The 89,584-nt window shown below is 63.2% G+C and carries 73 protein-coding genes, 1 tRNA gene and 1 pseudogene; 22 read left to right on the top strand and 53 right to left on the bottom strand.

Annotation, left to right across the window (positions count from 1 at the left end):
- Positions 1-341: 341 nt before the first annotated feature.
- Positions 342-782 (top strand): Hpt domain-containing protein, encoded by a 441-nt coding sequence (locus BMX92_RS19015; RefSeq protein ID WP_093019434.1) that lies wholly within the window; start codon positions 342-344, stop codon positions 780-782.
- A 56-nt stretch (positions 783-838) separates the two neighbouring features.
- A complete protein-coding gene (locus BMX92_RS19020; RefSeq protein WP_093019557.1) occupies positions 839-1,843 on the top strand; it encodes an LLM class flavin-dependent oxidoreductase in 1,005 nt (334 codons plus the stop codon).
- Here BMX92_RS19020 and BMX92_RS19025 read toward each other — a convergent pair.
- Positions 1,813-2,925 carry an acyltransferase family protein gene (locus BMX92_RS19025; protein ID WP_093019436.1) on the bottom strand — a complete coding sequence of 371 codons (1,113 nt, stop codon included), beginning with the start codon at positions 2,923-2,925 and terminating at the stop codon, positions 1,813-1,815. The genes BMX92_RS19020 and BMX92_RS19025 overlap by 31 nt on opposite strands.
- A 223-nt stretch (positions 2,926-3,148) precedes the next feature.
- On the opposite strand from BMX92_RS19025, the gene BMX92_RS19030 reads away from it, so the two are divergent.
- On the top strand, positions 3,149-4,801 hold the full coding sequence (locus BMX92_RS19030; protein WP_093019438.1) for an ATP-binding protein: 1,653 nt from the start codon (positions 3,149-3,151) through the stop codon (positions 4,799-4,801).
- Here BMX92_RS19030 and BMX92_RS19035 read toward each other — a convergent pair.
- The 9 genes from BMX92_RS19035 to BMX92_RS19075 all read right to left on the bottom strand — a co-directional run bounded on the left by BMX92_RS19035 (position 4,798) and on the right by BMX92_RS19075 (position 16,233).
- On the bottom strand, positions 4,798-6,249 hold the full coding sequence (locus BMX92_RS19035; RefSeq protein ID WP_177185149.1) for an MATE family efflux transporter: 1,452 nt from the start codon (positions 6,247-6,249) through the stop codon (positions 4,798-4,800). The genes BMX92_RS19030 and BMX92_RS19035 overlap by 4 nt on opposite strands.
- Before the next feature lie 112 nt (positions 6,250-6,361).
- A complete protein-coding gene (locus tag BMX92_RS19040; RefSeq protein ID WP_093019440.1) occupies positions 6,362-9,235 on the bottom strand; it encodes a valine--tRNA ligase in 2,874 nt (957 codons plus the stop codon).
- A 47-nt stretch (positions 9,236-9,282) separates the two neighbouring features.
- A complete protein-coding gene (locus BMX92_RS19045) occupies positions 9,283-9,885 on the bottom strand; it encodes an AAA family ATPase (RefSeq protein WP_093019442.1) in 603 nt (200 codons plus the stop codon).
- Entirely contained in the window at positions 9,882-10,097 is a 216-nt protein-coding gene (locus BMX92_RS19050) for a hypothetical protein (protein ID WP_093019444.1), read from the bottom strand. The genes BMX92_RS19045 and BMX92_RS19050 overlap by 4 nt, the downstream gene beginning before the upstream one ends.
- A 38-nt stretch (positions 10,098-10,135) precedes the next feature.
- On the bottom strand, positions 10,136-12,187 hold the full coding sequence (locus tag BMX92_RS19055; protein ID WP_093019446.1) for a S9 family peptidase: 2,052 nt from the start codon (positions 12,185-12,187) through the stop codon (positions 10,136-10,138).
- Positions 12,188-12,299: 112 nt separating this feature from the next.
- A complete protein-coding gene (add, locus tag BMX92_RS19060) occupies positions 12,300-13,409 on the bottom strand; it encodes an adenosine deaminase (protein ID WP_256213510.1) in 1,110 nt (369 codons plus the stop codon).
- 123 nt (positions 13,410-13,532) lie between these two features.
- A complete protein-coding gene (locus BMX92_RS19065) occupies positions 13,533-14,015 on the bottom strand; it encodes a DUF2497 domain-containing protein (protein ID WP_093019448.1) in 483 nt (160 codons plus the stop codon).
- Between the two features lie 70 nt (positions 14,016-14,085).
- Complete coding sequence (locus tag BMX92_RS19070) at positions 14,086-15,582, bottom strand: TolC family outer membrane protein (RefSeq protein ID WP_093019450.1); 1,497 nt, start codon at positions 15,580-15,582, stop codon at positions 14,086-14,088.
- 18 nt (positions 15,583-15,600) lie between these two features.
- Positions 15,601-16,233, bottom strand: coding sequence for a protein-L-isoaspartate O-methyltransferase family protein (locus BMX92_RS19075; protein WP_093019452.1), 633 nt, complete (start codon positions 16,231-16,233; stop codon positions 15,601-15,603).
- 188 nt (positions 16,234-16,421) lie between these two features.
- On the opposite strand from BMX92_RS19075, the gene BMX92_RS19080 reads away from it, so the two are divergent.
- Together BMX92_RS19080 and BMX92_RS19085 are read left to right on the top strand one after the other, a co-directional pair.
- A tRNA-Cys gene (locus tag BMX92_RS19080) sits at positions 16,422-16,495 on the top strand.
- Positions 16,496-16,659: 164 nt separating this feature from the next.
- A complete protein-coding gene (locus BMX92_RS19085; RefSeq protein WP_093019454.1) occupies positions 16,660-17,856 on the top strand; it encodes a tyrosine-type recombinase/integrase in 1,197 nt (398 codons plus the stop codon).
- Positions 17,857-17,921: 65 nt separating this feature from the next.
- Here BMX92_RS19085 and BMX92_RS19090 read toward each other — a convergent pair whose 3' ends face one another.
- From BMX92_RS19090 to BMX92_RS19100, 3 genes and pseudogenes are all read right to left on the bottom strand, one after another.
- A complete protein-coding gene (locus BMX92_RS19090; protein ID WP_093019563.1) occupies positions 17,922-18,095 on the bottom strand; it encodes a helix-turn-helix domain-containing protein in 174 nt (57 codons plus the stop codon).
- 272 nt (positions 18,096-18,367) lie between these two features.
- Positions 18,368-18,472 (bottom strand): annotated as a pseudogene (locus tag BMX92_RS28090) (P-type conjugative transfer protein TrbG); the annotation flags it as partial.
- A 631-nt stretch (positions 18,473-19,103) separates the two neighbouring features.
- Positions 19,104-19,769 (bottom strand): hypothetical protein, encoded by a 666-nt coding sequence (locus BMX92_RS19100; protein WP_093019456.1) that lies wholly within the window; start codon positions 19,767-19,769, stop codon positions 19,104-19,106.
- A gap of 327 nt (positions 19,770-20,096) precedes the next feature.
- Here BMX92_RS19100 and BMX92_RS19105 point away from each other — a divergent pair, with 327 nt between their 5' ends.
- The 3 genes from BMX92_RS19105 to BMX92_RS19115 are packed head-to-tail and all read left to right on the top strand — an operon-like array spanning position 20,097 to position 23,437.
- Positions 20,097-21,668, top strand: a complete 1,572-nt coding sequence (locus BMX92_RS19105) for a recombinase family protein (protein ID WP_093019458.1) — start codon at positions 20,097-20,099, stop codon at positions 21,666-21,668.
- A complete protein-coding gene (locus BMX92_RS19110) occupies positions 21,669-22,547 on the top strand; it encodes a ParB/RepB/Spo0J family partition protein (protein WP_093019460.1) in 879 nt (292 codons plus the stop codon).
- Positions 22,547-23,437, top strand: a complete 891-nt coding sequence (locus tag BMX92_RS19115) for a plasmid partitioning protein RepB C-terminal domain-containing protein (protein ID WP_256213511.1) — start codon at positions 22,547-22,549, stop codon at positions 23,435-23,437. The genes BMX92_RS19110 and BMX92_RS19115 overlap by 1 nt, the downstream gene beginning before the upstream one ends.
- 236 nt (positions 23,438-23,673) lie before the next feature.
- Here BMX92_RS19115 and BMX92_RS19120 read toward each other — a convergent pair whose 3' ends face one another.
- The 23 genes from BMX92_RS19120 to BMX92_RS19230 all read right to left on the bottom strand — a co-directional run bounded on the left by BMX92_RS19120 (position 23,674) and on the right by BMX92_RS19230 (position 53,528).
- The gene (locus BMX92_RS19120) at positions 23,674-23,892 is read right to left on the bottom strand and encodes a helix-turn-helix transcriptional regulator (protein WP_093019462.1); all 219 of its coding nucleotides are present in this window, start codon (positions 23,890-23,892) and stop codon (positions 23,674-23,676) included.
- The gene (locus BMX92_RS19125) at positions 23,889-24,119 is read right to left on the bottom strand and encodes a DUF2274 domain-containing protein (RefSeq protein ID WP_093019464.1); all 231 of its coding nucleotides are present in this window, start codon (positions 24,117-24,119) and stop codon (positions 23,889-23,891) included. Before BMX92_RS19125 ends, BMX92_RS19120 begins: the two co-directional genes overlap by 4 nt.
- Before the next feature lie 9 nt (positions 24,120-24,128).
- Entirely contained in the window at positions 24,129-25,349 is a 1,221-nt protein-coding gene (locus BMX92_RS19130; protein ID WP_093019466.1) for a TrbI/VirB10 family protein, read from the bottom strand.
- The gene (gene trbG, locus BMX92_RS19135) at positions 25,346-26,203 is read right to left on the bottom strand and encodes a P-type conjugative transfer protein TrbG (protein ID WP_093019468.1); all 858 of its coding nucleotides are present in this window, start codon (positions 26,201-26,203) and stop codon (positions 25,346-25,348) included. Before trbG ends, BMX92_RS19130 begins: the two co-directional genes overlap by 4 nt.
- The gene (gene trbF / locus BMX92_RS19140) at positions 26,200-27,000 is read right to left on the bottom strand and encodes a conjugal transfer protein TrbF (RefSeq protein ID WP_093019470.1); all 801 of its coding nucleotides are present in this window, start codon (positions 26,998-27,000) and stop codon (positions 26,200-26,202) included. The genes trbG and trbF overlap by 4 nt, the downstream gene beginning before the upstream one ends.
- A 19-nt stretch (positions 27,001-27,019) precedes the next feature.
- Positions 27,020-28,324 (bottom strand): P-type conjugative transfer protein TrbL, encoded by a 1,305-nt coding sequence (gene trbL, locus BMX92_RS19145; RefSeq protein ID WP_093019472.1) that lies wholly within the window; start codon positions 28,322-28,324, stop codon positions 27,020-27,022.
- 111 nt (positions 28,325-28,435) lie between these two features.
- On the bottom strand, positions 28,436-29,179 hold the full coding sequence (gene trbJ / locus BMX92_RS19150) for a P-type conjugative transfer protein TrbJ (RefSeq protein WP_093019474.1): 744 nt from the start codon (positions 29,177-29,179) through the stop codon (positions 28,436-28,438).
- 6 nt (positions 29,180-29,185) lie between these two features.
- Positions 29,186-31,624, bottom strand: a complete 2,439-nt coding sequence (gene trbE, locus BMX92_RS19155; protein WP_093019476.1) for a conjugal transfer protein TrbE — start codon at positions 31,622-31,624, stop codon at positions 29,186-29,188.
- Entirely contained in the window at positions 31,618-31,893 is a 276-nt protein-coding gene (locus BMX92_RS19160; protein WP_093019478.1) for a VirB3 family type IV secretion system protein, read from the bottom strand. The genes trbE and BMX92_RS19160 overlap by 7 nt, the downstream gene beginning before the upstream one ends.
- Positions 31,890-32,225: a TrbC/VirB2 family protein gene (locus tag BMX92_RS19165; protein ID WP_062731517.1), complete on the bottom strand. Its 336-nt coding sequence runs from the start codon at positions 32,223-32,225 to the stop codon at positions 31,890-31,892. Before BMX92_RS19165 ends, BMX92_RS19160 begins: the two co-directional genes overlap by 4 nt.
- 1 nt (position 32,226) lies before the next feature.
- Positions 32,227-33,243, bottom strand: coding sequence for a P-type conjugative transfer ATPase TrbB (trbB, locus tag BMX92_RS19170; RefSeq protein ID WP_093019480.1), 1,017 nt, complete (start codon positions 33,241-33,243; stop codon positions 32,227-32,229).
- Complete coding sequence (locus BMX92_RS19175) at positions 33,243-33,647, bottom strand: CopG family transcriptional regulator (protein WP_093019482.1); 405 nt, start codon at positions 33,645-33,647, stop codon at positions 33,243-33,245. Before BMX92_RS19175 ends, trbB begins: the two co-directional genes overlap by 1 nt.
- A 7-nt stretch (positions 33,648-33,654) precedes the next feature.
- Positions 33,655-35,679 carry a conjugal transfer protein TraG gene (locus BMX92_RS19180; RefSeq protein ID WP_093019484.1) on the bottom strand — a complete coding sequence of 675 codons (2,025 nt, stop codon included), beginning with the start codon at positions 35,677-35,679 and terminating at the stop codon, positions 33,655-33,657.
- 160 nt (positions 35,680-35,839) lie between these two features.
- The gene (locus BMX92_RS19185; protein ID WP_093019486.1) at positions 35,840-36,760 is read right to left on the bottom strand and encodes a HEPN domain-containing protein; all 921 of its coding nucleotides are present in this window, start codon (positions 36,758-36,760) and stop codon (positions 35,840-35,842) included.
- An 85-nt stretch (positions 36,761-36,845) separates the two neighbouring features.
- A complete protein-coding gene (locus tag BMX92_RS19190) occupies positions 36,846-38,261 on the bottom strand; it encodes a DNA phosphorothioation-associated putative methyltransferase (protein WP_093019488.1) in 1,416 nt (471 codons plus the stop codon).
- Complete coding sequence (locus tag BMX92_RS19195; protein WP_093019490.1) at positions 38,258-38,713, bottom strand: hypothetical protein; 456 nt, start codon at positions 38,711-38,713, stop codon at positions 38,258-38,260. Before BMX92_RS19195 ends, BMX92_RS19190 begins: the two co-directional genes overlap by 4 nt.
- Before the next feature lie 3 nt (positions 38,714-38,716).
- Positions 38,717-44,134, bottom strand: coding sequence for an FtsK/SpoIIIE domain-containing protein (locus BMX92_RS19200; RefSeq protein ID WP_093019492.1), 5,418 nt, complete (start codon positions 44,132-44,134; stop codon positions 38,717-38,719).
- Between the two features lie 9 nt (positions 44,135-44,143).
- Positions 44,144-45,694, bottom strand: coding sequence for a hypothetical protein (locus tag BMX92_RS19205; RefSeq protein ID WP_093019494.1), 1,551 nt, complete (start codon positions 45,692-45,694; stop codon positions 44,144-44,146).
- A complete protein-coding gene (locus tag BMX92_RS19210; protein ID WP_093019496.1) occupies positions 45,691-47,493 on the bottom strand; it encodes a hypothetical protein in 1,803 nt (600 codons plus the stop codon). The genes BMX92_RS19205 and BMX92_RS19210 overlap by 4 nt, the downstream gene beginning before the upstream one ends.
- Complete coding sequence (locus BMX92_RS19215) at positions 47,493-48,317, bottom strand: phosphoadenosine phosphosulfate reductase family protein (RefSeq protein WP_093019498.1); 825 nt, start codon at positions 48,315-48,317, stop codon at positions 47,493-47,495. The genes BMX92_RS19210 and BMX92_RS19215 overlap by 1 nt, the downstream gene beginning before the upstream one ends.
- The gene (locus BMX92_RS19220; RefSeq protein ID WP_093019500.1) at positions 48,314-51,499 is read right to left on the bottom strand and encodes a hypothetical protein; all 3,186 of its coding nucleotides are present in this window, start codon (positions 51,497-51,499) and stop codon (positions 48,314-48,316) included. Before BMX92_RS19220 ends, BMX92_RS19215 begins: the two co-directional genes overlap by 4 nt.
- Positions 51,496-52,395 carry a DUF4007 family protein gene (locus BMX92_RS19225; protein WP_093019502.1) on the bottom strand — a complete coding sequence of 300 codons (900 nt, stop codon included), beginning with the start codon at positions 52,393-52,395 and terminating at the stop codon, positions 51,496-51,498. The genes BMX92_RS19220 and BMX92_RS19225 overlap by 4 nt, the downstream gene beginning before the upstream one ends.
- Complete coding sequence (locus BMX92_RS19230; protein WP_177185150.1) at positions 52,380-53,528, bottom strand: cysteine desulfurase family protein; 1,149 nt, start codon at positions 53,526-53,528, stop codon at positions 52,380-52,382. Before BMX92_RS19230 ends, BMX92_RS19225 begins: the two co-directional genes overlap by 16 nt.
- Before the next feature lie 444 nt (positions 53,529-53,972).
- Between BMX92_RS19230 and BMX92_RS19235 the strand changes: the two genes are divergently transcribed.
- The 3 genes from BMX92_RS19235 (at position 53,973) to BMX92_RS19245 (ending at position 57,544) form a co-directional block, all read left to right on the top strand.
- Entirely contained in the window at positions 53,973-54,698 is a 726-nt protein-coding gene (locus tag BMX92_RS19235; RefSeq protein WP_093019506.1) for a hypothetical protein, read from the top strand.
- Positions 54,698-56,335 (top strand): ORC-CDC6 family AAA ATPase, encoded by a 1,638-nt coding sequence (locus tag BMX92_RS19240; RefSeq protein WP_093019508.1) that lies wholly within the window; start codon positions 54,698-54,700, stop codon positions 56,333-56,335. The genes BMX92_RS19235 and BMX92_RS19240 overlap by 1 nt, the downstream gene beginning before the upstream one ends.
- A 222-nt stretch (positions 56,336-56,557) precedes the next feature.
- Complete coding sequence (locus BMX92_RS19245; protein ID WP_143066826.1) at positions 56,558-57,544, top strand: hypothetical protein; 987 nt, start codon at positions 56,558-56,560, stop codon at positions 57,542-57,544.
- Between the two features lie 122 nt (positions 57,545-57,666).
- On the opposite strand, the gene rlxS is transcribed toward BMX92_RS19245, so the two are convergent.
- From rlxS to BMX92_RS28430, 12 genes are all read right to left on the bottom strand, one after another.
- Entirely contained in the window at positions 57,667-59,679 is a 2,013-nt protein-coding gene (rlxS, locus tag BMX92_RS19250; protein ID WP_093019566.1) for a relaxase/mobilization nuclease RlxS, read from the bottom strand.
- A gap of 342 nt (positions 59,680-60,021) precedes the next feature.
- On the bottom strand, positions 60,022-60,393 hold the full coding sequence (locus BMX92_RS19255) for a hypothetical protein (protein ID WP_093019512.1): 372 nt from the start codon (positions 60,391-60,393) through the stop codon (positions 60,022-60,024).
- Between the two features lie 324 nt (positions 60,394-60,717).
- Positions 60,718-61,332: a lytic transglycosylase domain-containing protein gene (locus tag BMX92_RS19260; RefSeq protein ID WP_093019515.1), complete on the bottom strand. Its 615-nt coding sequence runs from the start codon at positions 61,330-61,332 to the stop codon at positions 60,718-60,720.
- The gene (locus BMX92_RS19265) at positions 61,320-61,904 is read right to left on the bottom strand and encodes a S26 family signal peptidase (RefSeq protein WP_256213513.1); all 585 of its coding nucleotides are present in this window, start codon (positions 61,902-61,904) and stop codon (positions 61,320-61,322) included. The genes BMX92_RS19260 and BMX92_RS19265 overlap by 13 nt, the downstream gene beginning before the upstream one ends.
- The gene (locus tag BMX92_RS19270) at positions 61,897-62,121 is read right to left on the bottom strand and encodes a helix-turn-helix transcriptional regulator (protein WP_093019568.1); all 225 of its coding nucleotides are present in this window, start codon (positions 62,119-62,121) and stop codon (positions 61,897-61,899) included. Before BMX92_RS19270 ends, BMX92_RS19265 begins: the two co-directional genes overlap by 8 nt.
- Positions 62,122-62,301: 180 nt before the next feature.
- On the bottom strand, positions 62,302-62,622 hold the full coding sequence (locus tag BMX92_RS19275) for a DUF736 domain-containing protein (protein WP_037474232.1): 321 nt from the start codon (positions 62,620-62,622) through the stop codon (positions 62,302-62,304).
- A gap of 930 nt (positions 62,623-63,552) precedes the next feature.
- Positions 63,553-63,996 carry a hypothetical protein gene (locus BMX92_RS19280; RefSeq protein ID WP_093019519.1) on the bottom strand — a complete coding sequence of 148 codons (444 nt, stop codon included), beginning with the start codon at positions 63,994-63,996 and terminating at the stop codon, positions 63,553-63,555.
- Positions 63,997-64,104: 108 nt separating this feature from the next.
- Positions 64,105-66,018 (bottom strand): ParB/RepB/Spo0J family partition protein, encoded by a 1,914-nt coding sequence (locus BMX92_RS19285; protein ID WP_093019521.1) that lies wholly within the window; start codon positions 66,016-66,018, stop codon positions 64,105-64,107.
- Between the two features lie 120 nt (positions 66,019-66,138).
- The gene (locus BMX92_RS19290) at positions 66,139-66,573 is read right to left on the bottom strand and encodes a DUF2958 domain-containing protein (RefSeq protein ID WP_093019523.1); all 435 of its coding nucleotides are present in this window, start codon (positions 66,571-66,573) and stop codon (positions 66,139-66,141) included.
- Positions 66,570-67,646 carry an ArdC family protein gene (locus BMX92_RS19295; RefSeq protein ID WP_371262478.1) on the bottom strand — a complete coding sequence of 359 codons (1,077 nt, stop codon included), beginning with the start codon at positions 67,644-67,646 and terminating at the stop codon, positions 66,570-66,572. The genes BMX92_RS19290 and BMX92_RS19295 overlap by 4 nt, the downstream gene beginning before the upstream one ends.
- A gap of 704 nt (positions 67,647-68,350) precedes the next feature.
- Entirely contained in the window at positions 68,351-68,872 is a 522-nt protein-coding gene (locus BMX92_RS19300) for a DNA -binding domain-containing protein (RefSeq protein ID WP_177185151.1), read from the bottom strand.
- Positions 68,847-69,182 carry a transcriptional regulator domain-containing protein gene (locus BMX92_RS28430; protein ID WP_371262479.1) on the bottom strand — a complete coding sequence of 112 codons (336 nt, stop codon included), beginning with the start codon at positions 69,180-69,182 and terminating at the stop codon, positions 68,847-68,849. The genes BMX92_RS19300 and BMX92_RS28430 overlap by 26 nt, the downstream gene beginning before the upstream one ends.
- A gap of 230 nt (positions 69,183-69,412) precedes the next feature.
- Here BMX92_RS28430 and BMX92_RS19305 point away from each other — a divergent pair, with 230 nt between their 5' ends.
- From BMX92_RS19305 to BMX92_RS19330, 7 genes are all read left to right on the top strand, one after another.
- Positions 69,413-70,174 (top strand): LuxR family transcriptional regulator, encoded by a 762-nt coding sequence (locus tag BMX92_RS19305; RefSeq protein WP_093019572.1) that lies wholly within the window; start codon positions 69,413-69,415, stop codon positions 70,172-70,174.
- A 56-nt stretch (positions 70,175-70,230) separates the two neighbouring features.
- Entirely contained in the window at positions 70,231-70,845 is a 615-nt protein-coding gene (locus tag BMX92_RS19310; RefSeq protein ID WP_093019527.1) for an acyl-homoserine-lactone synthase, read from the top strand.
- A 13-nt stretch (positions 70,846-70,858) separates the two neighbouring features.
- Positions 70,859-71,740, top strand: coding sequence for a phytanoyl-CoA dioxygenase family protein (locus tag BMX92_RS19315; RefSeq protein ID WP_093019529.1), 882 nt, complete (start codon positions 70,859-70,861; stop codon positions 71,738-71,740).
- On the top strand, positions 71,737-72,345 hold the full coding sequence (locus BMX92_RS19320) for a GntR family transcriptional regulator (RefSeq protein WP_093019531.1): 609 nt from the start codon (positions 71,737-71,739) through the stop codon (positions 72,343-72,345). The genes BMX92_RS19315 and BMX92_RS19320 overlap by 4 nt, the downstream gene beginning before the upstream one ends.
- 122 nt (positions 72,346-72,467) lie before the next feature.
- Positions 72,468-72,587: a benenodin family lasso peptide gene (locus tag BMX92_RS27005; RefSeq protein WP_143066827.1), complete on the top strand. Its 120-nt coding sequence runs from the start codon at positions 72,468-72,470 to the stop codon at positions 72,585-72,587.
- Positions 72,588-72,636: 49 nt separating this feature from the next.
- Complete coding sequence (locus tag BMX92_RS19325; protein ID WP_093019533.1) at positions 72,637-73,299, top strand: lasso peptide biosynthesis B2 protein; 663 nt, start codon at positions 72,637-72,639, stop codon at positions 73,297-73,299.
- Positions 73,299-75,038, top strand: coding sequence for an asparagine synthase-related protein (locus BMX92_RS19330; RefSeq protein WP_093019535.1), 1,740 nt, complete (start codon positions 73,299-73,301; stop codon positions 75,036-75,038). The genes BMX92_RS19325 and BMX92_RS19330 overlap by 1 nt, the downstream gene beginning before the upstream one ends.
- On the opposite strand, the gene BMX92_RS19335 is transcribed toward BMX92_RS19330, so the two are convergent.
- From BMX92_RS19335 to BMX92_RS19360, 5 genes are all read right to left on the bottom strand, one after another.
- Positions 74,984-77,149, bottom strand: coding sequence for an Atxe2 family lasso peptide isopeptidase (locus tag BMX92_RS19335; protein ID WP_093019537.1), 2,166 nt, complete (start codon positions 77,147-77,149; stop codon positions 74,984-74,986). The genes BMX92_RS19330 and BMX92_RS19335 overlap by 55 nt on opposite strands.
- 2 nt (positions 77,150-77,151) lie before the next feature.
- On the bottom strand, positions 77,152-79,713 hold the full coding sequence (locus BMX92_RS19340; protein ID WP_093019539.1) for a TonB-dependent receptor: 2,562 nt from the start codon (positions 79,711-79,713) through the stop codon (positions 77,152-77,154).
- 74 nt (positions 79,714-79,787) lie between these two features.
- On the bottom strand, positions 79,788-80,801 hold the full coding sequence (locus BMX92_RS19345; RefSeq protein ID WP_093019541.1) for a FecR family protein: 1,014 nt from the start codon (positions 80,799-80,801) through the stop codon (positions 79,788-79,790).
- Complete coding sequence (locus BMX92_RS19350; RefSeq protein ID WP_093019543.1) at positions 80,794-81,372, bottom strand: RNA polymerase sigma factor; 579 nt, start codon at positions 81,370-81,372, stop codon at positions 80,794-80,796. The genes BMX92_RS19345 and BMX92_RS19350 overlap by 8 nt, the downstream gene beginning before the upstream one ends.
- An 817-nt stretch (positions 81,373-82,189) precedes the next feature.
- Entirely contained in the window at positions 82,190-84,322 is a 2,133-nt protein-coding gene (locus tag BMX92_RS19360; RefSeq protein WP_093019547.1) for a TonB-dependent siderophore receptor, read from the bottom strand.
- 100 nt (positions 84,323-84,422) lie between these two features.
- Here BMX92_RS19360 and BMX92_RS19365 point away from each other — a divergent pair, with 100 nt between their 5' ends.
- From BMX92_RS19365 to BMX92_RS19380, 4 genes are read left to right on the top strand one after another with little or no spacing between them, the layout of a single operon-like run.
- Positions 84,423-86,585 (top strand): TonB-dependent siderophore receptor, encoded by a 2,163-nt coding sequence (locus tag BMX92_RS19365; RefSeq protein ID WP_093019549.1) that lies wholly within the window; start codon positions 84,423-84,425, stop codon positions 86,583-86,585.
- A gap of 4 nt (positions 86,586-86,589) precedes the next feature.
- Entirely contained in the window at positions 86,590-86,901 is a 312-nt protein-coding gene (locus BMX92_RS19370; RefSeq protein WP_093019551.1) for a hypothetical protein, read from the top strand.
- A complete protein-coding gene (locus tag BMX92_RS19375; RefSeq protein WP_093019553.1) occupies positions 86,898-88,472 on the top strand; it encodes a PepSY-associated TM helix domain-containing protein in 1,575 nt (524 codons plus the stop codon). The genes BMX92_RS19370 and BMX92_RS19375 overlap by 4 nt, the downstream gene beginning before the upstream one ends.
- Positions 88,469-88,738, top strand: coding sequence for a DUF3325 domain-containing protein (locus BMX92_RS19380; protein WP_093019555.1), 270 nt, complete (start codon positions 88,469-88,471; stop codon positions 88,736-88,738). Before BMX92_RS19375 ends, BMX92_RS19380 begins: the two co-directional genes overlap by 4 nt.
- Positions 88,739-89,584: the final 846 nt, after the last annotated feature.

Below are 89,584 nucleotides of genomic sequence, written 5' to 3' on the forward strand. Positions count from 1 at the left end.
ACGCCATCCGGGGTAGTGCCGCAGAAGTGCAAACCCGTTCGGCACGGCGTGTAATTGGAGTTGCCGTCCCCATCTATCGTCGGGGCTTCCAGACGGATTCCGCCTGATGTATCGAAAGCATTAGCCATGGCGAACCTCCATTCGCGTGGTCAGGGCCGGGTGCGTTGCGTAGGCGCATTCCGGCCCGTTTTGGTTTTGCGGATAACAGCTAAGCCATTCAGAAATATCGGCACGGTTTTGCGTGCTTAATGGCTGAAACCTCAGCTTTTCCGCAGGGTCCATCTTAACCCCCTGTTTACGCGAAAAGCCTAGTTTCAGCGGCGCATCTAAGGGAGTGGCGGGTGTCTTATCAACAGGCCGATCTGGTCAACTGGACCGACTTTGCGCGGACCCGGAGCGAACTGGGCGCCGCATTTCTGCGCATTCTCGGCTATTTTCGGGAAGATGGCGTGAAGTCGATCGCGGCGGTCGAAGAAGCCTTTCGTGCCCGTAACGCTGCCGCGCTGGTCAGCCCGGCCCATACGCTGAAGGGCGAATCAGCGCAGTTCGGCGCCTATCGCCTGAGCGCCATGGCCGAAGAAATTGAAATGACCGCCCGCCGCTGTGTAGAAACCCGCGAGGGACCGGACGAACTGATCGAGACGGTCGTCGCGCTGCGCCCCTGCTTCACAGAGACGCTGGCGCTGATCGACCGGGACGCCAGCCCGCTTGTGCCGCGCCGTCCCGCCACCTTCGGGCGCCGTGTCGATGCCCCGCCGCCGACATTCGGCCGCGCCGGATAATCGGATCGCGCAATTACGTCTTGAAACAAAACTAATACTGCCCCCATATGGTGGGCATGACCCGTTTTTCCCTGCTCGACCTCGTCCCGGTTCGCGAAGGCGATACTGCCGCGACCGCCCTTGCCAACGCTGCCGATCTGGCCGCCCATGCCGAAGCGCTGGGCTATCACCGGCTCTGGGTGGCGGAACATCATGGCATGGCCGGCATCGCATCTGCTGCGACCGCCGTCGTGCTGGCCCATATCGGCCATGCGACCTCCACTATCCGGATCGGCGCGGGCGGCATCATGCTGCCCAATCATGCGCCGCTGCTGATCGCCGAGCAGTTCGGAACGCTGGATGCGCTCTTCCCCGGTCGGGTCGATCTGGGGCTGGGGCGCGCGCCCGGCTCCGACCAGCGCGTGTCACAGGCGATCCGCCGAACGCTGACCGGCGGGCCGGATCAGTTCCCCCGCGACATCATGGAATTACAGGCCTATTTTGCGGGCGATGACCGGCTGGGCATTCAGGCGACACCAGGCGCAGGCGCGCAGGTGCCGCTGTGGATATTGGGTTCCAGCCTCTATGGCGCGCAACTGGCCGCCGCACTGGGCCTGCCCTACGCTTTCGCCTCTCATTTCGCGCCCGCCGCACTGGACGAGGCGATCGAAATCTATCGCCGGGATTTCCGACCGTCGGCGACGCTCAAATATCCTTATGTCATGGCCGGCTATAATGTCTTTGCCGCCGATACGCAGGATGAGGCGCAATTGCTGGCCAGTTCGATGCAGCAGGCCTTTGTGAAGCTGCGCACGGGCCAGCCCGGCAAATTGCAGCCCCCGGTGCGCGACTATTTCGACAGCCTGCCGATGCAGGCGCAGGCGATGCTGGCCGACGTGCTGAGCGTGTCGAGCATCGGCACACAGGCGGATGTCGAGCGGGATATTGCCGCCTTCCTGCGCCGCACCCAGGCGGACGAACTGATCCTGACCGGTCAGATTTTCGACCCGCAGGCGCGCAAGCATAGTTTCGCCATCGCCATGGCGGCGGCTCAGGCCATCGCGACGCGCGAACCGGCCTGAACTTCCCCTTTCAGGCGCCCGCCACTCAATATCCCTGCGGCGGTGGGGGCAATCCGGCGCAGCAGCGTGCCGACAGCCACGACAACGGCCAGCACGATCAGCGGTTGCAGGATCAGATATACGGGATAGAGCGGCGCGCCCATTCGACCGGACAGACCGCCCAGCACTGGCCCGCCCAGCCAGATCAGGATCAGATGGGCGCAGAAGAGGAAGAAGGCATAGGGTTCGATACGCAATAGCGTGCCGCGTATCCGGCTGCCTGCCAGCGCCCATGCCAGCCGCCAGAAGGCCAGCGCCGCAGCGATGCGCACGGCCAAGTCTATAGCCGTCTGGGTCGTGCGCGCGCCTGTGTCCCCTATGGTGATCGCACGATAGAGTTGCAGCCCCATCAGCAGAGCGAAGGGGGCGACGGCCAGTAGCCATGGGATGGCCACTGCACGCTCCGCCCAGCCGCCGCGCCGCGCCAATATGCCGGTGGTGAAGAAGAACAGGATCGATGCGCGCATCAGCACCGGCGGCCCCAGCCCGGCGATGTGGCACGCCGCCGCCGTCAGCCCGATCAGCGCCAGCGTCCAGCCCGGAAGCCGGACCAGCAGCGGCGCGGCGACCATGCACAGGAACAGGTCGCGCAGGAATGGCATCTGCACATTGATGTCGGGATTGCGGGTGATGATCAGCACTTCATCCACCACCCACCAGAGCGATTTCGGCTGCGGCGCGGACAGGTTGAACAGCCATGCGGCGCCCCCCACCAACAGGATGGCGATGATGTTCCACAGCGCCATCGGCAGCAATATGGTGCGCGCCTTGCGCCGGACATGGCCCGACCAGTCAAGGGTCCGACTGGAGGTTGCGACCAGCCAGCCAGAGATCAGACCCAGCAGCGGCACCGCGCTGCGCCCGAACATTTCCATCAGCAGCCAGCGGAGATTTTCCTGCGGCGTGCCGCGCAGGGCCGCCAGTGCCTCGCCATTCTGACCAGTCCACGCATGGACATAGACCACCCCCAATATGCAGATGACACGCGCTATGGCGATCGCGTCGGAGCGGCGCGCTCCATCGGCCGGCAGAGTGAAAGGCAAAAGACCATCCCGATTGTTACGCCCTGACAATGCCCAAGTCCCTCTGCCTGTTCCCCGTCCGAATTGTCTCATCCGGAATGGAGGTGTTTCAGGCAATGCTTAACCCTTGTCTTCCAGACTGATGCGGGCCGTGCGCAATTGGAGATAAGCCAATATTTACCAATATCGCCTACTCACTGCCTGTTTGCCGGAAGCCTTCCGGACAAGGGGACGACAAAGGCTCATGACCCATATGCCGGGCGCTCACCATTTCTCTGCTCCTACGCCCTCGCACATGACCCCCAGCCAATCGATGGGGATGGTGTTCCAGATCGCCGGGTCAAGCTCCAAGGTGCTGATCGATTCCCATCGCCTTGCCCTGCTGGGGCAGGATGAAGACCCCTGTATCGCCATGGCGGGGCAGGTCGGCAGCCAAGTGAAGATGCGCGTCGGCAATAGCTGGCTGATTGCCAGCGTGCGCGCGATGATGCTGGATCAGGCGAGCCAGGGCATCATCGCCGATATCGATTTCCTGGGGGAAGGCGATGAGGAAAAGCTGACCGGCCGCATCTTCCGCTTCCGGCGCGGCGTTACCCGCTATCCCACGCCCGGCACCGATATCTTCCCGGTGTCGAGCCACGACATGCAGCAAATCTATGCCGCCGACGATCGCCCGCATGTGCAGATCGGCACCGTCTATCCCACGAGCGATACCCGCGCCGCGCTCTATGTCGATTCGATGCTGGGCAAGCATTTCGCCCTGCTGGGGTCGACCGGCACCGGCAAGTCGACCAGCGCCGCGCTGATCCTGCACCGCATCTGCGACCTGTCGCCACAGGGGCATATCGTCATGATCGATCCTCATGGCGAATATGGCGCGGCCTTCGCCAGCAATGGCGCGGTCTACGACATCAGCAATCTGGCCCTACCCTATTGGCTGATGAATTTCGAGGAGCATTGCGAGGTGTTCGTCACCTCACAAGGCCCCGAACGCACGATCGATAGCGACATATTGGCCAAGTGCCTGCTCGCCGCACGATCGAAGAACCGGCTGGCCGAAAGCATCGGCCGGCTGACGGTGGATTCGCCGATCCCCTATCTGCTGTCGGACCTGACAACCATTCTCCAGAATGAGATGGGGAAACTCGACAAGGGCACCAATTCGCTGCCCTATATGCGGCTCAAGACCAAGATCGACGAGATCAAGGCCGATCCGCGTTACAGCTTCATGTTCTCGGGCATGCTGGTGGCGGACACGATGCAGGCCTTTCTTGCGAAGATCTTCCGCCTGCCCTCCAATGGCAAGCCGATCTCCATCATCGATGTGTCGGCCATGCCATCCGACATCACGTCCGTCGTGGTGTCGGTGCTGTCGCGACTGGTGTTCGACTATGCGATCTGGGCACGCGATGAGCCGCAGCGCCCCATATTGCTGGTCTGCGAGGAAGCGCATCGCTACATTCCCAATTCGACCAGCGGTTCGGGTCAGGCGGTGCGCAAGATATTGGAGCGGATCGCCAAGGAAGGCCGTAAATATGGCATTTCGCTGGGCCTGATCACCCAGCGTCCGTCCGATCTGGCCGAAGGCGTGCTGTCGCAGTGCGGCACCATCATCGCGATGCGCCTGAACAACGACCGCGACCAGGCCTTCGTGAAAGCCGCCATGCCCGAAGGCGCGCGCGGCTTCCTCGATTCGATCCCGGCGCTGCGCAATCGGGAGGCAATCATCTGCGGCGAAGGCGTCGCCGTGCCGATCCGCGTGTCGCTCGATACGCTGGAAGAGCATCGCCGTCCCGCATCGGGCGACCCCAGCTTCACCGAACTCTGGCGTCAGTCGGGCAATGAGGCCGATATCCTCGACCGCACCATCACCCGCTGGCGCAGTCAGGGCCGTTAACCTGCTGGCGCGATGCGCCCTGCCGGCTCCGCTTCGCTATGCACCGCCTCGCGACATTCTTCCTCATGCACGGGGACCATCAGCTTGGCCTTGCGCCAGCCGCCCTGCGCATAGACCGCCCAGGCAAGCAGCAGCGCCACCCCCGATCCGACGGGGAAGCTGAGCCATAGCGCATTGGCGCCGAGCGAAGGATAGCCCAGCTCATAAAAGCCCAGCCGCACACCGAACAGGGTGAAGGTCAGGATCAGCAGCGGGGCCACCACCACGCCGTTGGCGCGCATGACGCCGAACAGGATCATGGTGATGCCGAATATCAGGAAGCTCCAGCTCGCCAGCAACTGCATGTTCCAGGCCGCGTCGATCGCCGCCTGGTTGCTGCCCAGGAACAGCGACAGCAGCGGCGCGTGGAACAGCAGGATGATGGCGATCATCGCGCTGGTGATCGCGAGCAGATAGCCGATGCCATAGCCGGTGATGCGGCTGATCCGGTCCCACCGACCAGCCCCCACATTCTGCGCGGCCATGGCGCTGACCGCCGCGCCCATCGCCATCGCCGGCATCTGAAGATAGGTCCAGATCTGCTGCGCCGCGCCATAAGCGGCCGTCACCAGCAGGCCTTCGCGATTGACGAGCCCGATCATCACCAGCCCGGATGCCGACATGACGATCATCTGAAGGCCCATGGGCAGCCCCTTCCCCACCAGCACGCGCATCTCGTCAGCGGCGGGCCAGAGATAGCGCAGTTCCGCGCCGCGCAGCCGCAACGGCAGATCCTTTGCATAGGTGAAGCTGACCAGCCCGATCAGGCTGACGAAACCGGCCGCCGCCGTGGCGGCCGCCGACCCGGCAATGCCGAACGCCGGGATCGGCCCCAGCCCCAGGATCAACACGGGGTTCAGGATAAGGTCGATGGCGACGCTGACGATCATGAAGATGAGCGGCGTGCGCGCATCCCCTGCCCCGCGCAGACCCATCATCATCATGACGCTGAGCAGGGTGGCCGGCATGGCGATGAAGATGACGCGCAGATAGACGAGCGCCAGCGGGAAGGCTTCGGCCGGCGTCGCCAGCAGGCGCAGCAGCGCGGGCGCGCCGATCCACCCGGCAATGGCAACGCCAAGGCCAAGCATCGAGCAGAAGCCGACGGCCGATCCGAAGGCACGGCGCGCGGCATCCAGATCGCGCCTGCCGATCGCCTGCGCGATCATCACGGTCGACGCCATGCCGAAGCCGAACACGACCGAGAACATCAGGAACATGATGATATTGGCATTGGCGGTCGCCGCCAGCGCCTGCGCGCCCAGAAAGCGGCCGACCCAGATGGCGTTGATCGATCCGTTCAGGGACTGGAGAATATTGGACGCTAGTGTCGGAATGGCGAACAGCAGCAGGGTCGAGGCGATCGGCCCCTGCGTCAGATCTTTTCCGCCCTTGCTCTGTCCACTCACGCCCCGGCCCTCCCTCGTGGGTGCTCCTGCGAAAGCAGGAGCCCAGGGCGAACCGGCATGACCTGGCAACCTGGGCTCCTGCTTTCGCAGGAGCACCAGTCTCTTTAACGCCTTAGCCCAGCCGGTCCAGCGCCGCCTTCAGCCTTTTCGCCTCGGCGGTCTTTTCGGCATGATCCTCGCGCGCCTTGGCGACGGCTTCGGGCTTGGCCTTTTCGACGAAGCTGGGGTTGGACAGGCGACCGCCCAGACCATCCCGCTCCTTCTCCGCCGCGGCCAGCGCCTTGGCGAGACGGGTCTTTTCCGCCGCGATGTCGATCACGCCTTCCAGCCTGAGAATGTAGGTCACATTATCGACCACGATTTGCGCGCTCGCCCCTTCGACCAACACCTTGTTCATGGTGCTGCCCCACTGCACCTTGGCCATGCGCGACAAGGTGGTTTCATATTTGGGCATCAGAGGCAAAAGCCTGTCGATGAGCGCGTCCTCTTCGGTGAACGCCTGCATCGCAATAGATGCGCCGGGCGGGACATTGAGTTCGGTGCGCGCTGCACGGATACCGCTCACCAGACGGATCAGCCAGTCGATTTCCGCCTGCGCATCAGTGTCGACGGCGGCGAGCGCCTGCGGCCATTGCGCCACGATCAGCTCATTCGCACGCTCGCCGGTCAGATGCCACAGCTCTTCGGTGATGAAGGGCATGAAGGGGTGGAGCATGACCAATATCTGGTCGAACGCCCAGCCCGCGACGGCCTTCGTCTCGTCGTCCATCGCGCCCTTGGTGAGTTCGATATACCAGTCGCAAAACTGGTCCCAGACGAAATGATAGATGGCGTTGGCGGCCGCATCGAACCGCAGTTCGACCATCGCCGTGTCGATCGCCTGTACCGTCGCGACCGTCTCCGCGATGATCCAGCGGTTGACCGGCAGCGTGGCATGCGGCGCTTCATGGGCCGTCGAGGCGGTGACACCGTTCGACTGGAGGAAGCGCGCGGCATTCCACAGCTTCGTCGCGAAGTTGCGATAGCCCTCGACCCGCTTCTCATCCATCTTCACGTCACGGCCCTGGCTTTCCATCGCCGCCATGAAGAAGCGCAGCGCGTCCGCGCCGAACTTGTCGATCAGGCCCAGCGGATCGACCACATTGCCCTTGGACTTGGACATTTTCTGTCCGTCCGCCGCGCGAACGAGGCCGTGGAGATAGAGCTTCTTCCACGGGACCTGCCCCATGAACTCCATCCCCTGCATCGCCATGCGGGCGTCCCAGAAGAACAGGATGTCGAAGCCGCTGATCAGCAGATCATTGGGGTAATGGCGCGACAGCTTGTCGCTCTGCTCCGGCCAGCCCAGCGTGCCGAACGGCCAGAGAGCCGAGGAGAACCAGGTATCGAGGACGTCGGGATCGCGGGTCAGCAAAACTTTATCGCGCTGCTTCAAGGCAGCGTCCTGTATTTCAACGCCGAAATGCATCTCATCGGAGAGCATTCGAATATTTTCAGCACTATATCGAACTCGTGCTTGCTCAATAGCGTCTTGTTCATCAACCGCCACGAATACTTCCGGATGCAAACCCGTTAACTCAGGAGCACGTGAACCAATTAGGTAGTGCAAACCGCCATCTTTATCGATTGCCGGGCCATACCATACGGGGATCTGATGTCCCCACCAGAGCTGGCGCGAGACGCACCAGGGCTGGATATTCTCCATCCAGTTGAAAAAGGTCTTTTCCCACGTCTTGGGCACGATCTCGATCGCGCCGTCGCGCACGGCCTGCATCGGCGCGACCGCCAGCTTTTCCGCGTCGACATACCATTGGTCGGTCAGCCAGGGTTCGATCACCACGTTGGAGCGGTCGCCGAACGGCGTCTGGATCGTGCGCGGCTCGAAATCGGCAGAGACGTCCTCGCCTTCCTTGTTCTTGGTGACATGGGGGACGAGGAAGCCGAGTGCCTTCATCTCCGCGACCACGGCTTCGCGGGCGCCGTCCACGCCATCCTTCTTGAAGCGGTGCAGTCCCAGGAAGCGGTCGGGGATCAGGCCGTCGGCGGTCTGGACGACATTGGCGTCGGCATCGAACATGTTGAGCATGTCGCCAGCCTTGAAGCCCGCGCGCTTGCCCACGTCGAAGTCATTGAAATCATGGCCCGGCGTGATCTTGACCGCACCGGTGCCCAGTGCCGGATCGGCATGTTCGTCGGCCACGATCTTGAAGCGGCGGCCGGTGATCGGCTGGAGGATGTCCTTGCCGATGACAGACTTGTAGCGCTCATCGTCGGGGTGCACGGCAATCGCCATGTCGGCCAGCATCGTTTCCGGCCGCGTGGTGGCGACGACGATATGGTCGCTGCCGTCGGCCAGCGTCACGCCATCGGCCAGCGGATAGCGGAAGCGCCAGAAGCCGCCCTTCGTCTCGACCGTTTCGACCTCAAGGTCGGAGATGGCGGAGCGGAAATGCGGGTCCCAGTTCACCAGCCGCTTGTCGCGATAGAGAAGGCCGCGCTTGTGCAGTTCCACGAAGGTCTTGATGACCGCCTTGGAAAAGCCCTCATCCATGGTGAAGCGTTCGTTCGCCCAGTCCATCGAGCAGCCCAGCCGCCGCAACTGGCCGGTGATGGTGCCGCCGCTTTCGGCCTTCCATTCCCACACCTTGTCCACGAACTGCTCGCGGGTGAAGTCGGTGCGCTTCTGTTGCTTGGCGTTCAGCTGCCGCTCGACCACCATCTGCGTGGCGATGCCGGCATGGTCGGTGCCGACCACCCACAAGGCGTCCTTGCCGCGCAGCCGCTCGTAGCGGATCACGATATCCTGCAACGTGTTGTCGAGCGCATGGCCGATATGCAGGCTGCCCGTAACGTTCGGCGGCGGGTTCACGATGGTGAAGGGCACAGCGTCCGGCCGTTCGGGGCGGAACAGGCCGTTGGCCTCCCAATGGGCGTACCAGCGGGATTCGATATCGACGGGGTCGAAGGTTTTGGGCAGTTCGGTCATGGTTGCGCTTTAGCGGCTGGGGCGCGACACGCAAGAGAGGGCAGGCGTCAGAGCAGGCTATCCATGATCTCCGGTGGCAGGCCAGACCGAATGGTGATGCCGCCATCCCCCTTTCGCGCCACCAGTTGCGGTTCGGACAGACTATTGTCGAATATCCAAGCCCTGTCCGCCCGGTCGAAGAACCAGCGCAGTTGCGCGAAAGACCGCGCCCGGCGCGCCCCAACCTTGTCAGGTGGCACATCATGGCCACCCTTGGCCACGCGATAGGCGATCCGCTCCAACTGCCGCTCGACCGAATCCAGATAGACGTAGATCAGCAGGATCTCGAAGCCCTTGCCCTGGGCCTTCTCCACCAGCCGGCGATATTTGGGACTGGACAGCACGGTTTCGACGCCGATCGTCTGGTGCACATCGATGGAGGCATCGAGCCATGCTTCGATCCGTTGCACCGCCGCCAGATTGGCCGCTTCCTGATCCAGATGTTCGCTGTCATGCAACCGGGCGGTCAGCAGGTCCGGATTGATGATCCACACCGACCCATCAAATTCCGCTACATCGCTGCGCCCATAAGCGGAACTTTTGCCGCAGCCGTTCGGTCCCGCGACGATCCACAGGCGCGGGCGGGCATAACCCTTCCCCTTCCCGCTCAATCCTTGGCCTTGATGGCGCGATTCTCTTCGCGCGCCTTGCGCACGCTGGCCTTGAAGGAAGCCAGAAACTCCGCGCCGAAATTGGGGCTGTCGGCATCGACAACGCGCAGCTTCACCGCCTTCCCGTCCTTGTGAACGGTCCGGTATTTGGGCTTGCCCGGCTTGCCCATGTCGATGGGGCCATCGACGATATCGACCTTCATCTTTGCCATGGGGTCAATATAGCAGGCCGGGCCAGCCGCTTAAAGGCTCATTTCCCCGTCCACTTGTCCAGCCAGCCCAGCGCCTCGCCATACCATTGCAGCGAGTTCTTCGGCTTCAGGACCCAGTGATTTTCATCCGGAAAGACGAGCAGTTTCGAAGGAATGTCCCGCCGCTGGAGCGCGGTGAAGGCGGCCAGACCCTGCGTGTAGGGGATGCGGAAATCCTTTTCGCTGGTCACGACCAGCATCGGCGTCTTCCACGCGGCGACATGGTTGACCGGGTTCCATTTCTCGAACTCTTCCGGTTTCTCATAATAGGGACCGCCATGCTCCCATTCGTCGAACCACAATTCCTCGGTTTCATAGGCCATGGCGCGGGCGTCGAACACGCCGTCATGCTGGACGATGCATTTGAAGCCGTCGGCCCACTGGCCTTCGATCCAGTTCATCATATAGCCGCCATAGCTGGCGCCCAGCGCGCAGGCCTTGCCCGCATCGACCTGTGCGTCCTTCACAGCAGCGGCGGCGAGGCCGAGTTTCAGGTCTTCGAGCGGCTTGCCGCCCCAATCCTTGTTGATGGCGTCGGTGAAGGCCTGCCCATATCCCGTGCTGCCATGGAAATCGACGATCACCGCTGCATAGCCATGCGCCGCAAACGCCTTGGGATTCCAGCGATAGGACCATGAATCGTTGAAGCTGCCCTGCGGCCCGCCATGGACCAGGAAGGCCACCGGCAGCTTGCCGGCTGCGCCTTTGGGCTTCACGATCTGGCCCCAGACGGTGTCGCCATTGGCGCCCTTGAAGCTGTAGCGTTCGACCGACACGTCATCCACGCCAGCGAGTTTCACAGCATTGACGTCAGTCAGACGGACGGGCTTGCCCTTCCCGCCCGGCATCTTCCAGAAATCGGCGGGCGACTGGATGCTGTCCATCGCATAGACGAAGCCACCCTGCGGTAGCGGCAAGACGCTGCCGGCATGGCCCTTTTCCGTCAGGCGCGCGACCTTGCCCGATACGGCGTCAACGCGGAACACCGGATTGTCCAGCACGTCATTGGCGGTGACGAGCAGCCCCTTGCCATTGGCTTCCCATGCGATCGAGGCGATGGAGCGGTCCCAGCCTTCCGTCAGCGCCTTCGTTTCGCCGGTGGCGATGCTGCGCAGCATCAGCACCTGCCGGTCGGCTTCATAGGTCGGCCGCTTCATCGCCACATAGGCCAGCCACTTTCCGTCCGGCGACACGGTCGGCAGAGTATCGGTCGCGTCATTGGCGTCGGTCAGGTTGGTCGGCGCGGCGCTGCCGTCTGCGGGCACCGAGAAAATGTCGAGATTGGTCGACAGCGGTTCGATTCGGCCTGCTTCCCGCAAGGCGAAGAACAGGGTCTTGCTATCCTGGCCCCAGGCGATTTCCTCCGCGCCGCCAAAGGGCTTGGACGGGCTATCGCCCACCAGACCGCCCATCACCGAAACGGCCGGACCGCCCGCGACCGGCATGACGAAAATCTGCGAGCGCTGGCCGTCCGACCATGTGTCCCAATGGCGCACAAACAACTGGTCGTAGACACGGCCCGATCCTGCTTCCTTCGGTGCATCGGCCTTCACATCGTCGATCGTCTTCGCGCCGACCGGGCGATCGGCCCACAGCGCGACCTTGCTGCCATCGGGGCTGAGCAGGAAGCCGGAGATGCCGCCGGACGCGTTGCTGATCTGCACCGGATCGCCGCCGGACAGCGCGACCCGCCACAACTGGTCGTCACCGCTGGCGTTCGACTGAAAATAGAGCGCGGAGCCATCGGGCGAGAAGACCGGCGACGCCTCATTCTTGTCCGGCTTCGATGCGATCAGCTTTGGCGCCTGTCCGGCCTTGCTGATGTCGAGCAGATAGAGGTCGGTCCGCCCCCTATTACCGGCCAGATCGGTGCTGCGCAGTTGATAGGCCATCCATTTGCCGTCCGGCGACACGGCCGGCGCGCCGATCCGGTCCAGACCCACCATGTCGGCGGGTGTGAAAGGCCGGGCAATAGCGGATGTCGGGCACAGGGTCAGCAGGGCAGGCGCCAGCGCGGTGGCGGCCAGCGCAGCGGTCAGGATTTTCTTCATGAGACAGGCTTTCCAGATCGATCGCCTGCGCCCCGACAGGACATCATAGGGCGGCGGGCGATACGGATGATGGCCAAGGACTAATCCCGGACAGCCGTGCCGACAAGTCCGATCAGGCGGCCACACCTTCCGCCCTGGCAAAGGCGTCCAGCTTCGCGAGGTAGGCGGCCCGCTGCGCCTCCTCCATCCATCCCGCGTTGAAGGCATTGCGCGACAGCATGACCAGTTCCGCCTTGGTCAGCGCGCTGCGCGCCTGCGCCTTCACCAGCACTTCATTGAGATATTCGCTGCCCATATAGGCCGGATCGTCGGAATTGATGGTGAGGGTGAGGCCCGTATCGATCATCCCGCGCACGACATCGACCGGCGGCGCTTCCCCACGCACCGTGCCGGAAAAGCTGGGGCACACGGTGAAATACAGGTTCCGCGCCTTCGCCGCCGCGATCAGTTCGGGCGACTCCAATATATTGCCGCCATGGTCGATGCGGTCGACGCGCAGTTCGACGATCGCCTGCCGCAGATGAGCGATTATGTCCTTCTGGTTGAGGTCGCAATGCGCCGTAACCTTCAGACCCGCCGCCCGCGCCTTAGCGAAATGGGCGGCGAACTTGGTCGGCGGATTGTCCTTCTCGTCCGAATCCAGCCCGACCGCGACCAGTTGATCGCGAAACGGCAGCGCCGCATCCAGCGCCGCCATGGCCGATTCGGCCGATAGATCGCGCACGAAACAAAGGATGAGTTGCGACCGGATACCCAGCTTTGCCTCGGCATCCTGCCGCGCCTGGGTGATGCCGCCGATCACTGCGGCCATCGGCACGCCGCGCTTGAGATGCTCCTGCGGGTCGAAGAACATTTCGGCATAGAGGATATTCTGCGACGCCGCTTTCGCCAGATAGGCATAGGCCAGATCGTAGAAATCCTGCTGTGTCCGCAGCACCTTCATGCCGTCATAATAGATGGCCAGAAAGCTGGGCAGGTCATGATAGCGATAGCTGGCCTTCATCGCGGCGACATCGGCAAAGGGCAGGTCCAGCCCGTTGCGCTTCGCCAGCGCGAATTTCATCTCCGCTTCCAGCGTGCCTTCCAGATGAACATGATATTCCGCCTTGGGCAGAGCGGCGATGAAGCGGGCCATATCGGCCCCGTCCGCATCCTGCGCGGCCCAGGCTGGCAGGGATGAAGCACAGGCTGCGACAGATGCACCAGCCATTGCCCGGATCATCGCGCGCCTGCTTATCATCGACCATCACCCCCTTGAAACCCGAGCTTCTATCCGGGGATCGGGGCACGCCTGTCCATCATGGAATAGGCGACAGGCCGTCGCAAAAAAGGAAGCGGCCCGACCTTAACGGCCGGTGATGCGCGCGATTTCCTTGGCCACCATTTCCTCGACCATGGAAGGAAGCCTTGTGTCCAGCCATTCCTTCAGCATGGGCTTGAGCATCGAACGGACAAGGCCGTCGAGCGTGTTGTCGCCGCCATCCCTGGGCGTCACCAGCATCGAGGACAGGGCGGAAAGCGAATGGCGCGCGGCGACTTCGCTTTCGACCGACAGGATCGAATCGTCGGTTTCGGCAGCAACGGCCTTGGGCGCGGCTTTGGGAGCAGGCACGGCGTCTTCCTCCGCAATCTCGTCGGTCAATTCCAGCACTTCTTCGATCGCCGTTTCCACGGGGACAGGCGCAATCGGCGGCAGCGCAGTGGCTTTCGCCTCCCCCCGCATACGGCGCGGCGCAGCCTGCATCGCTTCCTCGCCTTCTTCAGCAATGATCCGCTTGATGGACGAGAGTATCTCTTCCATCGAGGGTTCCTTGGTCATGTCACCCATGGATAGTCCCCGTCCAACACGCATTGCGCATCCCTAGCCTTTAAGATTACCCGACCGGGTTAACAAGCAGTTAAGGCTGCTGCGCAGAAGCCGCATCGACATTGGCATTTTGCGTCGGCGTGTCAACGGTGCGCGTGGCGACCGGCTTGGCGGCGGGATCGAAATCCCAGTCGAACCATTTGCCCTTCACCCGCTCATAATTGACCATCGGATCATAGAGCGTGCCGCTTTCCAGCCCCAGATCATCGGCTTCGGCATGGCCCATCGCCGCCAGCAGGCTGAAACCCGCGACATAGGCGTTGCGCCGCGCCGTCACCAATTGAACCTTGGCGTTAAGCGATTCCTGCTCGGCATTCAGGATATCGAGAATAGTGCGGCTACCGACCGAATTTTCGGCACGCACACCTTCCAGCGACAGATCGGCGGCATCGACCGCCCGATTGCTCGACTCGATCGTCTGGAGCGATGCCTGCCAACTGGCATAGGCGGCGCGAGTCTGGGCGATGACGCCGCGCTCGGTTTCGATCTCCTGCTCGATCGCCTGCGACTCAAGCGCCTGATTTTGCCGCACCTGCGCCGCTGGGCGCCCACCCTGATAAATCGGGATGGTCAGTTGCACGCCTGCCGCCGCCTGTTTGTTGATCTGCGGCCCCTCCACCGCATTGCCTTCGGCATCCTGCGCGGTGCCGCCCAGCGAATGGAGATAATTGGTATAGCCCGCCTGGGTGAAAGCCGACACGGTAGGCATCACCGATCCGCGGGCCGCCTTCACATCATAGCGACGCGCCTCACGCTGCTTCTGCGCGCTCAGAATATCGGGATTGTCCTTCAGCGCGACCTGCACCGCCACTTCGGGATCGGCCGGAAGGCCGGGCAATTGCGGCGGCGATTCCAGCGCATCAGGCGCTTCGCCCACCAGTGCGATGTAATTTTCGCGGCTGGTGATCAGATTCGCCTGCGCCGTCTGAAAATCCGACCGCGCCAGCGCCAGACGAGACTGCGACTGAGCGACGTCGGTGCGGGTAAGGTCGCCGACTTCGAAACGGTCGTTGGTCGCCTGGAGATTGACCTCCAGTACCTTCACGTTGGCCTGATTGAGCGACACGATCGCCATGTCGCGGATCACGTCCATATAGGCACCGACCGTTTGCGAAAAGATGCTGGCTTCGGTGCCACGCAGTCCCGCTTGCCCCGCTGCGACCCGGATCTTGGCAGCCTTCACGCCATTGCGCACCGTGCCGCCGCTATAGATCGGCACGCTCAGGTTCGCCTGCGCATTCACGGTCCGCTGCGGCGAGGTGAAGCTGATCGTCGGCTTGAGGATGCTTTCGCTATAGCTGCCGGTCACGTCCAGCCCGGGACGTCCGGCCGCCTTCTGGATCGGCACATTCTCGTCCGTCGCGCGCTGACCAGCACGCGCGGCAGTCAGCGTGGGGTTGGACGCATAGGCTTTGGCCAACGCGCCCTGCAAAGTTTCCGCCTGCGCCGGGACGATGGTCAAAGCAGAGGTGAGCAACAGCAGTGCGGCTGCGGCACGATGCCGTGTGTAGGTGCGCTTCGCTGTCATCTCCCCCCGCCTGTCATATTAGAATGTAAAAGCCTTGGGCGCGCTGAAACCGGGCAGCACGACCATTTCCATATCCGTAAGGCTGTTCAGCCCCAGCAGACCACCAATCACCCGGCCGCTGCTCAGGCGGGTCACGCCGCGATCGGCGATCCCCGTCACGACGCGCGCGTCCTCGGCGAGTTGCTGAACGAGCGCGGCGGGAACTTCCTCCACGGCGCCGTCAACGAAAAGAACATCATAGGGCGCACCGGCCACAGCACCGGCGCCCAGCGCGCCACGCACCACGGTCACGCCGGGAAGTGCAATATCTGTGCCGCCCTCTTCCTCGACCGCCGTCACCTGCGCACCCAGTTCGGTCAGCAGTGCGGCGGCATAGCCGGTCGCTGCGCCGATCAGCAGCACCTTGTCGCCCGGCACGATCTGCGCTTCCTTGAGCAGGCGGCCCGTCACCAGCGGCGGATTGAGCGCGCGATCGGCGCTCAGCGGAATCGGACGGTCGATATAGGCCATGGCACGGCGTTCGGCGGGCACGAAATCCTCGCGCGGCACCTTGGCCATCACGGCGATCACGCGCTGGTCGTCCACGTCGCTGGTGCGCAACTGGCTCTCGACCATGGCGGCCCGCATCGAAGAATAGTTCTGCTCGGTCACGATAATTCCTCGCTTGGCACAACTGTATTGGCAATGCAATACACTATGGGGATCATCGGACCTCTAAATCAGCCTGCGCCCCGCGCCAAGCGGGTTTCCACGAGGGGTGAGAAGATTCTTGCATCCTGCGTGACATCCCCGGCTTGACTTTGCGTTTAAAGCCGCACATTTGCGGCGTCCCACACCGAGGCCCGATGGCGGAGTGGTGACGCAGAGGACTGCAAATCCTTGCACGCCGGTTCGATTCCGGCTCGGGCCTCCAAAATCCTGTCTGGCGACGTCTGCCAACAGTTGAAAGATCCCTGATTTCCGGTAGTTTATGGGCATTCTCTGATTGTCAGTGGATGCCCTTGTTTGCCTGCAATTGCGGATGATAGGGGCCTAATTTGGGGGCCTCAAAAGGCCCCAGCAGAATCGAGGCCCCCAATGGTGCTAACCGATACCGCTATCCGCAATGCCAAGCCCGCAGATAAGCCTTACAAGGTTACTGACTCCCAAGGTTTGTATCTGCTCGTCAATCCAAGAGGCAGCAAGCTGTGGCGAATCAAATACCGGATCGACGGCGTAGAGCGAAAACTGTCACTCGGGGCGTATCCCGAGATTACCTTGGCCGAGGCGCGCGCTGCCAGGGATGCCGCCCGTAGGCAGCTGGCTCATGCGATCGATCCCAACGTAGCCAAACGACAAGCCCGCATTGAGGCGAGCATTCGGGCCAGCAACAGCTTCGCTAGCGTGGCCGAGGAATTGATAGAGAAGAAAGCGCGTGAGGGGTTGGCTGAGCCGACGCTGGAGAAGATGCGCTGGTTTGTGAAACTGATGGGGGCAGACTTCGGAAAGCGACCTGTCACCGATATCACGCCTCAGGAACTTCTTCATGAACTGCAGAAGCATGAACGGCGTGGCCGCTTGGAAACCGCCAATCTCCTGCGCGCCTTTGCCAGCCGTGTTTTCCGCTTTGCAGTTGCAACGGCCCGTGCCGAACGTGATCCGGCGCAACTCCTGATCGGCGCATTGACCACACCGCGAGTCAAGCACTTCGCCGCCATCATTGATCCGAACGAGTTCGGCGCCCTCCTGCGCGCTATCGAAGATTATCAGGGTGACCCCGCCGTCATGTATGCTTTGAAACTTACACCCCATGTCTTCCAACGTCCCGGCGAACTGCGGCAAATGGAATGGGCTGAGGTAAATTTCGACAAAGCTGTCTGGACAATCCCGGTAACAAAGATGAAAATGCGCCAGCCCCATTCGGTGCCTCTGTCTCGGCAGGCTCTCGCGATACTGCAAGCCATGCGATCCTTATCCGGCTCCGGCCGCTATGTGTTCCCTTCGATCCGCACCCGAGCAAGGCCGATCAGCGAAAACACCATCAACGCGGCATTGCGGCGCATGGGCTATTCCAAAGAGCAAATGACGGCACACGGCTTCCGAACATCTGCATCATCCCTGTTGAACGAATCCGGCAAATGGAACCCGGACGCCATCGAGCGCGCACTGGCACATATGGTGGCGGGGTCCGTTCGTCGCATATATAACCAGTCCGCCTATTGGGTCGAACGTGTTGAAATGGCGCAGTGGTGGAGCGACTATATGGACGAACTGCGAAAAGGCGGCAACAGATGACGGGCCCGCCCTGCCCTACTCTATCGCAGGCAATGCTTCAGCAGGAGCCGCGTAGCGTCGGCGTATCAGGCCGTATCTCGGGATTGTGCCAGCCGCTTGATGGACTCAGTGGTCAGCAAGGTTCGCCTACCGATTTTGATCGCGTCAAGTTTGCCAGATTTGAGTAAGGCATAAACCGACGACCGACCGATGCCGAGCGCCTTAGCGGTGTCGTTGATAGAGATTGCCAGCACTTCCATGTGCATCTCCTTGTTTATCGATTACCGGTGTACGGGTGCGGGCATGGCGCCGCCTCGACGGTCATGATCCCCTGCGCTTGGGTGCGCCTTCCGCCACCTGGCTGATGCGGACAATCTGCTGGTGCTTTGTGCCGAGGCGAAGTTCGGCGACGTCGAAGATGCGATCGACCACATAGAAGCGGGCCTTTACGCGATAATTGACGAGTTGGGCCCCGCCCTTCCCCCCCAACCAGGAAAGTCGGCGGTGCCTCGGCGACGACCAGCATCGCAGGAAATTCGATAAAGATCCGCCGCCCGTCGTCGAAAGCGCGAACCGGCCGCCAAGTCGGTCGATCATTGGAAACGACATAGTTAACATGACGCTGCTCGACTTTGATCCCGGCCGCTACTGGCTCCGTCGCCTCGGTCGCCGCGGCGACGCGATTCAATTCGATCAGCGCATCCTGGGATAGGTCGCAGCCCCCTCCCCGCGATAACGATCGCGAAGGTAACAAAGATCTTGCTGATGAGCAATTTGGTGGGCGTCACATCGAGGCTCCCGCCCGCCGAACAGGATCGGTGGAGGCGGTTTCAGACTCGGTGACGGGGGCCAAAAACGGAACGGCGCTGATGAGCGCTGATGGGCTCGCTCCGGTTCAGATAGGCCAGTAGTAAAGCCGGAATCCGGTGAAACGAAGTGGCCTCGATCAGCCCCAGTCAGAGGCCGTGGTGGTTCCTCGGCCTTTTGAGGTGTGCACTGGAGATCGTCGCCACGATGTAGCGGAGGTACGATTGTCGAGCATGTATTTGCCGATGAGATCGGGAACAAGACCACACAGGCCTACCGGCGAGAGGATGCGTTCCTGCAACGGCGCGTGCTGATGAAGGATTGGGAGGGGTATCTCGATGCCAAAGCAAGAAATCGAAACGGGTAAAAGTCGGCGTAAACCAGATTCGGTGCGGTTGGCCGCTTAGCCGTAATCATCATGGATTGGGCGAGGAGCAGCGTAGGGAAAACGTGACAGCAAGTTAAGGCTTGTTTGAAATAAGCCCCGTCACCCCCTGAATCTTGTCCACCCAGTCGGCAGCAACGCTGCTTCTCCAGCTAATTACCTCATGAATGAGCGCATAGTCGGCGGAGAGGTTTCGACCGAATATCGGCTCATGATGCGCGATGCGATTCCGGAAATGTCGGATCGTCAGCAGTGCGTTGAAGGCGGCCGCACGGGCCGTGGGAATGGGTGTTGCGTTAGGAACGCCCGGGAATGACGCATTGAAGTTTCTATTGGGAAGCCAAAGACGGTTGTCCTGGCCGACCGTGAACACCTTTTCCCAGAAGGCGAAGTTGAGTTCCGCCACCACCTTGCCGGTCGTCGGCTGCCTTGCTGCAACGTCGCGCAGATTATTCTGCGGATTGTAGTGGTAGGCCTTCTTGGGAACCGGCAGGCTGCGAATGAAACCGTTCGACCATGGCCAGTTTGGCCCATGCACCTTCTCGATCGCCTCGACGACGCCGTTGCGGGCCGCGACTTCGCACACTTGCAACGGCACGATAAAGGCCGCCGAAATTTCCAGATTCCACTGGTACAGAGCGAGCGCGTGATCGACATCGTTGTTTGTGACGCGCAGATATGTGGCGAATCGCGGGCCGGAAATGACGGGAGGAAGATCGCGAATTTCGTCGGCGGTGAACATTGATGAGGCGACTCGTTGGAGGAATTCCCCTCTCTGTAGGTTGACTTTTAACCCCTTCGCACCCATTATCTCAACCAGCGGCTTTGAGACACGCGGGCGCAAGCCCCCCCTCATCGTCATCGGATAATTGGGAAGCCCGTCAGAAATGGCGGGCTTTTCCAATTCTTAGCCACATAGCAGGCCTTGATGGCCGGAGCTCAAGCGCTGCGGCGCTCGAGAAGCTCAGCCCCGGCCATTTACCCCATGAAAGACCCAAAGTCGATCTGGCCCAATTGCATTTGGCGCTCCAACTCAGTAATGATATTGAGACTCGATAGCGGATAAGTGATGTCATCTGACTTGGAAAATGGGAAGGATGGTGTTGACGACCGCTCTAGTCTCGTCAGGGCTGCGCAATATGTTCGAATGTCGACCGACCACCAGAAATATTCGACGGAAAATCAATCAGAATACATCGCCTTCTACGCCGCTCAGCGTGGCTATGAAATCGTCCGGACCTATGCCGACGAAGGAAAGAGCGGTCTTCGCATAGATGGACGGGAGGCAGTAAAGCGCCTGCTTTCCGACGTGGAATCCGGGAGGGCCGATTTCTCTGCTCTCCTTATCTACGATGTCAGTCGGCTCGGTCGTTTTCAAAACACCGACGAAGCGGCCGAATTTGAACTCCGCTGCAAGCGGGCGGGCGTAACCATTCACTATTGCGCCGAGCAATTCGAGAACGACGGGTCCATGATGGCTGGCCTGTTCAAGGCGTTCAAGCGCTCGATGGCGGGTGAATATAGCCGCGAACTCTCCGTTAAGGTCCACGCCGGACAGACGCGGTTGATCGAGTTGGGCTTTCGGCAAGGTGGCGCTCCCGGATTCGGACTACGCCGCCAGCTTGTCGATGAGAACCTTCAACCCAAAGGAGAGTTGGCGGCAGGCCAGCATAAAAGCATCCAGACAGATCGTGTCATTCTGGTGCCCGGACCACCGGAGGAGGTTGCCGTCGTCCAGGCGATCTATCGTGGATTTGTCGAGCACGATCGTTCCGAGCGCGAAATCGCGGAAGATCTGAATCGTCGAGGATTGCGGACGGACCTGGGGCGCCCATGGACGCGCGGGACCGTCCATCAAATCCTGATCAACGAAAAATATATCGGCAACAACGTGTGGAATCGCACCTCCTTCCGGCTGAAGCAGGCGCACATCCGCAATTCCCGCGAAAAATGGATCAGGCGCAACTGCGCCTTCACGCAGATCGTCGATGCTGGCCTGTTTGCTCGGGTCCAGGCGATTATCGCCCAGCGATCGATCAGATTGACCGATGCGCAAATGCTTGATGTCCTGAAAGCGCTATTGAATCAGCACGGGGCGTTATCCGGTCTCATCATCGATGAGAGCGAAGATTGCCCCTCCAGCAGCGCGTATCGCAATCGCTTCGGCGGCCTGCTGCGTGCCTACTCTCTGGTCGGCTTTACGCCTCCGCAGGACTACGGTTATCTCGAAATCAATAAGGAACTGCGCCGCCTCCATCCTAAAATCATATCCGACATCCTTACCGGCATCGGCCAGGTCGGTGGTTCGGCTATGCTGAATCCGGTTACGGACCTTGTCCGGGTCAATGACGAATTCACCCTATCCATCGTTCTGGCCCGCTATCGCCAAACCGGGACTGGTGCGGCACGATGGCACATCAAGATCGACCACCAGTTAAGGCCGGATATAACGGTTGCCGTGCGGATGGACGCCGACAATCGGGCACCGATGGACTATTATCTGCTTCCCCACTTGTCGCTTGGAGACGCATTCCTCCGGCTCTGCGACCATAATGGGTTGGGCTTCGACGCCTATCGGGTTCCCTCACTGGAGTCGTTGTTCGCCTTATCCCGGCGCGCCAAGCTGAGAAAGGCCGCTTGAATGTCAGAAGAGACGGGCCAGACAGTCGCATTCATCGCCATCGACCGCATCACTGTCGTCAATCCAAGGAGTCGTCCTAAACGCAGCTTCGAGGAGATGGTCGATAGCATTGCCGCGGTCGGCTTGAAGAAGCCCATCACCGTTACAAGAAACCGGGATCACGGTGCAGGATATGACCTTGTTTGCGGTCAAGGGCGTCTTGAGGCCTTTCGCTTGCTAGGCGAGAAGACGATACCAGCCTTCGTGGTCGATCTCGATCCGCAAGACAGCCTGATTGCAAGCTTGGTCGAGAATTTTGCCCGTCGCCAACTGCGCGGCATCGACCTGCTGCACGACATCGGCGCGATGAAACAACGTGGACATGCCGAAGCCGAAATCACGCGAATGACCGGGCTCTCGTCGGAATATGTGAAGGGTATCATTCACCTGATCGAGAAAGGCGAGCAACGGCTCCTGCAATCTGTCGAAGCTGGAATCGTGCCGGTCGCGATTGCGGTGCAGATCGCCGATGCTGACGACATTGGTGTTCAGGAAGCTCTCCAGCAGGCGTATGAACGCAACGAGTTGCGCGGCAAACGCTTGCTCGCCGCCAAGCGGTTGGTCGACAGGCGCGCGAAATATGGCAACGCCCTTGTCTCACACCTGACGAGAAAGCCGAAGATTTCATCGATGTCGCTGGTGAGAGCCTATCAGCAGGACACCGAGCGCAAGCGGATGCTGATACGAAAAGCCGAGGCCACTAAGGCACGGCTGCTACTGATTACCGCAGCCATGCGGGAAATGCTGCGAGATGAAGCACTGGTGGAAGTCATGCAGCAGGAGGGCCTGGCCACCATGCCGAAGGTTCTCTCCGATCGTATCTTCCCAGGGAGAATGTAATGATGTCCGAGCCCCGTAAGCCAGTCCAGATCGCGTTCGAGCGCGAGAGCCGCATCATCCCGGTCTCAAAGATCAAACTTCTTCGACCCGTCACACAAGCCATGCGAACGGGAACAAAATATGGGCAGATAGCGGCATCGGTGAAGGAGGTGGGTATCATCGAGCCTCTGGTCGTGGTGCCCGATCCATCCGTGAAAAATGCATACTATCTTCTCGATGGGCATATGCGGCTGGATATCCTCGTTGGCGAAGGCACCAATCGCATAGATTGCCTGGTTGCCACGGAAGACGAGGCTTTCACCTACAACAAGCGCATAAGTCGTATGTCGATCATTCAGGAGCACAAGATGATCCTCAAGGCGATCGAGAAAGGGACGCCTGAAGAACGGATCGCGCGCGCTTTGAACGTCAATGTGTCGACGATCAGGTCCAAGCGTAAGCTGCTCGCGGGTATTTGCTCCGAGGTTGAGGAGATGTTCAAGGACCGCCAGGTTCCAATCAATGTTTTTACCGAACTCAGAAAAATGAAATCGGTACGACAGGTCGAGGCCGCGGCATCCATGATCAAGATGAACCGCATCACGAATGATCAAGCGCGCTTTCTGGTCGCTGCGACTCCCGCAAGCCAGTTGGTCGAAGGCAAGGCCAAGCCAAAGGAACTGACCGCCGAGCAAATTGTGGAGATGGAACGGGAGACAGCCAATCTCGACCGAGAGGTGCGCGCGATCGAAGATAGCTACGGTGCCGACAACCTCGCCCTGGCAGTAATCACGGGATTCGTGTCAAAACTGCTCGATAACGCTGCGGTGCTGCGTCATCTTGCAAAGGTTCACCCCGACATACTGGGCGAATTTCAGAAAATCCGAGATGCCGAAAAAATAACAGCTTGATGTTTGAATGGGGACCCGGACCCGAAAGCGCGGGGACCGCAGGAGACGCCGCACGGTGGGGCGGATCAAGTGCGGTGGCAGGAAGGGCGGCGATCCCGCTGAGGCCTGCCAGGCTGGCCGTCATATGCCCAGCCGGCTTGCTGCATCCCGCAAGTTTTTCCTGCATGCCGGCAGGGATGTAGTCGGCATGCCGTTGTTTTCTGACGCGAGCGAACATAGCGCACATAGCCGGTAGGTCAGGTCGGGTTTGAAACGCCTCCCGTGACCACGGAAATCCATGCCTCAACCTCGCGCTCGCTCCAGCGCGTTGCCGCCGGCGTCATCTTATATGGCATCGGGAAGCGTCCTTCGACGATCATGGCGTAGATCATGGTCTTGCCGAGGCCGACCCGATACCGAACCTTAACAAACCTCAGCAATCGATCCGGCACCCATGCGGCCTCCGTCTCGATCATAATTTACGTCGCTCCAGTCCATCGCGCGCCTTTGCGAAACCGCGGTCACTCGCAAGGAAGGCAGCGAGCATGTGCGGGACCAGATCAGTGATAGCCTGCTCATCGCCATAGGCCTGCTGGTAGATCGCCGCGTAATCGACCAAAGCCAGATGAAGGTCCGGTGCGATGCTGATGGTCAATTTTACGGGCGTTCTGTCGGGCAGGCGGGTTAGCTTGATATCTGCCATATCGGGCTCCTATTCTTTCCAGGGTGCGAGGATGAGATCGCGGTGAACGACCAGCCGGACCGGCGCGCCGGGCCGAATAGTGATGGTCGGTTGGATCTGGAGGTTGCGGGAGGTGATCTGGTCTCCGGCGCGGGACACATTTTGCTGGGTGGATTCGCGGATCGCCTGGACGAGATCGCTCTCCCCGGAGAAGGTCACGTTCGCACCCACGCCAAGCAATGTCGAGATCGCGACGCCTTTGAGCAGAGTCCAGGTATGAAAATCAATTTTATCGGCAAGCCCCGCATAGCCTGACGGGTCCGTTGCGGGCACGTTCTCGAGCCGGATCGAACTGCCGTCCGGCAAGATAACCCGCTGCCATACGACAAGGGCGCGCTTCTGCCCGAACGCGACCACGCTGTCGTAACTGCCGATCAGCCGCGCGCCCTGCGGAATGAGAAGAATGCTGCCCGTGGCGCTGTCGAAGACCCGCTCCGTCACCTGGGCGGTGACGAGGCCGGGCAGGTCGGACCTGAGTCCCGTAATCAGGCTCGCCGCGATGACGCTGCCAGCGGACAGCATGTCCGGCGACGCCGGTGGGCTCAGCCGATGCTCGTTGACATCGCCGCCAGTGGCGCGCGCCGCAACAAAGTCGGCCTTGCGCTGCTGGGCATTGGGATCGCGATCAGGATCGATGGCGATGCGCGACGCATCGCTCGCTACGGCCGGGGGAGATGACGGCGTCGCATCGGCATTGCGGGTCGGATCGGTGCGGTTGCCGGATTGCACCAGCAATCCCGACTCGCGTGCCGCCCTCAATTCCGTAGCCCGTCGATCGCGTTCGGTCGCGGCGGCCTGGTCGGCGCGACCGGCTTCGCCGCTCGCCGATTCCATGCCCATCGCACGCTGATGATTGAGGATGGGGCGGCCGAGATCGCCCGGCAGGGGCGGTCCGAGTTTGGGCACGTCGCCATAGCTGCCCGGCAAGCGGCTCAATGTATCGGTCGGCGCTTTCGCCACGACCGTCTGGTCATCAGCCTGTCCAGTAAGGTGCAATGCGGACGGCCGCAGCGCGACCCAGGCTGTCGCGATCAGGCTGACCGAACCAAGCGCCGCGATCGCCACCACGGCTCCCCGCTTAAAGCGGATCGCCCGCGCCGGCTGGGCGCGCAGCGCGAGCGTTTCCGGGTCCACCTTGCCCGGTGCGGCGGGGGTTTCGGATACCGGTGGGGCTGCCGTCTCGACGGTCATGATCCCCTCCGCTTGGGCGCACCGTCCGCCACCCGGCTGATCCGGACGATCTGCTGGTGCTTCGTGCCGAGGCGAAGCTCGGCGACGTCGAAGATACGATCGACGACATAGAAGCGGCCCTTCACGCGATAGTTGACGAGCTGGGCCTCGCCTTTCCCGTCCACCAGGAAAATCGGCGGCGCCTCGCCCACGGCCAGCGTTGCCGGGAACTCGATGAAGGTCTGCCGCCCGTCGTCAAAAGCACGAAACGGCCGCCAGGCCGGTCGATCGCCCGATACGGCATAGTTAAAATGAAGCTGCTCGACCTCGATCCCGGCCGCCACCGAAGCCGTCGCCTCGGCCGCCGCGGCGGCGCGCTTCAGTGCGATCAATGCATCCTGGGGATAGGTCCAGGAAAGTGCGGCCATCGCCGTCGTCATCCCACTGGTCAGCGCGATGTGATAGCTGCGCCGGTCGGTGGTGATGACCAGGTTGGTGGACAGGCCGGCACTGAATGGCTTCACCAGTATATGGGTCCGCTTCTCCGTGCCCGACCCGCTGGTGGTATCGCCAATCACCCAGCGCACCGTGTCTCCGCTTGCCACGGCGACCAACGTCTCGCCCAGTTGCAGCGCGATGTCCGTCACCCTCTCCGGTGCGGTGATGACTCGATAGATGGCGCCGTCGGTGAAAGGATAGACCTGCACGGCGTTGATGAACCCCTGCGCGGTCGGCTCGATCGTCGCCGCGCGGTTGGCGATGGCGACCGGCGCGACTTCGCGCGACGCGTTGCGGATCGGCGGACTCGCCCCTGCGCTGCCGGCGAGAAGGATGAAGCAAGGCACCAGCAACGTGGTTGTGAGAGTTCGGGTCATGGCTGGGTCTCCGTATTGGCGGTCGGTTGCGCGGCAAGGTTCGGGTCGAGCGGCGACCCGATCGGCACGTTGCTGGGAAGCGGCGCGGCAGACGCTGGAGCAGTCGATGCCGCAGGCTCGAACTCGCGGCTCCAGTCGATCGCGTCGATGTAGATGCCGAGCGGGTTCTTGCGGAGCGTGTCGGCCGATACCGGCGGCTTCGTCAGGATCGTCAGGATGCCGGTCCAGTGCGAGGAACCCGCCTCACTCCCACGCTCATAGGCCGTCTCGGTCCATTTCACCTGGAACGAGCGATCTGATGCCCGGACGACGCTGGTCACCTGGACCGACACGGTGCGCTCGCCGATCCTGGCGAAGGGGTCTGCGGCGCGGGCATAGTCGCCGAGGAACTGGCTTCCTCGCGTCGTGGTGAAGTCATAGGCCGCAAGCCAGTCGCGGCGCATTAGCACCGGGCCGAGCGAGACTCCGCGGACATTCTCGATGAACTTCGCCAGATGCCAAGCGATCTGGGGATCGGTGGGGCGATAGCCCGCTTCGGCCTCGGTCACCGCCCTGGCCTCGCCCAGGCGATCGACCTCGACGACATAGGGCGTGACCCTGCTCTGCAGCGATTGCCAGATGAGCGCACCCGACATGGCGGTCGACAACGACAGCGTGCCGAACGCCATCAGTCGCCAGTTGCGGGCCTGGACACGGGCCGACCCGATGCGGTCATCCCAGACTTGGCCGGCGCGTTGATAGGGGGTCTCCGGTTCGGGTGTCTGGGCGTAGCGCTGGACGGCGCGCTTAAAGAACATGGGGTATGAAGATCATGGCTCAATCTTCCCTTTCCTTGATATCTGGAGTGGCGGATGCGCCGCCGCGATCGCCTTCCTTCAATGTCTGGAGCGCAACGTGGCGGTGATGACGGGAGTCTTGTTGTCGGCGCAGCGACTGCGCCCAGGAGGGAGCGCCGTCGGCGGGGGCGTCCGCAGCCTGCCCGCCCGATCCAGCTCCACCGTTGAGTGCGGACCAGGCGGCGTCACGACCGCGCTCGGCGGCTTGGCCCAAGCCCAGCGCCGTCGATGCTTTCTGGCGGGCGGCGTTGCCGGCTGCCTGCGCCATGCCGCTGATGCCGGCGCCGACACTCGAAGATCCGGCCGCGGTCTGACCGAGCTGGTATGAGGTAGAGGCCGCCGACCCCATCGTCGTGCCGGCCCGGATTGCACCGAGTGCTGCGCCACCCGCGGCGCGAGCTGCCCCCAAGGCGGCACCGCCGCCCAGGGCGACGATACCGGCTGCGCCGACCGTCGTGCCGACTGCTGCACCCGCGCCAAGCTGCGGGGCACCGGCGACAAGGCCCGAGGCGATGCCGGGACCGAAGATACCGAGGCCGAACAGCGTGAGCGACGCCAGCACGAGGCTCATGGCCTGGCCGATGTCCGGTTCCTGGCCCTGCAGGGCAGCGGTGAACTCATTGAAGAAATTCGAGCCGATACCGACGATGACGGCGAGAACCATCACCTTGATGCCGGAACTGACGACATTGCCCAGCACGCGCTCGGCGAGGAAGCTGGTCCGGTTCCAGAGCGCGAAGGGCACCAGCACGAAGCCGGCGAGCGTGGTCAGCTTGAACTCGACGATGCACACGAACATCTGCACGGCGAGGATGAAGAAGGCGATGATCACGATCGCCCAGGCAAACAGCAGCACGATGATGGTCAGGAAATTGTCGAAGAAGTTGGTGAAACCCATCAGTTTCGACACCTGTTCGAGGAGCGGCCAGGCTGCCGAGAAACCGGTGCCCGCAAGGCGGCCGGGTTTCAGGAGATCGTCCGCCGAGAGCGTGCCGCCGCCCGCGGTCAGGCCGGCCGCCGCAAAGGAGCGGAAGATGATGTCGGCCAGGGTCGAGAAGCGGTTCAGGATGAAGGCGAACGCGCCGACATATAGGATCTTGCGCAGGAAACGCCCGATCACATCCTGCTCGCCGCCCATCGCCCAGAATAGCCCGGCAAGCGTTATGTCGATGCCGATCAAGGTCGTGGTCAGGAAGGCAACGTCGCCGCCCAGCAGTCCAAACCCGCTGTCGATGTAGCGGATGAAGGTCTGCAGGAACCGGTCGATGACGTTCAGGTCGTTCATAAGGAAATCCTGGAAATGCAGCCGCGGGGTCCGATCTGGGGAGCGGGACCGAACCCCGCGGCGGCAGCGGCGAAGAGGCGAATTCGCCGCTGCCTGCACGCCGGCTCGGGCCTATTGAGGGGTGTAGGCCGAGCCGGAACCGAGAAACTTGGTGGTCATGGCGCGGGCGTCGATCTCGGCCTGCGCGCGGCGCGCCTGCTCGACCGCCTGCGCCCGATATTGCGCCGCCATCAGGTTCTGGATCTGGAACTGTTGCTTGGCGGTCAGTGCGAGCAGCTGGTTGGTCGCCTGTTGCGCTTGCAACGCGCCCTCGGCGGCCTGGCTTCGCGATACGATGCCACCCAGGGTCTGCGCGTCAGCCTGGACGTTCTCGACGACCTGCGCCTGCACGCCCATCGTCTGTCTGTAGGCTGCCATCTCGGTGTCGAGCCGGGTCCGCGCGGCTACAACCTGGCCGTTCATGGTCATCGCCTGGTTGAAGCTCTGCGGAAATAATGCACGGAACTCCTGGTCGAGACCGGCGACGCGGAACTGGATGCCTTGTGCCTGTCCCATCAACTGGTCGATCTGCTGAAGCGTCTGGGTGATCGCCTGGATCTCGGGGAAGCCAATCGTGGTAAGATTTTTCGCTTGGTTGACCAAGCTCTGCGCCTGGTTCTGAAGCGAGCGGATCTGGTTGTTGACCTGCTGAAGGGTTCGGGCGGCGGTAAGCAGATTCTGGCTGTAATTGCTCGGATCGAACACGGTGAGCTGCGCATGAGCGGGCGCACTCGGCACGATGAGCGCGCCAAGCGAACCGATGGTGCCAGCCCCGAGCGCGGTCGCGATCAGATATTTGCGGGTTGGGATACGCATGATATTTTACTCCTTGGCTTGGGGGACGGGAAAGTCGGCGAGGAGGCTGGCGGCCCAATCGAGCCCGCTTCCTTCAAGGAAGCGGGCCGCGAAATCCTCGGGGCCATGCTCGGCCAGCAGGGCGTCGATCCGCGTCTGAGTCACAGGATCGGATGCGCCGCACAGGGCGAGCGCAATCGGGCCGAGGCCGAGTTCGAACAGGCGGTTGCCCCGTGCGGATTGCAGATAATAATGCCGCTTGGGCGTGGCGCGGCTGACCAGCTCGATCTGCCGCTCGTTGAGGCCGAACCGCTCATAGGCGGCGCGCGACTGCGGTTCGATCGCCCGGTCGTTGGGCAGCAATATGCGTTGCGGGCAGCTTTCGATGATGGCCGGTGCGATGCTGCTGTCGGCGATATCCGCCAAACTCTGCGTCGCGAACAGCACCGCGACATTCTTCTTGCGCAGCGTCTTCAGCCATTCCCGGATGCGCGCGGCGAAGAGCGGGTGATCGAGGAAGATCCAGGCCTCGTCGAGCACCAGCAATGTCGGCCGTCCGTCGAAGCGCTCCTCGAGCCGGTGGAAGAGATAGGTCAGCACGGGGGCGATGACGCCGGCCTGTCCCATCAGCGACTCGGTCTCGAAGCACTGGACGTCGGCGAGCGCGAGATGCTGTTCCGCCGCGTCGAGGAGCCGGCCATAGGGGCCATCGAGCGTATAGGCGGTGAGCGCAGTGCGCAGCGCATTCGATTGGAGCAGCATGGTGAGCCCGGTCAGGGTGCGCTCCTCCGGGGGCGCCGACGCGAGACTGCCCAGCGCCGACCAGACGGCGTCCTTCACTTCGGGGGTGACCATGACCTTCTCGTGGGCCAGCAGCGCCGCGATCCATTCCGCCGCCCAGCTACGTTCGCTCGCATCGTCGATCCGGCGCAGCGGCTGAAACGCCAGGGTGTCGCCGCTGTCCGCGCCGAGGCCCAGCGCATGATGGGCGCCGCCCATCGCCAGCACCGCCGCGCGTGCCGAATAGCCCTTGTCGAAGATATAGAGCTGGGAGTCGGCATAGCGCCGGAACTGCAGCGCGATCAGCGCTAGCAATACCGACTTGCCAGCACCAGTCGGGCCGACGACGAGCATGTGGCCGACATCGCCGACATGGGTCGAGAGGCGAAACGGCGTTGATCCGCTGGTCTGGGCATAGAGCAGCGGCGGCCCGTCGAGATGCCGGTTTTCCGTCGGGCCCGCCCAGACCGACGACAACGGCATGAGGTGGGCGAGGTTGAGGGTGTGAATCAGCGGCTGGCGCACGTTCGCATAAGCCTGGCCGGGCAGCGACGACAGCCACGCCTCGACCGCGTTGACGCCCTCGCGCTTGGCTGTGAACCCGAGGCCGTTGACGATACGCTCGACCGCGCGGACCTTCTCCTCGGCGCGATTGCGGTCAGCGTCCGACACCGTGATCGTCGTGGTGAGGTAGCCGAACGCGACATGGTCGCCGCCGAGCGCCTGCAGCGCAAAATCGGCATCGACCACCTTGTTGTCGGCGTCGCTGTCGAGAAGCTGGGCCGGCTGGTTATACATCACCTCGCGCAGCAGCGCGGTGATCGACTTGCGCTTGTTGAACCATTGCCGCCTGATCTTCGTCAGCGCCTTGGTCGCATCGGTCTTGTCGAGCGCGATGAAGCGCGTAACCCAGCGGTAGCCGAAATCCGACAAGTTGAGCGCGTCGAGTATGCCGGGCCGGCTGACGTTCGGGAATGCCAACACCGTCAGGGTTCGCAGATGGCGGTCTCCAAGCTTGGGCTCCAACCCGCCGACCAGCGGCGTATCGGCGAGCAGCGCATCAAGATAGATCGGTGTCTCCGGCACGGCGACCGGATGGCGGCCGCTGGAAACGGTGCCGTGGAGATAGGTCAGCGTCTCGGCGTCGCTTAAGGGCCGCACCTCGGGCATGAAGCCCGACAGGAGGTCGAACACACGATCGGTCTCGGCAATAAAACCGGCGAGGCTGGCGTGCCAGTCCCGGCCCTTCGCGTCGTCAGGCCGCTCGACCAGCGTCCGTCCCGCCGCATCGCTGCTGTCCGCGGGTGGCAACCAGACCAGCGTGCCGTGATAGATACTCTCGAAATGCTGGCCCTCGGCTTCGAACCCAGCACGCCGCTCCTGCTCGACCAGCCAGGACGCTGCGTCGGGAAAGGCACTCTCCGGATAGCCGAGCGCCTCACGCCGTTCGGCCTCGAAGAACAAAGCCCAACCCGAGCCGAGCCGTTTGAGGACGTTGTTCGCCCGGGCGCAGGCCGACACCAGTTCCGCTTCCGTCGCGCTTTCGAGATCAGGACCGCGAAAGGCGAAGGACCGCATGAAGCTGCCGTCCTTGTTGAGGATGATGCCCGGTGCGACCAGCGCGGCCCAGGGCAGATGGTCGGCCAGCCGGTCGGCGCGCGACCGGTATTCCGCTAGGTTCAGCATGCCAGATATCCTTTCTGGCGCAGATGGCGGAGCAGCACCGGCACGAACTCCGGGTCGCGACGGGCCGCGAACACCGCGATGCTGTGGCCAATCGCCCAGATGCCGATCCCGACCACCCATTGCTGCAGGCCCAGCCCGACCGCGGCGGCGATCGTGCCGTTGACGATCGCGATGCCCCGAGGGGCGCCACCAAGCAGGATGGCTTGCCCCAGGCTGGCGTGGATAGGCACCTCGAATCCAGCAACATGACCGTTGTCGATGTGGCTCATGCGACGAGCGCTCCCCCGCCGAAGCTGAAGAAGGACAGGAAAAAGCTCGACGCCGCGAACGCAATCGACAGGCCGAAGACGATCTGGATGAGCTTGCGGAAGCCGCCGGACGTCTCGCCGAATGCGAGAGCGAGCCCCGTGGAAATGATGATCAGAACCGCGACGATCTTTGCGACTGGTCCCTGGACCGACTCCAGTACCTGCTGGAGTGGTTCTTCCCACGGCATACCCGCGCCGCTGGCATAGACGCGGCTGGTCATGGTGATAGACAGGCCGAGCACCAGCCCGGTGAGGAAGAAGCGGTCGCGGTTGGAAATACGAACGATGGTCATGTCAGTCTCCTTCAAAGTCGGGGTTGGGGTCTGGGAAGAGATCGACGACGGCGTAGCCGCCATCGGGGTCGAGGCCCGCGACGCAGGCGATCGTCTCGATCCGCCGCGCGGTGCCGCGGCCGGTGATGAAGACGATTATGTTGATCGCCTCGGCGACCAGGTGGCGCGGCACGATGACCACGGCTTCCTGGATGAGTTGCTCAATCCGGTAGAGCGCGGAAGCGGCGCTGTTCGCATGGACGGTCGCGATTCCGCCGGGATGGCCGGTGTTCCAGGCCTTCAGCATGTCCAATGCTTCGCCGCCCCGGACCTCGCCGACAATGATGCGGTCGGGTCGAAGGCGCAGCGTAGAGCGCACGAGATCGCCCATGGTGACGGCGGTGTTCTTGTCAGATGAGCTTGGCCGGGTCCTGAGCGCGACCGTGTCGCGCGCCGGCGACTGCAGCTCGCGGGTATCCTCGATCAGGATCACCCGTTCGTCGAGATGCGCCATTTCGGCGAGCAGCGCGTTGGCGAGCGTCGTCTTGCCCGAGCTGGTCCCGCCCGCGACAAGGATGTTGCGGCGATCGACGACGGCGAGCGATAGCAGGCGTGCGGCTTCCGCCGACATGATGCCGTCGGTCACATAGTCCATCAGCGTGTAGATACGCGCCGCCGGTTTGCGGATCGAAAAGCACGGGGCCGTCGAAACCGGGGGGAGGATTCCCTCGAACCGCTCCCCGGCGCCAGAACCAAGCGGCGGCAGTTCGGCCGACACGATGGGCTTGTCGCCATGGACCTCGGACCGGACATGGGATGCCACCAGCCGGATGATCCGCTCAACTTGTGCGGGGTCGAGCTTCACGTCGGTATCGACACGACCCTCGCCGAGGATATCGACGCGGAGTGCCCCGTCGGGATTGACCATAATCTCGATCACACGGCTGTCGGAGAGCGCGGCGGCAATCGCCGGTCCCATTGCGGTGCGCAGCATGGCACGGCGGCGTTCCGCGGAGACGCTTGTCGTCTGGGCGGACATCATGATGCGCCTCCGTCGGATTCGACTGGTGCCAGTGTGCGCTTGCCGCCCGCTATCTGGCGACCGACCTGGGAGACGAACGCCTCGAACCGGTCACGCCCGATGGCGCGGGCCGCGGTATCGGCTTCGGGCAATGGCGCCGTCACCATCAACTGGTAGCGGACGAACAGCGACAGGCTTTCGAGCAGCACGTCGATGTCGCGTCGCGCGCCGGCGAGTTCGCGTGTCAGCCGGTCGAGGCGAACCTTCAGGAGGTCGTCGACTTCCTTGGTTCCCCGGCGCGCCAGCCAGTCCTTCAGTGCGTCGTTGACGAGGTGGCTCTTGTTGCCGCGCGGACCGGCGGCGAGCGCCTCCAGCGCGTCGCTGAGTTCGCGGTCGATATAGAGGTTCTGGCGGATCTTCATCGCAGCCTCAGAAATCCGGTATGAGGTCGCGCTTCGCGCCCTCGTTGATGGCATGGCCCCGCACGATGGCGTTTTGCCCTTGCGCCTGGTCCATGGCGCGCTTGTCCGCGGCGACATCGTCGTCGTCAGGCGCGATCTGGGGATCGCGCGTTTCGGCGGCGTCGGTCGCCTTGGAAACCTGCTCGGGAAGGCCGGGATGGCGCTGCTGCTGCATACCGCCATCGTCCTCGCCGCCGGCGGCGTCCTCCGCCTGCTGCAGTCGGTCATCGGTGCTGCGCACCTGGTTGGACCAGTCGTCGCGGCGCGACTTCGGGCGGTCGACATATTGGCCCGATTCCAGCACCGGTGCCGGTGCCACGCGCGCGGCGAAGTTTCGGTCGCGGAAATAGCGCAATTTGCGCGCCCTGATCGGCGCGAGACCGGAAACGAGCACGAGCTCTTCGTCGGGCGAAAGCTGCATCACCTCACCAGGCGTCAGGAGCTGGCGGGCGGTCTCCTGGCGGCTGACCATGACGTGCGCGAGCCAGGGCGCGAGCCGGTGACCGGCATAGTTTCGCATGGCGCGCTGCTCGGTCGCGGTGCCGAGCGCATCGGACATGCGCTTGGCGGTGCGCTCGTCATTGGTCGCGAAGGCAACGCGGACATGGCAGTTGTCGAGGATGGCGTTGTGGTCACCATAAGCCTTCTCGATCTGGTTGAGGCTCTGCGCGATCAGGAAGGCGCGGATGCCGTAGCCGGCCATGAAGGCGAGGCTGGTCTCGAAGAAATCGAGACGGCCCAGCGCCGGAAACTCGTCGAGCATCATCAGGAGTTGGTGCCGGCGCGAGGATGTACCGGGCTGGTCCAGTCGCTCAGTGAGACGGCGGCCGATCTGATTGAGCACAAGGCGGATCAGCGGCTTAGTACGGCTGATGTCCGACGGCGGAATGACGAGATAGAGCGACAATGGCCACTCAGCCTCGATCAGGTCGGCGATCCGCCAGTCGCACCGCGAGGTGACTTCCGCGACTGTTGGATCACGATAGAGGCCAAGGAAGGACATGGCGGTCGACAGCACGCCGGAGCGTTCGTTCTCACTCTTGTTGAGCAGTTCGCGCGCGGCGGAGGCGACGACGGGATGGACCCTGGGGTTGTTGTCGTCGCCGAGATGATTGGTGGTCATCATCCGGCGGAGCGTGGCGACGAAGCTGCGCTGCGGATCTGACAAGAAGGTCGCGACCCGAGCGAGCGTCTTCTCTTCTTCGGAATAGAGAATATGCAGGATCGCGCCGACCAGTAGCGAATGGCTGGTCTTCTCCCAGTGGTTGCGGCGTTCCAGCGCGCCTTCGGGATCGACCAGGATATCGGCGATGTTCTGGACGTCGCGCACTTCGTCGATGCCGCGCCGGACCTCAAGCAGCGGATTGTAATGCGCCGAAGCGGCGTCGGTGGGATTGAACAGTAGGCAGTGCGAGAAGCGCGCGCGCCAGCCGGCGGTCAGCATCCAGTTCTCACCCTTGATATCGTGGACGACGGTCGAGCCGGTCCAGGACAGCAACGTCGGAACGACAAGTCCCACACCCTTGCCGCTCCGCGTGGGCGCGAACGCCATGATGTGCTCGGGGCCGTCATGGCGGAGATAGCGGCCGGCAAGTGTGCCGAGCATGACGCCGGCGTCGCGATGCAGCCCGGCGCGCTCGATCTCGCGGGGGCTCGCCCAGCGCGCCGAACCATAGGTGGTGACGTTGCTCGACTGGCGTGCGCGCCACAGCGAGCCGAAGATCGCTGCCGCGCAGCCGATAAAGCCGCTGGCGCCGGCGAGCATGCCCGCCTTGTCGAAAACGACCGGGGCATAGGCTTCATAGTGATACCACCAGCCGAACAGCGCCCAGGGATAGTAGATCGGCACTGTGCCGAGCCGGAACCACGGCAGACCCAGTTCGGGCTGATAGGCCAGCATTGCCGCCGCCCACTGTGTCGCGGCCCACACCCCCGCGATGACGACCGCGAAGACGACAAGGATCTGGCCGATGAGCAATTTGGTGGGTGTCACGTCTAGGCTCCCGCCCGCCGGACAGGACCGGCTCGGGCGGATTCAGACTCGGTGACGGACGCCAAAAACGGAACGGCGCTGATGGGCGCAGATGAGCTCGCGTCGTCCGGCTTTGGCCGGAAGGTAGAACCGGAAGCTATCCGGCAGGCTTCGCCCTGCGTTAGAGGCCGGCGTCGGTCCGGAGCGTTTCGATGCGTTTGAGCGAAACGGCCTCGATCATGTCGCGAAGGGCGCGAATGGACTGTGCCAGAGCATCGAGGTCGTCGTTGCCGATCTCGTAGCTCGCCGAATAGCGGGCTTCGACATAGGCGCGCTTGAGCAATTCGAAGCGGCGGCGGTCAATCCGGGTGGCGCGCGGCCATGCTTCGATCAGCCGCGCCTCGCTGTCCTCGGCCAGCGACCGCAGGAATTTGATGTTGTGGGAGCGAGGAAAGTAGAGGGTGCGGACGAGAAGGAAGCAGGCGTAGGCCGTTTCCGTTGCTTGATGCAGGTTAAAAGCCGCATGCCGTCGATATCGAATTGGGTCATCGGTACGGGCCTGCTGTGCCGATGCAGTTTCAAGCCAGACGTCGATATCGCCCAGCTTCTCCTCGAAGTATTTTGATGCCATTTCAAACGCGTCAGCCGCCGTCAGCGGTTGCGGTGTAGCGAGCGCACTGCCGGGCAGTTCGTAAAGAACAATGCCGTCACGGACAATATCGACCCAGAAATACTCGCCCCGGCTCAGAGCCTGATTCACCTCCTCCAGCGTGTGCACGATGATATTTACGGGTCGCCCGATCGCGGTGTCGCGCAGGATTTTATCCTCGGCAACGTACCAGTAATCGGCGATATCCGTCAGATCTGGGTGACTGACGATAACCAGCAGGTCGTAATCTGACTGGTATCCGTTCTCGGGCTCATCAACCCAATCGTCGCGCGCATAACTGCCGAACAGGATGACCTTGAGGATGCGGCCATTCTTCTTCCACGGCTGGTTCGCGCGCGCGGTCGCTTCGGCGAACTCGCCCATAAGCAATTGCGTTACCCGTTCCAGCTCGTCCTGGTGGGCGGGTGGCAGATGATCGATGCCGTTCTTCATCAGCGGATTCTCTTGATTAAGCCGTCCTTATGCAACCCTTCAATTCGCGAGAGTTGCTCCGACTATTTGATCACCAACGAGTTCATCATATTCTGACGAGCACCTTGGCCTCCTCGCCTCCGTTTGCCACACGACGTTGCGCCTCGATTGATCGTTGGCGCGACCTCAGGGCCATCCCGAAGACGTCTGCTTTGCGGACAAGCACGCGGGGATCTTCGCGTATGATCACGTCCTGTCGCTTCAGGTCGATAGTGATCGAGGAGACCGTCTCCGGAAATGGTTGACGCTTGTCTGTAAGGGGGAAGAGTGTGGTGCGACGATGCAATGGGTCTAGCCGAACGATATGTTCTTGGCCGATCTCGCCCGAGAGGTACACCGCGCACCCCACGTAGCACCTGAGCAAACCCTCGAGGTCGACGACGCGCGCGCTGTCAATCACTAGGCGACCATCCTCGTCGATCGCCCCGAAGCCGTTATCAGCGGCGCGGCGCATGGCAGCGGCGGTCCGTTGTGCATCAGCAAGACCATGAAGGTATTCAAGTGCCTGCTCGGCGAACTGCTGTTGGCTGCCGAAGTGATGGCGGATGTCGCGCACCATGGCCGGGCTCGGACGGGAGGCCGAGCGTGAACGGTTGAGGATGTTCAGGGCCTGGTGAACGAGCAGGTCCTCACGCCGCTCGGATGCGGCCCGTCCAAACAGCTCCTCATTGATGCTGGCATCTTGGCTGATCTCCAGCGCGCGCGCGAACGAAACGCGCTCGGTCGTAAGGAGATCATGTACATCGGACGGCATCTCGTCGGGATGGGGCAGCCGCCCGTGCTGAAGTGCGAATCTGGCGATCGCATCGATCGCGTCCGCGATCCGATCGACCAGTTGCGGCTTGGCACTCGACACTCTTGCCGGACGGTCAGTCCGGTACGCGCTTGTGGATGCCCGGCGTCCGCGCCGTCGCTCGAGCAGGAAGTCCTGCTCGTCCTCGGGTGAGCGGAATAACGCAAAGATGCCTGGTGCAAGGGCGACGGGCTCGATACCTGTGGTCTGCGTCAGCATCGCCTTTAGTTCGGCCTGCTGGAAGTATTTCTGGAAGGTACCCCTGGCCGTCAGGTAGCCGTCGCCGAACTGACGGAGCCCGTCCACGGGCACGGCGCCGACGATCATCACGGAGACGACGAGCATGCGCGTCGCGAGCGCCCATGCCGCCTTGAGGGCGACCACCCTTTCCGCCGGATCCTCGATCACATTCAGGACGAAGCCGAGGTTGACGATCTGGGCTTCATTCCGCGACGCCTCCGGTGCGAAGTGCGGGTCCCAGCCCGCCGCCTCCACGCCTGCAGAGGCGAGTGCCCGCAGGTCGTCGCCTTGCCCGCAGCCGTAGTCGAACACCGTCATGCCTCGCCGCACAATCCCATGCCGCACGGCGAGAGACATCGGCTGCGACAGCGTATGCCGCACCATGGCTGTGCGATGCCGGGGGATCGGGATCGGCTTTTGGTCGATCACGTCGTCGCCTCGCCGGCTTCGTCGATCGCCAATTCCTTCAATCTCTGCCGCCACGCTTCGCGGGTACCGATCCGGTGTGAGTCGGCGAAGGCTCCGGCTCGCACCAGCTTGGTGGTTGCGCTGGTCCAAGTAGATCGGTGAGGATGATCAGCGCTGACCAGCAATTCCTTCCGATGCAGGATCGGCGGATTTGAGCGTTGCGCATAGTCGCGCCTGACGATGCGGCCGTCGTCGTGGATGAGCGTCGAGGCGCGTAGCGCCGGAAACGGATCCTCATCGAAGTCGGCATAATAGAGAAGCGATACCCCGCTTCTCGCGACGCGGACCACGTTCCACACCGCGCCTGTCGCACGTGCTGCCATCTCAACGCGCGCCTGATCGGGGGCAGTCAAGGTTCCCAGCGCAGACCGGTGGAGATAGGTGGCGCCCCGGATCCGCTTTCCCGCCGTCACCGTTCAGCCCTTGGCTATAGCCTGAGCGATTTGGGTGGCTTCCGCTGCGCTCAGATAAGGGGCCTGCGCGTAGATCATGCCACCAGGCTGGTTAGCCAGCTTGGCGATCATGTGGCCATGACCGAGCAGGCCCTCGGCACCTGGCTCGTCGAGAATGATCTGCGAGTTCAGTCTGTTCGAGACCTTGAGCGCAATCTTGTTGCCCATGTTCGCCTTGATGAGGCCGGGCAATGCGTCCTTGTCAGGGCGCTGAGTGATCAGGAACAGGTGGATTCCCGCGGCGCGCGCCTTCCCGCTCAGCCGCACCACGTAATCCGAAACGGCGTCGCGGTACTGGGTATCGGACTTGTCCGCCATCCAGTCGGCAAGTTCGTCATGGAAGAAGTAGATGCGCGGCAGCTTCTTCTGCTCGTCGACGGTCTCGTTGTAGGCGTCGATGTTGGGCAGCTTTGTCGGACCAAGGATCTCGGCATACCGCCGTTCCATCTCGTCCACGAGTTCCTTGAGCGCGATGATTGCATCGTCGGGCGTGGTGATGATCGGACCATCGAGGTGCGGAACCTGCTCGACCCAACCGTAGTCGATGCCCGCTTTCGGATCGACGAGACGGACGCGTGCCGCCGTCGGCGAATTGGTCGCACAGATGTCGAGGAGAAGGTTGGCCGTGAAGATGCCTTTACCGCCGCCTGTCTCTCCGGCGATCAGCGTGTGGGGGCCGTGCTGTGGCTGGCCTGCGAACGCCTCCCCAAGATTGAGATAGAGTATCTCGCCGGTATCTTCGCGCTCGCCGAGGACGAAGCTGGTGTTGCGATAGGGCGCGGACGCGGGAAGCTGGCGACGCTTCCAGAGGTCCAACGTTGGTAGGATCACGCGGCCATCGCGCGCGACCATCACGACGACCTCTCCCTTGGCCGGCCTGATCGCCACGATCTCAAGTCCGTGCGAGGTAAGGAGGGTCGATCGGCGCTTTTGGACAAGCTCGGTCGTCATCTGGTCGTTACCGCGGAAGCGGATCAGGGCCGAATTGGGAGTCAGACGCGAGCCGGCCGTCTCGCAGGTCATGCCATAGCCTTTCAACGCCCCGCGCAGCTGCTTCTCGGTCGCCGCCAGCCAGTCTTGCCCGGCGACCTCGGCGATGGGGACGCCCCGTCCTGATACGATTTCAGCCACACCGGGGCGGAAGCCGCTGAGTTCATCGCCCGATGCCTGGCCTTCTGCATCCTCATCAGGTTCGCCCACGGCTGGCATATCGATGGCGGAAGCGAGGTCGACGATATCGAAGTTACTGCCTGCGGCTTCTGTCGACTGATAGTCGCCAGCTGGCTCGGCGTCAGAGTTGACGAACGGATCGGGATCGTTTGAATCCTCGGCGGCAATGCCACCGCCTTGATGCCCGTCTGTTGCGGATCCGGGGGCTGGCAGGGGTTTGGAGGGCTGTCCAGACCGCACATCCTCCAGCAGCTTGGCTATGTCGGGACGGGAGTGGAATACCTGTCGGAAGCCTTCCTCGATGATAGGAGACGGCGCGGCGGCATCATCATCATGGACGTAGATGAGCGAGACGCCGTCCACGTCGATCCTCGCTGATCCCGACCGGATGGCCTCAACCCAGCGTAGCAGATCCTCCTCGTTGTCGCGCTCGTCGAACGAGCCGTGCTCGACGAGCAGGTCCGCCAGCTGTGCGGCGTGGACGGGCGCATTCAACTTGTCCGTCGACTTGTATCGCTTGGTGATCCGGTCGACGGAGGTCTCGGTCTGCTGGCGCGACTTCGACTTGGCATCCGGCCGGCCCCCGACCTCAACGTATTTCGATTCGACTACCGACATGGTGACGACCGTCCCGTCGCCCTCGTCGCGCGCGCTGACCAGTAGTAGGTCGGCGACGGGATCGCCGGCGGAGTGGCCGAGCCGGGTCTTGAAGTCGTCGAGGAAGAACCAGGCCAACGGTGCGGCGGCGGATGGAAGCGAAGACAGCACGAGCTGCTCGCTGAGGCTGAGGCCGATAAGTTCTAGCGCCGCTTGGTCGCGGTTCGCCGCACGAAGCACGATCTGACCCGAGAGATCAGCGGACCGGTCTATGAGCTTGCGAGCCAGCTTGGCCTCGTCGCTTGGCATGGCCGTAGTGACGTTGGACACCATGTCGGCGATGCGCATCGTCAGGGAGCGGCGGTGGGCTTTGGTGGATACGACGAGGTTGTGCCGAGCCTCGTCAATGGGGATCGAGCGGATGACGCTAATGCCATTCTGCCTGAACAGACGGCGGTCCGCGATGCCGTCGAAGGTAACGACCCAGTCCGCGATGTCGTGCGCGCGCCGGATGATCTCGGCGTTTTCCTCATTGTCGAAGGATATCTCGCGAAGCGGCTCCCAATGGTCGCGCAGCGTCGGGTCCTCGACCTCGGTCTTTAATACCTCCATCGCGAGATCGAGGTAGCGTTGAACCGCTATCGGGCGTGTCGGCGAAACGAGCAAGAGGCGGGTCCGGTTCTCACCGGCCTTCTGCACCATGCGTCGCGATGGTGATGCCCGGGTCGTTTGGTCGAAGTCGGGCCAGTCGCCCGTCGGCGTCACCGCTGGGCGCCACCGGCTGGTTGCGTTTCGCGCAAACACATCCTGAAGGAAAGCGACGTCCAGCGGCTTGTTGTCACTGTCCGACATCGCGAGCTTCTCGACGTCTCCTATTCCTACCCGAAGGTTGGATAAGAACTCCTTGGTCAGGTCCGCGCCGCCGCTGGATTCCAGTTCGCGCCCGATGGCCACATTCTGCTCGGCATAGACCTGACGAAGACGCCGGCGGTCATCGCTAGCGATCACGAGGTCGCACCGCAGCCGGGCATCTTCGTCGACCCTGCGCGCGAGCCGCTCCGCCACCGCAGACGGAAGGTCGCGGCTGTCGGAGTTGTATAGAACCACGGAAAAGTTGGCGACGTTGTGCGGATGAAGGTCGAGGTGCTCGGCGAGCACCTTCATCAGGTTGTCGGCGGCCTGGCGGGTGTAGGCCCCCTGTTCGTCACCCGACGAGGCCCGGTCCGCGACCGGCTCTGCGTAGGAATAGTCATCGAGCTGGCTGTTCTCGACCATCGCGACCACCTTCCGATCCGCGGTCGTGCCGATGGCGTAATCGGTGAACCAGCTGCGCTGCAGGTCGTCCACCGCTCGAAGCATGAACGGCCGCAGTTGCGCGTCGTCCTCAGCCGCGCCCATCGCCAACAGTGTTTCCCGGGCCATTCGAGCACGGAGGCCGACCTCCGCCATGCGAAGCGGGAAGAAGGGCGTGACGATGATGCCCGGCACGTTCCTGGACGTAGCCGTGCCAATGCGCATGATCGGAAGCCAGAGTCCTCTCCGCGCGACATCGCCACGGGCGTTCTGGCGCAGCATCGCTAGTAGGTCGCCGTATAGCCGCCCCTGCTCGATCACGGCGTCGTCGGCTGCTCCGCTCCCAGTAAGGAACGCGTTTATGGCGGAACGATAGCTACCGCAGAACGCCTCGAACGCGGCGAAGATCGTATCGCGTGCCCCCTTCTTGACGATGTTTCGTTCCGCTAGGCGGTCCAGCTCGGCGAGGAAGCCATTGCCCTCGTCGAGCTGCGGGATGTTGGGATCGAAGAGCTGACCATCCTCATTGTCGTGGATATCATCGATGGTCCGACGGTCTGAGAGGCGGAGCGAACGCGTTCCCGACGTGCTGTCTTTCGCGGTTCGGGAAAATAGACCCGACAGCAGCATGGCCGAGTTTTCACCTTGGGGTGCAACGGCATGCAGGTGGTCCGAGAAGTTCAGTCCGATTCCTCGCGGGACGGGCGACCATACCATCTGCGTCTTGACCGCATGGCTCAGCTTGGCAGCATCAACCGCGCCTTCGGCGTCGAACGCCGTGGCGTCGACGAGGAACGCCTCGAACTTGAAGTCGGTCTCGCTGCCTTGATGGCCGCTGTCGACATCGATCTCGTCGGCCCAGTCCCTGGACCAGCAGATCCCGCAGTCGACGCGGACAAACGCCGGCAGCAGTTCGGTTAGGCCCCGATGACGGTCGCGGAGCGTCAAACACGCTTCGAGGACGTGCCTGCGCCAGAAGTCCAACTCGTTGGCCTTGGACAGCTGGATGTAGATGATCTGGCCTTCGACATTGCCGTTGACGGCTGTGATCAGGTCGAAGGCGGCATGCACGATGCCCGCGAGCAGGTCCGAATGGTTTCTCACTTCCCGGAAGACGAACTGTTCCCACCGGCGGAGCAGCTTGCGGTCTTTCTCGATCCGCGCCCGGTGCCGTCCGAAGAGCTCGGCCTCGGCCGCGTCCGCCCCTCGGCTTTCCTCAAGCCTATCCAATACGTCTCGATCGACGTTCGTCAGCGTTCCCGCGCTTTCCTTGTCGAGATAGGCGGCGGTTGCCGCGCCCAACGGGGTCTCGCGTATTGACTTCCGCGCCTTCACCACCTTCTGGATGGATGGCCATCGCATCTTTGCGAAGTCCTGCTGGCTCGTATTCCATTCACCCGGTTCGATGTCAGCGTCGTCGAGCAAGGTTTGCCATGTCGCGAAGTCGTCGTCGTCGAGCTCTCCCTCGGCATGGAGGAGCTGGACGCGGCCGCGGATCAACTCACGGTCGAGCGGCCGTCCCTGGTCATCGCGCAGGTATGCCACGTCGGAGACACGGTTGTAGAGGTCCGTCAGTTGAGTCGCCCAGGACTCGGGCGAGGTGATCCGGCCCCTGTCACCGGGCGGAGGAAAGTTCGCCGCTTCGGGCGGAATGCGGAATACGGTGAGGGCTTGATTGAGCGCCTTGTGGACAGTCTGCTTACCTATGCCATCGTCGAGATCGCTCATAAAGCGGGCGAACAGCGGCATATTTGTCGGGATGTCAGTGCGCAGCAGACCAGTGATCGCGTTGCGTACGTAGGTCGCCTGGCGAGGCGACAGCTCTCCGAAGTGCTTAGTCGCGCCGAACCACGCCTCGATGTCCGCCTTGAGGTGGTCGGGCGAGAGGCGGTGTATCGTCGCCGCGGTCTCGCCGAGCCTGTTAAGCGCGTCGGTCGTCACCGCCGACACGATAGCGCGGTCAGCATCCTCTCGCGCCACGTTACGCCAGTGGGTCAGCGGCTCGCTCGAAAGCCATTCGGCCGGGACTGGCCCGGCTTTCACGTCTGGGTGCACGGCAATCCTTGCGGCCGGCTCCTCCGCATGGATGTCCTCAAGGATACGGCGGGTCTGGGGTCCGTCGAAGTCGAACACCGCGAACAGGGCGGGCTCGTCCAGGCTTGCGTCGAGTGCCCTCCGCAACCGACGAACGGCGACGGCTGACACCAACTTACTGATCTTGCCGTCATCTTCGGTCGGTGCGGAGACGGGGGTCAAGTCTGCGACCATGTGGACCGCCGAAGCAGCCATGGATCCGTGTTCTGGGATGATCTGGGTGTTCATGTGATCGCGTCAGCAATAGGGATTGCGCACGAACGCGCAGTCATCGGACAGGCGCTCGACGAAGCCGAGCATGCGGAGCCGTTCCTCGAAGATTCGCTGGTTCGACCGTAGCTGCTCGAATGGGGCGTCTTCCCCGAGCCTACGCTGGCCGACCAATGGCCCGACGACGAAGGAGTACCGAGCCCAGAGCCGTTCGAGGTGCTGCTCGAGTTCGACTGGGGCGGTGACATTGGCGAGGACGATCGCCTCGAGGAAACCGTTGCTGGCCGCATACCACCGGCCTTGACCTGGCCTTGCGACGCCCAGCCCGATCCGATCGGTCTGGGTGGCGAGCATGAGGCCAAGATGGTTTGCGTGTTTCGTCAGCGCCTCGCCCCGCATCTCCTCGATCATAGCGGCTGCGTTGATCGTCTTCGGCGCGACCGTGTGGGAGAATGCCTCCTTCAGCATCTTCTTCCGCATCGCCACCGGATCACCAGCCTCGTCTGCATCTTTCCATTCTTGGCTTTCCGCAAACTGATCGATCACCTTGGAGATTGCCAACCGCGACATTTCCCGGTGAAGTTGGAACCGCTCACGCGAGACGCGACGAAGACCCGCGGCGCTGTCGGTCGCCATGTCGAGCGGAATCGGTTGCTCCGTTCGGCGGCCGAGGACTTCCGCCGAGCGTTCGATGAGGTAGCGGACGACGTGGAGACCCGTGAGCCGCATTAGCGGTTCGGCCAATTGGTCGTCGGGCAGCTGTTCGAGCGACAATAACGCGATCCAGTCCTCGGCCAAGCGATCGTAAGTCGGATGGCTCGGCAACGGCAGATATCCGATCTTGTACTGCACGGGATCGGGGTCGTGTGAGCTCGGCGGCTGGAGAAGGCGGGCGACCTTATTCCACCGGCTGCCGGCCGTGAGAAGCCGCTTCCTTACTAGTTGCTCCAGCTGCGCAGAGTGCTTGCTTCGGTTGAGCATGAGAAAAACTAGCTCGCCACCGCGCGCAAAGAATTTGCGGTCGTTGTTGATCTTGTCCCCAGCCTTCAGCCCATAGTCGGCCATCAGCATATCCACGCCACCCGGCACAAGATGCCGCGACGTGGGGCGGCGGTCGCGTTCGGGTTCGACCACGGCGGCGCGGAGCAGGTCCACAGCGTCGTGGAATGATGAGAAGCGCTCGAACCGCTCGCGGAGGTGAGCAATCTCCTTGGGATTGCGGCCATTGAGCCACTTTTCCCACTTCGCGTCTTCCGAAAGGTCGTCACCGCCCCGTGCGATGGCGTCCAAGGCATGATCCTGGAAAAGGACTTGGCGGAGGTGACGCCGAGTCGGTACCTGGTAGACGAATTCTTCGTGCGCGCCATCGTTGGCGGCGAAGATCGTTTCTACGTTTTTGTCCGCCGCGCGCGCCGACATGATCGCCATTGCCTCGAGTAGCAGCAGCCAGCTGGTTTGATCGTTGATGAGCCGGTGCCCCCAGATCATCTGCTCGACGTTCACTTTCCACGAGTCCGGCTGCGCCGTTTCGGGAACGTCGAAGGCCCCATCGACCTTGAAGCGTTTCGCCTGGTTCATGCGACACCCAAGGGCAGAGCGGTCATCGCCAGCTTTCCGCTCTGAGGCAGGCGGACCAGGGTGACCTCGTGCGGATCGGACGGGATGAGGCCCGCGGCACCCAGCTTGGCAACGGAGCGCAGGCGGAACTGGCGCAGCTCCTCGAAACACTGCCGCGAGAAACTTGACGGAAGGCTTCCGTCCTTAATGCGGATCAGATATTCGAAGAGCAGCGGGGTGAGGTCGATGGAGTTAATCACTTCGTCGTCGCTGGAGAGTGTCAGCCGTGGACGTCCATTGAGACCGTTCGCGTCGAAATCCACGCTGAGGCGCTCCTGCGCAGACCTGCCGAGCCGGATGGGTGCGGCAGTGTCAAGGACGCGCCCCTGACGACTCTGGGTATTACCCGCAGGTCCGGTCAACCAGAGCTTATCGTCGTCGTCGGTCATCAGGCCCGTGTAGACGCGGTTGAGACCGATGATCAGATGGCGCTTGGCCTTCGTTGCGTCCGAACCTTCACCGAGATTTGCCGCGAAGCGTAGGTAGTCGCCGCCGCCTGTGAAAATGGTCAGCAGCCAGGGGTCAAGTCGTCCCTTCTCCTCCGGGAGAGTGAAAAATAGACGTCTGCGCTGATCAGCGAGCGCGTCGTGCAGCGCCGGCATGTCAACATCGGTTGGTGCCGCGCGATACTGCGCCCTTGCCTTCGCCAGTAATGGGTCGCCGAACTGAGCGTCCGCAGCCATGAACTTCTCGAATGCGTTGGCCGGCTCGCGCTCCAGCATCATCTCGTCGAAGGCGTTCAGCGTCTCTCGGCCGAGACCGAAGCTGTCGAAGACGGTAAAGGCGCGAAACTGACGGCGTTCCGTCGGCTCGAAATTGAGGCCCGACACGTTGCGATATGGGTTTACCCGCGCCGCCGCGTCGTCCTTCTGCGCGATGACGTGAGCGTCAACACACCTGATGAGGCCGCCACCTTTACCGTCACCGAGAAGGATATTCGAGCAGAGGAGAAGCAACTGGCGCACGGGCAGGTGTGTACCATTGAGTGCAGCTATTCGGATCAGTTGCGACAGTCTGAGCCGCAAGGAAGGATCTCCAGAACCCGCAAGAATTGCAAGGTTGCGGCGGATCGGGCACGTTCCGGCCACCAAGAGCGTGCACCCATCGCAGCGGTTCCAGTCTGGGTGGTCGACAATAGCGTCGACCACCTCGCCGAACAGTGCGTCGTGAGGCTGCCGGCTCAGATTGTAGAGCCGTAGCGAGAGATCGGCCGAATCCTCGCTCTCCTCGACGAGCATCTTGCGGATTGCCTCGTCGATTGCCGGGCCGGCAGGGTGCCGGTGAGCGAACTGGCGGACGAATGCGACGAGTTGGCCATCGTTCGACGCTACGATCAGTGGAATGGCGCTGTCGCCGTTGGTCACTGACGCGGCGAAGGCGTCGTAAACCTCCGCCTTTTCGTCGTCGGTCAACTCCGCAAGATCCTTCACGACCTTGACCGTTCCTGTCCCTGGCACTTCGACGTCGAGCACCTTCTCGGTCGCCCAAGCGGTCATGTCCGCCCCCGCATCCTCAAGCGCACGGCGGCAGGTGTAGGTCTTGCCGTCGCCAGCGGTGCCGGTGAGCACGACGCTCGGCCTGTCCGATGCGGCCCACGCCTTCTCTAAAGCGTCCTTCTTGGCCGCCGTGACATGCAGGGGCTGCACGTTCTTACGCTTCGCGGTGCTCTGCACATGCTCGTCGAACTGAGCGTTCGAAGACGGTAGCGGACCATAGGACCGAAGGAAGTCCACAAGCGGGTTCTGCTTCAGCTCCGGCATCACAGGTGGCACACGGCGCAGCCGTCCTCCGCCTTTGCCGACACCGCCCGTCTCGGCATCCGCTCCACGTCGTCGAGCGAGCGGCCATCGACCCAGGTATACTTCCGCCCCTTCTTCATCGTCTCGTATGCCTTCGCCTTCTCATACAGCTCGGGATGGCGTTCCTTGAGGCCCTGCCACTCGCCGATTTGCTGGTAGAAGCAGAAGTAGCAGCCCGACCGACTCCGCCATTCGTAGTATTCCGGCAGGCCGAGCCCGGCGCTGTCGAGGATTCGGCCGACCTCGGCAAGGTCGATCGCATCGTCCCGGTAGGGATACACGGGTGTGATGTTGGGCTTTTCCGATATCACAACCGGCTTGGCGCCAGCCGTGCCTGTCCCGAGGTAACCAGCGCGGTTCTCGTCAGCACGCAGGCCGATGTAAGAATAGGCGCGATCGCCGCCGATGAACCGCTCGAATGGGGCGATCTTCATGATCCGCGTGCACCACCTCGCGCGCGGGCTGGGTAGAAATCCTGCGAAGTGCTCGAACAGCGCGACGTCGAACGCCGTGCGGCCCGGCTTCTCCGCCACGTCGAACATCTCCATCGCCGAGACGCGGTGGATTTTCACCCCGATGATGTTCTCAAGCCTGTCCAGGTAGTCGATCGTCTCGGGCAGCTCGACGCCGGTGTCGGAGAACACGTACTCGAAGTTCACTTCGGGATTGCGCTGCTTCAGGTAGACGGCCAGAGCGGACGAGTCCTTGCCCCCGGACACGGGCACAATGTGCCGTGCCTCGGTATCTCTCACCGCGTCGTCGACGTTGGTGGACAGCAAGCTCATCTTTTTCCCCCAGCGACCTGAAGGCCGCGGATTCGACTGTCCTCCGTTTCGTCGATTTTAACAAGCATTCTGGTGAGTTCCTCGACGCGGGCTTGAACGATCGGCCTCAGCGCCGCCGTCGGTGACTCGGTGTCGAGCGCCGCCGCCTCAATGCGTTCGCGGGCATCGCGGAGCGCGGACCTGAACTGCGCTGCTGTGCGGTCGTCCCACTTGTCGAGACTACGCTGGAGCAGTATCGAACTAAGCGTGTTGGCGAGCGACTTCGGCGAGAAGCGGCCATTCACCGTCTCGACGGCCTTCCGTAGCACCGCGCGGTCAACGATGCGCAGGTCGTCGCGCCTGTCGAGCGATGCAGCGTCGAAGCATCCCGCCCATGCGGTGACCGCCTCCAGCGGGTCGACGTCAAGGTCGGCGGAGCGAAAGCTCTCCGCGATCACCTCGACCGCATCCTGAGCGAACTGGTCGCGAAGATGGTCGATCTCCTTGCGCGCCGATTCCAGCTTCGCGATCAGGCTCGGGGAAGGACCCTTGGCGCCGAGCGCTAAAGGCAAATCTTTGAGAAGGAGTTGCACCGGGTCAGAGGAACCGCCTGCCGTCCGCAACAGTCCCTTCGCATGAGTCCCCAGCTTCTGCGAGCGTCTCGAGCCGTCCGGAACGGTGAGCAGCCAGCGTGTAAGCGCATCATGCGCGAACCGGACGAGTTCATCACTCGTCGTCGGCCGCTCGTGCGAAAAGACGTAGGCGGCCTCGGACAAGTATTCGACCAGATCGGGTGTGGGGTCGAGGACCTGCACGCAGAACCCCTCCGGGTTCGTCACCATGTTATCGAACTGAAAGCCGAGCGTGTCAGCGACGTATCGACCGTTGTCGTAGAGCGCCATTGCGCGCGAGAAGTGCTTGAACCCCGCAGCGATAAGCAGCGGCATGACCGCCAACGGGACGCCCATCGGCGCCGAAGCAAGGGTCGAGACGAACGCGCTCAGGTCGCGGTATGCGCCACCGCTGCGGCCGGTCGGTGTGCGGAAGAAGTCGGCAATGCGGAGCCAGACTTCCTTGAAACCGGGGTCGGTGATCTGATCGGGGTCGGCGAACCGCGTCGATCCTTTGGGGCGAAGCCCCGTGTTCTCGATCACTGTTCGGTAGATTGACCCTTCCGCGCCGCGATCACCTTCCTCGTACCCCAACCGCTCGCGACCGGAGCGTTCGAGAATGGATCCGACGACGCGGACGCGCGCAGTCTGCATCGTGCGCGACGCAGTGTTGCGCATCAGCTGATCGTTTGCGATCTTGGGAGTCTTGTCGAACCATTGACTCAGGAGGCGCGATGCCGCCATGGGGCCTGGCCGCTCGGGCGACACGTCCAGACGCTCGCCTTGGGAATACCATGTCGCACCAGTGGCGCGCGGGTCCAGCACCCCCCGGAGGAGGGTCGCCAACTCCTCGAACGCGACCGACTGGAGTTCGTCTATCTCGGTCGTCACCATCGGATCCGAAGCCACGAATTCTTTGTCGGCGCGGAGCGCTTCAATCGATATTAGCTCGATCGCTGCACTTTCAGCAGCGAGTGGCCTGTCGGGAATCGCGATGATCGCGTGAACGCTGGATTTCTTCGCCAGTTTTCGGGCTGCGGCGATGTCGCCCTTGCTCTCCGCAAGTACGTAGACGATCGCGCCAGAGGCAGGGTCGCCGTCTTCGAGCAGCTCGGCCAGTTCGATGACGGATGCGTAGCGTCCCATCAGAAAGCGGTTCACGCCGAATTCGGCGTTGTGCCGTGGAGCGCGGATATGCGGCGCGGGGAAACGGTCTTCCAGAAATGCCCGGAGATCGAATGCGCTCGAGCGCCGCTCGCGTTCCTCGCGCACGCGGATCGCGACGTCGATATCGGCGCCGTGCCAAACCGCAACGTCGTCGGTGTGCTTGCGCCAGAGCAACAGCTTGGCTTCTAGCAGTTCATCGACCGCGGCAGCGATTTCCTTGGCGGGAAGTTCCGTCTCGGCAACAGCCAGCTCGAGAACGTTACGAGGCAGGCGCCGTCGTTCGCCGCTCGTCCCAAGCTGCAGCAGGCATGCGGCTGCGAGCAGCATTCGCTGGAGCGGGGTGTCGGCCCTTGAACGCGCGCTCTCAGTCTCGATCCAGCGCCGATATATGCCACCAATCCCCACGTCGGTCCGCATAGCGTCCGAAAATGAGGTGTAGACCACCTCGATATCGACCTTACGGGTCAGGTCAATCTCGCGCAGGAAAGAGAATAGGCTGCGCTCGTTCTGTCCGACCCGGGCGACCAGCGTCGGCAGGATTTGCAACGCTCCCGCTGTCAGCGGCCTGACATCGTCCAAGATCCCAAGCGCTTGACCACCGTCCTCGATGCCATCGAGCCACTTCCACTTGACGACCTCGTCTGCGAGGGCCTGATCAACGCGGGGCATGATTACGACACTCTCCGGAGGACGCATCTCCGAGACCACATCCGCGATCAGGCGGTAGAACTCCTGGCTATCCTCGATCATCCGAAGCGGCCGGAATCGCCCTTCAATCTTGCGCCATTCGCTCCGTGACGTATCATTCAGACGTGTCGCGTAGGCGAGCAGGTTCTGGTGGAGGAGCAGTGTGAGGCTCATCGTCGGCCCGGACGCGCGCGCCACCCGCTCGGCGAGACGCTGGACGACGTCCAGTTCGCTCGACCGTCCGTCGGCCACCAGCCCTTCGAGATGTCGCCCAAACTCGTCCCAGATGATCGCGACGTGATCCCAACCACCGTCGCGCATGGCCTTGCCGAAGCCCTCGACGCTCTTCGGTGGCCGGGTCATTCCAAGCGCTTCAGCGATCGCGGCGATGGGGTCGTCGATCATTCCCGAAAGGATGACGACGTGTCCCTGAAGCGGCGCCGAGGCGCGGCTGCGTAGCGCCCCGCTGACTGCGGGGTCAACTTGGTCCGTGCGCTCCAGAACGGCCATGAGCGCGCGGCGATCGTCGGCCGAGTTGCGGACCGCCAACGCTCCGACACCCGCCGCTAAACTCTTCCCGCTGCCATAAGGCGCGATGACCATAGTCGTGGACGCGGGTTCGACGATCGCCGTGATGATCGGAAGTGCGCGGCGCGTCGGACGATAATGTCCGAACCGATCCGGGTACTCCAGATCCTCGACTAGACTGAGTGAGCGGAAAAAATCGGCGCCGATCATGCTGTCGCGCCAATCCGGAGATAGTAGTCGCGCAGCCACTGCTCGACCGGCCTGATCGTAGTCCGCAGATACCGCTCACCGGCCAGGGTCTCGACGCTGACACCCTTCATCCACATGACACTGGATGCCTTTCCGACCATCTCGTCGATGGCGTCGAGTCCGGCGCAGAAGACGCGGCCCGGTCCAAAGCGGAGCGTCGCAAGTTCCCTCAGGGAAAGGGCATCCTTGCCGGTCTCCTCAGCAAGTAGCGACGAGCACGCGAGGAAGGCCTCGTTCGGCAGGCCGATTGGTGCCCGCGTGCGCTCGAACCGTCGCACGAGTTCATGACGCACCACGAGGCCGAGTTCGCGGAACGGACATGCACCGACGTCGTCGGGATCGACGACATCAACCCCCGGCCGCGCGGCATAAGCGCTTAGCAGGCAGGCCACGTCCTTGAGTGCCATTGCCTCGCTTGCCGGACGCATTGCCTTCGCGCGGGTGAACTGGAGGAATGACTCCACGCAGGTAGCACGATCGAAAATGCGGTCGGAATAGTCGTTGAAAAACCAGGACCAAACGGTGCCCTCGTGCGTCGCAAGTACGAGATGGAGAAACCACCACGTGCCTGGCAGTTCACAATACGGATCATGGGTGATGACGAGGTCCGCGATCTCGGACGGCACACGCCCGGTCCTGGCTTCGCCCTCTGCATCCCGTGCGAGACCGGTGGCCTTGAGCCAGAAACTCAGCGACTCGACCATCTTCGAACCGAGGCCTAAATCGTCGCCGACGTTGGTGCTCGGATGGAAAGCTCCATCCCGCCTCATGCGCGACAGGCCCTTGGGCAGCCAACCGTATCGCACCGGGAAGGTGACGTGGCCGCCGTAGGAGAAGCGCATCAAGCTCGTGCCCATGCGACGCTCCTCAGATGTCCAACCGAATTGGCGATGATTGACACTGCCTCGTCGATTTCGGCTTCGGAGCTCAGCACGGAGAGCGAGAACCGGATGGTCTCAAACGCTTCGATTTCAGCCAGACCCATTGCGATCAGTACGTGTGACGGCTCTGGCCGGCGGCTGGCACAAGCCGATCCCTGAGATGCCGCGACACCGCGACTGTCCAGCTGGGCGATCATGGACATACCATCGACGCCAGGAAACCTCACGCTGGAGATGTTGGGTAGGCGTTCCTTGGCGCTAAAGAGACTTGCGTCGGGGATGGCAACGCGCAGTCCGGCTTCCAGCCGGTCGCGTAGCGCCTTCATGCGCTCAACTAATTTGCTCATCGCCTTGGCACGCCGATCGCACGCCGCGCCGAAGCCAGCGATCAAAGGTACCGCCTCGGTGCCCGCTCTGAGTGCGCTTTCCTGATCACCGCCGACGAGTAGGGGAGCTAGCAATATGCCCCTTTCTGCCGCCACAATTGCTCCCACGCCCATCGGCGCGTGCAGCTTGTGCCCGGAGACCGTGATCACGTCTGGACCAAGGCCAGGCGACAGATCGATGGGCAGCTTACCAAAGGCCTGCGCCGCGTCGGAGTGGAACGTCGTCATCGGACGTGTCGCCAGCATCGCCGCGATTTCTGCGATCGGCTGGATCACGCCAGTCTCACTGTTCGCGAACTGGATCGAGACGAGAAGCGGACCCTGTGCCGACCCGATCAGGGATTCCAGCCGGTGGAGATCCACTATTCCCGCCCCGTCGACGGGGACGAAGTGAACTATCGCGCCGGTCAACTTGGCCCGTTCGGCCGAGCGGATAACCGAAGGATGTTCTACCGTGCTGGTGATGATGGTTGCTGCTTCGATGCCCGCAAAGACGGTGTTATTCGCCTCGGTGCACCCTGATGTGAACGTCACGCCCTCCTCTGCCGCACCAGTGACCAGCGACAGCAAACTGTCGCGCGCGCGGGCAAGGATCGCGCGCGCGCGGTCTCCGAGCTCGTGGGCGCTCGCCGGATTGGCGGCACCTCCACGGAGTGCGGCAACGACGGCTTCGATCACTTCTTCGGTGGGTGTGGTGTTTGCGGCGGCATCCAGGTTGATCACCGCGGAAGACGCCTGATGTGAGTAGGGACAGTTATCAATTTTGGTGTTCAACACAACTTCTACCACCCCTCGCGCGCTTAAAAGCTTATAGGATCGCGCTCACGCGCCGCCAACGACCCATCCGAACCACTTGTCGCTGCGCGCAACGCACGTGCGCCTGACGCGGAACATATAAAGAATTAGCATTTTTCCGCAATCGCGAAGGAGGTCTCGAACGTGATGAAGGGGGCACAAGGCGTCCGTCTATCGCTCGCTGCTTGACGCCAATGGCGGTAGCGGGGCGGACCAAGATTTTCGCACATTTAGGCGGTCGTCACCAGTTGCTGTTCCGGCGACCTTCGCGCCGCGATCCATCGACCACAGCAATACTGGTTTAACTGCGGAACGGAGTCGCGTAACCAAGTCGACAAGCCGATCGCGAGTCGGTGCGGGGGATAACTGACGATGACCAAGGCGCCTAAAACGCCTCGCGCGGCGCTTGAGCGGCTGCATGAATCCTGCACCCAGGCTATGGCAACCTCGTTCGGTGAGGAACGCGAGGCGCAGCTTGCGCAACAATATGTTTTTGGTGCCGAGCTCGAGCATTGGCTGTCTGCGCTTGCAGGGCGTCCTGAGCGGGCCCTGTACGAGGTTGCACACCGCGAATACTTCATCGCAATGCTCAATCTGGTCCAAGGCCAGTACCGAAACGCTTTTAAGGGACTCCGGCTAGTTCTTGAGCTTCACCTTCAAGGGATTCTCCTTTCCGCCGACCCGATCGGTCTAAGTGAATGGCTTCGCAACGCCAAGGACACGTCATGGGCGGCGATCGTCGACGAGGAGAGGGGCGTATTCAGCGTGCGCTTCGCGAAGGCCTTCTTTCCGGCCCTCGAAGATAGGACCGGGGCCTACAGAGGGGTCGTCCGGACGCTTTACAAGGAACTCTCCGAAACGACACATGGCAACATCTCGAACGCAATTCAGTTGCCGAGAAGCATCGCGTTCAGCGCGGATGCGTTTAGAACCTGGTGTGAGAAGGCTGAGACACTGAGATCGACGGTTCATTTCGGCTTGGCGCTTCGCTACTTGGGGGAACTCGACGGTGAGCGCACAGGACTGGTCGAAGCAATGCTACTAGACCGGCTCGGGAGTGTCGCTCCGGTGCGCGAGCGGCTTGGAGGGCCGGCCTGATGGCTGAGAATGGTACGGACGACTTCATTATTCGCACCGAGGACCTGCATCCGGACTCGACGTTGGACATCTATGTCCCGAACACCCGCGACGAGCAGCTTGTGCTCCTGCTCAGGAATCAGACCCCCGTTATCATCGAAGGGAGTCGCGGCACGGGCAAATCGATGCTCCTTCGCGTCTGCGAGCAGCGACAGCTGAAGGACTTCGCCACCGACAAGGTCTTGCCGATCTACGTCTCATTCAACCGCAGTTCGCTGCTGAAATCGCCGAGTGAGCGACAGTTTCTCCATTGGATGCTGAGCCGGCTCGCATCGACGATCTTCCGTGCGGTGCAGAAGCAGGGCCTCGCAGCGGCTACCTCGCGTGCATTGAACGTGCTGACTGGTGGCACCGACGCTACGACAGCCGCGCTGGGCGGAGCCACGAGGCTGGAGCAGGTCGCCCAGGCCTTCGAGGATTCCTATCAGACACCAGATGTGCATGTTGACGACGCGGCTGTTCCCACGATCGAGAAGTTCAGGGATGCGATCGAGGATATCTGCGACGATTACGGGATCCGGCGTTTCAACGTGTTGTTCGATGAGGCAGCTCACATTTTCCGGCCTGAGCAGCAGCGGCAGTTCTTCACGCTGTTCCGTGACTTGCGATCTTCACGCATGACCTGCAACGCCGCCGTCTATCCCGGTGTGACCTCCTACGGCGGCGTCTTCGAGGGCACCCACGATGCGCGCATCGAGCAACTCGTTCGAGATGTATCCGAGCGTGACTACGCCAAGCAGATGCGTGACATTGTGTTGAGGCAGGCCAATTCCACCCTGCAGAAGGATATCGCTGAGCGCGGGGAGAACTTCGATGCTCTCGCTTACGCGGTCAGCGGGAATCCTCGTCTCCTTCTCAAGACCGTCGCGCTCGCCGGAAAGCTACGCGTCGCCGATGTGCAAGCGGTAATCAAGGATTTCTATCGCGTTCAGATTTGGGCCGAACATAGCAGCCTCGCTGAAAGGTATCCTGGGCATAAGGCCCTGATCGACTTCGGGCGAGAGTTTATGCAGGAGACTGTCCTTCCCGAGGCGAAGAAAAAGAATGATCGGTGGCGCGAGAATAAGCGCGATGTTCGTAGCAACGTGATCTGGGTTTCGCGAGATGCGCCCGCGGCGGCTAAGGAGGCGATACGCCTCCTCACGTACATTGGGGTCCTCTCGCGAATCGATGAAGGCTACAAGGGGACGGCAAGTCAGATCGGTGCCCGGTATGCAATCAACGTGGGATGCCTCGTAGCTGACGAGGTATCGCCGATTCCTGTGATCGGCGAACTACGAAGGCACAATACCCAGAAAAAATTCACCGAGTTCGGCGCGTCTAATTCGCGATTCGTGGAGATTGAAGGGATCGTTGGATCGGCCATTGAGGCTGACCTTGCGGTGAACCTCTCTACGCTGTTGGCTAAGCCAATTGCCAAGCTCGATCTAACCGATCATCAGCGGCGAGCGCTTCTCTCAGTGGGCTTGAGCACAATCCATAAGGCGTTACTTGCCCCAGAGTCAAAGTTTCAGGAAGCGAAGTACATCGGCCCAGTCCGCTCGAAGAGGATGAAAAACGTGGTAACTGCCGCGGCGCTAGAATATCTCTCTGGGTAAGCAATGCAAGAAGTGTTGAGAAAGCGTGCGGGGCAGCAGTTTTCTCAGGTAAGCAGCGCATAGTCGAGGTTGTCACGAGACATGATGATGAACCGGTAGCACGGGAGGGGCTACGCATGTTAGCGTTTGGTGATGCGCAGGTTCACCACTTCTTCTCCCGCCCGGTGCGCAAATTTGGAATTCAAGAGACGAGGCTCGCCGCTAGTGCCCAAACAGTCTGGCTTGCGTTTGCGAATTTCCGGACTGTTTCGTGGCCTCGCTGATCGGATCGATCCGCCCCTACGTCTCCGCCCACAGGAAAAATTGCAATTGCAAGATCTCCTGTCGTTGCCGGGCGGTGAACGGCTCGACTGGCGGTCCCTTGACCAAGGAGAAGTGCGCGTACGCTATCGCGCCACTGACGCTGTCTGGGGCGACGTTGAAGGGAACGGCAACCTCATCGATTTGCGCGAGCACGTTCGACGAATGTGCGTGGCTGCTCGGGAAATCGGGCAGTTTGCGCAAGGCGATGGCTGGGGTGACGTTGCTCATAATCTCCGCCTCGCCTATGCATTGACGGACTTATTCGCTGACACCGATGTCGACGGGTTGAGCATGTGGTGCAACCCGGTAGCCGACTACGAATCCGCAGACAGCGAACTCGCGGCCAAGCACTTGGCGGCGACGATCGTATTCACCTTTGTTTGGACTGCTTGGGAAAGCTTGATCGACGTGATGGGTGCGGGTGTGGTCGGGAAAGGCGCTAAAGGGCGCGATATTGTGGTGCGCCTGGCGAGCGGCGAGATGCCTCACTTCCGCGCGGTACTGTTCAACGCGTTTGCCCTTGATTACGGCCAAGTCGATTTCGCGCACCGCGATATGCGCCGCTTGCTCGATATGGGTTCCCTTCCGGGAATTGCGGCCGAATATCTTCGGCAGTTTCGCAACCGCGTCATTCATGGCGATGTCCAGAAGCCAGAGCCAGGCGACTGGGGCGATAGCTCAAAATATCGCGCTGACGAGGATCCGCATCTCAGGCGGTTTCACACGAACATCCGGCTACTCTTACTGTTGCTGCAGATTATCGCACGCAGCCTCGTGGACCGAGGCACTCATCTAGAATCCTGGCTCGAGTATCCCCGTGACGGCAAATCCGCGCTCGAACAGCTACATTGCGCCGAACGGTGGTACGACGGTGAGCCGGAAATGGACTTGAATTCTTGGCCTTGAATAACGCCAATGTTGCCAGACATTTGAGCGGAACAATACTCCTGATAGGCCCCTTTATATGGCTGTGATAATGGCTCCCGAGGGTGACAAACGGTGCCACAAGAACACCCTCCGTCTTCCTCTCACTCGATCGATGGCCCGCTACGTCCCCTTCCGACCGACCAGTTGATGCCGTCGCCACGCATCAATCCCGAGACCGATTTTCCGACCTGCCGCTCGAGCGCCGATCGCCACGGCACGAGCGTGAAATCCCGGGCGCGTTCGATCAGCGCGAAGCGTCCGCTGACGAGATCGACCGAACGGCGATAGACGCCCTCGATCCGGGCTCCCTCGGCAGCTTCCCGGAATGGCATTTTCATCTCGTCGGCGAGCTGGTCTGCAACCCGCAGCAGTTCGCGTCTCTGCAGCGTGACAATCATGCCGTTCGAAAACGTCGTGCTGCCCGCAGTTTCTTCGGCCAATCCCTGCGCCACCAGCCACTGCCGACGACGTGCCTGCACCTCCCGCAATTCATGACCTAACCCGGCGTCACGAACCGGCTCGGGCGCGCCCGACACAAGCTCGCCATCGATCCAGGTCGCAGCATCGGCATCGACCAGCCGGTCGAGCGGCTGCGCCGACAGCATCGTGATCGCGACCGGACGGTCGCGCAGCCGCGCCGTCTCGTAGGCCGCAACGCGCGCCAGATGGTCCGGATCGATGATCCAGCGACCGGACGGCTCGCGCTCGACTATCCCCGATGTCCGCCGCATTGCCTCCAGCCGACGGACATGGGTCTCGGCAAACGCTTCGGTGGCGGTCGGATCGTGACGAAGATGGGCGTCCACGTCATAGCGTCCACCATTGGCGGCGGCGACCGCAGTGATGGTCCGATCCACCTCCCGCACTGTCGGGCTGACCGGATCGATCCGCACGATCGCACCGCGCGGCAGTCTGGCGTCGGCTTCCGTGTCCCCTTCGGTGAAACTCAGGATAGGCTTGCCGATCGCGACATAGTGGCTGCGCCCATCGACGCCATCGACGATCAGATAATGGCGATCGGCATGCTCGTCGGCGAGCCCATGCGCCAGCACGCGGCCGACCAGCGGGCGGGCATCGGGTGCGGCTGGATCGTAAATCGCCTGGTCGGCCGGTGCTCGGGCAATCGCGGCGCGCGAAAATTCACGCTGTATCGTTCGGATGATGTCGCCACGTTCGCCTAATGCGCGGAGTGTATCGGCGATGTCGGGCGCGAGCCGGAAACGTCCGGCGCCGAGCGGCTCGGCCAGGCCCAGGCGCGACAGCTTCGCCAGCCGGCCGGCGCGCATCGTCTGGTCAAAGGCGTCGCGACCGTTGGTCGCCACCACCCGCTCGGTGTCCGCCCCCTTGAGCAAGGCCCGGTCGATCGAGGTCAGGCGCTCCTGCTCGACTTCGGCGCGCAGCGCCTGCGCGATCTCACGGTCCGTGCGCGGGCCAAGATCAAGATCGACCAGCTCGGCGGCACGCTCGCGGATGCCGGTTGTCATATAGTCACGGGCGATGACGAGATCGGCGCCGGACATGTCCTTCCCGCGCACGACGATATGGGTGTGCGGATGGCCGGTGTTGAAATGGTCAACTGCGACCCAGTCGAGCTTCGTCCCGAGATCCTCTTCCATCCGGTTCATCAGCCGACGGGTCAGGGGTTTCAGATCGTCATATTGATCGCCATCTTCGGGCGAGACGATGAAGCGTAACTGATGGCGATCATCGGCGCCGCGTTCGCCGAACGCCTTGCCATCGATGGCGTCGGCATCGCGCCCATAGAGCGTGCCGCGTTCGCCCTCGCGCGTCGTGCCGTCGCGCTGGAGATAGCGCAGGTGCGCGGCGGCCGCCGATGCGCCCTTGCCGCCGAGCTTGACGATGCTCGCCTTGACGATGACCCGACGACCGTTCGAGGCCGCATGTCCACCACGGCTGGCAAGCATCCGCCCGACGCCCGCGCCGCGCCCGATCCGGGTGCCCGAAAATGCTCCGCGTGCGAGGCCAGGCGCAGCCGCGCCGCCGCCCGCAAGATTGGCGGCGGCGAGGACGCGGCCCAGGTAGCGCCGGGCGCGCTTGCCGCCCTGCTGGCGCTGGCGCCCAAGGCGCGGCTCAAAGCTGTCGTCGTCGGCCATTTTGCTGATTCCGTAGGCGGTGAAGGGCAAGCATGCCGCGCAGTCGGCAATATGAAAACCGGTGCCACCCAACATGGCGGAATGCCGTCCCTTCGGCGCGGAACGGCACTGGCGCCGAGAGGGCAGTGCCGGTCCCAGGTCCAAAAAACGATGTGCAGACAAGGGCTTATGGCGCGCCAGTGCCATAGCTTTATCTTGCCTTACGCCGCCCTTCCGCCTGAAGCGCTCCTGTCGCCCACTTCCGCTATCCTGATGCCCGCCCATGTCGCCCGAGCCGAGGCAAAAAAGAGCCGGGACACGATGCCTGTCCAGCACCCTGTCCCGGCGTTTCCGATGCCCTGATCAATGCGTGGCAGCGAATGCTTCGCGTGCCCGGCGTTCGCTCCTGAAGCTGCGCCGCCCCATCAATCCCTGCGCGTTTCCATCGCCATCGATGATGCTCACCGCGACGAACCAGCGGCCATCCAGCCGCCCGATAATTGCTACCCGATCGAGTTCGAAACCCTCCTCATCCTGTGCCTGATACGCGCCGAGCCACCGCTCCGACACGCGCGCGTCCCACAGGAAATCGCTCTCCTCAGCCTCCAGGAACCGCTGTGCCAGCGCCTCTCCTGCGTCCCGTCCGAACTCGATTTCGAGTCCTGCCACGAGCGTTGCCATTACCCGATCCGTATCTTTGGCCGACGCCGCACCGATGGGTTGAAACATGGTCATGATCGCCTCCTTCGCTTGAAATCCTCCTCATCGAGGACAGACCTCCGACGACGGGTGGCGGAGCGGCTGTCAGGGCCGCTGGAGGCGCAGCCGGAAGCGCCGCGCAGCGGCGGCGGAGGAACCGATTTTGTTGCGCTGAAAACAAACAGACTCGGCTGCGCAGCAGCCTCCGGCTCGCGGCAAAATTGGAGGGGCCGCCGGCCTTGCACAGCCGCTTCGCCGCCCGTCATGCTGGGCCTTGCCGAGACGAGCCCCCTCTCCAACGTCCGAGATCGCGCGATGCCCTCGCAGCCCACACCCTTCGACGCTGCCGCCTGTGCAGGCTCAACGGGGTGCGCGGATCGCGAACAGCGTATCGGACGGCTTGTCTGGCGCGCGTGATGGTGATGGAGTCACGGGTTCGTGGCTGGCGCGAAGGGCGATGAACAATGCTGGTGGCGGTTGCTGCGAGCGGGATTGCGATGGACCCGATGGCGTGCCCGACACTTGTGCGAGATAGGCGCGCGTCTCGGTCGGCAACGCACGGCCTGATGCAAGATGCGCCGCATAGCGGCCGGGACCGGCATTGTAGGCGGCAAACAATCCAGGATAGCCGAAGCGGTCATGCATCGCGCGCAGATAGGCCGTGCCTGCGAGAATATTGTCGCGTGGATCATGGGGATTGCCCCCCAGGCCGTGCGCCGCGCGCATTGCTGTCCACGTCGCTGGCATCAGCTGCATAAGGCCCATCGCGCCCGCGTGGGAAGTGATCGGTCGCCCGCCAAGCATGGTCTGGCCACCGCTTTCGGCGCGCATCACCCGTTCGATCCACGCGACCGGCACGCCGAACCGCGCGGACGCCTCGGCGATCTCTACTCGCCAGCGATCGAGTGGATCGGCAGCGGCAGGGGTCGCGACGAACAGCGCGACGGCGAGCGCGAGTGTCCTCAGCGCAACCACAGCGGGGTCGCCTTGCCAATGATATCCTGCGCCAGCGTTGCCCCGAAATAACGCCCGTCGAACGAGTTCGGGGTCTCGGTCATGAGCAGGAAGACCATTCCCGGCCGCAGCCGGATGCACCCCTGCCACGCGGGCAGATCGCGGCCTTCGGCATCGGCGGCGCGGCGGATGGCTACCGGCCTTCCGTTCAGCGTCACAACGCGATCCACCGCGCAGATTCTATCCCCAGCCATGCCGACGACGCGCTTCACCAGCGGCACGTTGGATGGCAGATAGTGGCGGCGTGCAGCCAATTGCCGCGCTTGGGCCGGCAGCCAGGCAATCACCATGTCGCCGCGCTGGAGCGCTGCACCGGGCGACACGGCATAGAGTCCGACGGGCGCGCTGGCGCTGGCGTTCCAAACGAGCCGGGGCACCGGCGGCAGCGCGATCGTGAGGCCGAGAGAGGCGATGCCGACACCGATCAGCGCAGCGCGGCGGCGCAGCCGCAGGCGGCGGACATGGGCGGCGCGCCGGACCTCCAGCCAGGCGAAAAGCGGCAGCGGGCGATCACGAATCCGGCGCTCAACCACGGTCGCCTCCCCGCGCGCGAGCTGCCGACCACGTCTCGATATCGTCGATATGATAGCGCCAGGTGCGCCCATGCAGGCGGCATGTCGGCCCCTTGCCTGTCTGGCGCAGGCGCTTGAGCGTCGAATAGGCAAGGCCAAGATGAAAGGCCGCCTGCTTGGCGGTGAGGAAGGGGCAGGTTTCGCGCGCGGCCTGCGCACGTGTCGCGGTATCGTCCATGATGAAGGTCCATCTGCGCCGATGCACCGTGCGTCGGCTGAGAGGTGCGGATTGGATCGATACGGTCCTCTCAGGCAGGGTCGCAAATCGACCCATGCGATTCCGACCTCCCTGTTTCGGGACCGGGGTTTCGGGCTGGCGGCGATGCCCCGCGCCCATTTCGGGCGCGGGGCGGTTCGCTCAGTCGGCCGGGTTCCAGATGATCGCGAAGGCATCGTCATCGTCTTGGCCCGCGGCGCGGCCGAGATTGGCGTAGAGTCGGCGCGGGCCGAATTCGGGGGCGGCGAGCGACAGCGACACATAGTCCTTGCCGCTCATTTCGCCGCGCCGGATCCATCCCGCCCCGACCTCGACCCCTGCTGCCGACACGCGATAGTCGGGCTGGGTGTCGCCGGACTTGCGGGTGTTTGGAATGATCTCGATGTCGGTGCGGATAGAGAGCGTCTTGAGCTGACCCTTGAAGCCGTTTCCGTCGCGGGTGACATAACCGATGGCTGGCATTGTTCGTCTCCTTAAAAAGTCGCCCCGAACCGTTCCCGGGCGATGGGCGGACCTGAGGGACGGTCACAGCAGGCCCGCGAACCGGCAGGCCGGAGCGGCAGCGGAGGACCGGAGCCGAAGGCCTATTTGAAGCGCAGCGACCGCGAGGAGCCCGCGCCCACCCCACGCGGCATGCCGCGTGGGGTGGGCGCGGGCGGGGAAATAAGCCGCGCGGCGATGGTTTAGCGGGACTGCGACCGTCCCAGGTCATGCGCCCGAGGAGCCGGAAACGGTGCGGGCCACGGTAGTGGTAACGACGACAATGCCGCCGGTTTATCCCTCGCGATGGATTGGTCGTGGACTGCGCGGACGCACCACCGCGCCATCGGATCGATCGTCCAAGGCACGCACGGCGACGCTGCCAGAATTACCGTCGGCGTGGCCGATGACGGCCGGTCGGAGCTTCGCGTCCGGGGTAAGAGGCGATAGAGGCGAGCGACATGTCGATGACCATCCTCCGCCTTCCGACAGGCTGCGCTACGTTGCTACGGATTGCCACCGCGCCGCCGGGCCAGGGGCGCGTCGGCCAGGCACAAGATGGCGATACCCTCCGGCTGGAGAGCGGCTTGGCGTTTGCATCGCCAGGATAGACGCCGCCGAAACCCAAGCGGGACAGGCCAGATGCAGGACCGAAATCTCGCTCGCGCGATCCGCGACGGCGCGCGCCCGGACGCTGTTCGACGGCCGGACTGTCACCATCATGCGGGTCGGGCGCAGCTATAACCGCACGGTCGCGCGGGTGACGCTGGCCGGTCGCGATGTCGGGTCCGAACTGGTGGTGACCGACGTCGTGCGCTGGCAGCATAAGCCTGACTGGCGCGCGCACGCTGATGAGGACAAGGGAATAGCCGCGCCCCGGCCAGCGCCAGCAGGCCGGGGCGCGGCCGATATTCAGGGCATCAGCCGCAGCGGCGGAACCGCGAAATCGCCCGCTGCGAAGTGGGCGAGGATCGCCTCGTAGCTGCCGAGACGTTCGACGGTGCAACGGCCGATCAGGATATAGTCGTCCTCGTCGGCGGCATAGGACTTCACCTCGCCCGCGCCGGTGAACACGACGCGCTCGGCGCCCCATTGACCGCAATAGGCGCCCGACCAGCGTGTGAATGGCAGGCCATGCTCGACGCACCATGTTTCGAGGTGCTCGAACCGGCCCCAGGCCACTTCATGCGCCATGAGTTCGAGCGGCACGCCCTCGCGAAACATCGAGAGCGTGAAGGGTTCGCCGTCCCATTCGGTGGACAGTCCTTCTGCCTGAACGAGAGTGGTAAGGTCGGGCAGCAGCGATTGCGGCAGGGTGCCGCCGATGGTGATGCTCGCGGATACGCGGTCGGCCATGATGGTCTCCTTTCCCGCGCGCCCGAGTCCGTCAGGGCGAGGGCGCGCGGCCGAATTTTCGTGAACGAAAAGGATGCAGGCGGCGGTTTTTCCGCCGCCTGCAGGGGATCAGGCGGCAAGGCAGTCGGCCTCGTCGTCGTTGAAGGGAGGCACGGGACTCCCTTCGATCGGCAGGGCCATCACCGCGCTGGGTGCGGTCGGATCAGGCTCGTCGTCGTCCGGCAACCGCCGCTCGATCTCGCGCGCAGCCTGCGCCTTGGCATGGGCCGCGACCGTGCCGACGCCGCCCCGCGCCGTATAGGCGGCGGGTGGAAACGCCATCCAGCGCGGCACCCAGCTTTCGCGCCGGTCGCGCCCGTTGGTGCCGTCCAGATGATCGCGGACGATGCGTTTCAGGGTCTTGGTCTTTTCCCCCACATTGGCGCTGGCGACGGTCTCGCCCGCCACCTCGGCGACGATCCGGGTCAGCACTTCCCGGTCGCGGATCAGCGAGAAAAAGGCGTCGTCGGCCTGCCAACAGCGGGCCATATCGACGCCGATCTCCATGCCCACCGCCTCGACGGCGGCGCTGCCGGACGCCAGCGTTTCGCCCATGACGATGGCGATCACCTCCATGACGACCGCATCGGGAAGGTCGAGCAGCCGCTGGAAGATGCCGACGACACCCTGCTGGGAGTCACGTGCCTCGCAAGCAGCGTCGCCCCCCGGTTCCATGCTGCCTCCAGTCACGGTCGGTTCCTCAGGCGAGAAGCCTAGAACCGCCAGCACGGCGCGGCGGCGCTCGTCGAAATCCGCCTCGGCTTGGCTGTTGTCGAGGCTGTCGCGCACCTCGTCGTTGCGGGTGAATTGCGGCTCGGGCGTGACGCGCCAGAGGTGTGAACCGCCGATGGCATGGGCCACCATCAAGCGTAGCGCGATGGCCGGATGGCCGGTGAGCGCGGCGCGGACGGCGGCATGGCGATGCAGATCGACATAGGTCTGCATCGTCGATGTCATTTCGGGCCGCGCCGCTTTCGGGCTGGTCCCGGTCCCGTTCTCGGACCCCTCGGCCTTGGCGATCCGGCGGGCTTCCTTGCCGGAAACATAGCCTTCATGGACGATCACCTCGCCGGTCGCGCGCACGTCGATATAGACGCGCCCGCCCTTGCGCTTGCCCGCCTTCTCATATTCCCATGTCGAGAAATGTGTCGTGGGCGGCACGATGATCGCGTCGGCCCAGCCTTGCTCGACATACGCGGCGCGGCGTGCCTCGATCTCCGCATTCTGCGCCGTCCAGAAAGCATCGGCATCAGCGACATAACGGTCGTCGCCGAACAGGTCGGCGATGGTCGCAAGCCCGCTTGCCTCCACGTCGAACAGCGCATGTTTCACCGGGATCGACTGCCCGCCCAGCAGCCATGATTTCAACTGGTGGCCGGTCGGCAGATAGGCATTCTCGTCGTCGGCGAGCGCCAGCCATGCTTTTTGCTGGCTCTTGGACGCCATCGTCAGATGGCGCACGGTCGCCGCGTCGATCTGTTCCTTGCGATAGAGGTCGCGGATGGCGGGGAGCAGATTACCGAGCGCCAGCACGCGCTTGACGGTGAGGTCGGGCAATCCGAACGTCGCGGAGATGTCTTCCACCTTGCGGCCTTCGCGGACGAGGCGCGTGAAAGTCTCCCATTGCGTCACCTCGTCGGGGTCGAGTCGCGCCATGTTCTCGATCATCGACGCCTCGATGGCAGCGGCATCGTCGCCCTCGTTGAGAATCGCGCACGGTAGCATGAAGTCTTGGGGCTCCGGCGTCATATCGCCCGCCGCCCGCCGTTCCTCGGCCACGATCTTCGCGGCATGGAAGCGGCGGCTTCCGGCAACGATCTCATAGCCACCGGGCGCGCAATTGGGACGGACGATGACCGGCTGGATGACGCCACGGCTGCGGACGGTGGGCAGGATGTCGGACACGTCCGGGGCCTTTTTGCTGTAACGCATATTGGCCTTGCTCACGACCAGCTTGTCGAGCGGGATAAAATCGAGTTTCATGGGTCTACTCCTTGTGAGTGCCGGTCCCGTCGCCACGGGATTCGCGGTTTCGCCGCGTCGGGACCGGTTACCGGGGTCGTTGACCTCCCCGGCGAGGCTTGCGACGGGACGCGCCGCGCGTCATCCGCCTTTCCCTTGCTCGGGATCGGTCGGAATCTCGGGAACCGGCGCGGACTCGATGCGCCAGATGATGGATTGGGCTTGGCTGATCGAACCGGCGCGACGCGCGGTGTCGGCCCAGACCGACAGGCTGACGGTCGTCGAAAAGCCGATGTCGCGCTCGATCTGCAAGCCGAACGACAGGTGGATGCCCGCCAGTTCGGACAGGCTGAAACAGCCCAGTTCGGGACAGCCGAAACCGAGGTCGGCCAGCCCGAATAACGTGTCCCCATCATCATACAGCTCGGTTGCCAGCCATGTTGCCGCGCCCACGGGATTGAAGAATTTGACGACCGGCGCTGGGTCGGGCCCGTGGGTGCCGGTTTGCATCGCATCACGGTGCGCGGACGCATTCACGCGCAGCGCGGCGTGAAGCTCGGGGGTCAGGAGGATCATGCCGAGAGCCTTTCGTCCTGCAGAGCTTGGCGTTCGCCGGTGTCATCGTGGGAAGTATCGCGTTGGACAGCCTCAGCTTGGGCGGCGGCGTGCCGCGCCAGCAGCCAGTCGGCGGCCTTGCTGGCGGCGCTGGCGGCGCGGAAGATCGCGCGATTGTCCTCGCGCAGCACGTCCAGCCAGCTGCCGAGATAATCAGCGTGACGGACGGTCGGGACGATGCCGAGCGCGGCGCAGAGAAAGGCCGAACCCATTTCGGTGATCAATTCCTCGCGGGCATAATCCTTCGATCCGAAGCTGTTGACCAGATTGCGGTTCAACCGGGACGGGTGGCCGCTGCCGTGGCAAAGTTCGTGCAGGCAGGTCCGGTAATAGTTGATCTGCTCGAAAAAGGCCGGTTGCGGCGGCACCTGCACATAGTCCTGCGCGGGCACATAATAGGCGCGATTGCCGCCGACGCGGAACGCGATGCCGCTTGCGGCGATCACTTCCTCGGCGACGGGCACGATCTGGCGTTCGGGCAAGGGGACTGGATCGGGCGCGAGGCCGGGGCGCAATCCCTCGCACTGCGCGACGTTGAACACGGTGAATCGCTTGAGGAAGGGAATGGACTTGGCGTCGTTGCCGGTTTCGACGGCGCGCGCTTTCTCGGACTCGGGGGTGAAGCGGTCGGCATAGACGACGGTGGTGCCGCGCTCGCCCTTGCGGACGCAGCCGCCCGCCTCAAGCGCCTGTTTGAAGGTAAGCCAACCCTGCGAGGGATAGCCTTGCTCGATCACTGCGCCCCACAGGATAAGGACGTTCACGCCAGAGTAACGGCGTGCGGTAAGGGCGTTGCGCGGCAGGCCCGGACTGATCGCGCTTCCCTCACCATCGGGATGCCCCCAAGGCTGAACCCACGGAAAGCGGCCCGCCTCCAGTTCGGCGATGATCCGCGCCGTCACCTCGTCATAAAGGTTCGTGCGCGCCGTTTCGGACCCTGCACGGGCCTTGGCCGCGATTGGGGCTCCGCCGTTGGACGCCTTGGGTTTCCGGCCCTTGCCGCGCGCGCGGATGGTCGTGGGAGCACGCATCATTCACCTCCTGCACCGCCCCAAAACCACCATGGCCTCCCCCGGAAGCGGGGGTGGGCGGCAAGATGCGAACCGAAGAGGACCGCTTGAGCGGCCCCGGCACCCAAGGGGCCGCAACGCAGTGGAGGAGCCGGGCGCAGCCCGGCTTGCCGGGGACGCGAGCGGGCCTAGCAGGGAGCGCCGCCCACTCCCGCGCCACCGGGAGAGGCCACCAACAGCGGCGCCGCGCAAGCGGCGACCGCAGCATTCCCTGGCGGCAAGGCCGCCGCCAGCAAAGGGATGGCCCCCGGCCGGTGCGGGCGGATCAGCGGTGCAGGGTCGGGCTTCGCGAAGGGTCCCCGCAAAGTCCTGTTTTGCGTGGTGCCCTGTGGCCAGGGCGACACTTGTCGACCGGCATTGCGAAACCGGGCGCACCGCCCGCCCGAGAGGCCGGAGCGCCTGCGGTGCCGCCATCATACGCCGCACCCTGTCCGGGCAAGGCAAAGCCGCCCGGGCAGTGTGCGTCCTCAGCCCCGCTCCATCAGGTCAGCATCGCTGGCCCCGCGCCAGCCGATCGTCACCGCCAGGCCGAGACCCGGCAACGGGGTTCGGCGGCGAGAAGCCGGGCTTCGCGCCGTAGAGCGCGGTCGCGCCGCTTCACCGGCGCGAGGCGCCAGCCCTATCGTCACACGGTAGGCATCGCCGCTGTCACGCGGTGAATCGGCACATCACCCCCTCCGCCCCATCAATTGCCGCCAGCCGCCACGCGCCATGCAGCCAGCCTCGCGGACCAGACGCCTGACACGCGACCGCAGCGAATCGGACGATCCCGTCCAGTCCTGCGCCACGCGCGCGTCCCCGAACAGGGCGGCACCGATGTCGCGCTGGCTGGCCCCCTGCCCGAGCGCATCATGGACGCGGAGCATATCGACCAATCGCGCGATCTGCGGATCGGGGGGAAAAAGCGAGCGCGAGAATTGCCGCCTGCGACACAGGTCGAGAAACCGGCGCAGCGGCAATACGCGTTGCTGCAAAGACAGGATGCCCTGCAAGCGGAAGTGCAGCAGGACGGCTTGCTGTCCTGTCAGCCGCCCTTCCTCGATATCGATACGGATATGATGCCAACCGTCGGACAGGACGGCATGTTCGCGTCCCTCCCTGCCGATGGCAACGGCGAGCCAGGGGGCGATGCGGTCGAGAACCAGGCTATCGGGATCGGCCGGATCAGCGGGGATGGCGGCGACGGCCATCGTCCCCGGGTCGAAATCGGCATGCCAGATGATCCGGGCCTCGGGCGCTGCGTGGCTCGGATGCTCGGCGAAAGTGCAGCCCCCAAAGGAGCGGCTCGGGATCGATGCCGCGCGTGGCCGTACTGGCCCGCACATGCCAGGCGATATAATCGGGATCGCGGCGCAGCCATTCCCACATGAGGCCGGCCCGGTCGATCCCGCGCAGTCGCGCATAGCCCGCGGCATCTTGCCAATCGAGCGAAGGGCGTTCGCTGGTCGGCAAATTCACCGGCCGCCTCTGCCGCTGCCGAGCAAGCGACGCCCAGACCATGCCGCACCGACTATGGACTCGCCATGGCAGCGTTGTGCGCACGCCAAGGCCAGCGCCGGTCTTTTTCCATAAAAGCCGTTATGATATGACAATTTTGTTACTGGAGTCGTCGGGTGCTGACATGAGACACCAGCGCCTGGCCCGATATGCCGGGAAAGGGCGAACGCCGGGCGCGCGGTGACTTGAGGCACCGCCGGTGATCGCGACATCGTCTTATGAGACTGTCCAATATGGCGACGCACGTCAAATGCGTCGTGGATGCCGTGGCGAACGGCGATGATTTCGCCGTGGCCATGAAGGGGCTGACGGATCAGCTCGGCTTCCAATATTTTGCGCTGACGCATCATGTCGATCTCGCTAGGGCCAGCAGCGGCGCGATCCACCTGCATAATTATCCGACGCAATGGGCCGATTATTATCATCGCCATGCCTTGGGTGTGACCGATCCAGTCCACCGCGCGAGCCATGTGGCGCGCGTCGGCTTTCCCTGGTCGCACATGGCGGAGATGATCCCGCTGTCCGGCCGCGATCGCCGCATATTGGCATTGGGTCGCGCACAGGGCATCGGCGATGGTTTCACGGTGCCGGCGGTCCATGTGCCCGGCGAAGCGCGCGGCTCCTGCTCGTTCGCGAATGAAGCTGGCAGGCCGCTGCCGCATGACATGCTGCCGCTGGCAGAGGTTGCGGGTCTGTTCGCCTTCGAGGGCGCCCGGCGCCTCTGGTCGATCGGCAGCCTGCGGCAGGCACCGCCATGCCCGATGCTCACCGACCGGCAGCGGGACTGCGTGCTCTGGGTCGCGCGCGGCAAGAGCGACTGGGAGATCAGCCTGATCCTGAAGGTGGGCGAAGAGACGGTGGCCCGCCATATCAAGCAGGCGTGCGAGCGCTATGGCGTGAACAAGCGGACATATCTGGTGATCCTGACGCTCTTCGACGGAACACTGACCTTCTCGGATATTTTCCGCCGCCGATATTACCCTTTTCCGGAATAGCGGCCTGACCCGTCGCGAGGCGACCCTGGACCGATCACGGCCAGGGAGTCCTTATCATGCTGCATATCCGTCAATCCGCTGCGCGACCGGCCTCGGACGCCGTCCTGCGTTCGATGTTCGCCGCCCGCAAATCCGTCTTCGTCGACCTGCTCAAATGGGACGTGCCGGTGCTCGCCGACACCTATGAGATCGATCAATATGACGACGTCCATGCGACCTATCTGATCCTGGCCGACCCCAACGGAACCCATCTGGGATCGGCCCGACTCCTGCCCACGAGGCGCCCCCATATATTAGGTGATTTCTATCCCGACCTCTGTGAGCACGCACCGCCGCAGGCACCGGACATCCAGGAGATCACCCGCTTCTGCCTGGATCGCCGCCTGCGGGCGGCGGAGCGGCGGCAGGTCCGCGATACGCTGGTGACCGCCCTCGTCGATCATGCCCTGGCACATGGCATCACGGCCTATAGCGCCATTGCCGAGATGGGCTGGTTGCAACAGATCCTTGCCTTTGGCTGGCGCTGCACGCCGCTCGGCCTGCCGCGCATGATCAACGGGACCATGCTCGGCGCGTTGCGCATCGACATTGCGTCGGACACAAAGGCGTTGCTTGCCGAGCGCGGCATTGTTGCGTCGCCGTTGCGTATCCACCAGCGCGTCGCAGCCTGAGGGAGACGCCGCCATGACCGTCTCCATCACTCTCTCCCAAGCGATATCGCGCCACGCGACCGAACTTAAGACGCACGGCTATTGCCTCGTCCCGGATGCCCTGCCGGCTGCGGCCATCGCGGCGCTCGACGACGATCTGGCCGGGGATTTCGCCCGAACGCCTTTTGGCCAAGGCCATTTCTATGGCGAAACCACGAAGCGCTTCGGTCGGCTCCTGATCCGGTCCGACCATGCCAGGGCGCTGGTCCAGCATGCACTGATACTCGGCATTGTCGAAACGATCCTGACGCCCTGGTGCGACTGCATCCAGCTGAACACGACCCAGGCGATCGCCATCCAGCGCGGCGCCCCGGCTCAGTTGCCCCACCGGGATCAAGATATGTGGCGCGGACCGGTCGGCGAGGTCGAATATCTCGTCAATGTGATGTGGCCGCTGACGCCGTTCACGCCGGACAATGGCGCGACCCTGATATGGCCGCGCAGTCATGGCGCCAACGCGCTGGACGCCGAACCGCCAGAGGCACCGTTGCCTGCCGAAATGGCGCCGGGCGCGGCGCTTCTCCTGCTGGGCTCCACCCTGCACGGCGCGGGCGCAAATATCACCGGCGCGGTCCGGCGCGGCCTTGTCGTGGGCTATGCGCTCGGCTGGCTCAAGCCTTATGAAAATCCCTGGCTGGCCTATCCCCCGGCGATCGCCCGGACCTTTCCGCCCGCATTGGCAGGGCTGGTCGGCTATCGCCAGCACCGGCCCAATCTCGGCAATTATGAGGGCCGATGTCCCTCCGTCCTTCTGGGCGACCATGGCGGCGCGCCGCTGGGCGCGATTGATGCACTGCGTCCAGACCAGCAGGCGGTGCTCGATGCCCATGCGCGTGATCAACAGGCGGCATCATGAATGCGGGCCCGACCGTCGAACGGGTCCATGACGCGCTGCGCCAGCGCATCATGCGCCGCGACTATCGGCCCGGCGACCGCCTGGACCCGGCGGTCCTCGCCGCGCCGCTGTCGTCGAGCGTGACCCCGGTCCGCGACGCGCTCCATCTGCTGACCGGGGAAGGCCTGGTCGAAACGCGCACGAGCGGCGGCTTCTATATTCCCGCCCTGGACGAACCAGCCCTGAAGGATCGCTACGACTGGTCGGCCCAATTGCTGGTGCTTGCGATCCGCGCATGGCCCGGCGTGACGACCGCGATCATGCCGACCGCCATGGAAGAGTTGCCATCGATCGCCGATCGCACTGGCGCGATCTTCCTGGCGATCGCCAGCCAGTCGGCCAATGGCGAACATCGCCGCGCCATCGACCGGCTCAATGCGCGCCTTCATGCGGTCCGCTCGGTCGAGACGCATATACTCGATGATATCGAGGCGGAACTGACGGCGATTGCGTCCGCCACCGCCCATGGCGAGCGCGACCGGCTGCGTCGCCTGATCCTGGTCTATCATCGCCGTCGGCGTCGGGCCGCCGCCCCCATCGTCCGGGCGGTCTATCGGGTCGAATGACCCCGTCGTCAAACCTGCCAGCCAAACAATATCGATATAGAATCGGTATAAAATTCGGATAGCGAAACGGGCTTCCTACACTGCCATGGCTGCATGTCGCAGCATGACAGAAGGAGTCCATCATGGAACGCGCAGACACTTTGATCGACCTCGGAACCGCAAGCATCGAGACCAAGGGACCGGGCGGCATCGCCGGCGATGTCGGCCTGAACCAGGAACTCACCGGCCTGTCGGACGATTGATGCGGTGGCGCGCGGCTTCGGCCGCGCGCCATTGTGTCGGGCATCTCCCATGGCTGGCTATAGGCTCCGCACCGGCTTGAGCTTCTGCCGGATCGACAACCGAACGCTGTTTCTCGACCTGCAGGCCGACCGCTATTTCGGCCTGAGCGCGCCACTCGACACGGCGTTCCAGACGCTGCTCGACACCGGCGGCGCCGATCCCGCACTGACGATACTGGTCGAGATGGACATTCTCATCCCCAATCCAGAAGACAGGCTTCCGAGCCCCTGCCCTGCCGCATCCCCGGGGCCAATCCTGCCCCCGCCATTAGAGCCCCACTCCCGCCCCTCGCTACTGGCCATAGCCGTGGCAATAATCACTCGAGCCCACTGGGCGCTGCGCGTCCGCTATTGCCCGCTCACCGCCAATATCGATCGGCTGGCCCGGCGCAAGGACGCACTTGCCTCGGGGCCGCGACCGACATCGGCGACGATCGCACGGCTGGCCGAAGCGCACCGCCGCGCCGGGCTGATCCTGTCCGCGCGCGACCAGTGTCTCCCCACGTCCATGGCGCTGATGGCCGCCCTGACCGCGCGAGGCGCCAACCCCACCCTGGTACTGGGCGTCAAGCTCGATCCGTTTCAGGCGCATTGCTGGGTCGAACTGGCAGGCACCGTCCTCAACGACGCGCCCGACGATGTGCGGCCCTTCACCCCGATCAGGCGGGTGTGATGGAAAACTATCTCATCCTTGCCAGCAGCATGGCGGACCCGGCACCGATCCCGGCCTGGATCAAAGCGGCGATCGCCGATCGGCCGGACCTTGATATCGTCATCGACGAAGCCGCGCTTCTGGTCGCGACGACGCCGGGCCTCACGCCGGCCAAAATGGCGCGCGAGGGCGAATGGGCACTTGGAGACGTCTTCCAGCGGGGGACCAGCGACCGCGCGCATTTTAAAAGCAACACGGCGGCACCCATGCGCCCACACAAGCTTATGCGGGACTATTGGGGCCATTATGTCGCGATCCTGCGCGATGGTCCCACAGTCCTGGAGATCGCGCGCGCGCCATTCGGCCGCCTCCCCTGCCTCTATACGCAACGCGATGGCCTGACCTTGATCGCGTCGGACCTTGCGCTTCTCGCTTTGGCGGGATGGATGCCGTCCGGCATCGACTGGAGCGCGATTGCCCATCGGCTGGCGTTCCAGAATATCGCTTCGCCCATCACATGCCTCTCGGGCGTGACGGAACTGCGGGGCGGGACTTGCGTGCGGATCGGCGACGGTACCATCACGGTGACACAGGCCTGGACGCCGTGGGACCATGGCGGCCGCCGCCATTGGGCCAGCGATCGCGACGAGGCGGCGGATGTCGTGCGCCGGGCGGTCACGGCGGCCGTCCGCGCCTGCCGTGGCGATGCCGCGCGCGTGCTCCTCATGCTTTCGGGCGGTCTCGATTCCTCGATACTGGCCGCGACGCTCGCCAGTCAGGGCGGTGCCTTCGAATGCTTCAACCTGTCCAGTCATAGCGGAAATGGCGATGAAAGACGCTATGCGCGCGCGGTGGTGAGCCATCTCGGCGCCCCGATCCTCGAAGCGGAATGGGACGTCGGGCTGGTCGATATCAGCCGGTCGCACGCGGCGGGATTGCCGAACCCCGTGGCCCGCAGCTTCATGCAGGGCACCAATGCGCTCCTGGGGCAAGCGATTGCGACATCCGGCGCCGATCTGTCGATCGATGGCGGCGCAGGCGACAATGTCTTCTGTGCGTTGCAGTCGGCCGCCCCGGTGACCGATGCGCTGGTGCGCGGCGGGCGGTTGCACGAGGCCTGGGCGGTAGCGCTCTCGATCGCCTCGCTGGCGCAGGTCGGTGCGGCGACGGTTTTTACGCAGGCGATCAAACGGGCCTTCCGACGCTCGCCCACCTATCGCTGGCATGGCGAAACCCAATATCTGGCGTCGGACATGGTCAGCGACCAGGCCATCATCGCAGGGCATCCCTGGTTGCAGGTGCCCAAGGGCGCCGAGACCGGGACGGCGGCGCACATCGCGCTGATCGTCGCTGCGCAGACATGGGCCGAGGCCAGCGACCTGCACAGTCCCGTGCGCCATGCCTCGCCGCTGGCCTCGCAACCCGTCGTGGAGGCGTGCCTGCGGGTCCCGAGCTGGTGGTGGTTTGCGGACGGACGCAATCGCGTGATCGCCCGCAAGGCCTATGCCGCCCGCTTGCCGGCCAAGATCATCGAACGCCGATCGAAAGGCTCCCCCGACGGCTATATCGCCGCCCTGTACGCCGCCAACCGAACCACCATCCGCGATATGCTTCTCGACGGTCGATTACGCGCGGCGGGCATGCTCGACGTGCCCGCGCTCGAGCGCGCGCTGGGCGACAGCGGCCCGCTGCGGGGCACCAACTATCACCGGCTCATGCGCCTTGCAGACGTCGAGGCCTGGATCGCGGGCCGGTCCTGACCGCCGCCTACCCTCCCCTGCTGTTCGCGGAGCTTGCGCCACCGCGCATATTGCGCCGCCTTGTGCGGGTCCGGATCGATCGTGTCGCGCAGCCAATAGTCGAACCAGTCAAGATTGCGTTCATAGATGGCGAGCCGATGGGCGGGCTGCCATTTATTATGATATTCGTCCGGAAACACATAGAGATCGACCGGCTTGCCCTGCTCGCGTAGCGCGGCGTAGACGTCGATCGCCGTCAGATATTCCCGGTCCGCCAGTTGCATGAGCAAGGGTGTGTCGATCGTCGCCGCATTCTGGATCAGCGACCCGGGCGCCCAGAAGCGACGGTCGTCGGCGGTCGCCGCAGGCCATCCCTGCCCGCGCATGGTACGGGCAAAGGCAGGGCCGAATGTCGCATTGACCATCCACGGCTCAAGGCAGCAGGTGCTGACAGCTGCCGCAGCGAAGCGATGGCTGTTGATCAGCGCGAAGCCGACCGTACTCGACCCGTCGCTCAATCCGGTGATGCCGATGCGTGCCGGATCGGCGACGCCCAGGTCGATGACGCGCTGCACCCCGACCATCACGGCCGAGTGCAGGCTGCGCCGCTCGGCCCAATTCGCCGTGTTGGCGGCGTTCAGCCGGTCCGCGTCGGTGGCGTTCGCATCGGCCTCGGCGACGAAAGGCGGACGATGCAGGCTGAGCACGGCAAAGCCGCGCGCGGCAAAGACATGGATCGGATATTCATTGCCCGTCGCGCCGCGCAGGAAGCCACTGCTCCAATAGGTCGTGACGATGAGCGGATGGCGCATGCCCGGCCTGTGGCCGGGTGGCAGGACCAGGTCGCCGCGCACCTCGAGCCTGCGATCGTTCCGCCAACGGAGCCGCTGGACCTTGCCGAAACGGATCGCCGCAAAATCCGGATTGGGCACATAGAGCGTCGCAGCCTGACCCGTCCGTGGATCGATCCGCAAGATATGGCGGGGCACGGTCGCGCTCTCCGCCAGGCAGATAAGCTGCGCCTTCGCCAGGACACAGCCATCGAGCACCCCGCTTGTGCGCAGGATCGCACGCGGCTGGCCCGCCCCGGGCTGCCAGCGATAGAGGACCAGATCGCCCAGATCCCAGCCTTCCCGCCGCAGGAACAAGAGCGGACCGCCTTGCGGCATCCACCATAGGCCGGTGAATTTGCCGCGGCAGGCCGCTTCGGTACAGGCGACAGGATCACCCGACGCCAGGCTTGCCCGCAGCAGCAGGGAGCTGACGATATTCTCGCTACTATGCACCGTCCAGACGCGGCGGCCATCGCCCGCCTCGGCGGCAGGCAGCGGCGCGGGCGTGTTCAACCTGTCGGGCGGTAGCCCCATGGCGTCATCGCCACGGGCGGGGTGAACGGCGAGGCTGGCGATATCGACGGCATAGTGGGACAAGGGCGTCGTGGCGACCGGCAAAGGGACGGGGCTCATGGCCGGCACGAAGCGGTCGTCATAGGGATAGCCCGTGAGCGCCTCACTGGCATCGGCGGCCCGTTCGACCAGCTGTCCGGTCCGGGCCGCGTACAGGAGCGCCTTGCCGTCGGCCCGCCAGGCGAACTGCTCGATATCGACGGAAGAATGGGTGAGCGCATGCGCCATGCCGCCCTCCGCACGGGCGATCCAGAGCTGCGTCACGCCCTGGTCCCGCCGCAAATAGGCGATCCAGCGGCCATCGGGGGACCAGGACGGCGTCACCACCGCGGGATAGCCGATGGGCGTGATCAGCCCGCGCACATTACCCGGGGCCAGGATCATCTCGCCCCCCTGGTCGATAAGGCGCGGTCGCGCGCCGACGACGAGGTCCATCGCCGCGAGCCCGACGCAGATGCTGTTCGAGGCCGGATCGGGCCGGCTGATGATGAAGGCGGCGCGGGTCTGGTCGGGGGCGACGGCCAACGGGCTGGGTCCGCCGAGCAGCGCGCCGTCGGGTCGACCGATGTCGCGCACGCGCGCAAGATCGAGGGACGTGATCGATCGCTTAGGCCCCGTCGGCGGTGCCGCACCCGGCAACAGGTCGGCGCAGCGCGCCCACCCCGGAGACGACAGCGCGAGCATCATCACGCACGCGCCGAAAAGGCCCGTCTTCCCGAGCGCCACCCTTACCATCTCTTGACCAGCTCGAACGCCACGAAACGACCCACCGCTGAATAGTTGGTCGAGTCATAGGGCGTGTCATAATAGAGGCTGGTCGCGATCACCGCGGGCGCGACGTTGAACAGATTCTGGATCGAGAGACCCACTTCGACGCCGCCCAGCGGCCCATGGCCGCCCTCGATCCGGTAGCGTGCGCTGACATCGGCTATGGTCATGCCGCGGACCCGCCCGGCAGATGCCGTCCGCTGATCATCGACCCCGCCGATATGGCTGAGCGTGACCGCCAGGCCCAGGCCGCCCTTGTCCCAGCTGGCCGTTCCGCGCCAGCGCCAGTGGGGTGGATTGAACAGGGTGCCGGCCAATTGCTGGACCGGCTGGCCCGCCGAAATCTGTTGCTCGCTATCCAGATAGGTCGCGCTCGCTGACAGGTTTAATCGCCCATCTGCGAGCGCCGTCTGATAGCGCGCCTGCACATCGATCCCGCTGATGCTCTGGCGGCCGGCATTGACGTTGCTGTTGTCGATGATCGCCACGACCTTTGCCGGGTCATAGGCCGACGGCGTGGCATTGAGAAACTGGTCGGCGCCCGCGACCAAAGCGGCCAGCTGCGCGGCGGTCGGCGACAGCGTGACCTGCCCGCTATTGGCCGGATTGCTGAGCGCCTGCGAGGCGATCGGGATCGGCGTCACGATCCGGTTGACATAGCGCGTCGAAAAATAGCTGACTTCGAGCGACGCGCCGGGCCATGCGGGCGGATGCAGCGCCAGCGAGCCGGACCAGCTGCGCGCCCGCTCCGGCTTGAGGTCGCTATTGCCGCCGGTGAGATAGAGCGCCGTCGATCCCGCCGGATAGCCCGTCCCGCCAAAGGTGGTGACGGGATAGAGCAGCGCCTGCTGGATCGAATAGAGCTGGATGAAGCTCGGCGCGCGGAACGACTTGCCCCAGCTCGCCTTGAGATCAAGGATGTCGTTGGGCGCAAAGATGACGCCCAGTTTGGGCGTGACGATATCGCCGATCTGGCGGTAGCGCTCATAACGCAGCGCCGCGCTCAGGTTCAGCCGGTGTATGAGCGGCAGGCCCATGTCCGGACCGACGAGCGGCAGATTGAGTTCGCCAAAGGCGTAGCGACTGTCCTGCGACGGTCGGGCATTGTTGATATTGCCCACGCCCCGGAAAATCTCGAAATCATTGGCGCGGATGCCCGCCCCGACCGCGAGTTTCGCCGGTCCGCCCGGCAGCGCGAACAAGGGGCCATCGGCGGCGACTTCGCCGGTGACGGTCTGGTTGTTGTAGCGGCCGGAGGCGGTGCTGGCGAACTGGTCGTTCCGGAAAGTGTCGCCCTGAAAATAGGTGCGTCCCTTACCGAACGTCGCTGACAGGCTGAGCTGCCAGGGGCCAAGCGCCAGGCGCGCGGCGCTGGCGAGGGCGAGCATATTGGAGTCGAAAGTCTGCCGCGTGCGACTGACGGCCAGGTCCCCGGCCGCGTTGAGCGGATAGGTGAATGCGCCGGTGCGGTCATTATAGAGCGCATCCGCCTCGATCGTCAGAATGTCCGTGATGTCCTGGTGGACGCTGGCGACGATCGCATGCCGCTGGCTGGCCGGCAGGATGGTCACGTTGGGCCGCACCCGCGCAAAATCGCGTTGATTGGTCAGCAGCGCGGTGTTGCGATTATATTCATACGCCACGAACCCGCCGCCGCCCTGCCAACGCCTGCCGGCGAGAATGGAGTAGCGCTGCTCGACATCGCCGCCGTCCGTCGCGCCAGCAAGGCGCGCCCGGGTTTCGACGCCGTCATAATCGCGCTTGAGCATGACGTTGACGACACCACCGACCGCGTCGGATCCATAGATGGCGGAGGCGCCGTCGGCGACGATCTCGATCCGATCGACCGCCGCGAGCGGAATAGCGGAAATATCGACGCCCTGTCGCGCTGAATCATAGGGCACACGCCGACCATTCAAGATGGTGAGCGTCGCATCGCTGCCCAGGCCCCGCAGATTGACGGTCGATCCGCCGCCGACATTGCCGCCCGTGCTCGACGGCACGTTGAAGCCGACACCGGGATTTTGTCCGCCGCCAAAGCTCTGCGGCAGGCTGCGTGCCACCTCGCCCAGGTCCGCCAGGCCGCTGTCCCGGATCGTCTTTTCGCTTAGGATCGTGACGGGCGAAGCGCCTGGCGCCCCTCGAATCCGACTGCCGGTGACGATGATCCCCGGACCATCGCTTGCCGCTCGCCTGTCGCCACGCGCCTGCTCCGGGCGAACGACATAGCCGCCATCGACCGGGTCGAAGGTCAGCCCAACCCCCTGAAGCAGCCGGCGCAGCGTGTCCTCGACCGTGAAACGGCCCTGGACCGCTGGCGCGGGACTATCACCAATCACATCCGCGTCGGCGAGAATGGTGCTGCGAGACTGCAGCGCCAGCGCCCTTAGTGAATTGCCCAGCGGTTGGGCAGGCAGGTCGATTGCCATCTGTTCAGCCGGCTGAGCCGCCGTCGCCGTGCCGGTCATCACGGCGACCGTAGTGATCGCTGAAAAAAGCCGTATGTCCCCAAATTGCGTCATTATCGTCTGTCTCCCCCCAGGCCGCTAAAGGGCGGGTTGTGCGAGAGACGATCGCAGCGAAATGCACCCGACAGTTATTTTTGGACGGCAGGTGATTTTTTGCGCGCGGGCTGCAGAATGAGACGATCGGGATGCGAGGCATTGATGGAAAGGCCGAACATGCTCGCGATCGCCTGGGCGAACTGCTGGGGTTCCCGCGCGCGGAAGGCGCCGGTCACGGAGAGATTGGCGAGACCCTGATCGCCCAGTTGCACCTGCCTGTGATTATAGCGGTTGATGGCGGCGACCGCGCTGCCGAGCGGCGTCTTGTCGAGCGCCACCATGCCCGACACCCAGCGGGCGTCCGCCAGGGAGCGCGCGCGTGGTGTAGCATGTGCGCCCATGCTGCTCGCTTCGCCAGCCCCCAGCGATTGCGTCGAAACATCGCCGTCCCTGCCCACCCTCTGCAACGCGATATCGCCCTCGATCGCCGACACGATCGGCTCCGCCCCAAACACGCTGACGTCGAACAATGTCTGGCGCGCCATGATCTCGCCGCCCGAAACGGCGACGCTGAAAGGGCGACCATCTTGGGCTACGCCAAAACGCGCGCGCCCTTGCGCCAGTTCGAGGCGACGGCGATCATGCGTGAACCGGAGCCTGACCAAGGTCGACGTATCGAGCGTCAGGGTCGAGCCGTCCGCCAGCCGAACGGTGCGGATTTCACCGACCGCAGTCCGGTAGATGGCCGCGTCAGCCGACGAGACGAGGTCGAAAGGTCTGGCGTGCCGGACCATGGCGAGCGTCCCCACCCCCAGGATCGCGGCAACACCGAGGCTCACCGCACCCACATGCGTGCTGCGGCGCATCAGAAAAGGCGCGCGCACGAGCTTGCGGCTTCGGCCCACCTTGCTATCGGCCAGCAGTTCGCTGTCGCGCCAGGTGCGCGCCGCCTCGTCATAGGCCGTTCGATGCCGGGGATCGGCGTCCAGCCAGGCCAGGAAGGCCCGTTCGCCATCCGTATCCTCGCCCGCCTGCCGACGAGCCAGCCACGCGCCAGCCGCATCGTGCACGCTGCGCGGGATCGAGGGCCGCTCTGCGTCAGTCATGGTCGCGCAGGTGCCTGCCCAGTTGCTTGATCGCACGACTCATCTGCTTCTCGACGCCCCTTATGCTCAGCCCGGTCTGCTCGGCAATTTCAGCATAACTATAGCCGTCGAGACGGCATGCGAGAAAAATCTGCCGGGTCAGCGGCTTGAGCCGTAGCACCGCCGCCTCGATCCGCACCAGCCGATCGCGCGCTTCGAGCGACGCGATCGGATCGGTATCGGTCACGGGCACCTCCTCGATCGGCATGTGGAGGTGCAGGCTGGTCCGCTCGGCGGCCCGCGCATCGTCACGGACAAGGTTGCGGGCGGCCTGGCGGAGATAGGCGCCCGGCGACGCGATCGCGGCCGATTGATCGTCGGTCTTTCCCGCCATGCGCGCAAAGACCTGCTGGACGATGTCCTCGGCCCGATCCTCCGCTGTCCGGCGCGCCAGAAATCGCAGCAAGGCCGGACGCTCGGCCCGATACAGCGCGCCGAGCAAATCTCTCGGCGTCGCAACCCGATCATGATCAGGCGGCAGCGGGTCGCGTTCGTCCAGGGGCAAGCGCGCGGCGCCTATTGCGGTCGACATCTCGGCCCATGACCTGCGCTACTATGCGCTGCATTCTTCATCGGCATGGCCTCCGTGCAAAGAGCGAGGCGATGCCGACAAGAGCCGGGTGTAGAGAACATGCTTGAGACATGCGCCGACGCCTTTGGCCGCAAGCGGCTTGGACATGTGCGTCGGCCACCCGGCCGCGTGTATGGCGGGTCCATTTCTTCCCAAGCGAGGTTCTCAAGCCTCGGCGTCGCCTTCGCGACGCGGAACAAGACTAACATCCTGATTCGGAGAAGCAACACCGATGGGACGATTTGCAAAGCGCACGTATATCGAGAGGGGGAGATCGACCACGATCCCGCCTGTAATGATTTCCCTGCTTCCCAGCCAGCGCTCGACTGCCCCATGTCGAAGAACGTGATCATCATGCGCGAGCGTTTCGCGCCTCGATTTCTGCGGGCTTTCGTTCGGGCGCAAGAGAACATTTGAGGTAAATCGCGCGAACGGATCGGGATGCTGACAAAATCAGTCGGTGTTGCAGAGTTTCAGGCAATCATTCCGCGATACTCACTTTTTCAATCCGGATTTGATAAAAATTTGCCGCCATTCACTCAAACTGACTTTTTCAATCGCCAATTACCAGGAATGACAAGGCCTTGGACCTTCGCGACGGGCGGCCTCTGGCGATGATAATAAGATAGCAGACATTCCGTGCTTTGCGAGAGGATCTCAATTGCCGCCGACATATTGGTCGTTGAACCTGCGCTCGCTCTTCCCGGAAGCTGTTGGTTTATATTTCCTGGGACAGCCGATTGATGGACGGCCCCCTCATTTTGCCCATCATACTTCGTCACCATGACAGGCGGACGCTCATGGTGGCGTTGATGCCTTCGCCAATGTTGGTCTGGGTCCAGTATTTGACATTGAACAGATTATTCACGTTGCCGGTGAAGGTCACCTTGCGCGCGCCGACCAGCGTGTCGAACTGGAGGCCCGCATTAGCGGTGGTGTAAGCCGGAATGTACAGGCTGTTGCTATCGCTGGTCGGCGCCTTGCCGGCATGGCGAACATTGCCATGCAGGCTCAGGCCCGGAATCGCGGCCACATGATATTCGGCATGGCCGGTGAGTTGCCATTTCGATGCTCCCGCTGGCACATTGCCGCGCAGATCTTCATTGCCGGGTGAGACGTTCTGAATGCTCGGATCGAGATAGAGGATACCCGCCCCCAGCTTCAGGTCGTCGCTCAGCCGATAGCTCCCGATCACCTCGATGCCTTCGTACAGTGTCAGTCCGTCCTGCGTGAGGCGGCGCTCACCCTCGACGAGCCGGTCGATCGTATTGGCGCGCTCGATGCGAAAGCCAGCGAGCGTGAGGCTCAGCCGCTCATGCTCATATTTGGCACCGACTTCATATTGGCGGCTAAGCGTCGCTTTGAGCACTTCGCCGACATTGGCATATTCGCCGCCCACCCGGCTGCCCGGCTCCATTGCCTCGACATAGCTTCCATAGATCGAGACATGGGGCACAGGCTTGTAAATCAGCGCGAGCGTGGGCGTTACCGCTGAGGTGCGATAACCGGAATCGACCGAGGCATCGCCATCGAGATCAGACAGCCGGTATTGCGTATAGCGCGCGCCGAGCATGGCCTGCAGATGTTCGCCAAGGTACAAGGTGTCACTCAGGAACAGGGCATTCTGCCGCTCGCGTGTTGGCCAGCCATCGGTCCCAAAGCTGATTTCGCGCGTCACCCGAAACGGCTGATCCTCGTAGATATTGCCGTTGAAATCATTGCCCCAATAATAATCTTCGTCGCTATACCCAAAGGCGCTGTCCGTGATCTGGAACGACGCACCCGCCACGATCTGATGTCGGATCGGTCCGGTTATGACGTCACCCTGCACCATTGCCTGGACAAAATGATTTTTGTCCAGTTCGGCGAAATTATAGGCGTAGCCATCATAGTCCCCGGCCTGGGTCCGCATGTAAACGAACATCTTGTTCGAGCGATGAAATTTACTGGTGTAGCCGTAGGTCAGGCGCGCGGACCAGCCATCGGCAAAGCTCCAGTCCAGCCCGGTGGCCGTGGCCAGTGTCCGCCCTTTATAATAGCTGTTGTCGATGTTGAGCTTGTCATAATCATAGGTCGCGCGCGGCAAGGCGGTCCCGTCATAACTCGCCCAGTAGAACTGGAACGGCTCATGCTGAAGATTGCTGTCTTCATATGTCCCGGTGGCATACCATTTGAGGTCGGGACTGAAGGCATATTCGAGCGCCAATGACCCGACCAGACGGTTGACCCCGGCCTGATTATAGCCAGTGCCCTTTTCTCCGGCCAGATTGATACGATAGCCAAGCCTGCCATCGCGGGTGAGCGGCCCGCCCGCATCGGCCCGGACATAGAAGACGCTGTTGGTGCGATAGCCGATTTCCGTCGTCAGCATGGGTTCGGCGGTCGGCCTCTTGGTCTGGTAGCTGATCACGCCGCCCGGCGCGCCAAAGCCGTACATGAAGCCGGTAAGGCCCTTCAGCGCCGTAACGCTTTCGATCGGCTCCAGCGGAAAGTCGCCGCCCCAATACAGCAGCAACGGCACATCATCGATATAATAGTTGCGCACGCCCAGCCCCCTGATCTGGGTGCCCCACCAGTTGGTCGATCCTGACGGCGCGGAGGAAAAGACGGACGGATCGTTGGCGAAGATCTGCCCAATGCTGTTGGCTTGCCGTCGGGCGATGTCATCTGCGTCGATGACCGTTACCGAATAGGGGGTATCCAGCAGGGCTTTCGCACCCAGAGCGCCGCCCTGGCTGACCCTGTTCTGGCCCTCGTCCGGCTTTAGGCCGGTCACGATGATCGCCTCATTCGCATCGGGACGTGCCGCATCTTCGGCCGCATCCGCTTTAGTTACAAAGACGGCAGGACATGCCGCCATTCCCGTCATCGTCGTAGCGGACAAGAGCGACAGGACCAATTTGTGCGTCATCGAAGAACCCCCTTCATCATGGCGCGGGCTCTAGGATTTATGATATTGCGAGTCAATTGCATATATGCTTATAGCGCCCCGACTTTGACGAAGGGGGTGAATGATGAAGGGTCTGAACAGATTGATTGGCGCATTGCTCAGCGCATCCTGCCTGGGCCTTCCGGCAGGCGCGGATGCACGGCAGGCACCCGATGCCGACAGCAAGCGGGACGATATCGTCGTTACCGGGGCCAGGAACCCCGATGTCGCCATGGCGTCGAAAGCCGACATCCCGCTTCTTGAAAATTCCCAGGCGATCTCGATCGTCTCGCAGCAAACGCTGATCGATCGCGGGGTTCTGCGGCTCGGCGACGCGCTGGCAGGCGTTGCGGGCGTGTCGCGCAATAACACCTACGGATTCTTTGACGGCTTCAACATTCGCGGTTTTAATGCCTCATCCGGCGCGACCTATCTCGATGGGCTGCTCGATGATACCGGCTATGGCACGTCCGAGATGACCGGGCTGGAACGGGTCGAGGTGGTTAAGGGGCCGGCATCGGGCCTGTTCGGCCAGGGGCCGCTATCGGGCATCGTCAACCTTGTCAGCAAACGGCCGCAGGAGGATGCGTTTCTCGATCTGGGCGTGAGCGCCGGTTCCTATGATCTGATCGAGGTCCGCGCCGATGCCAACGGACCATTGACAGCGGACGGCACGCTGACCGCGCGTCTGGCAGCGGTCTATCGCGACCAGGATTTCTTCGTCCATTCGTCGGGACAGAAGCGCGTCTTCCTCGCACCCTCGCTGCGTTGGCAAATGGGAAGCAGGACCAGCCTGACGCTGCTTGGTCGCTATCAGAAGGACGATATCCGCCCCTGGTCGCCGACCACCGCTTACGGCACTGCGCTGCCCAATCCCAACGGACCGCTGCCGATCAGCCTGTCGATCAACGACACCGTCTATCCCGCCGTTCAAAAGAATGATTACTGGAATGTGGGCTATGTGTTCGACCACCAGGTCAGCGAGGCCGTCACGGTCCATCAGTCGCTGCGCTATCAGGATTTCCACAACAGCTGGGACAACTGGCTGTTCATCACCGGCATCAACACCCAGGATATTCCGGCAACCGCGACCAGCCCGCTCATTCCCGCCTACAGCCGGGTCAGCCGCGCCTTTTATGGCCCCTACGAGGAGAACGGCACCTATTTCCGCGTCGACACCAACGCCAGCGCCCGTTTCGACACCGGGCCACTGAACCATTATCTGCTAGCCGGAATCGATTATGGCCGACGCAGGTCGGACAACTACAATCTCTACGACACCAGCAATCCCTATTATCTCAACCTTTACGCCCCGGTTTACGGGACGGTCAGCACGCACAATCCGGCCGTTCCCTTCTCGACCGCGGGCAGCCGGACGCGTCAACTAGGGCTGTACGTCCAGGACCATATCAAGCTGGGCGATGTTCTGACGGTGACGGTCGGCGGGCGATGGGACGATGCCTCGGCGATCAACCTGAGCGGCGGCGTGGCAAGTCCCAAGACTAAAGCCAAAGCGTTCAGCCCGCGAGCCGGGGCCACGCTTGCCCTTAATGAATGGGCGTCACTCTATGTGAACTATTCCAAATCCTTCACGCCGCAATTCAGCTACCGCGACGTTGACCAGAAGGTTCTGCCGCCCGAACGCGGGGTCAATTACGAGGGTGGTTTGAAGATCGCCCGATCCGATGGTCGGCTGACCGGGATGATGACGCTTTTCTCTCTGACCCGCGCTAATGTCGCCACGGCCGACGCCGTGCTGCTTAATGTCTATGTGCTGACAGGCGAACAGCGCACGCGCGGCATCGAGGCGGAAATGGCATGGCGTCCTGGTAGCGGCATCGAACTGACGGCGGCCTATACCTATCTTGACGCCAAGGTGACTGCCGACAACCGCCTGCGCGTCGGTTCGCGCCTTGGCAGCGTACCCCGCCATATCGTCGACCTGTGGGCACGCTATACCATCCCGTCGGGGCCGCTCGCCAATCTGGGTGCGGGGGGCGGGTTCCATCATGAAAGCAGCCGCGCGGCCAGCACGGCGTCGGCGGTCGCGGGCGCGGCGCAGCCCTTCCTGCTCGATGGCTATGTGCTGGTGGATGGCGCCATCTTCTACAGATTCGACGACTGGTCGGTGCAGGCGAATATCCGCAATATCTTCAACGAACGCTATTTCCCCACCGCTTCCCTGACCCGCACGACACCGGGCGAACCGCGAACCTTCATGGTTTCGCTTCAGCGGCATTTCTGACCCCATGGCGGTTCCACCAACCCGAACGGGCATCGCACGTCAGCGTTTGCATGTGCTGGCCCGTGCAATCGCCGCGATCATCGGCGGCTATGTCGTCACCGCGCTGGCCGTCGCCTGCCTGGCCCGCCTGCTGCCGATGCGCCCCGCCGAGGCGAGCATCGCCGCGACGCTCGCTTCGTTCGCCATCTATGCGGGCATCATCGTCGCCATCTTCTGGGCCAAGTCGATGCTGCGCGTCTGCATGGGCCTGGGCAGCGCGCTGCTTTTGCTGGGCGCTGCCCTGTATCTCTCGATACTGATTGGAGGACGACTGTGAAGGAGAGTTTCCGGCAGTCGATGGCCTGGCTCCATACATGGACCGGCCTGATGTTCGGCTGGCTGTTGTTCGCAATGTTCCTGACCGGCACAGCCGCCTATTTCCAACAGGAAATCAGCCGCTGGATGCGGCCGGAACTGGTGGCCAACGCCGATCCGGCCAGCGCCACGCAGGCCGCCATCAATTACCTGCAGGCTAGGCAACCGGACGCAGAAAGCTGGTTCATCACGCCCCCTTCCGCGCGCAACCCGGCCACCGAGGTCTTCTGGCAACCCAAAAAGGTCGAGGGCAAGCCGCCGACCCGGCGCAAGCGAGGAGAAACCAGCGCGATGCTCGATGGCGGCGGACATCCCGTCACGGTTCGCGAAACGCGCGGTGGCTTCTTCCTCTATCGCTTTCATTTCGACCTGCACTACATGCCGGTCATATGGGCGCGCTACCTCGTCGGCGTGGCGGCGATGTTCATGCTCGTCGCGATCTTGTCCGGGATAGTCACGCACAAGAAGATCTTCGCCGATTTCTTCATGCTGCGCTTCGGCAAGGGGCAACGAAGCTGGCTGGACGCGCATAATGTCACGGCGGCATTCGCCCTGCCCTTCTATCTGATGATCACCTATACCGGGCTGGTCACATTGGCGGCCCAATATATGCCTTGGGGCGTCATGGCGAACTATGCGTCCACCGACACGTTCTTCGAGGAACTTTTCCCCGGCAATACGGATGTTCCGCGCAGCGGCGTGGCGGCCCCTCTGGTCTCCGTCAGCCCGTTGATGGCGATCGCGAGCCGGACATGGGGCGGCGCGGCGGTGGGATCGATACAAGTGACCAACCCTGGCGACAGCACGGCCATCATCACGCTGCGCCGTTCGGCCACCACCGCAATCGGTGCGCGCGGAGAGAGCATCGTCTTCGCCGGGTCGAGCGGCAGGCTGCTGGACCGGCACGCGCCGGATGGTGGCGCGCTCGCAACCCAAAGCGTCATGGTGGGCCTGCATGCCGGGCGCTATGCCGACTGGGGCTTGCGCTGGCTCTATTTCCTTTCCGGCGTCGGCGGCACGATCATGGTCGGCAGCGGACTGGTGCTGTGGACCGTGAAGCGCCGCGCAAAGCTGCCCGATCCAACGCATCCCCATTTCGGGTTCCGTCTGGTGGAGCGGCTCAATATCGCAGCGATCGCCGGCCTTCCCGCAGGGCTTGCGGCCTATTTCCTCGCCAATCGGCTGCTGCCCATCGCCATGGCCGATCGCGCGGAATGGGAAATCAACAGCCTGTTTCTGACCTGGGCAGGCGTCCTCCTCTGGGCCTGCGCCCGGCCGCAGCGGCGCGCATGGGTCGAAAGCCTGTCATGCGCCGCCGCCCTGTTCGTGGCCGTGCCAATTGTAAACACCCTGACTGTCCCGCGTAACATGCTAACCGGCCTCATGACTGGCGACTGGCTGTTCGTCGCCTTCGACATGGCCATGGTGGCGCTGGCCTTCGCCTTGGGCTGGGCCGCGCGCAAGGCGGAACGCGCTAAGCCGAAAGCGATGCGCGGAACCCGTTCGAACGGAAAGGAACTGATCGCGGCATGATCCATATATTAGCGATTTGCGCGTCCTTCCTGGGGTTTGGATGCCTCTGCGCCGCGATGGCGCGACATCAGAAGGATTTGCTGGGCCGCACGCTGCCACGCCAGGCACAGCGGTGGCTTCGCGGGGCGGGTGGCGCTGTCCTACTTGTCGCGCTTGCAACCGACATGGCCGAACTAGGGGCCGCTTATGGCACGATCGCCTGGTTCGGTCATCTGACAATAGGTGCCGCGATGGCAGTAACAGGACTAAAATGGAAAACAGCCTGACGACAACGCTATTGTCTTCTCGCGAAATCCCGCACTGATTACCCATCCGAGGGGGTGGTTGGAGGATCTCATGGTACGAGCCTCAAGCTCGGTTGAGCGGCATTCAAACGCGAAAGGACCTCCCGATAGCTCTGGTCCGTACAGCCCCCCTTACAAATGTTGGCGAGCCCGCTCGGGCAGGGAACAGCGGCTTCCTTTTTTGTTGTTTCGAACCGACTAACCGGACTGTCCAACCTTGCGGACGCTAAGAAAGCGGCAACGGCAGTTTGTTCTAGGTCCGCTTCAGCGGAATAGAAAAGCGGCCGGGAAGGACGACAAAGGGTCGATTTCCTCGGCGTGCCCGTATGTGCGCCTCCCAGCCAGCTAGGAGCTGGCCTTGCGCTCGGTTCGCTATTAAGGTTTGATCGTGAAAAATCCCCCTAACACTGTACCTGCCGCAATCACACTGGACCTCATGCAGTTCTGCCGCAGGATTGCAGATACGGTCCCCGTGTTCGTAACCTCCGTGCCGCTCAGAAGTAGTGGTGCGTCATTCTGCTTCGACAATGTTGAGCGAAAAATCGCTAAATCCGGCGGAAGCATCGCCTATGGGTGGGCGATCTGGCATATCCCTGACCTTTACTACGAAGCGGAGCACCACGCCGTTTGGCGCAATAAGCTTGGCAGTCTGATCGACGTAAGCCCTCAATTGGGCGGTCGCAGGCGCCTGCTTTTCCTGCCCGATGAAAGCGCAGTCTACGACTCATGGAAGGTATGCATCCGGCGAGACGCGCCTTGTCGTGAGGTAGGGGCCTGCTCTTAAGAACGCTCTCGAGAGCACGCTTAGGAGCAGTGGATGCGGCAGAT

The sequence above is a fragment of the Sphingobium sp. YR768 genome (genome assembly GCF_900111125.1).
In the GTDB taxonomy this organism is placed as follows: Bacteria; Pseudomonadota; Alphaproteobacteria; order Sphingomonadales; family Sphingomonadaceae; genus Sphingobium.

What these genes read in the sequence shown, in the direction of transcription:
- BMX92_RS19020 (WP_093019557.1), top strand. Translation starts at nt 839, where the DNA reads ATGACCCGTTTTTCCCTGCTCGACCTCGTCCCGGTTCGCGAAGGCGAT.
- BMX92_RS19030 (WP_093019438.1), top strand. Translation starts at nt 3,149, where the DNA reads ATGACCCATATGCCGGGCGCTCACCATTTCTCTGCTCCTACGCCCTCG.
- BMX92_RS19040 (WP_093019440.1), bottom strand. Translation starts at nt 9,235, where the DNA reads ATGACCGAACTGCCCAAAACCTTCGACCCCGTCGATATCGAATCCCGC.
- BMX92_RS19050 (WP_093019444.1), bottom strand. Translation starts at nt 10,097, where the DNA reads ATGGCAAAGATGAAGGTCGATATCGTCGATGGCCCCATCGACATGGGC.
- BMX92_RS19055 (WP_093019446.1), bottom strand. Translation starts at nt 12,187, where the DNA reads ATGAAGAAAATCCTGACCGCTGCGCTGGCCGCCACCGCGCTGGCGCCT.
- add (WP_256213510.1), bottom strand. Translation starts at nt 13,409, where the DNA reads ATGATCCGGGCAATGGCTGGTGCATCTGTCGCAGCCTGTGCTTCATCC.
- BMX92_RS19065 (WP_093019448.1), bottom strand. Translation starts at nt 14,015, where the DNA reads ATGGGTGACATGACCAAGGAACCCTCGATGGAAGAGATACTCTCGTCC.
- BMX92_RS19070 (WP_093019450.1), bottom strand. Translation starts at nt 15,582, where the DNA reads ATGACAGCGAAGCGCACCTACACACGGCATCGTGCCGCAGCCGCACTG.
- BMX92_RS19085 (WP_093019454.1), top strand. Translation starts at nt 16,660, where the DNA reads ATGGTGCTAACCGATACCGCTATCCGCAATGCCAAGCCCGCAGATAAG.
- BMX92_RS19090 (WP_093019563.1), bottom strand. Translation starts at nt 18,095, where the DNA reads ATGGAAGTGCTGGCAATCTCTATCAACGACACCGCTAAGGCGCTCGGC.
- BMX92_RS19100 (WP_093019456.1), bottom strand. Translation starts at nt 19,769, where the DNA reads ATGTTCACCGCCGACGAAATTCGCGATCTTCCTCCCGTCATTTCCGGC.
- BMX92_RS19105 (WP_093019458.1), top strand. Translation starts at nt 20,097, where the DNA reads ATGTCATCTGACTTGGAAAATGGGAAGGATGGTGTTGACGACCGCTCT.
- BMX92_RS19110 (WP_093019460.1), top strand. Translation starts at nt 21,669, where the DNA reads ATGTCAGAAGAGACGGGCCAGACAGTCGCATTCATCGCCATCGACCGC.
- BMX92_RS19115 (WP_256213511.1), top strand. Translation starts at nt 22,547, where the DNA reads ATGATGTCCGAGCCCCGTAAGCCAGTCCAGATCGCGTTCGAGCGCGAG.
- BMX92_RS19120 (WP_093019462.1), bottom strand. Translation starts at nt 23,892, where the DNA reads ATGATCGAGACGGAGGCCGCATGGGTGCCGGATCGATTGCTGAGGTTT.
- BMX92_RS19125 (WP_093019464.1), bottom strand. Translation starts at nt 24,119, where the DNA reads ATGGCAGATATCAAGCTAACCCGCCTGCCCGACAGAACGCCCGTAAAA.
- BMX92_RS19130 (WP_093019466.1), bottom strand. Translation starts at nt 25,349, where the DNA reads ATGACCGTCGAGACGGCAGCCCCACCGGTATCCGAAACCCCCGCCGCA.
- trbG (WP_093019468.1), bottom strand. Translation starts at nt 26,203, where the DNA reads ATGACCCGAACTCTCACAACCACGTTGCTGGTGCCTTGCTTCATCCTT.
- trbF (WP_093019470.1), bottom strand. Translation starts at nt 27,000, where the DNA reads ATGTTCTTTAAGCGCGCCGTCCAGCGCTACGCCCAGACACCCGAACCG.
- trbL (WP_093019472.1), bottom strand. Translation starts at nt 28,324, where the DNA reads ATGAACGACCTGAACGTCATCGACCGGTTCCTGCAGACCTTCATCCGC.
- trbJ (WP_093019474.1), bottom strand. Translation starts at nt 29,179, where the DNA reads ATGCGTATCCCAACCCGCAAATATCTGATCGCGACCGCGCTCGGGGCT.
- trbE (WP_093019476.1), bottom strand. Translation starts at nt 31,624, where the DNA reads ATGCTGAACCTAGCGGAATACCGGTCGCGCGCCGACCGGCTGGCCGAC.
- BMX92_RS19160 (WP_093019478.1), bottom strand. Translation starts at nt 31,893, where the DNA reads ATGAGCCACATCGACAACGGTCATGTTGCTGGATTCGAGGTGCCTATC.
- BMX92_RS19165 (WP_062731517.1), bottom strand. Translation starts at nt 32,225, where the DNA reads ATGACCATCGTTCGTATTTCCAACCGCGACCGCTTCTTCCTCACCGGG.
- trbB (WP_093019480.1), bottom strand. Translation starts at nt 33,243, where the DNA reads ATGTCCGCCCAGACGACAAGCGTCTCCGCGGAACGCCGCCGTGCCATG.
- BMX92_RS19175 (WP_093019482.1), bottom strand. Translation starts at nt 33,647, where the DNA reads ATGAAGATCCGCCAGAACCTCTATATCGACCGCGAACTCAGCGACGCG.
- BMX92_RS19185 (WP_093019486.1), bottom strand. Translation starts at nt 36,760, where the DNA reads ATGAAGAACGGCATCGATCATCTGCCACCCGCCCACCAGGACGAGCTG.
- BMX92_RS19200 (WP_093019492.1), bottom strand. Translation starts at nt 44,134, where the DNA reads ATGAACACCCAGATCATCCCAGAACACGGATCCATGGCTGCTTCGGCG.
- BMX92_RS19205 (WP_093019494.1), bottom strand. Translation starts at nt 45,694, where the DNA reads ATGAACCAGGCGAAACGCTTCAAGGTCGATGGGGCCTTCGACGTTCCC.
- BMX92_RS19210 (WP_093019496.1), bottom strand. Translation starts at nt 47,493, where the DNA reads ATGCCGGAGCTGAAGCAGAACCCGCTTGTGGACTTCCTTCGGTCCTAT.
- BMX92_RS19215 (WP_093019498.1), bottom strand. Translation starts at nt 48,317, where the DNA reads ATGAGCTTGCTGTCCACCAACGTCGACGACGCGGTGAGAGATACCGAG.
- BMX92_RS19220 (WP_093019500.1), bottom strand. Translation starts at nt 51,499, where the DNA reads ATGATCGGCGCCGATTTTTTCCGCTCACTCAGTCTAGTCGAGGATCTG.
- BMX92_RS19225 (WP_093019502.1), bottom strand. Translation starts at nt 52,395, where the DNA reads ATGGGCACGAGCTTGATGCGCTTCTCCTACGGCGGCCACGTCACCTTC.
- BMX92_RS19235 (WP_093019506.1), top strand. Translation starts at nt 53,973, where the DNA reads ATGACCAAGGCGCCTAAAACGCCTCGCGCGGCGCTTGAGCGGCTGCAT.
- BMX92_RS19240 (WP_093019508.1), top strand. Translation starts at nt 54,698, where the DNA reads ATGGCTGAGAATGGTACGGACGACTTCATTATTCGCACCGAGGACCTG.
- rlxS (WP_093019566.1), bottom strand. Translation starts at nt 59,679, where the DNA reads ATGGCCGACGACGACAGCTTTGAGCCGCGCCTTGGGCGCCAGCGCCAG.
- BMX92_RS19255 (WP_093019512.1), bottom strand. Translation starts at nt 60,393, where the DNA reads ATGACCATGTTTCAACCCATCGGTGCGGCGTCGGCCAAAGATACGGAT.
- BMX92_RS19270 (WP_093019568.1), bottom strand. Translation starts at nt 62,121, where the DNA reads ATGGACGATACCGCGACACGTGCGCAGGCCGCGCGCGAAACCTGCCCC.
- BMX92_RS19275 (WP_037474232.1), bottom strand. Translation starts at nt 62,622, where the DNA reads ATGCCAGCCATCGGTTATGTCACCCGCGACGGAAACGGCTTCAAGGGT.
- BMX92_RS19280 (WP_093019519.1), bottom strand. Translation starts at nt 63,996, where the DNA reads ATGGCCGACCGCGTATCCGCGAGCATCACCATCGGCGGCACCCTGCCG.
- BMX92_RS19285 (WP_093019521.1), bottom strand. Translation starts at nt 66,018, where the DNA reads ATGAAACTCGATTTTATCCCGCTCGACAAGCTGGTCGTGAGCAAGGCC.
- BMX92_RS19290 (WP_093019523.1), bottom strand. Translation starts at nt 66,573, where the DNA reads ATGATCCTCCTGACCCCCGAGCTTCACGCCGCGCTGCGCGTGAATGCG.
- BMX92_RS19295 (WP_371262478.1), bottom strand. Translation starts at nt 67,646, where the DNA reads ATGATGCGTGCTCCCACGACCATCCGCGCGCGCGGCAAGGGCCGGAAA.
- BMX92_RS19300 (WP_177185151.1), bottom strand. Translation starts at nt 68,872, where the DNA reads ATGGCCGTCGCCGCCATCCCCGCTGATCCGGCCGATCCCGATAGCCTG.
- BMX92_RS28430 (WP_371262479.1), bottom strand. Translation starts at nt 69,182, where the DNA reads ATGGTCTGGGCGTCGCTTGCTCGGCAGCGGCAGAGGCGGCCGGTGAAT.
- BMX92_RS19305 (WP_093019572.1), top strand. Translation starts at nt 69,413, where the DNA reads ATGGCGACGCACGTCAAATGCGTCGTGGATGCCGTGGCGAACGGCGAT.
- BMX92_RS19310 (WP_093019527.1), top strand. Translation starts at nt 70,231, where the DNA reads ATGCTGCATATCCGTCAATCCGCTGCGCGACCGGCCTCGGACGCCGTC.
- BMX92_RS19315 (WP_093019529.1), top strand. Translation starts at nt 70,859, where the DNA reads ATGACCGTCTCCATCACTCTCTCCCAAGCGATATCGCGCCACGCGACC.
- BMX92_RS19320 (WP_093019531.1), top strand. Translation starts at nt 71,737, where the DNA reads ATGAATGCGGGCCCGACCGTCGAACGGGTCCATGACGCGCTGCGCCAG.
- BMX92_RS27005 (WP_143066827.1), top strand. Translation starts at nt 72,468, where the DNA reads ATGGAACGCGCAGACACTTTGATCGACCTCGGAACCGCAAGCATCGAG.
- BMX92_RS19325 (WP_093019533.1), top strand. Translation starts at nt 72,637, where the DNA reads ATGGCTGGCTATAGGCTCCGCACCGGCTTGAGCTTCTGCCGGATCGAC.
- BMX92_RS19330 (WP_093019535.1), top strand. Translation starts at nt 73,299, where the DNA reads ATGGAAAACTATCTCATCCTTGCCAGCAGCATGGCGGACCCGGCACCG.
- BMX92_RS19340 (WP_093019539.1), bottom strand. Translation starts at nt 79,713, where the DNA reads ATGACGCAATTTGGGGACATACGGCTTTTTTCAGCGATCACTACGGTC.
- BMX92_RS19345 (WP_093019541.1), bottom strand. Translation starts at nt 80,801, where the DNA reads ATGACTGACGCAGAGCGGCCCTCGATCCCGCGCAGCGTGCACGATGCG.
- BMX92_RS19350 (WP_093019543.1), bottom strand. Translation starts at nt 81,372, where the DNA reads ATGTCGACCGCAATAGGCGCCGCGCGCTTGCCCCTGGACGAACGCGAC.
- BMX92_RS19360 (WP_093019547.1), bottom strand. Translation starts at nt 84,322, where the DNA reads ATGACGCACAAATTGGTCCTGTCGCTCTTGTCCGCTACGACGATGACG.
- BMX92_RS19365 (WP_093019549.1), top strand. Translation starts at nt 84,423, where the DNA reads ATGATGAAGGGTCTGAACAGATTGATTGGCGCATTGCTCAGCGCATCC.
- BMX92_RS19370 (WP_093019551.1), top strand. Translation starts at nt 86,590, where the DNA reads ATGGCGGTTCCACCAACCCGAACGGGCATCGCACGTCAGCGTTTGCAT.
- BMX92_RS19380 (WP_093019555.1), top strand. Translation starts at nt 88,469, where the DNA reads ATGATCCATATATTAGCGATTTGCGCGTCCTTCCTGGGGTTTGGATGC.